The following is a 115,343-nucleotide window of genomic DNA, read 5'->3' as shown; positions in this document are numbered from 1 at the left end:
TCTTATGCGGAAAAGCTAGGTGTTAACATTGGTGACCTGTTGGTTTCTCAGCCAGATACGGGTGAGCAAGCCCTAGAAATCTGTGACATGTTGGTACGCTCTAACAGTGTAGATGTAGTCATTGTTGACTCGGTTGCAGCCTTGGTGCCTAAGTCTGAGATTGAAGGGGAGATGGGTGATTCTTCTGTCGGTGTTCAGGCGCGTCTTTTGTCGCAAGCCATGCGTAAACTTACTGGCTCTATCAAGCATGCTAACTGTCTTGTTGTCTTCATTAACCAGATTCGTATGAAGATCGGTGTCATGTTTGGCTCTCCAGAAACCACTACAGGTGGTAATGCACTGAAATTCTATAGCTCCGTACGTTTGGATATTCGCCGTATCGGCTCTGTTAAGCAAGGCGATGAAGTCATTGGTAACGAAACCCGCGTAAAAGTTGTGAAGAACAAAATTGCGCCGCCATTTAAACAGGCTGAATTCCAGATCATGTATGGTGCGGGTATTTACCGTATGGGTGAGATCATTGATCTAGGTGTGAAGCAAGGATTCGTTGATAAGTCCGGTGCTTGGTATGCCTACAATGGCAATAAGATTGGTCAAGGTAAAGCGAATGCTGCTCAGTTCTTGGCGGACAATCCTGAGATTGCTCAAGAAGTAGAAGCTAAGATTCGTGAAACCCTGTTAGTGAAAAAAGCCACCAAAGAAGAAGCTGCGGCAGAGGCTGACTCAACTGAAAATGCTGAGTTAGACCTTTAGTCCTAACGTTTCCAGATACTTTCGATTTCTAAAAAAGCAGCCAATAGGCTGCTTTTTTTGTTTCAGAGGTGGGTTCATCGGTGATTTGAAGAGTACTTATGTTAAATGTCAATCAGGATGGAATCTGACATATTTTTCCCACTTCTAGCATTGCTGTGAACCCCAATAGACCGTTTTAATGCTGGGCTTGTTGTTTAATTGTTGTTCAAGCATGATGATCACGCTTGGCTACTCCGATAAAGGAATATAAGAATGAGTAGTAAACCTTCCTCACGGCCAGTCGTTAGCTCGGCCACTGGTGTTTTTAATATCAAGTCATTAATTGTTGTGTTCGATGTGCTTTTGTTTGCGTTGCTTTATAACACCTTACCCTTTGAGTCTAATGTGGTGCTTGGCTTAAGTATATTGGTGTTTGTCGCCATTCTTTGGTTAACAGAAGCTTTGCATGTCACGGTCACCGCTATTTTGGTTCCTGTTATGGCGGTTTTATTTGGTGTTTTTAATACGCAAACGGCGCTGAATAATTTCGCAAATGCCACTATTTTTCTGTTCTTAGGGGGCTTTGCCTTGGCCGCAGCCATGCGAGTACAAGGTTTGGATAGGGTCATTGCCGATAAGGTATTGCAAATGGCGCGAGGGCGGATGAATCTCGCTATCTTTATGCTGTTTGGTGTAACGGCGGTGCTGTCTATGTGGATCAGTAATACGGCCACAGCCGCTATGATGTTGCCTTTGGTGTTGGGTATCTTAAGCAAGGTGGATCAGGAGCGTGGCCACAGTACCTATGTGTTTGTTTTATTGGGGATTGCCTACAGTTCCAGCATTGGTGGGATTGCCACCTTGGTGGGGAGTCCGCCAAATGCTATTGCTGCGGCCCAGGTAGGATTGTCTTTCTCTGAGTGGATGGCATTTGGTTTGCCTGTGTCCTTGATCTTACTACCCATTGCCGTTGCCTTGCTGTATTTGATTTTGAAACCTGACCTTCGTGGTGGTTTTGATCTTAATGTGGAACCTGTGGTCTGGAGCCAAGGTAAAGTACTAACCTTGGTGATTTTCTTCTTAACCGTCTTTATGTGGATCTTTAGTAAGCCGATTAATGGCATGCTAGGGGGAATCAAAAGCTTTGACACAATTATTGCTCTCGGAGCGATTATCTTGGTGTGTTTTTCTGGGGCTGCGAAATGGAAGGATGTGGAGAAAACCGCAGATTGGGGGGTGTTACTCTTATTCGGAGGTGGGATTTGTTTAAGTAATATTTTGCGGGAAACGGGTACTAGCATGTTTCTTGCGAACGAGCTGAGCGTCTTGATTGCAGATCTGAATATTGTGGTAGTAATCCTAGTTATTGCAGCGTTTGTGGTGTTTCTAACGGAATTTGCTAGCAATACTGCCAGTGCAGCGTTATTAATTCCTGTGTTCAGCGGTTTGGCTGAGGCCTTCGGAGTATCTCCGGTGATTCTAGCTGTGTTGATTGCCATCTCCGCTTCTTGTGCCTTTATGTTGCCAGTGGCAACCCCTCCTAACGCTATTGTGTTTGCGTCAGGGCATATAAATCAGAGCGAGATGATGCGGGTAGGTTTTGTTTTAAACCTTGTCTGCATCATATTGTTAAGCTTGATTGCTGTGACATTTTGGTAATTCGACTGTTAAAAATAGTACGCTGTGTGGAGTCTTATTTTTTAAACAACTATTCTAAAGGGAAGATAGGATGACTAGGTGTTCTCGATGAATTTGGTGTTTGTGTTGATGATCACAACCGGAGTGTCTGCTCTACTGCTTATTGCAAGCGGTGTGTGGTACTGGCGCGTCAAGCAAAAATCCAAAGTTGAAACGCCTGTTGATTCAGTTGAAGACTCCGAGGACTTTGATGATGAGGCTGTCACAGATGATCAACTGTCTCAAAATAGCCATTGGTTGGCGCTATTGGATCAACAGCTTGCAGTCTGTGAACAGCTTTCCGAGGAGCAGCAAGATCTTTCTCTAAAATGTTGGCATACGTTCCTGAGTATTGAGCGTGAGTTGCTCTCTGGGGATGACGAGGATGTCACGCCATACCTGAGTCAGTTCGAGTTTGTCTTAGAGCAACTGCAGCAAGCCCAAGAGATTGATGTCTTACTTAAACGTTTATCTGTTAGTAACAATCTGCTGAAAGAACTCAATAAGGTGATTCAGCACACTGGCGACTTGGTATTTGATCAAATGAATATTACGGCCGATCTAAATGCCAAGCTTGATAAGCAGCAGGAAAAACTTAACGAAGAACATGAAGTCGACCAAGAGCTTGCCAGTGTTCGTGCAGAGTTGGCTTCCATGTATGAATTGGGTGAGCGTTTGAAAGCTGATGCTGGCAACAGCTCCAGTGAGCAGTATTTAGATGCATTATCTGAGTTCTTAGGTGAAACTTCCTCCGATGGTTTCTTGGCGCCTATGCGTACAGAGTTGGATGATAAGGTAGACGAGCTACAGCATTTAGCAGATTACCGCGCCTCTGTGATCAATGAGCTAAAGGATCGTGTCAGTCAAAAGCGTGAAGTTGCCCATGGTAAGGACGATCATTTAGCGGAATACGACATTGCTTTTGCGCGTTTCGAGAAGAGTTTGTTAGAAAGTAATCGCGTAATAAAGTCTCTCGAAAATAAGCTAGAGAGCTTGCAGACCATCAAGTACAACTTGAATGTGGATGTACGTAAGCGTGAGGAAGCGTTGCGCTTGAAAGGTGCTCAGCTTGAGTCTAAAGATGAAGTTAGTGTGATGTCTGCTCAAGAGGCGTTGGCTAATGAGTATGACTCGGTAGAAGCCTTGTCTGGCTTTATCGATGCAATGCCATTCCATAAGGACTACGAAGAATTTGAAAGTGAACAGCTGGAAAAACTTGCTTCCCTTAAGAAGATGGTGGATGACTCAGAGTTATATGTGAATGTGCTTGAGCGAGACTTGGATAAGGCTAAGTTGGAGTACGATCAATTAACTCAGCGCTTAAATGGAGACGTGGGAGAGGTAGTTCCAACGTCTCAAGAGCAAGAAGAAATTGAGAATTTAAAAGAGATTAATGCAGAGCTTGAAGACGAAAAGCGGCGTTTGTTGGATCAGCTTGATTCTGGTGCTGATGATAACGAAGAAGTCCTGCTGTTGCAGAAAAAAATAGCTGATCTGGATGCTAAAATTGATACGGTTCAGGCAAATTACGTGAACATGGAGGAGCGTTACCTTAATTCTCTTATGTCTTAATCCTCTTCTCTGTATTCGATGGCGTGTTTGATTTCGTCGAAGCCAAACCCTCTGTAAGCCAAATACCTTGTTTGTTTGGCTTTTTCTTTATAATCGCGACTGACAGCTTCTCCAAATTTTTTAAGCTTTAACTCTAGAGCTAATTCAAACCAATCAGCCTCCAGAGCATTGAGTGCCTGCTTAGCGGATGCCTCATCAATGCCTTTCATTTTAAGTTCATTCAGGATGCGTTGCTTGCCCAGTGGTTTTGCGGCTTTGCTGCGAGCAAAGGCTTCAGCAAAACGCTGATCATTGACGTAGTTATATTCGATGAGTTTGTCGATAGCCGCTTGAATGTCCTCAGCCGAAAACTCTTTGCGACTTAGCTTTTGTTGAAGTTCTCGAACAGAGTGTTCGCGGGCGCCTAACAGCCATAAGGCGTGGTTGTAGGCGGAAGCTTGATGAGTCATAGGATATTGGTACTGCAAAAGGAAAGATTATAGCTGAAATAATTTGAATTGATAAATTATATGATTATCTGTTTAGTGTTGATCTTATGGTTTTTAATTCTTTATATGATTTTAAATATGGTGAGAAATTCTAGTTATCTTTTGGAAGAATAGTGGATAGTTCTTTTGGAGGTTCGCTATGAATGTTTGTATCTTAGGGGCAGGGGTTGTGGGTTTGACGTCTGCCTATTATTTAGCAAAGCAAGGTGTGCAGGTGACAGTTTTGGACCGTCAGCCAGGTGTGGCTTTGGAAACAAGCTTTGCCAATGCAGGTCAGATTTCTCCCGGGTACTCTGCCCCTTGGGCGGCTCCTGGGATACCAATGAAAGCCGTCAAATGGTTGATGCAAAAGCATGCGCCGCTGAAAATTAGCCCAGAGCCAGAAGTTAAAAAGTTGCTTTGGATGACCAAGATGTTGGCTAACTGCACCAATCAAGCCTATAACGTAAATAAATCTCGAATGATGGCTTTAGCGGAGTTCAGTCGTGATTGCTTTATTGATTTGCGCAAAGAGTTGGGCATTCGTTATGACGATGGGCAAGGTGGTACCACACAACTGTTTCGTACGGATGAGCAGGTAGAAGGCGCCGCAAAAGATATCAAGGTGCTCAAGGCCTTGGGAGTGCCTCATGAAGAGTTAACCCCCGCTGATATTCTTAAAGTCGAGCCGGGGTTGGCACCTGTGATTGATAAGTTTAAAGGTGCATTGCGATTAACGGGAGACGAAACCGGTGATTGCTATATGTTTTGTGAAGCGCTAAAGGCTGAGTGCGACAAGCTTGGAGTGGATTTTAAGTTCAATACTTCCGTTGAACGTCTGGAAATCAATCAAGGTGCTATCAAGGGCGTACAAACTAAAGAAGCTATGCTTAACTTTGATCAGGTGTTGGTGTGTCTTGGTAGCTACTCCAAAGAGTTGCTCAAAGCGATTGATTTGGATGTGCCCATTTACCCTGTAAAAGGGTATTCCTTGACGGTGCCAATCACACAATCTGAGTTTGCACCGACGTCAACCATTATGGATGAAACGTACAAGGTGGCGGTGACTCGATTGGGAAATCGCATTCGTGCGGCAGGTACAGCGGAGCTAACGGGTTATAATCTAACAATGCCAAAAGTCCGAACGGATACGATTGCTCATGTGGTCGGTGATGTCTTTCCTCAAGGAGGGGATTTATCAGAAGCGGAATATTGGACTGGATTGCGCCCCATGACGCCAGATGGCACGCCAGTGGTCGGTGGAACGCCGATTAAGGGTTTATTCCTAAATACTGGGCATGGAACCTTAGGATGGACCATGAGTTGCGGATCTGCAGCACTGATTGCTGATATCATGTTAGGTGAGAAGACTGCGATCGACTCATCGGATCTTGCAGTTAAACGTTACGCACATTAAGGGGCGCAGATGTCTAGGCCACTTACAGCGACCGTCAATTTAGACGCGATCCTGTCAAACTACCGCTATGCAAAGCAATTGCATCCTACTTGTCATGCTTTTGCTGTCGTAAAAAGTAACGCCTACGGCCATGGTGCCGTTCGTGTTGCAACTTTTCTCGACGAGGAGGCGGATGCCTTTGCCGTCGCTACGATCGAAGAGGCTTTGGAATTGCGTGAAGCCGGTATTGAATCACCGGTCATGCTTTTGGAAGGTGTCTTTGAAGACTCCGAATGGGAGTTGTGTCAGCAACATGGTTTTTGGGCTGCCGTAGAAAATGAAGTCCAACTCCATGGTTTGCTCGAGCGTGATATCCAGATTGAAAAAATCTTTGTGAAATTGGATTCAGGGATGCATCGTTTGGGTGTGACCAAGGAAGTCGCAGACGATTATGTCCATGCTTTACGGGCTTCAGGGAAAGTAGGTGAGGTCTTGCTAATGACACACTTCTCTTGTGCAGATGACTTGGCAGACTTAACCACCATGAAGCAGCTCACTTACTTTGAGCAAGCTCGCCAATTGATTGGTGAGATCGGGTCCAGTGTGGCGAACTCTGCGGCCATTATGAAATGGAGTGTGCCTGAAAATGGCTGGATTCGTCCTGGGATTATGTTGTACGGCATTTCCCCATTTTCCGAATTGAGCGGTGCCGAGTTGGGATTGACTCCTGCTATGACTTTAACGTCCAAGGTGATTTCTGTTCGCTCTTTGGTGGCCGGTGATCGAGTGGGTTATGGGTTAGGTTACCAGGCTGAGGAAGATCATGAGTTAGGTACGATTGCCATTGGTTACGGGGATGGCTATCCACGTAGCGCACCAGCAGGCACCCCTTTGTTGATTAACGGCAAACCTGCTGAGCTGGCAGGGCGTGTGTCTATGGACATGATCACCGCCAAATTTAGCCACACAGATCAGTCCTTGGCGATTGGTGATGAAGTGGTACTTTGGGGTGAAGGTATGCCAGTAGAGAAGGTGGCGTACTGGTCAGATACCATCGGCTATGAGCTGGTTACACGCATGACGACTCGACCTAAGTTGGTTTATACCAGCGAGTCGTAACCTCTTTTACCTCCTTTCTGACGGTTTTCTCCCAATTACTTATGTTAAATCATGGGTAATTGGGAGGGATTGCTAAAAATAAGCGCAAAATCTGTTCTTTAGGTTTTGATCATTTACGCCTTTTCCGTGTACTATTTTCTACCTTTTAATTGCCAAAGTGTCTTCTTAAGGAGGCTTTGACGCAATTCAATTCGCCAGATATTTAGAGATAGAGTCTCATCCAATTATGAAGAGTTCTGAGTTACGCCAGTCATTTTTGTCTTTCTTTGAAAGCAAGCAGCACCAGATCGTGGAATCCAGCTCACTGATTCCGGGCAATGATCCGACCCTGTTGTTCACAAACGCGGGTATGGTGCAATTTAAAGATGTATTTCTAGGGGCTGATAAACGTCCATACACGCGAGCGACGACGTCCCAGCGCTGTGTGCGAGCCGGTGGTAAGCATAATGACCTTGAAAACGTAGGTTACACCGCCCGTCACCATACATTCTTTGAGATGTTGGGTAACTTCAGCTTTGGTGATTACTTCAAAGAAGAGGCTATCTCTTACGCCTGGGAGTTTTTAACCGGTGTTTTAGGTTTGCCAAAAGAAAAGCTGCTCGTCACTGTCTATGCGGAAGACGATGAAGCCTATGGTATTTGGAAAGACAAAATCGGCGTGCCAGCGGAAAAAATCATCCGTATCGGTGACAACAAGGGTGCCCGTTATGCATCAGATAACTTCTGGGCAATGGGTGATACGGGGCCATGTGGTCCATGTACCGAAGTATTCTACGATCACGGTGAGCATATTTGGGGTGGGCCTCCAGGTTCTCCTGAAGAAGATGGCGACCGTTTTATCGAAATCTGGAACGTTGTATTCATGCAGTACAATCGTTCTGCAGATGGCACGATGGCGAATTTGCCTAAGCCTTCTGTTGATACTGGAATGGGGCTTGAGCGTATTTCTGCTATTTTGCAGGGGGTACACTCTAACTACGAAATCGACTTGTTCCAAAATCTAATCAAGGCAGCTGCCTTGGCTGTGGGGACAGAAGATCTTTCTTCTCAGTCACTGCGGGTTATTGCTGACCATATTCGCTCCTGTTCCTTCATGATTGTGGATGGTGTTGTGCCATCTAATGAGGGACGTGGTTATGTATTGCGCCGTATTATCCGCCGTGCTGTACGTCATGGAAATAAACTGGGCCAAAAACAGCCATTCTTCCATAAGCTAGTGGCAGCACTGGATGCGGAAATGGGCGAAGCCTACCCAGAGCTACGTAAGTTGGCTGATCGCGTTGCCTCTATTCTACTCAAAGAAGAAGAGCAGTTCGCGAAAACCCTAGATCAAGGGATGCGCATCCTTGAAGAAGATATTGCTAACCTTGGTGATAGCAAAGTCATTCCAGGAGCGACTATCTTTAAGCTTTACGATACCTATGGCTTCCCTGCAGATTTGACGAATGATGTTGCCCGTGAAGCAGGTCTTGAAATCGACGAGGCAGGTTTTGAAGCGGCCATGGAAGAGCAACGTGCCCGTGCCCGTTCTGCGAGTAACTTCAGTTTGGATATGTCTGGTTCTGTCAGTGTGGACGGTCAGACAGAATTCACAGGCTACTCTTTCCTTGAAGGTCAAAGCCCTGTTGAGCAGATTCTAGTTGATGGTGCTTCGGTTGAAGTGCTTCAGCAAGGTCAAAAAGGATTGGTCGTGCTAACAGAAACTCCTTTCTACGGAGAGTCTGGTGGTCAGGCGGGTGATCAAGGTTGGTTCCGTGGTCCCGCTGCCGTAAAAGTGAGCAATACTACTAAGCAAGGCAAGGTGCATTTGCATCATGTGGAAGTTCGTGAAGGCGCTTTGAAAGTCGGTGACGTGGTCACCACGGAAGTGGATCGTTCTTTACGTAATGCTACGGCACTAAACCACTCAGCGACTCACTTATTGCACGAAGCATTGCGCCGTGTGTTGGGTGATCATGTGTTGCAGAAGGGCTCTTTAGTCAATGCGGAGCGTCTACGTTTTGACTTCTCTCATTTTGAAGGTCTGACTGCAGCAGAGCTAGAACAAGTGGAAGATATGGTAAATGAGCAGGTGCGCTTGAACCATGAAACCATTACCGAAGTCATGGACATTGAAGCGGCCAAAGCGAAAGGCGCTCACGCTCTATTCGGCGAAAAATACGAAGCGCAAGTTCGAGTTCTGACCATGGGGTCTGATTACTCCATTGAGTTGTGTGGTGGTACACATGTTAAGCGTACCGGTGATATTGGCCTGTTTAAGATCGTTCAGGAAAGTGGTATTGCTGCAGGTGTACGCCGTATTGAAGCAATAACAGGTAAAGCGGCAATTGATGCAACCCGTCAAACGGATGCGACTTTGGCTCAGATTGCTGGGCTATTTAAGGCAAGCAAAGAGGCTGCCTTGGATAAGGTAGTGGCGCTTAATGATCAGGCTCGTGCCCTGCAAAAAGAAATCGATCAGCTAAAATCTAAGTTGGCGGCTCAAGCTGGCGCTGATTTGGCGTCTCAAGCGGTGGAAATCAACGGCGGTAAGTTGTTGGTGGCGCAAGTTGAGATTGACGATCCAAAAGGGCTGCGAGATCTACTGGACGAGTTAAAGAGTAAGCTTGAATCCGCGGTGATCCTGTTGGCGGCTGTTAATGATGGCAAAGTGAGCTTGATTGCTGGTGTGACGAAAGAGCTAACAGCGAAAGTCAAAGCAGGCGATCTGATTAAAATGGCTGCGCCTTATGTGGATGGTCGCGGTGGTGGTCGTCCAGACATGGCTCAAGCAGGCGGAAGCAAACCCGAAGGGGTTGCTGAAGTGTTATCGCTAGTGCCTGAATGGGTGAGCGAGCGAGTTTAGTTTTATGCGCCCTACGGGGCGCTTTTTAGTGGAAGTTTAGAAAATGGCATTGTTAGTTCAAAAATATGGTGGCACCTCGGTAGGCTCTGTTGAACGTATCGAAGCGGTGGCAGACCGAGTGCTTAAGCACAAGCAGCAAGGTGATGACATCGTTGTTGTGGTGTCAGCAATGAGTGGTGAGACAAACCGCTTAATCGAGTTGGCAAAGAGTGTCCAAAACACGCCAAATGAGCGTGAAATGGATGTGCTTCTGTCTACTGGTGAGCAAGTCACTATCGCCCTACTGAGTATGGCGTTGATGAAACGCGGTCTATTGGCAAAATCTTATACCGGTAGCCAAGTGCGAATCACGACTGACAATGCCCATGGTAAAGCGCGTATTGAGAGTATTGATACGGAAGCCATGCAAGCGGATCTGGCTGAAGGCAAGGTGCTGGTTGTGGCTGGCTTTCAAGGGGCTGACGCTCAGGGCAATATCACAACGCTAGGACGTGGTGGCTCTGATACCACGGGGGTGGCTTTGGCCGCTGCTTTGAAAGCTGATGAGTGCCAAATCTATACTGACGTAGATGGCGTGTACACCACGGATCCGCGAGTGGTAGACAGTGCCCGTCGTCTAGAAAAAATCACCTTTGAAGAAATGTTGGAAATGGCCAGCTTAGGTTCAAAGGTTCTGCAAATCCGCTCTGTTGAGTTTGCGGGGAAATACCAAGTTCCGTTACGTGTCCTATCTAGCTTCATTGAAGGAGAAGGGACGCTTATTACTACTGATGGAGATGAAAATATGGAACAGCCTGCTGTTTCTGGTATCGCGTTTAATCGTGATGAAGCCAAATTAACTCTTAAGGGCGTACCTGATATTCCAGGTGTGGCATCAAAGATTCTTGGTCCTGTAAGTGATGCGAACATCGAAGTGGACATGATTGTTCAGAACGTCTCTGTGGACGGCACAACGGATTTTACCTTTACTGTGCATCGTAACGACTATGAGAAAGCGATCTCTGTTCTGAAGGGGGTTGCTGAGTCTCTGGAAGCGAAAGAAGTTATTTCAAACGATAAGATCGCTAAGGTGTCTATCGTTGGGGTGGGGATGCGCTCCCATGCGGGTGTTGCCAGCTCTATGTTTAAAGCTTTAGCTGATGAGTCCATCAATATTCAGTTGATCTCTACCTCAGAGATTAAAGTTTCTGTAATCATTGATGAGAAATATATGGAGTTAGCGGTTCGAGCTCTACATTCTGCATTCAAACTTAACGAAGCAGATGCAGGTGTTAGCGAAGCGTAACACTTTGACACAAGATCATCTGGTGCATGGGTAGATTCGGGGTTAGAGAGCGGCTACAATTCGTCTTGTAAGGAAATCCCTACAAAGTAGTCAGGGATTTCCAATGTCTCACAAGGATATTTAAGGAGAAATGCTATGCTTATTTTAACTCGTCGTGTAGGTGAAACACTTATGGTTGGTGATGAAGTGTCTGTCACTGTACTAGGTGTAAAAGGTAATCAGGTTCGTATCGGTATCAATGCACCAAAAGATGTTTCTGTGCACCGTGAAGAAATCTACCTTCGCATTCAGAAAGAACAAGACGAACAAACAGAAGATTAATTTTTTTTAAAAAAAGTCTTTACAACACATTTGGTGTCTCTATAATACGCGGCACTTGTTTCGGAGAGTTGGCCGAGTGGCCGAAGGCGCTCCCCTGCTAAGGGAGTATGGGGTGAAACTCATCGAGGGTTCGAATCCCTCACTCTCCGCCATTTACGCATCCGTAGCTCAGCTGGATAGAGTACTCGGCTACGAACCGAGCGGTCGGAGGTTCGAATCCTCCCGGATGCGCCATTACGTGTTAACAAGTGACGAATAAAGAGCTATCCATCTTAATTCGAAAAATTAGATTACGCATCCGTAGCTCAGCTGGATAGAGTACTCGGCTACGAACCGAGCGGTCGGAGGTTCGAATCCTCCCGGATGCGCCATCTAACATCAATTAAGTAGTTACGCATCCGTAGCTCAGCTGGATAGAGTACTCGGCTACGAACCGAGCGGTCGGAGGTTCGAATCCTCCCGGATGCGCCACACTTAATATTCTCCTAAGTTTTCCTTTCGTTTAATCCCTTCTAGATATTTCAAATTTAGATTTCATTCTTTTATTTCTGATCAAAACCTTCCTTGGTTTACTTCAGGTCTAGTGCTTTGTTTTTTTATATTTCGCTTCCACTTAATTTATCGAGTACCTGTTTGAGCTCATAGGTGCTTTGGGTCTGTCGAATGCTTTTTAGGTTTTCGGCTATGATCGGCCAATCTTGGCGCAAGTGTGCGCTCCATTGCTTAATGCGACCGAGGGTTGCGAAGTCATCGTAGTGCTCTCCTAGGGTGGTCATATATCCCTGGATGAGGTCGTACAATTCTGTAAATGTGCCTGCTTCCCCTCCTTTTAGCTCCCGAAAGATGAACGGGTTGCTTAGGCTACCTCGGCCAATCATGAAATGATGACATTGAGTTTGCTCTAAACAAGCTTCCAGATTTAACCGACTATTAATGTCTCCGTTAGCGATGATGTTCATAGTCGATTGTTGTTTTGCATGTCCTATTTTTTCCCAGCGCGCAGGAGGGCCATAGCCGTCTTTCTTGGTGCGTCCGTGTATTGTGAGTGTCTGAGCGCCTGCAGCTTCGATGGCGGCTAGATTTTCATAGAAAAGTGCCTCATCCATAAAGCCAAGACGCATTTTGGCAGATAAAGGTATGTTTTTAGGCAGGGATGTCTTGACGGTATGTACTATATTAAAAAGCGCCTCGGGAGTTTGTAGTAAAAATGAACCTCCGCCATGCCCATTAACACGCTTAGCAGGGCAGCCAAAATTAATATCAATATGAGTTGCGCCGGCGTCCACTGCATTGGCAGCACTGGCGCCCATGATCTCAGCATCAGATCCGAGTAATTGAATGTGGACAGGGTGACCGTGAATCGTTTTGGCACCTGTATTGAGTTCCGGTACAAGTTTTTTAAAAGCTTGGCTGGAAGTAGGCTGCTGAGTGACTCGGACAAATTCTGATACGAGATAATCCATGCCGCCTATTTTTGAAAGTAGAGCGCGCATGGTGTGATCCATGACGCCTTCCATTGGGGCGACAGCGAGTAGTATGTCTGGTGAGGCTTTGGGGTGTGTGTTTAGGGTCACGTTATCTAACTGTTATGCAAAAAAAATATGAAACTGTTATGGTTTGTGATACAAAAGAACTTACATTGCGGACTTAATGTGCACGTGTGAGTATTAAACGTCTGCTTTTGTCACGTTTTGAATTATTCAGATTTTTATGGAAAGTGCTATGAATAACTTAATTAACGATGGTTTTGGGTTGATGTTACTAGGGATGGGGTTTGTATTCCTATTTCTTGGCGTGTTGATATTTGCAACGACATACATGTCAAAGCTGTTAACTCGCTACTTTCCTGAAGCAATGCCGGTGGTAAAACCAAGGGCAGCGACTGCTACGGCACCTGCTGCTAAGTCCTCCGGCGTGGATCCTAAAATAACAGCAGCTATTACTGCTGCGATTCACCAACACCGTAACCGTAAATAATTTTTAGCTAATCTTTTTAGAGGCCAAGACATGTCAGATAACAAACGCCCTCTCGGTATCACTGATGTTGTATTACGAGATGCACATCAATCGCTTTTTGCTACTCGTATGCGTATCGACGATATGCTTCCAATCGCAGAAAAACTGGATCAGATTGGTTTCTGGTCTTTGGAATCATGGGGTGGGGCAACATTTGACTCTTGTATTCGTTTTATCGGTGAAGATCCGTGGGATCGTATCCGTGAATTGAAAAAAGCGATGCCTAATACGCCACAACAAATGCTACTGCGCGGACAAAACCTTTTAGGTTACCGTCATTATGCAGACGATGTGGTTGCTAAGTTTGTTGAGCGTGCAGCGAAAAATGGCGTGGATGTGTTCCGTATTTTTGATGCTATGAATGATCCGCGTAACCTTGAGACAGCGATTAAGGCTGTTAAAACTGAAGGGAAGCATGCGCAAGGAACGATCTCTTATACAAAGAGCCCAGTCCATACTTTGAAAACTTGGGTTGATTATGCGAAAACCCTTGAAGACATGGGGGCCGATTCGATCGCCATTAAAGACATGTCTGGTATTTTGACGCCTTATGATGCATTTGAATTGGTAAGTAAGCTTAAAGAGCAAACAGACCTAGAAGTGCAGTTGCATGCCCATGCCACCTCAGGCTTGTCTGACATGACCATTCTGAAATCTATCGAGGCGGGTATCGACCGCGTAGATACCGCTATCTCTTCAATGTCTATGACCTATGGACATTCCTCTACAGAGTCTGTTGTTGCGGCACTACAGGGTACAGATCGTGATACGGGTCTAGATCTAACTAAACTGGAAGAGGTTGCTGCATACTTCCGTACTGTTCGTAAGAAGTATGCGAAGTTTGAAGGCTCTTTGCGTGGTACGGATTCTCGTATCTTAATCGCTCAAGTGCCTGGTGGCATGTTGACCAATATGGAAAACCAACTGCGCGAGCAAGGGGCTTCCGACAAGTTTGATGCTGTACTAGAGGAGATTCCTCGTGTGCGTCAAGACTTAGGTATGATTCCTTTGGTGACTCCAACGTCTCAGATTGTTGGTACTCAAGCGGTGCTAAACGTGTTAACAGGCGAGCGTTATAAATCAATCTCTAAAGAAACCGCAGGTATCTTGAAAGGTGAATACGGTGCAGCGCCAGCGCCGTTTAATGAAGAGCTACAGGCTCGCGTTTTAAATGGTGCAGAAGCTATTACATGTCGACCTGCTGATTTGTTGGATCCAGAAATGGATAAGCTTTCGGCAGAGCTGTCTGAGCTTGCAAAAGACAAAGGTCTTAAACTTGCTAATGACGAAATTGATGATGTGCTGACCTATGCCTTGTTCCCACAAATTGGTCTTAAATTCCTGCAAAACCGTGGTGATGCGTCAGCGTTTGAACCAGCTCCAACATTAGAGGAGGTGGCAGCGCCAGCAACACCAAAAGCTGAAGTGTCAAGCAAAGAGGCAGGTGATGCTTCTGTTTATACTGTCAGTGTTGCGGGTGAGACCTTTGTTGTGCAGGTGAGCGAGGGCGGGGATGTTAATAGCATTCAGCCAGCTACCGCTCCAGTGTCTGCACCAGCTCAGCCTGCTGCACCAGCTCCAGCAGCGGGTGGTGAAGATGTGCCGGCACCTTTAGCAGGGAATATCTTTAAGGTTTTAGTGTCGCCAGGTGAGCAAGTTGCTGAAGGGGATACCTTAATGATCATGGAAGCCATGAAAATGGAAACGGAAATTTCTGCACCAAAATCAGGGACTGTCGGTTCTATCCTTGTGAAAGAGGGTGATGCTGTTCAGGTTGGTCAAGCGTTGCTGACTCTATAAAGCAGGGTGAGATAATAAAATGGAAGAGAAATTATTAAACCTGTACCACGATACTGGTATCTATCAGTTGGAGTTTGGTCAGTTCGTTATGATGTGTGTGGGCTTGCTGCTCATTTACCTTGCCATCAAAAAAGGCTTTGAACCCTTGCTGCTACTGCCAATCGGCATAGGGGCCATCCTAGTGAATATTCCTGGTGCCGGGTTTATGGCTGCGCCAGTCTATGATGCGACGGGGCACATGGTGTCACCGGGTGGATTGCAGTACTACATCTATCATGGTGGTATTGAAACGGGCCTATTCCCATTGCTTATCTTTATGGGAGTGGGGGCCATGACTGATTTCGGGCCCATGCTGGCTAACCCCAAGACCCTATTGCTTGGGGCTGCGGCTCAGTTCGGTATTTTTGCAACCGTGATTGGTGCTGTGGTTTTAGGTGCTACTGGCATTATGGATTTCTCTCTCGCGGATGCAGCAGCGATTGGCATCATTGGTGGTGCGGATGGTCCAACAGCTATCTTCGTGGCAAGCCGCTTGGCTCCTGACCTGCTAGGGGCGATTGCAGTGGCTGCATATTCCTACATGGCGTTGGTACCTTTGATTCAGCCGCCCATCATGAAGGCACTGACTTCTAAAGAAGAGCGTGCTATTCAAATGGTGCAGCTTCGTCATGTATCTAAAACCGAAAAGATTGTCTTTCCAATCGTAGTGACCTTGCTGGCAGCGGCATTTTTGCCTTCTGCTGCACCACTGTTAGGTATGTTCTGTTTCGGTAACCTGATGAAAGAGTCTGGAGTGGTCGATCGTTTGAGTGATACGGCTCAAAACGCATTGATTAATACTGTGACGATTTTCTTAGGATTGGGAGTGGGGTCGAAGCTTAGCTCTGAAGCCTTCCTTAATATAGAAACCCTAGGTATTTTGTCCCTTGGATTGGTGGCGTTTGCAATCGGTACTGCAACGGGTGTTTTGATGGCGAAACTGATGAACAAGATGTCAGCATCACCAATTAACCCATTGATTGGTGCTGCAGGTGTGTCAGCGGTTCCAATGGCTGCTCGAGTTGCCAATAAAGTGGGGCTTGAAGCTAACAAGCAGAACTTCCTGTTAATGCATGCCATGGGGCCAAACGTAGCCGGCGTAATCGGATCTGCGGTAGCTGCGGGTGTTATGCTGAGTTATGTGGGGGGGTAAACAACTCTTCCTCTAAGTTATGTACAGAAAAGCCCACCTTTCGGTGGGCTTTTTGCGTATTAAATGTGTATAACCTGTGGGAAGAAAATAAAGCCGTTTTTTTAACAAAAAAGCTCAAAAAAGGGTTGCGTTAAAAATTCGCGAAGGTAATATACGCACCCACTGACACGGCAGGCCACCACGGACTGCAAAGCGAATCAAACGAAACGCTAAAGTGTCATCGCTCTTTAAAATAGATAATCAGATAATTTGTGTGGGCGCTCGCTGGAGACTTCAGCAGACCTTTTTAAGGTCAAAAGATTTGAAGTCTTAAACGAGTGAACACGTCAATTCGCTTTACGTTCTTTAATCTTAGGATTGAAGAATATAGTTAAAGTCAGATGTGATTTGTGAGTTTGAGCAAACTTTTTAAACTGAAGAGTTTGATCATGGCTCAGATTGAACGCTGGCGGCAGGCTTAACACATGCAAGTCGAGCGGAAACGATGATAGCTTGCTATCAGGCGTCGAGCGGCGGACGGGTGAGTAACGCGTAGGAATCTGCCTAGTAGTGGGGGACAACATGTGGAAACGCATGCTAATACCGCATACGCCCTACGGGGGAAAGGAGGGGATCTTCGGACCTTTCGCTATTAGATGAGCCTGCGTGAGATTAGCTAGTTGGTGGGGTAAAGGCTCACCAAGGCGACGATCTCTAGCTGGTCTGAGAGGATGATCAGCCACACTGGGACTGAGACACGGCCCAGACTCCTACGGGAGGCAGCAGTGGGGAATATTGGACAATGGGGGGAACCCTGATCCAGCCATGCCGCGTGTGTGAAGAAGGCCTTAGGGTTGTAAAGCACTTTCAGGAGTGAGGAAGGGTATGCCGTTAATACCGGTATATTTTGACGTTAACTCCAGAAGAAGCACCGGCTAACTCTGTGCCAGCAGCCGCGGTAATACAGAGGGTGCAAGCGTTAATCGGAATTACTGGGCGTAAAGCGCGCGTAGGTGGTTTGTTAAGTCGGATGTGAAATCCCAGGGCTCAACCTTGGAATTGCACCCGATACTGGCAGGCTAGAGTACGGTAGAGGGGTGTGGAATTTCCTGTGTAGCGGTGAAATGCGTAGATATAGGAAGGAACATCAGTGGCGAAGGCGACACCCTGGACCGATACTGACACTGAGGTGCGAAAGCGTGGGGAGCAAACAGGATTAGATACCCTGGTAGTCCACGCCGTAAACGATGTCTACTAGCCGTTGGGGATTTATTTCTTTAGTGGCGCAGCTAACGCGATAAGTAGACCGCCTGGGGAGTACGGCCGCAAGGTTAAAACTCAAATGAATTGACGGGGGCCCGCACAAGCGGTGGAGCATGTGGTTTAATTCGAAGCAACGCGAAGAACCTTACCTACTCTTGACATCCAGTGAACTTTCCAGAGATGGATTGGTGCCTTCGGGAACACTGAGACAGGTGCTGCATGGCTGTCGTCAGCTCGTGTTGTGAAATGTTGGGTTAAGTCCCGTAACGAGCGCAACCCTTATCCTTATTTGCCAGCACTTCGGGTGGGAACTCTAAGGAGACTGCCGGTGACAAACCGGAGGAAGGTGGGGACGACGTCAAGTCATCATGGCCCTTACGAGTAGGGCTACACACGTGCTACAATGGCGTATACAGAGGGCAGCGAACTTGCGAGAGTAAGCGAATCCCAAAAAGTACGTCGTAGTCCGGATTGGAGTCTGCAACTCGACTCCATGAAGTCGGAATCGCTAGTAATCGTGAATCAGAATGTCACGGTGAATACGTTCCCGGGCCTTGTACACACCGCCCGTCACACCATGGGAGTTGATTGCTCCAGAAGTAGCTAGCTTAACCTTCGGGATGGCGGTTACCACGGAGTGGTCAATGACTGGGGTGAAGTCGTAACAAGGTAGCCCTAGGGGAACCTGGGGCTGGATCACCTCCTTAAACGATATGAAGCTCTGGTGAGCGTTCACACAAATTATCTGATATCTGTAGTTTAGAGTGTTGTCGTCTGATTCAGATTTGAATTTGGATGCAGGCAGTTGTTTTGGGTCTGTAGCTCAGTTGGTTAGAGCGCACCCCTGATAAGGGTGAGGTCGGCCGTTCAAATCGGCCCAGACCCACCAAAACTCCCGTAACTTTGTTATTGAGATTTTGGTGGAACAACAATGAGATATGGGGCTATAGCTCAGCTGGGAGAGCGCCTGCTTTGCACGCAGGAGGTCTGCGGTTCGATCCCGCATAGCTCCACCACTTCCCAAGTGGTACATGACACAACACACAAAGCCTTAAGCAAGATGCTTGGACAGTCAATCGAGAGACAGTAAGTCTTATATCGATGTCGACTGAAACTTCCTAGTCTCTGACTTAGTGCTTTGCACTAAACTTGCTCTTTAACAATTTAGACTTTTTGAAATAGACGATAATCAAGCGTCAAACCGGTGGAATCCACTCTAACCCAGTGAGATTCTAAGATCGTAAATCCAGTGCTGAACAAAAGCAGCGTTGGTATGTAGTTCAAAGTAGCGACTAACTTAGGTTAGATAAAAAACTATTTTGGGTTATATGGTCAAGTGACCAAGCGTGCACGGTGGATGCCTTGGCAGTCAGAGGCGATGAAGGACGTGGTAATCTGCGAAAAGGTTCGGGGAGTTGATAAACAAGCTTTGATCCGAACATGTCCGAATGGGGAAACCCACCCGCTTGCGGGTATCGTTAAGTGAATACATAGCTTAACGAGGCGAACCCGGGGAACTGAAACATCTAAGTACCCGGAGGAAAAGAAATCAACCGAGATTCCCTTAGTAGCGGCGAGCGAACGGGGATTAGCCCTTAAGTTGATTTGGTGTTAGTAGAAGGCTCTGGAAAGTGCCGCCATAGTGGGTGATAGCCCCGTATACGAAAACGCCTTATCAATGAAATCGAGTAAGACGGGACACGTGTTATCCTGTTTGAATATGGGGGGACCATCCTCCAAGGCTAAATACTCCTGACTGACCGATAGTGAACCAGTACCGTGAGGGAAAGGCGAAAAGAACCCCAGTGAGGGGAGTGAAATAGAACCTGAAACCGTGTACGTACAAGCAGTGGGAGCCGACTTAGTTCGGTGACTGCGTACCTTTTGTATAATGGGTCAACGACTTAATGTTAGTAGCAAGCTTAACCGTTTAGGGGAGGCGTAGGGAAACCGAGTCTTAATAGGGCGTTCAGTTTCTAGCATTAGACCCGAAACCGGGCGATCTATCCATGAGCAGGTTGAAGGTTGGGTAACACTAACTGGAGGACCGAACCCACGTACGTTGAAAAGTCCGGGGATGACTTGTGGATTGGAGTGAAAGGCTAATCAAGCTCGGAGATAGCTGGTTCTCCTCGAAAGCTATTTAGGTAGCGCCTCGCGTATTGCCATTGGGGGTAGAGCACTGTTTGGGCTAGGGGGTCATCCCGACTTACCAACCCCATGCAAACTCCGAATACCAATGAGTATGAGCGCGGGAGACACACGGCGGGTGCTAACGTCCGTCGTGAAAAGGGAAACAACCCAGACCGTCAGCTAAGGTCCCAAAGTTACAGTTAAGTGGGAAACGATGTGGGAAGGCTTAGACAGCTAGGAGGTTGGCTTAGAAGCAGCCATCCTTTAAAGAAAGCGTAATAGCTCACTAGTCGAGTCGGCCTGCGCGGAAGATATAACGGGGCTCAAACTGTACACCGAAGCTACGGGTTTACACTTTAGTGTAAGCGGTAGAGGAGCGTTCTGTAAGCCGTTGAAGGTCAAGCTGTAAAGCAGGCTGGAGGTATCAGAAGTGCGAATGTTGACATGAGTAACGATAAAGGGAGTGAAAACCTCCCTCGCCGGAAGACCAAGGGTTCCTGTCCCATGCTAATCAGGGCAGGGTGAGTCGGCCCCTAAGGCGAGGCTGAAAAGCGTAGTCGATGGGAAACGGGTTAATATTCCCGTACCGATGTATATTGCGATGGAGAGACGGAGAAGGCTAGGCCAGCACGGCGATGGTTGTCCGTGTTTAAGATGGTAGGCTGAGTACTTAGGCAAATCCGGGTACTTAAGGCCGAGAGTTGATGACGAGCCCTCTTTTGGGTGAAGTGGTTGATGCCATGCTTCCAGGAAAAACTTCTAAGCTTCAGATATACATTGACCGTACCCCAAACCGACACAGGTGGTCAGGTAGAGAATACCAAGGCGCTTGAGAGAACTCGGGTGAAGGAACTAGGCAAAATGGCACCGTAACTTCGGGAGAAGGTGCGCCGGTTAGGGTGAAGGATTTACTCCGTAAGCTCTGATCGGTCGAAGATACCAGGTGGCTGCGACTGTTTATTAAAAACACAGCACTCTGCAAACACGAAAGTGGACGTATAGGGTGTGACGCCTGCCCGGTGCTTGAAGGTTAATTGATGGGGTTAGCGTAAGCGAAGCTCTTGATCGAAGCCCAAGTAAACGGCGGCCGTAACTATAACGGTCCTAAGGTAGCGAAATTCCTTGTCGGGTAAGTTCCGACCTGCACGAATGGCGTAACGATGGCCACACTGTCTCCACCCGAGACTCAGTGAAATTGAAATCGCAGTGAAGATGCTGTGTATCCGCGGCTAGACGGAAAGACCCCGTGAACCTTTACTATAGCTTCACAGTGAACTTTGAACCTACTTGTGTAGGATAGGTGGGAGGCTTTGAAGTGCAGACGCCAGTTTGCATGGAGCCAATCTTGAAATACCACCCTGGTATGTTTGAGGTTCTAACTCAGATCCGTTATCCGGATCGAGGACACTGTGTGGTGGGTAGTTTGACTGGGGCGGTCTCCTCCCAAAGAGTAACGGAGGAGCACGAAGGTGCGCTCAGCATGGTCGGAAATCATGCATAGAGTGTAAAGGCAAAAGCGCGCTTAACTGCGAGACAGACACGTCGAGCAGGTACGAAAGTAGGTCTTAGTGATCCGGTGGTTCTGTATGGAAGGGCCATCGCTCAACGGATAAAAGGTACTCCGGGGATAACAGGCTGATACCGCCCAAGAGTTCACATCGACGGCGGTGTTTGGCACCTCGATGTCGGCTCATCACATCCTGGGGCTGAAGCCGGTCCCAAGGGTATGGCTGTTCGCCATTTAAAGTGGTACGCGAGCTGGGTTTAGAACGTCGTGAGACAGTTCGGTCCCTATCTGCCGTGGACGTTTGAGATTTGAGAGGAGCTGCTCCTAGTACGAGAGGACCGGAGTGGACGAACCTCTGGTGTTCCGGTTGTCACGCCAGTGGCATTGCCGGGTAGCTACGTTCGGACGGGATAACCGCTGAAAGCATCTAAGCGGGAAGCCTCCCTCAAGATAAGATCTCACTGGTACTTTAAGTACCCTAAAGAGCCGTTCGAGACTAGGACGTTGATAGGTTGGGTGTGTAAGCGTTGTGAGGCGTTGAGCTAACCAATACTAATTGCTCGTGAGGCTTGACCATATAACACCAAAGTGGTTTTGCTAGCTCTGAAGAAAACAGAGCGAACTACAAAGAATTTACGATAAGCCGGTTTGATGGCTTGGTTATCGACTGTTTCAAAAAAGTCTAATTGTTGAAGACTCAAGTTAACGAACTTGCGTGTTTTGAACATCAACTCAAAACGAACGCATACCAGTTTGCTTGACGATCATAGAGGCGTTGAACCACCTGATCCCATCCCGAACTCAGAAGTGAAAAGCGCCATCGCCGATGGTAGTGTGGGAGATCCCATGTGAGAGTAGGTCGTCGTCAAGCTTCAAATACGAAGCCCTGATCAGAAATGGTCAGGGCTTTTTTAGATAGCATACTAGATTCTATGCTGTAGCAAATGAGCGGTTGAATAGAGTAAACCCTGTTTGTTCAAGCATGTACCAGTTTGCTTGACGATCATAGAGGCGTTGAACCACCTGATCCCATCCCGAACTCAGAAGTGAAAAGCGCCATCGCCGATGGTAGTGTGGGAGATCCCATGTGAGAGTAGGTCGTCGTCAAGCTTCAAATGAAAAGAACCCCGTCCTGCGAAGCAGGGCGGGGTTTTTTCGTTTTGAATCACGTCACCTGTCTGTCCACTACAATGGATCCATGTGATGACACCATGCTCCGTAGGAGCCAGTGGCAGACATCCGAAGGATGCCCGCAGGGGATGACGCGCAGCGTCAGATCATTGTAGGTCGTCGTCAAGCTTCAAATACGAAGTCCTGATCAGCGATGGTCAGGGCTTTTTTTGTGCTTGTTTAAAAAAGCGATTAACCCCATCCTAGCCTTCCCCTTAGAAAGGGGAAGGAACCTGAGACCTCAGTGCGTGAGTCCGCTTCTATAAAGGGGTCAGATCCCTTTACATACATTAGTCTCTAGTAGCCGCTAACAGGATTAGGATCTGACCCCTATGAGTACGATCCCCATCCTAGCCTTCCTTTTAAAAAAGGGGAGGGCACATTAAGTGGCTAGCATGCGCATTTTGTTCGTCATGCTTGGCATTTATCTGTCATGTCGCATGCTATTATCTTATGGATATCAATTACATCTATCTATTTAGTGCTGCGGAGTAATGAATGTCTCAACCCCATTGGCCTGTGCTTCTCTATCGGCGAATTGTTAAAACTCAAAATGATAATACGGATTCTAAGACCGCTAAGAATTTTTTGAAGCTTATTTTTGCTCAATTCCTAACGAACATCGGCGATGCTTTGGTCAATCCAAAAGTCACTTTACCCTGGCTGATGAACAGTGTTGGTGCGCCAACTTTTTTAATTGGTTGGTTGGTTCCCATTAGGGAGTCAGGTTCGCTATTGCCTCAGTTGTTTATTGCAAATGCTATCAAGCGGTTGAGTATTCGTAAGTGGGTGTGGGTGAGCGGCAGCTCGATTCAGGCATGTAGTTTATTAGGTATGGCGGCTGTGGCCGCGTTAGTTGAGGGCGCTCTTGCTGGTGTTTTGATTCTATTATTGCTGACGGTGTTCAGTTTTGCTCGGGGCTTGAATTCAGTTGCCAATAAAGATGTCTTGGGTAAGGCTATTCCTAAGGCACAGCGTGGACAGGTAACAGGTCTTTCCGCAAGTGCTGCTGGTTTAGTGACTGTTGGTATTGGGGGGTTGATGGCGGCTAGCTATGCCCTAGATTGGAATCAATCCGGTTACTTTGTCTGGGGGCTGGTGTTAGGGGCTGTTATGTGGCTGGTGGCTTCCCTTGTGTTTGCGAAGGTAGACGAGGATAAAGGGGAAACTGAGAATTCCGACTTGTCTGTGCTAGCTGTATTGAAGCAACTTTCTTTGCTTAAAACAGACAAGGCATTTAGGCGCTTTGTTATCACCCGTGCCATGTTTCTAGGAACCGCTCTGAGTGCCCCATATTATGTGTTGTTGGCGGAACAGAGTATTGGTAGCAGTATTTGGGTGTTAGCGCTGTTTATGGTGATCAGTGGCCTTGCTGGTTTGTTATCAGGCCCGTTTTGGGGAAGGTTTTCTGATGTTTCCAGCCGTAAGGTGTTGGTGTTTGCTTCTGCAATGGGGGGCGTTACTGGGGTGTTGCTTTGGGCTATTGGTTTTTGGCTGCCTGACCTGCTGGGAAGTATTTGGTTGTTACCGTTATTTTATTTTTTATTAACGGTATTTCATCAGGGCATTCGTGTGGGCCGTAAAACCTATTTAGTGGATATGGCGGAAGGTAATAAACGAACCAGTTATACCGCGGTAGGAAATACTGCGATTGGTATTTTGCTGTTGATACTCAGTACGCTTGGAATACTGAGTGAAGTGCTAAGTTTGCAGGCGCTTGTGGGAATTTATTCGTGCATTACGCTGGTAGGGGTTGTGTTTGCTCTACGCCTACCGGATGTGTCCCATTCTTAACTAGGTAATGGGACACTGCTACATTGTTTTACTTTGTTCAGGACAACGGTTGAGCTAGCGTCTCGAACACCTTCCATGTAGGCCAAATCTTCGCTTAGGAAATTAGCGAGGGCAGGTAAGTTTTGAGCAATCACTCTTAGCCAGTAGTCGCATTCGCCGGTGACTGAGTAGCACTCTAGGACTGTGTCCATTTGTTCGACTCGTTCTTGGAAATTTTTCCGTGCACGGGTATTACCTTTCTCAAGGGTTACTGTCACGAAAGCTGTTACTTGGTAACCGAGTTCTGCCGTATTGAGTTGGGTATTATAGGATTCGATTAACTTGCTTTGTTCTAAGCGTTGAAGCCGTCTAGAGCATTGAGAGGGTGATAAATTAACTTGTTCTGACAGGGCGACATTTGAAAGTCGAGCGTTAGCCTGTAGGGCTTGTAGCAGCTTCCAGTCGTAGCTGTCGAGTTCGAGTGTGTTCATTCAAGGTTCCTTGGAATTATCGCCCCAGCTTAATTGGTTATCGGAGATTAGCTGGCGTCTTTATAGTTATTATCCTAGGGAATTTTACATAATAAACAAGCACATTCTTTGCTTTATTTGCGAATACTTTGCAGATTTAGGTAGGAAAGTGAATGAAAAAAGGCTGCCCTAGGGCAGCCTTTTTCCTTATGCCTGAGACGGCAAATGTTGGCTTAGCCAAGCGAGCGCTTCGTCATAAGGCGCGGGCATTGTTTTAAGCTCTTTAAGGATGGTTTGTAGTTCTTCTAAATTGCCAGAACAGGCATTTAGATGGCCTACTTTTCGGCCAGGGCGTACTTCTTTTTTGTACCAATACAGCTCTAGGCCTTTGATCGCTAACCAGTTGTAATCCACGTCTACACCAATTAGGTTCACCATCATGCTTTGGTTCTTAATTTCGGCAGGGGCTAAGGGCAGTCCTGCTACAGCACGGATGTGATTTTCAAATTGGTCGACACTTGCTCCCGCTTGTGTCCAGTGGCCACTGTTATGAACCCGAGGGGCTAATTCATTGATCAATAGGTCGTCGCCACAACGGAAACATTCCATGGCCATGACACCAACGTAATCTAGGGCATCCATCAGCTTTCCGAGCATGGCTTCTGCTTTAGGCTGAAGGTGCTCAAGGCGCTGTAACGGGGAAATGGACGCGTACAAGATGCCATTGATGTGAAGGTTCAGAGTCAATGGGTAAAAGTACTTTTCGCCATTTTTACCGCGTACGCCGACAACGGATACTTCTTCGTCGAAGTTGATGGCTTGCTCAGCAATGGCGAAGCCTTTCCAGTCATCTGGAATTTCTGTGGCTTCAGCTTGTTTGAGCCAATATTGGCCCTTGCCATCGTAACCACCTCTGCGGCGTTTCATTAGGACGCGCTCGCCCAATGTTTCATAGGCTTTCGTGGCAGTAGAATCGGCTTCGACAGGGAACCAAGGGGCTGTTGCAAGCTCTAGTTTGTCGATCCATTGCTTTTGCGTCAATCGATCAGCCAGCTGAGGAAAAGTGTTGAGGTTTACAAAATTAGGGTGCGCTGCCAGCTGTTTTGTAGCGGCAGTTTCAGGCCAGTCTTCCCGCTCTGCGGTAACAATGTCGTCCGCCTGAAGGGGTAGGACTTCGTCTGTTTCAATGTCGACTGGCTTTACATCTAAGCCAAGCGGGTTAGCTGCTTGTTTTAGCATAGCGCCCAGTTGGCCTGCGCCAAGTACCCAAATAGAAGACATGAGTTACTCCTCTCGTGGATCTGGGTTAGCCAATACAGTGTCCGTTTGTTCGTCACGGAAGGCGTCAATACGCTGTGCTAGGGCTTCGTCTTCATTTGCTAAGATTTGGCAAGCGAGTAGGCCTGCATTGAAGGCACCTGCTGTACCAATGGCTAGGGTGCCTACTGCCACGCCTTTTGGCATTTGTGCAATAGACAGCAAGCTGTCCATGCCGTTTAGGGCTTTACTTTGAACCGGAACACCCAACACAGGTAAACGTGTGTGTGCTGCCACCATGCCTGGTAAGTGAGCTGCACCCCCAGCACCGCCAATGATGACCTTAAAACCGCGCTCTACGGCGCTTTCTGAAAATTCTGCTAGCTTAACGGGTGTGCGATGTGCAGAGACCACTTCTACATGGTAGGCAACGCCTAGTTTGTCCATGATTTCCGCGGCGGCTTCCATGGTTGCCCAGTCACTTTTTGATCCCATAATAAGGGCTACTTTCGCTTGCAAAATCGTTCTCCTGCGCTGTGCTCCAACGGGTATGAGGGGGAAGTGTCGGAGTAGTGGTACAAATCAGAGGAGGAGCTGTGCTCAACTCCAGCAAATAGGGGCGATAATATAGCCGATTTTCGTCGAAATCGCGAGCTGAGGACGGCTTATAAACGACTTTTTATTGCTTAGAAGTTAGGTGCTCTAAATAAAGAAGGCGAGTTAAAGTCTCGCCTTGAGGTAGGTTTCGTAATCTGGAATTTGCTTCTCAAACGGCGCATCGAACAAAGGCGAGCTGATTAAGAAGTTTGCAGAGGAGACGCTACAAGCAATTGGAATATTCCAAACCGCTGCGACTCGAAGCAAGGCTTTGATATCTGGGTCATGGGGCATGGGCTCAAAAGGATCCCAAAAGAAAATCAGGATGTCGATCTTGCCTTCTGCAATCAGACCACCAAGCTGTTGATCGCCTCCCAATGGGCCGCTGATTAGGGCATCCACAGGAACACCAAGCTGCTTCTGTAATAAATTACCGGTTGTGCCAGTGGCCATGAGTTTATGCTTAATCAGCTTTTCTTTATGCTGAACGGCCCAAGTGGTGAGCTCGGGCTTCATATTATCATGAGCCACCAAAGCAACGCGTTTCTGCGCTGCTGTGGTAACGGTCTTCTTTTCCATTAGGCGACTTCGCCTACTTTAACAACTTTGATCATGTTAGTTGTGCCATGGGATACCAAGTGGTCGCCTTTTGTCACAATAACTAGATCACCCTCTTTTACGTAGCCTAAGGATTTCACCTTGTTCACCAAGCCCGCGATGATGGTATCTACGTTGAATTCTTGTGAAGAGAAGGCAACAGGAGTAACACCACGGTAAAGGGCGGTTTTGTTAAGCGTTTCTTGGTTTGGCGATAACGCAAAGATTGGCAGACCTGATGAAATGCGAGACAGCAACAAAGGTGTTGTACCAGAAGCCGTCAGACTGATGATCGCACGCACACCTTCTAGGTGGTTAGCTGCATACATAGCAGACATAGCAATGGTTTCAGAGATGGACGTAAAGGTCACATCTAAGCGGTGCTTAGAGCGCATAACAGAAGGCTGCTTTTCTGCTCCTAAGCAGACGCGGTTCATCGTTTTAACCACTTCTTCTGGGTAGTCGCCTGCTGCTGTTTCCGCCGATAGCATCACCGCATCAGTGCCGTCTAATACCGCGTTTGCTACGTCGAATACTTCTGCACGTGTTGGCATGGCTTGAGTGATCATAGTTTCCATCATTTGAGTGGCAGTGATCACTGGACGGTTCAACTGTCGGCAGCGTTTGATCATGTGTTTTTGAACGCCGATCAATTCCGCATCACCGATTTCAACACCAAGGTCACCACGGGCAACCATCACAGCGTCAGAAGCTTTGATGATGGAATCTAGGGTTTCGTCGTCCGCAACGGCTTCAGCGCGCTCCACTTTAGAAACGATGCCAGTTTCTAGGCCAGCAGCCAGAGCAAGGGCGCGAGCTTCTTCTAGATCCGCAGCGCTACGTGGGAAAGATACCGCTAAGTAGTCCGCTTTAAGTGCTGCGGCAGTTTTGATGTCTTCTTTATCTTTGTCTGTCAGAGCAGCGGCAGATAAGCCACCACCTTGGCGGTTGATGCCTTTGTTGTTAGACAAGGCGCCACCCACGATGACTTTAGTGATAACTTCAGTGCCTTTTACTTCAAGTACTTCAAGTACTACTCGGCCATCGTCTAGCAATAATACGTTGCCAGGAGAAGAATCCTCAGCAAGTTGAGGGTAGTCGATACCGACTCGAGTTTCGTCGCCCGCATTTTTGTCAAAGCCAACGTCTAGAATGAAGGTTGCCCCTTGTTCTAGATGGATTTTTGTTTCTTTGAAGCGGGCGATACGGATTTTAGGGCCTTGAAGGTCTCCTAGAATGGCAACATGACGGTTGTTTTTCGCAGCCATCTCGCGAACGATCTTTGCTCGGTTGATATGGTCTTCCGGCTGTCCGTGAGAGAAGTTCAAGCGGAATACGTTAGCGCCTGCAAGGATAAGTTTCTCAATCATTTCTGGAGAGCTAGAAGCTGGGCCTAATGTAGCAACGATTTTTGTTCTGCGAGTCATATTCATTCCAAGAAAATTTATAAAGCGTGTGGGAGTAGTATAAGAGACGAAAAAGGCTGCGTCAGCAGCCTTTTTAAAAACGCCTTATTTAGCGTTCATCAATGCGATGGTGTTATCTAACATTCGGTTAGAGAAGCCCCACTCGTTGTCATACCAAGACATCACTTTAACAAGTTTGCCCTGAACGCGTGTTTGAGTCGCGTCAAAGTTAGATGTAAATGTGCTGTGGTTGAAGTCCATAGACACCAATGGCTCATTGTTAACGCACAATACTTGAGCTAGAACTGGGTCCGCTGCGATGGCGTCGGCAATGATTTGGTTAACTTCTTCTACTGTGGTTTCACGAGGAGCTTGGAACGTCAGGTCAACCAAGGAAACGTTGATCGTCGGTACACGAACCGCCATGCCGTCAAATTTACCTGCCAATTCTGGAACCACTAAGCCAACGGCTGCCGCAGCACCTGTTTTAGTTGGGATCATGTTCATCGCTGCTGCACGGGCGCGGTATAGATCAGAGTGGTATACGTCTGAAAGACGCTGGTCATTCGTGTAAGCGTGGATAGTAGTCATCAAGCCACTTTCGATGCCTAGCTTGTCGTTCAAAGGCTTAGCGATTGGTGCAAGACAGTTAGTTGTACAAGATGCGTTAGAGATAACCGTCATATCAGAAGTTAAAACGTCTTGGTTAACACCGTATACGACGGTTGCATCGACTTCTTTACCCGGTGCAGAAATGATGACTTTCTTCGCGCCGGCAGAGATATGAGCACCTGCTGTTTCTTTAGTTGTAAAGAAGCCAGTACATTCGTAAACAACGTCAACACCAAGATCCGCCCAAGGAAGTTTCGCTGGATCACGTTCAGAGAAAGTAAGAATCTTATCTTGGTTGATGTACAGAGCTTCGGCATCAAATGTCACATCGGCATTGAAACGCCCGTGAACTGTGTCATATTTAGTTAAGTGAGCATTGATTTTGGAATCGCCAAGATCGTTAATGGCAACAACTTGGATTTGGTCGCGTTTGCCAGACTCGTAAAGCGCTCGAAGAACGTTACGTCCGATACGTCCATAACCGTTGATAGCTACCTTAATCGTCATATCTCACTCCTAGAATAATTGAAGAATATATCTATCCTAAAGTTAGTGTAGGACAGATTTATTTAGATGTTATTGTAAAAATACTACAAAAATTAAAAATTACTTCCTAGAAAAAGACTTGGATCAACAGATTCAATCGAATCAACTTGTAAGAAGTCTCCAGAGTCTTTGTCCTTTAGCTTGCTAGTCGTCCTATTCTAACCAAAAAAAAGACCGTTGCTACAGTTTTTGGTAAATTAATTACACAAAAGGGCTTATAAAGTCATATTTAGGCTTGTTTGTCCCGATTAAATTATTAAAATGTAGTAAAATTACATAAATTAGATTTTTCAGGCTGTGCCAGCATGCCTGTACGGAGAGGAAGAATGAACCCTATCGTGGAAAAAGTCACACAGGCCATTATTGAGCGTAGTAAGCCACTGCGTACTCAATATCTCGCAGATATGCAGCAGGCTGAGTTGAAAGGTCCACACCGAGGGACGCTGTCTTGCGGTAACTTGGCCCACGGCTTTGCAGCATGTCAGCCACAGGAAAAGCAAAAGCTTAAGTTACTCGATGAAGCGAACATTGCCATCGTATCCTCTTACAACGATATGTTGTCTGCTCATAAACCTTACGAAGATTACCCAAACATTATTCGTAAAGCCGTAGCTGAAATGGGCTCCATTGCTCAGTTCGCTGGTGGTGTGCCGGCTATGTGTGATGGGGTCACTCAAGGTCAAGACGGCATGGAGCTTTCTCTTTTTAGCCGCGACAATATTGCACAAGGGGCAGCCATTGCCTTGTCCCACAATATGTTTGATGCGGCCTTGTTCTTAGGCATTTGTGACAAAATCATTCCAGGTTTGTTGATTGCGGCGTTACGCTTTGGTCATCTGCCATGTCTATTTGTACCTGCTGGTCCGATGCCTACAGGTATTACCAACGCCCAAAAAGCCGCAGTTCGTCAACGCTTTGCGAAAGGTGAAGCGACCCGCGATGAGTTACTGGAAGCTGAGTCCGCTGCTTACCACAGTGCGGGTACGTGTACCTTCTATGGTACTGCGAATTCCAACCAGCTATTGGTAGAAATTATGGGCTTGCAGTTGCCGGGCTCTTCTTTTGTGAACCCTGATTCGCCACTACGTGAAGCTCTGACGCGTCATACCGCTCAGTTGGCCACGAAAACAACCGCATTAGGCAAAGAGTTCCGCCCGATTTACCAAGTGATCGATGAGCGCTCTATTGTGAATGCCATCGTTGGTTTGTTGGCAACCGGTGGCTCGACTAACCACACCATGCACATCGTGGCCTTTGCCCGTGCTGCTGGCATCATTATTAACTGGGATGACTTTGCCGAGCTCTCTAAAGTGGTGCCATTGATGACTCGCATTTACCCGAATGGCCAAGCGGATATTAACCACTTCCAAGCGGCCGGTGGTATGGCATTCCTAATCGAGCAATTGCTAAAAGGTGGTTTGCTTCACGAAGACGTCAATACAATCGCTGGTAAAGGCTTGAAGCTATACACGAAAGAGCCGTTCTTGGATGGGGACAAAGTGGTTTGGCGTGACGGGGTGAGCAAGAGCCTAGATGAAGCGGTGGTGCGCCCAATCGAAAACCCATTCAGTAAAGAAGGTGGTTTGTCACTATTAAAAGGCAACCTAGGTCGCGCTGTGATTAAGGTGTCTGCGGTGAAAGAAGAGAACCGCATTATTGAAGCCCCTGCCGTGGTTTTCCATGATCAAAATGATTTAGCCAATGCCATTGCCAGTGGTGAGCTTAAGCGTGATTGTGTGGCAGTAGTTCGTTTCCAAGGGCCAAAAGCGTTAGGTATGCCAGAGTTGCATAAATTAACGCCTTACTTAGGTAACTTGCAGGATCAAGGCTATAAAGTGGCGTTAGTCACCGACGGGCGTATGTCCGGTGCATCCGGTAAAGTGCCAGCAGCCATTCATTTGACGCCTGAAGCATTGGCTGGTGGTTTGATTGCTAAGATTCAAGACGGTGATTTGGTTCGCCTAGATGCTGTGGAAGGCACACTTTCTGTTTTGGTAAGTGAAGCAGAGCTGGCTAAGCGTGATGCGGCAGAATGTGATTTGACGCGTTCTCATCAGGGTATGGGGCGTGAGCTGTTCAGTGGGCAACGTATGTTGGTGAACGGTGCAGAGCAAGGTGCTTGCAGCTTGTTTAACGATTAAGATTTCTCTGACTACTAACGTTTGTTAGTAATGGTGTTTAGGCCTCCTTCGGGAGGCCTTTTTTTTGCTTTTAAAAGCTAAGGCAAGTAAAAACTAAAGCAATAAAAAAGCCGAGCCCCAAATAAGGCTCGGCTTTTTAGTGTTAGCAGCGGGTGTTAATCAAGAGTCTTTAGCTTACCTTCGTAGGCATCAAAGGACTCTGCCACCTTCTTATCAGGAGCGCCAGTCATGATGCTGACGATGATGATTGCCAAGGTAGATAGGATGAATCCAGGAACAATCTCGTATAGATCAAAGATGCCACCTGAGATTTGCTTCCAAACGACGATGGTGACACCACCGACAATGATACCCGCTAAGGCACCGTTACGATTCATGTTACGCCAGAATAGGCTCAAGATGATCGCAGGTCCAAATGCCGCACCAAAGCCAGCCCAAGCATAGGATACCAATCCAAGTACTGAACTCTCTGGATTAAACGCTAGGACCAAAGCAATGATCGACAAGGCTACTACGCCTAAACGTCCCACATTGACGATTTGCTTTTGGGTTGCATTCGGATTTAGCCAAGTTTTGTAGAAATCTTCCGCTAAAGCCGAAGAAGACACCAATAATTGGGAATCTGCCGTACTCATGATAGCAGCCAGGATAGCCGCCAAAAGAATGCCTGCAACCACTGGGTTAAAGACAGCATTAACCAAAATCATAAAGATTTTTTCGCCATCATCCAGTGCGCCACCCATATGGTTGTCCACATAAACAATGCCCACCATACCAATCAGTAGGGCGCCAATCATTGAGATGGCTGTCCAACCTACGGCGATGCGACGTGCTGTGGCGATGTCTTTATTGGAGCGAGAGGCTTTAAAACGAGCCAAAATGTGTGGTTGGCCAAAGTAACCAAGTCCCCAAGCGACTAATGAGATGATACCGATGGCACTCAGTGGCTCACCATTAATATCGCGCCAAAGGGTTAGCAGCTCTGGGTTCTTATCCGCTAAGGTTGCTGGCAGTGTTGACCAGTCACCTTCCATAATGGCAAAAGGAACGATCGCCAAAGCGGCACACATAAGTAGTCCTTGAACTAAGTCGGTCCAAGAGACCGCTAAGAAACCACCGAATAACGTGTAAGACACCACACAAACGGTGCCGATCACGACTGCCCAACGGTAATCTAGGCCAAAAACGGTTTCGAATAACTTACCACCGGCCACCAAACCTGAGCTGGTGTAAAACAGGAAGAACAGCAAAATAAAGAAAGCTGAAATCGTTTGAATCAACTTGGATTTATCTTGGAAGCGAGTGGAAAGGTATTCGGGAAGCGTCAAAGCATGGGTTTCAACACTGTAAGTACGCAGGCGTTTAGCGCAGATTAGCCAGTTCAAGTAGGTTCCTGCAAGCAAACCACCTGCTAACCAGATAGATTCCATACCCGCCGCAAAAGCATAGCCTGGAAGTCCTAAAAGCAACCAACCACTCATGTCGGATGCACCGGCAGACAAGGCTGTAGGCCAAGGTCCTAGAGAACGGCCTCCTAGGAAATAGTCTTCTGAGTTGGAAGTGCGTTTGTATGCGTATAGCCCTATTCCAAGCATGACAATTAAGTATGCAAGGAAGGTAAAGCTTATTGCTAAGCTGTTTTCAATCATTGTAGTCCCCATGATTTAATTTTATGGCGAAGCCTAAAGAGCGTAATCCTGTCTCTGCTTCAATATAGTTGAAACAATAAAAGACAGTTAAAAGCACGACTGATGGCTTCAAATGTTATTGCTAATTTTCATGACGAAAGTAGGTTGGGTCCCTCAAATTTAACGCTGATGCATGCTAGGCAGTGGGCGTTACGCAACCTAACCGGCGATTTTATGGGGTGTCTTGGGATTAATCTTTCACGATTCTATGAAAAACTTATAAAAAGGTCTGGAATTGAGCGAGGGGAGGGGGATGTCTGAAAGAAACCTACAACACCGAGCTGTGTTGTAGGTGTAATATCAGTCTGCCTTGGGTAGGCGAGTGTCTTGTACGCTTAGTTTAAGCTTACGCAAATGTTCATTGAATTCTGGACCGCGTTTTAGCAAAACACCAGTGGCGAGAGCATCCACCAATGTCAGATACACGATACGGGAACTCATTGGCGTATAAATATCTGTGTCTTCTGTTTCTTCAATTGGCAGCACAATAGAGCAATGCTCAGTGAGTGGAGAACCCGGGTTGGTAATGCCAATGACTGTAGCGCCTGCTTCACGGGCCACACGAGCCGTTTCGATCAAAGGTAAGGTACGTCCAGATAAGGAAATAACCACGACCGCATCACCTGGGTGCGTCCCCGCTGCCGCCATACGTTGTACCAAGATATCCGTGTAAGCCACCACAGGCATATTTAGACGGAAGAATTTATGGTGGGCATCTTTTGCCACAGGGCCGGAGGCACCAAGTCCATAAAATTCAATGCGTCTTGCTTGGGCTAAAACATCTACGGTGCGGCTAATAAGCGTCTCAGGTAGGAGCTCTTGGGCACGGGTTAGGTTGTTCTTAGCGGCTTCAAAAATTTTGTTTGTGATGGCGCCCGCAGCGTCATCTGGCTCTACGTTCAGGTTAACGTAAGGTGTACCTTTCGCGAGACTTTGTGCCAGTGCGACTTTGAAGTCGGGGAAGCCACTGCCGATTAAGCTACGACAAAAGCGGTTGACCGTTGGTTCACTGACTTCTGCTCGAGCTGCTAGCTTGGCAATGCTGGAATGAATGGTGGTTTTCGGATCAGCTAGGATTGCTTCCGCCACTTTTCGCTCGGATTTGCTGAGCGTGGTTAACTTCTCTTGGATTCTGCGAATAATATCTTCGTGCTTATTCATCTATTTGGCTTCAACAGTATTATATTGACTCGAAAGGCTTTCAAAGACATTCTGACAGCGGTTTACCCCTCTGGCAATAAGTGATTGAAAATGTGTGCTCTTTCAGACTATTTGAAGCAATTGAACTCGATTTTGCCGATCAATGGTGAGATTCGCGTTGAAGCCATCGAGGAAGGTTTCACGAATAAGGTTTATAAAATTCTCGAATCAGGTCAGCCAAAATGGGTACTGCGGCTGCCTATGCTAGAGTCCCAGTGCTTTCACATTGATCGCCAAACGGAATTATCCGTGTGGCAGCAAGCCGCACAACAGGGTCTCACATCTCAAATCCTGTGGCATAATCCTCAAGGGGTTGTGCTAAGCGAGTTTTTGACTGGCTCGACCTTACCTTTAGAGGTTCAGCACACTCAAGCTTCGATTGAGCAAGTTTGTAGACTGTTGAAACGCCTCCATGACATGCCTCCTATTAAGCTGCACTATGATGTGCAATTGATCATAGCCGATTGGTTGGAGCAGATTCGTCTCCACGAAAACTTTGTCAGTGTCTCAGCCCAGTGGCGCCAAGTGTCGAACTGGTTTGAGGCCTTGCCTACAGTAGTTCCCCCCGAGCATCTTGTGTTGGCCCATAACGATCTGAACCCTAAAAACCTAATCATCGATGGGCAAAAGCTTTGGTTGATCGATTGGGAAAGCGCAGGGATGAATGATCCGCTGTTTGATGTGGCCGTGTTGGCTCATTCACAGCATTTGCAGCCAGAGCACATTGAAATAGTCTGCCAATATGTACTTGGAAAACCCTTCACTTCAGGGATGGCTAAGCGAGTACTTTTATACCGTAAGCTGTATGTGGTGCGGGAGTTAGTATGGCTATTACTGAAACATCTGACGGCCCCTCAGGAGTTAAACGGCCTAGAGTGGTATCATGTCTTGGCGACAGACACAGATTTTAACCCTTATTTTGATAATTAAACCCCATGACACGATTTCCACAAGACTGGTCTCACTTTCTAGAGCCTGAATTTGATCAAGCCTATATGCAGGCATTAATGGCTTATTTGCAGGAGCGCGAAGCTCAAGGACAGATCATTTATCCACCTCAAACGGCTTGGTTTAATGCTTTTAAAGAGACGCCCCTAAAGAAGGTTAAGGTGGTGATATTAGGGCAGGACCCATATCACGGTGAAGGCCAAGCCCACGGCTTGTCATTTTCGGTACAGCCTGGTGTTAAAACACCACCTTCCTTGATGAATATGTATAAGGAGCTGAAATCTGATTTGTCGATTCCCGTGGCGCCCCATGGGTATCTGCAAAGCTGGGCTGAGCAAGGCGTGCTATTGCTTAATAGCGTGCTAACGGTTGAAGCGGGGAAGGCTGGTGCACATCAAAAAAAGGGCTGGGAACGTTTCACCGATCGCGTCATTGAGGTGATCTGCCAAGAAAATGATGGGGTTGTGTTTCTGTTGTGGGGATCTTACGCCCATAAAAAAGGGCGCAATATAGATCGCGATAAACATCTCGTGTTGGAAGGGGTTCATCCATCACCATTATCTGCTTATCGTGGTTTCTTTGGCTGTGGGCATTTTTCAAAAGCCAATGACTATTTGCTGGCGCAAGGAAAAACAGCCATTGATTGGTCTTCACATTTGTCATTTGCCCCACCACAAGAAACAAAGAAGAGCGCACAGGGCACTCTTTTTTGAATCACATGGTATGCGTCCAGTTAATCTAATGTGTAAGGCAAAGGAAGTAGTGTCATGGGGACACCGTCAGAGCTGGCTTCGCTGAACTCGCTTTGATCCACATTTAAAATCACTTGGGCAACGTGGGCTTCCCCAGCATCGGCCGCGTCAAACACTTGGCCAATGGTTTTACCTTCTTGATTTAAGACATCGCTGCCTACCTGAATCGGCTGTTCAGCGGCAAACAAAGCCAAATGCTTTTTCGACTTACCGCGGTATTTCATGCGAGCCACGATTTCTTGACCGGTATAACAGCCTTTGGTGAAACTGATGCCACCGTTGCGCTGCATGTTGATCCACTGGGGCAATAGTTCTTCAGTATCTTTTTTAGTGAGCAGCGGCCTAGCAGCCAATAACCCCATCACATGGTGAGCCGCTGGGTCTTCTGGATCGGGCAGTTCTTCCGCTTTGGGGGCTAGGGTTAAGGTTTGACGGTAGAAACTGTTATCCAAAATCAATTGGCTGCAATCGTCTTGATGGCTGGTAGGAATCAGTAACGGATACTGCTCTTGTGGGGAAACCGCACCACTGAAGGCAAACATGGAGCTGACCGTAAACTGATCACTGGCATCGCTTAGCTCAGTTTTAAAAAACACAGCGTACTTCTTCAAATGTGTTAACAGCGTCTCTAAGACATCTTGTTTGATGGCTAGAAGATAGGTTTCTGGTGCACTTTGTAATACGAAGAAGTTGCCAATGATCCGACCTTTCGGTGTGCAGACTGCGGCGAAGCTGCTGTTCTGCGTATCGACCTTGTGGATGTCTGCAGTGACTTGTCCTTGTAAAAACTTAGCACTGTCCGGCCCCGTCACACGGATAACGCCCATGTCTTTTGCGTGGGCATAGCTGGTTGCCGGAAGATGGTCATTTAAAAGTTGCTCGAGTTGCATAGTGGCCTCGATAGGGAATGGATGTATAGCTACTTATATGCGGCTAGTGTCTATAATTTCAATATGTCTGAAGGTCAGTTTATTGCGTTGGCGGGTTTGTGTTGAGCAAAGCTCAGAGTTGATGGATTCTGCGATCAACTGATACGAAAAATGCGAATTTTACCGATTAGATTGACTCTCGAACCTGTTCTTCTGACACTGTGTAGGTAGACATTTTTTCACTCTTTTAAGGTGAGAAATGCCATAAAAAAATAACAGTCATCGCGCCCTGTCGCAGGTATTCAATATGTTTTTAGGTTTAGATTTAGGCACATCCGGATTGAAGGGTGTGGTCATTAATGATGCGGGCAATGTGGTTGCTCAGGCGTCTTCATCCCTTACTGTTTCTTCTCCCAAAGCCACATGGTCAGAGCAAGCACCTGAAGATTGGTGGCAAGCCTTGCTGGATGTATGTGGTCAGTTATCTGAGCGTTTGGACCTAAGCAAGATCGAAGCCCTTGGTTTGTCTGGTCAGATGCATGGTGCCACCTTATTGGATGCTGCGGGGCAGGTGCTTCGTCCCTGTATTTTATGGAATGACGGTCGCAGTAAATCCCAATGTGATGCCGTGATGCAAGCTCATCCTGAGTTGTTAACCTTGTCCGGTAACCTTGCTATGCCGGGGTTCACTGCTCCTAAAATCCTTTGGGTCAAAGAAAATGAGCCAGAGGTTTATGCTCAGCTTGATAAAGTGCTCTTGCCGAAAGACTATCTGGTCTACCGCATGACAGGCGTATTTTCCAGCGACTGTTCTGATGCGGCAGGTACCTTATGGCTAAACCCAGAAACACGCCAGTGGGACGAGCAATTATTGAAAATCTGCGGGTTGACCTCTGAAAACATGCCGACAGTATTTGAAGGCCAGCAGGTGGTTGGCCAGGTATCGGCCGATATCGCCGAGCAGTTGGGCTTGCAGCCTATCCCAGTGGTTGCTGGGGCGGGTGATAATGCAGCGGGGGCTGTGGGAATGGGGGTTACTGAGCCTGGGCAGGGCTTTGTGTCCTTAGGAACCTCTGGTGTGTATTTCAGTGTGTCTGAATCCCATAATGCCAACCCGGACAACACGGTTCATGCCTTTTGCCATGCCTTGCCAAATCGTTGGCACCAAATGGGGGTGACGTTAAGTGCTGCCAATTCCCTTTCTTGGTTTGCAAAATTGGTAGATCGTCCAGTACCTGAGTTATTGGATGAGCTGGAAGACAGTGATATTCAACGGGCTCGCGTGGTGTTTTTGCCTTACTTAAATGGCGAGCGAACACCCATTAACGACCCCCTTGCGAATGGTCAGTTCTTAGGCATGGTGAACAGTACCCAGCGTGCGGAGCTCACTTTAGCTGTTTTAGAAGGCATTGCCTTCTCATTGCTAGATTGCCAGAACGCTCTCGCCAGCGCTGGCAGTGATGTAAGCGAATTATCCTTGATTGGTGGTGGCGCTCGAAGTGCTCTTTGGCGTCAGTTGATCGCAGATGTATTGGGTAAGACCATAGACTATCGCGATGGGGGAGATGTGGGGCCAGGTTTAGGTGCCGCACGTTTGGCCCTAATGGGGAAAAAAGAAAGCGAAGGGCAAGACATTGAAGCTTTGATTCAGGAACACTGTCAATTGCCTGAAGTGTTAGCAACCCATCAGCCGAACCCTGATAACGCCGAATACTTTAGCGCCAAGTATGCCTTATACCGTAAAGCATACGAGCAAACGGCCGTGCTCAATGATGCCTTTGGTCAGCTAGTATAAGAATAAAAAAGCCGCAGCGAATAATCGTTGCGGCTTTTGGGTTCCTTTTGTTTTTTATTTTGTACGAACTTATTGCCCTTCAATACGTTTGTAGTATTGGGCTCTAAAGTCCCTTGGCGTAACGCCTTTTAATTCATGAAAACGGCGGTTGAAGTTCGCCACATTATTGAAGCCTACCTGAAAACAGATATTCGCGATTTGCTGATCGGTTTCCGTTAATAGACTGCAGGCACGACTAATGCGCATGCGGTTGACGAATTCAGTAAAGCGGTTGCCCGTCGCTTTCTTAAAGAAGCGTGAAAAATGACTGTCTGACATGCCAATCAAGCTTGCCACATTGGCCAGAGTAATGTCGTTTGCGTAGTTTTGGGACACGTAATCCACTACGGTATTGATTTTACGCTGCAGGGTTTCACTGGATTTTAAGTCGATTTGAACCGTAGACAGCAAGCGGTAGCTTCGACTTTGAGACAATTGGTGCAGCAATGGCAGGGCATTCATCACCCGTTGTAGCCCAGAAGAATCACGCACCTGCGCGAAGGTCTCCTGTAGGTAATCAAAGTCTACGTTAAAGAACTCTATACCAGATTTGGCCCGGGCCAGCATGGGAAGTATTTCCGCTAATTCTGGCACGATTTTACAGCCTTGCTCGAAGGCTTCATGGTCAAAGCGAATGACCATGTCACGAAGTGGCACAGAGGTATCGCTGTTTTGACAGATCCAGTTGTGCGGCAAACGTGGGCCAGTAAGGATTAATTGTCCTGGCTTGTAGTTTCCTATGTAATCGCCGACAAATACCTTGCCAGTAGAGGCCACAATAAAGTGCAATTCGTAGTCATCATGGGCATGCCAACGAATTAATTCACTGGGGTGACCATGCTCCAAATAGCGGATGGTTTCGATGCCTTCATGTACCAGCTCGTATTCTGGTGTGAGTCGTTTTGTCGTCGCTGTTGACATAGTGGTTACCTACTTCGATTAAGCTCTAGCATGCAATATGTCCGTTGCAAAACTCGAGTATCGTAAACACGTTAATCCCGTGATGTGTTGCTATTATTGTTATCTTTGACAGTAGATGTCATTAAGGCACTTAGTGGATAGAACTAAGTGCCTTAAGCCACTTTTGCTAGGCGTCGTATTGCTGTTGCATGGCTTGGATTGCTTGGGTTAGATCAGTCACAAACGCAGGATACTGCGTTGGGATGTCTCCCCAAAGATAACGGTCAGTGGCAAAGTATTTTATGCCTTCTGCGTCATTAGTAAAGCGTTCCATCGAGGCGATGTTCGGCTCATGGTAAGGCGTTGCCACCGTACCTGCCTTCGCTTTGTGGTAATAGGTAAACCATGCCGCGATGCCCTGAATGGTTTTCGCTGGTGTACGGCCTTTGTTGTAACAACCCGCTAAAGAGGGGTAAACAAAGATCGGAAACTTAGCGTAGCCATCGGTACAAATACGTTCCACCGTATCGCCAATGTTAGCATTGCTGAAGCGACGACCGATGATTTTGTAGTAGGCATCAAGATCCACAATGGAGTCGCCAATCGCTGGGATGGAGTCTTCCAAAATGAAATCCACAAAGTACTGACTTAATTCTTCGTCACGCATGGCTTCGTCGAAATAGGTCATGCCTTTGAGTGCGGCTTGATAGACCACGTTGGTATGGCCTGCGTTCAGAATCCGGATTTTTGCTTCTTCGTAAGGCACAACATCGTCCACGAATTGCGCATTGACCAAATCCAAAGCAGGCTTAGCACCCGCAAACTTGTCTTGAATAACCCATTGTAGGTAGTCTTCGCCCATCACCGTCATTTGATCATCGATACCAAAGCGCTCACGCACGTCTTCCACATGCTCAGGGCTTGGTTTAGGGGTGATACGGTCCACCATAGAACAAGGGAAGGCAACGTTATCGGACACCCATTGTGCGAGCTCAGAATCCCCTTTCGCAGCAAGGAATTGCATCAAACCTGCTTCAAGAATTTCACCGTTGTGACGCAAATTGTCACAGCAAAGCAAGGTAATCTTAGCGTTAGAGGTTTGGCTGCGCAGTTTCAGACCCGCATACAAAAAAGCGTAAAGGGTATGACGCTCACCGGCTAGGTCACCTTTAATTGCTGGATGATCTAGCATTAGCTGACGGTTTTCGTCTAGGTAGTAGCCACCTTCTGTCACGGTCGAAGTAATCATCTGAATGGCGCTGTCAGCCATCGTTTGATCTACCGCTTCAGGGTCTTTAGCTCCATCGATTTGACCCACAAGAGAGCGAATGTGTTCGTACTCTGTGTTGCCTTCAGGGTCCATGGTTTTCAGAACATACTCGCCTTTTTGTTCAACAAAGCGGCTGAATGCTGCAGAATCCTGTGGACGTAAGTTGACGCCAATAATGCCCCAGTTTTTGCCTTCAGGGGTTGCCAATAGACGGTCGAAGTAGACTGCCTGGTGGGCGCGGTGAAACGCGCCCACTCCTAAATGCATGACACCGGCTGTGATGTCGTTACGTTGGTAGCCACGCTCAAGCAGTTGATCAGCGTTTTGTGTGGCAATTAGATGATTAGCCATGGCTTGCTTCCTCAGCAATAACAGAGAAGACACGATCGCTTTCGTTGAATAGGATCACTTCTTCACGGTCAACATTGATATGAATGATTTCGCCATCTTTGATGGTGGTACGTGCTGGTGCTTTAACAATGATGGTTTGATCATTTGACAAGCGAACATGTGTGTACGCTTCAGAGCCAAGGTGCTCGATCAGTTCAACTTTACCGCTTAGGTCGCCACCTTCAGCAACAATCTGCATGTGCTCAGGACGAATACCCATGGTCACGTTAGAAGGCAATGGCCCGTGAGTGCGTGATACAGGGAACTCGATGACTTTATTCATCAGGTTCAGCTCTAGGTTTTCACCAGAACGAGTCACACCGTCTAGTGGAATAAGGTTCATTTTCGGCGTACCGATGAACTCAGCAACGAAACGGCTGTTTGGTGAGCGGTAAAGCTCAAGTGGCGTCCCTACTTGCTCGATTTGACCGGCGTTGAGGATCACAACACGGTCCGCAAGCGTCATGGCTTCTACCTGATCGTGGGTTACGTAGATCATGGTGGTGCCTAATTTCTTGTGCAGGCGGGCCAGCTCAAGACGCATCTGTACACGCAATGCTGCGTCCAAGTTAGACAGTGGCTCGTCAAACAAGAAGACTTTTGGTTGGCGAACGATGGCGCGGCCAATGGCGACACGCTGACGTTGACCACCGGACAATTCTTTTGGTTTACGCTCTAGTAGTTTGTCTAGTTGCAAAGAAGCAGACACTGACTTCACTTTTTCTTGGATAACGGCGTTGTCTTCTTTTGCTAGGCGTAGAGCAAAGCTCAAGTTATCCGCTACTGTCATGTGTGGGTACAAAGCGTAAGACTGGAATACCATGGCTAGGTCACGTTTAGAGGACGCCAGCTCAGTGATGTCGCGACCGTCAAGATTGATGGTGCCGCCAGTGCTGGATTCAAGACCTGCGATGGTACGTAAAAGTGTTGATTTACCACAGCCAGATGGGCCAACGAATACGATGAATTCGCCTTCTTCGATGGCCAAGTTGATGCCGCGTAGGGCGTGGTAATCGTCGTAGTGTTTTTGTAGCTCTGTGATGTTTAAGTAAGCCATTATTCTTATTCCTATAAATTATTTCACGGCACCGAAGGTGAGGCCTTGTACAAGTTGTTTCTGACAGAACCAGCCGAATACAACGATTGGCGCACAAGCCAGTGTTGAGGCAGCCGATAGCTTGGCCCAGAACAAGCCTTCAGGGCTGGAGTAAGAGGCGATCATTGCTGTCAATGGTGCCGCTTCAGATGCTGTTAGGTTGAGAGACCAGAAGGCTTCGTTCCAACAAAGCACGATGGAAAGCAGTCCGGTTGATGCGATGCCGCCAACAGACAGAGGCAATACTACTTTGGTCATTTCACCCCATGGAGAGGCGCCGTCCATACGAGCTGCTTCCAAGATTTCTTTTGGCAGATCTTTGAAGTATGAAAACAGCATCCAAACGATGATGGGTAGGTTCATCAAGGTGAAAATGATGACCAAACCCAGTTTGGAGTCCAATAGACCGTAGTTACGGCTCAAAATGTAAATAGGAACCAATACACCCACAGCCGGTAGCATCTTGGTGGACAACATCCAAAGCAAAATATCTTTGGTACGTTTACCAGGGAAGAACGCCATAGAGTATGCCGCTGGGATCGCAATGATCAGGGCAAGAATGGTTGCGCCAAACGACGTCACCACAGAGTTCCAAGCGTGTTTTAGGTAATCACTACGTTCTTGCACGATTGAGAAGTTCTCAAGCGTTGGTTCAAAGAACAATTGTGGTGGTACGGAGATCGCTTGCAGTTCTGTTTTGAAGGACGTAATGAACATCCAAAAAATCGGAAAGAACAACAGCAGTGCAATAGTCCAAGAGGCAATGCCTACCAAGATAGTTTTGAGTTTGCGTTGTTGCGTTAAAGTCATAATGTTGTCCTCACACTGTTAGGTTTTTGCCGACAGCGCGAATCAAGAAGAACGCGACTATGTTTGCAAGAAGTACGGCGAATAAACCACCTGCGGAGGCGACGCCCACATCGTATTGAAGCAGTGCTTGGTTATAAATAAGGTACGCTAAGTTAGTACTGTCGTAGCCTGGACCACCGCCTGTAGAAACATAAATCTCAGCGAAGACCGCCAATAGGAAGATGGTTTCAATCATCACCACAACTGCGATTGGACGTGCCAAATGTGGGATGGTCAGGTAACGGAAAATGTGCCAGCCAGTTGCGCCGTCCATTTGAGCGGCTTCTTTTTGCTCCGTGTCTTGGGACTGAAGTGCCGTCACGAAGACGAGGATGGCAAAGGGGAGCCACTGCCAGCTCACCATGATGATGACCGACATAAGTGGATGGTTAGACAACCAATCGATCGGCTCTAACCCAAAGGAGTTGGATATCCAAGCGAAGATGCCATACACAGGGTTCATCATCATGTTTTTCCAGATCAAGGCGTTGACTGTAGGCATGATGAAGAAAGGCGATATTAATAGTACACGTACAATGTTTCGACCAGCAAAGGGCTTATCAATGAGCGCTGACAGCGCCACACCGAGTACCACGGTAATGATCAAAACAGACAGTAATAGAATCAGGGTGTTTGAGACCGCAATCCAAAAGCCAGGATCGGTAACAAAGAATTCATAGTTCATCCAGCCAACAAAGTTAGTACGACCTGGGTAAAGCAAGTTGTAGTTGATGGTGGAAAAATAAATGGTCATTGATAATGGCACTATCATCCATGCCAGTAGCAAAATGACAGAGGGTGCCATTAGTAAGCGAGTGATGGAACGCTTCATGGGATTTTCTCTCGTTATTAGCTTTTGAGCGCGTCTCGCGACGATGATGTCGAGAATAAACAGGGGCACTATCGCCCCTGTTTAGTATCGATGTACGACAGCTGGTTAGTAGTAACCCGCTTGACGCATTTGACGATCTGCAGAGCGGTTCGCAGATTTAAGAGCTTGATCAACCGATAAGCTGCCTGCCAATGCACCAGAGATCATCTGGCCAGTGGTAGTACCAATTGCTTGGAACTCAGGAATCGCAGCAAATTGAACGCCCACGTATGGAGATGGTTCTAGTGTGCTGTCGTTAGGGTTAGCAGAGTTGATCGCTTTAAGTTCTGCATCAGCAAAGACGGCTGCTTTTTGGAACTTAGGATTTTCGTAAGTGGATTGACGAGTACCTGTTGGTACAGCGCCCCAACCATTCGTTTCGCCTACAAGCTTGATGTAGTCTTTTGAAGTGGCCCAACGTACGAAGGTTTGTGCAGCTTCAGCGTTTTTAGTAGCAGCTGGGATACCAAGCGCCCAAGACCACAACCAGTTAGCGCCTTTCTCTGTTTTAGAGTAAGGAGACTGTGCGAAGCCAACTTTGTCTGCGACTTTAGATTGTTTTGGATCCGTTACGAAAGAGGCAGCGATAGTAGCGTCGATCCACATGCCACATTTACCTTCGTTGAACAGTGCCAAGTTTTCGTTGAAGCTGTTACCGCTTGCGCCTGGAGGGCCGTATTTACCCATCATGTCAACGTAGAAGCTAACAGCGTTTTTCCACTCTGCAGATTCTAGTTGTGGTTTCCAGTCCATATCGAACCAGCGAGCACCGAAAGAGTTTGCCATAGCCGTTAGGAAGGCCATGTTGTCACCCCAACCTGCTTTACCACGTAGACAGATGCCGTAAACGCCATTTTCAGGATCGTTCATTGCTGCTGCCGCATTACGGATATCTTCCCAGCTATCACGGTCACTGATGGTGACACCTGCTTTCTCCGCAAGATCTTTACGGTACATAACCATAGAGCTCTCACCGTAGAATGGCGATGCGTACATAGTGCCGTCGTAAGATAGACCGCCACGGATAGATGGCAAAATATCATCAACGTCATAAGAACCGCTTGTATCGATTGGCTCTAACCAACCGCGCTCACCCCAAATAGGAGCTTCGTACATACCGATGGTCATCACGTCGTATAGACCGCTGCCATTTGCAATATCTTGTGTAACGTTTTGACGAAGGACACCTTCTTCCAGCGTTACCCATTTGACTTTGATGTCAGGGTATTGCTTTTCAAATTCTGGTGTTAGTTTTTGCATCTCAATCATGTGACCGTTATTCACGGTAGCGACTGTGATTTGCGTTTCAGCAAAGGCATTGATTGCTGCGAAGGATACCGCACAAGCGACGGCTGTTTTGGTAAGACTTTTCATAGGTTCTCCCAGTTTGGGTAAGTTTCTTTTTATTGTCGCACCTAGTGGTCTTGATCGTTTGCTGATCAAGTGGAGTAAATATAAGCCATAAAACAATTGACTAACTAGTACATATACAGCCACTTTATGTACTTTTTTGTTTCGTTACTACTTAATTGATCAAAAATGTAGTCAAAATAATACTCTTTTGACTTTGCTCTATTTGCACATAAATCAAGGCTTTATCACTATTTGTAGTCAAAAAAGCATTATAGGTTTGATTTCGCTTATTTGCCCAAAACAGGCCAGTGGCTATAATGGCGGCACCTTTGTGGGAGAGTGTGTATGACAGATGTAATTGATAATAAAGAGTCAATGGGCTTTAAACGTCTAAAGTGGCAATGCCGACGTGGCATGCTTGAGCTGGATGTTTTATTTGAGCCTTTTTTGGATGATGTGTTTTTGACGCTGAGCGAAGAAGATAAACAGCGCTTTTACAAATTAATTGAGTGTGAGGACCAAGAGATCTTCCCTTGGTTTATGCAAAAAGAGGTGCCGGAAGATCCAGATTTAGCGCGTATTGTTGATATTATTGTGACTCGAGTACAACCTGAAAACTATCGTTCTAAATAAATCCTCCCGCCTTGAATGGCTGATGTCGCTGCTGTTTTTGCTGGCAGCGACTGTCCTCATTGTGTATTTACAACTTTCGCAAAGTGCGTTGATACTTTTTTGGCTTGGTGCTCTAACTGTGAGGGGATTGCAGAGGCGAATGGCTTGTCATCTGGTACAGCTTGATGATGGAAAGGTGTCTTTAGCTAGGGGAGAAAAGACCTATCCTGTGCGCCTTGTGTATCAAAATGATGGCTGGATGGTGGTGAGTCTGGCCCCAGCAAATCAGGAAACTTGGCTACAAGGTATTGGCTTTTTCCTAATACAACGTCACCAAGTATTGTATCGAGATCAATTCACCCATGATGACTATCGGCTCGTTCGTTCAACATTAAATGTCGCGAAATTTATTGGCCAGTCAGCATCTGCTAAGAACGGATCCTAGGTTTTAAAATAGTCGCGGAAGAATGCTCTAATTTATCAGGGTAATCTAGAGTGAAATGCAGTCCACGGCTTTCTTTTCTTGCTGCGGCTGATTGAATGATAAGGTCTGCCACCACAGCCAAGTTGCGCAGCTCTATCAAGTCTGCTGAGACCTTGTAATTCGAGTAAAACTCTTCAATTTCAGACAAGAGCAAATCAACCCTATGTTTGGCCCGCAGAAGTCGCTTATTAGTGCGTACTATGCCAACGTAATCCCACATGAAGCGGCGTAATTCGTGCCAATTATGGGTGATAACCACATCTTCGTCCGAGTCCGTTACTTTGGATTCGTCCCAATCAGGGATCATAAAATCCCCCCGTACGGATTGATCAGCCATAATATCCTTGGCGGCAGCTCTGGCATAGACGATACATTCCAACAAGGAGTTGCTAGCAAGTCGGTTTGCCCCATGGAGCCCTGTATAGGAGGTTTCTCCAATGGCATATAAGTCTTTTACATCCGTAGCGCCTTTTTGATTCACCACGACGCCTCCACAGGTGTAATGGGCGGCAGGCACGACAGGAATCGGCTCTTTGGTTAAGTCGTATCCGTATTTAAGGCAGCGTTGATAGATTGTCGGAAAATGCTCTTTAATGAATTCTGGGTCTTTGTGTGAAATATCCAGTAGAACATGCTTCACACCAAGGCGCTTCATCTCATGGTCAATCGCTCTGGCAACAATATCTCGTGGTGCGAGCTCGCCGCGCTCATCAAAATTGAACATAAAACGACTACCGTCAGGTAGCAGTAGGCGACCACCTTCTCCACGAACAGCTTCCGAAATCAGGAAAGTTTTCGCTTTGGCATCGTACAAGCAAGTCGGGTGGAACTGATTGAATTCCATGTTGCCAACACGACACCCTGCACGCCATGCCATGGCAATACCATCACCGGATGCGGTATCAGGATTGCTAGTATACAAATACACCTTGCTACTCCCCCCACAGGCGAGTGCTACGCGGCGTGCGTGAAAGACTTCCACTTGGTCTTCTGCTTGATTCAGTGCATAAGTGCCAATGACTCTGTTTTCCCCAGGGATGCCAAGCTTTTGGGTAGTGACCAGGTCAATGGCCATGCGATCGGGATAAAAATGAATGTTTGGGTGGGCAACGGCGTTTTCAATCAATGTTTTGGAGATGGCTAGCCCTGTGGCATCCGCCGCATGAATGATGCGTCGATGACTGTGTCCGCCTTCTTTGGTCAGGTGGTAGTCGTCCTTGTCACCATGGCGGGTGAAGGGCACCCCTTGTTCGATTAGCCAGTCGATGCTTTCTTTTGAATGCTCCACCGTAAAGCGGATCGCGGCTTCATCGCCTAAGTCGGCCCCAGCAGAAATGGTGTCTTGAACATGTGATTCCACCGTATCTGTATCAGATAATACAGCGGCAACGCCGCCTTGGGCGTAGAGTGTTGAGCCTTCAGTAATATCGCCCTTAGTCAAAATAGCAACTTTATGGGTGGCAGCCAGCTCAAGGGCAAGGGTTAGGCCGGCAGCGCCAGCGCCAATGATGACGATATCGTGGTGTAAGTGTAGGCTCATCTTGTTGTTCTAACTTGTAATAAACTTACCAATAGTACACTGCTTCGCTGTGGCAATGAATACTTTGTGGAGCAAACGCGATTAGACTTCGGCCTGAGAGGCAAATGGAATACAATATTTAACCATTCAGGTTCCGGTTGTCATGGAACTCCTAAACTAGGGTGTTGTCCACTTGTTTAACAAATAGGCGGGCGCAATATGATTTTAAATTATGAGGTGCCTATGCAGCACGAAACGTCCAGTGATGAGGCGTTGGTTAAGCGGGTTCAAACAGGCGATAAACGTGCCTTCGATCTGTTGGTATTGAAGTACCAGCATAAGGTGGCAGCGTTAATCTCCCGTTATATTCAGGACAAGCAAGAAGTGCTGGATGTGGCGCAAGACAGTTTTATCAAGGCATATCGAGCGATTGATAGTTTTCGTGGAGACAGTGCGTTTTACACTTGGCTTTATCGAATTGCCGTCAATACAGCAAAAAATTATTTAGTGAGTCGTTCTCGCCGTCCACCGTCTTCTGACGTGGAGCTGGATAACGAAGACACCCATGCAAGTTATGCAGAATTGTCAGATGTGGGCACTCCGGATGCAAATCTGAATCGTGATCGTCTAGAGACCGAGATCCAATCGGCTATTAGAGATCTACCTGAAGAGCTTCGGGGAGCTCTCACATTGAGAGAGTTTGACGGCTTAAGTTATGAAGACATCGCTCAAGTGATGGATTGCCCAGTCGGTACTGTCAGATCACGAATTTTTCGTGCGCGTGAAGCAGTTGAAAAACGTATTCGCCCCATTGTCGGGGGAGGAGACTAGTTATGTCCAAACATAATGGCAAATTCGGCTCAGGGACTTATGAAAGCCTATCTGCATTTTTGGATAACGAGGCCAATGCAGAGGATATAGAAAGATTGTTGGCAGCAGATAAAAACGATCTTGCCTACAAACTTGATCACTATCATGAGATCTATCAAACCGTACAACCGGATAGCGAACATTTAATTTTTGATTCCAGCGCTTTTTTAGCGGGTATTCACGATAAGTTAAAGAAAGACATTCCAGATAACAATATTGTGGCATTTCCAGTTCGCAATGAGGCCCCACAACGCAACACCTTGGATATTTCTTTGCCTGTAGTGAGCGAGTCAGAATCTAAAAACACCAAGGGGCCGATTTTTGGCGGCCTTGCGGTGGCTGCAAGTGTGGCATTGATGGTGTTATTAGGTGGCAATTTGCTTCTGAGCACACCTGACAACGGCTTCTCCTCGGTAACAGCAACAGCTGCTCGAGCGCCTGTCATTGAGCAAAATGTTGTGCCGGTACAGGAGTTAAGAGGGGAGATGGCTCTGGAAAACAATGAACGTTTGCAAAGCTATTTGAGACAGCACGCACAGCAGGCTTCTATGACAGTTGGACAAGGCATGATTCCTATGGCGCGGGTAGTGAGTTACCCACAAGGCGAGCGTCAATGATACGAGCGTTTCTGACTTTAATCCTGTGCTTGACTCTGCCACTCGCTCACGCAAGTAATGTGGGAGTAGATTGGCTGTCTCGCATGGTGAATTCCTTCGACAACTTGTCCTATGAAGGGGTGTTTGTACACCAAGAAGCTGGTGCTATGAACAGCATGCGTATCCGCCATGGTCTCATTGGTGGTGTGGCATACGAAAGCCTTGAAGATTTAGATGGACAACGGATAGAAGTTATTCGAGTGGATGACAGTGTCATTTGCGTCTACAAGGAAAAAGAAGATTTTGATATTGGATTAGTGCCAAATACACCATTCAAGCGTTTTAAAAAGCTTGATGAGGGACGTTTAGTTCAGACTTATGACATTCGTATTGCTGACAATCATAAACGCATAGCATCACGACAAGCCGTTAAACTGACTTTGATCCCCAAAGACGAATATCGCTATGGGCACTCATTTTGGGTGGATAAAGAAAATGGATTTTTGCTTAAACACGATGTACTGGATAACAACGGAGAGCTGCTTGAACGCATACAGTTCACTTCAGTAAACTTTATACCGGACTTGAAAGCAGAAGATTTTAGCCCTAAAGAGGGATTGCACACCCAACAGTTTGTGAAATCCGACCCAGATCCAGTGCCTAATCGTTGGCAATTTGAGTGGCTGCCTCAAGGCTTTGATCTGGTATGGTCTAATGCCCGTAAAATGAATGACACAACCAACATGATGCTATTGTCAGATGGAATGAGTACGGTGTCTGTTTTTGTTGAGGAGTCTGACCGTAAACGTCCTCAGACCTTGATGAATCTTGGTGCAACCATTGCTGGTGAAAAGTCGATTCAAGTGGGAGATCAAACTTACCTGCTGACCCTTGTGGGGGAAGTCCCTGCGCAAACGATTCAGCGATTGATGACGGCAATAATGCCGAAAGCAGAATATGATTGAAGAACAAGGTACCGTGCTGTCGATTGATGGCGGCATTGCAGAAGTAGAAACCATCCGCACCAGCACCTGCTCAACGTGTCGAGCGCGACATGGTTGTGGCCATCATACCATTGCGAAAGTGTCTAACAGCAACCGAATGCTGATGAAGGTTATTGCTCCAGAGTCTTTAGCGGTGGGGCAAAACGTCACTGTCGGTATACCTGAAGACACTCTTTTACAAGCGTCTTTTTGGATGTATGCCGTGCCTTTACTAGGGTTAGTCGCGGGCGCTGCATTACCTTCACTTTTTACGGAACAATCCATTGTGTCAATTGTCGGAGCACTGTGTGGTTTTTTGGGTGGTTTGTGGACGGCAAAAAGGAAGGCGTCTCGCGAAGCCGATAATCCAGAGTTTTATCCACGCATCTTGAAAATTAATGCACAGGCACCATTCATTCCAGTAGTGCAAAAAGCCTGAAATCCTCTTCACCTGACACAACTATAGCAAGTTAAACTTTGGTACATCTGAGGAGACCAATAAATGAACAAATTGCTAAAACGTGTGAGCCTAGTCAGCGTCAGTGTGCTGATGCTTTTCTCTGCGCTTACCCATGCAGCGAACCTTCCTGATTTTACCGAGCTCGTTGAAGACTCTTCTCCTGCTGTTGTAAACATCAGCACCGAACAGTCGGTATCGTCGAGTAATAGGCAGTTAAGCCCTGATGCGCAGGAGCTTAATGAGTTCTTCCGTCACTTTTTTGGCCAGCAGCCATTCGGTCAACAGCAACCCCAGCAGCCGCGTCAACAACAGCGTCAGCGAAGCTCTCTAGGGTCTGGTTTCATTATTTCCCATGATGGGTATGTGTTGACGAATAATCACGTGATTGATGGGGCGGATGTGATTCATGTTCGTTTGAACGACCGCCGTGAATATGAAGCGACACTGGTAGGGACTGACGCCCGCACTGATTTGGCCCTGCTTAAAATTGAGGCGGAAGATTTACCCATAGTAAAAATGGGCGATTCTGATGAGCTGAAAGCCGGTCAGTGGGTGCTCGCGATTGGTTCGCCGTTTGGTTTTGACTACACAGTGACGGCTGGGATTGTAAGTGCCATTGGTCGAAACTTACCCAGTGATAACTATGTGCCATTCATTCAATCTGACGTTGCAATCAACCCTGGTAACTCAGGTGGACCTTTATTTAACCTAGACGGCGAGGTAGTGGGTATTAACTCACAAATCTACACTCGTTCCGGTGGTTTTATGGGGGTGTCCTTCGCTATACCAGCCAATATGGCCATGTCAGTTGTAGACCAGCTTAAAGCAGATGGTAAAGTTTCCCGTGCTTGGTTGGGTGTCTTGATTCAAGATGTGAACAACGATCTGGCTGAGTCCTTTAACTTGGATCGTCCTCACGGTGCCTTAGTGAGTCGAGTGATGCCTGATTCTCCAGCAGAGGCTGCGGGATTAAAAGCCGGTGATATCATCATGGAATTCAACGGTAAAACCATTGAGCATTCTTCTGAGCTACCTTATCTAGTGGGTCAGCTTAAAGTGGATACTAAGGCGGAAGCGAAAGTGTTCCGTGATGGGGAAGAGCGTACCATTACTATTACCCTGGCTAAGCGTCCTGATGATGAGAACCTAATGCAGAACCAGCAGCAGGAACAACAAGGTCGATTGGGTATGACAGTCGCTCCGGTAACGGATGAAATGTCTGAGCGCTTGAGCGTCGAAGGCGGTGTTGTTGTTCAACAAGTGTTGGGTGGCGCTGCAGCGCGAAATGGCCTGCAACAAGGTGATGTCATTACCATGTTCAATGGGCAGGTGATTAAGGATCCTCAGAGCTTTGCTGATATTGCAAAAGAGGTACCAAATAATCGCTCTGTACCGATGCGTGTGATTCGTGACGGTTACCCTATGTTTATTCCATTTAAAATTGTGGAATAACGATTTAGGTTTGACTTTAAAAGCCCGCTGTAAAGCGGGCTTTTTTGTGTCTCAGCTTGAATAAAAAGATTAGTCATGTAACTATTTTTATCTGATTTTTAGTGGTTTAAAGTCTTTTTTTTATTAGAGTTAAAATAATTTCAGGAGAGTCTGTGGAACAGGTCCTAGAGAAAGGCATTTGTTTTCGTTTAGGGGATGAGCGTTATGTGCATCCATTATCAAGTGTTAAGGAAGTGCTTAGCTATCAATCTCCCGCACCTGTTCCAGGGGCTGGTGCCGGCGTAGAGGGTATGATTGATGTGCGTGGTCATATGGTGACGGTACTGTATGGAACTCATTTACTAAATTTAGATCCTACCCAATGTGAGGATGAAGGACACATTCTAGTGCTGGATTTGCCTACGGGGTACTTTGGCATTCGAGTCGAAGACGTGGAGCAGGTGATGGACTTGCCTAGTGATGAAGAAACGCAAACTCTGGAATACCGCTCCCATGATTGCATTCAAGGGACCCTGCAACGGGATGAAGAGCTGTTTATTCTGGTGGATTTTAGTAATTATTGCGCTGCACTCAATTAATAAGCCAGCGTTTGAACGCTGGCTTCATATCTGAAAAGTTACCTATCTAGAGCTGCTTTGAAAAGATTTTAGAGTTGCGCTGGTAATTGTACAAAGCTTGCTTTTTGGCAGGCAAAGTTGTCAAAGTGGTCTCTTGAAAGCCGCGTTCAACAAACCAGTGTGCGGTTCGTGTCGTCAGCAAAAAGAGAGTGTTCAAGCCAAGCTTTTTCGCTTCTCCTTCAATTCCTTTCAGTAGCCTTTCGCCTCGATTAGAGCCTCGGTACTCCGGTGATACGGCAACACAGGCGAGCTCTCCCGCCCGTTCTTGTTCAAAGGGATAAAGGGCAGCGCACGCAACAATAGCACCATCACGTTCGATCACGATAAAGCGTTCCACTTCGTTTTCTAATAGCTCACGTGAGCGGCGAACGAGAATGCCTTTGGCTTCCAATGGCGCCAGCAACTGCATCATGCCGCCGACATCATCAATGGTAGCGCCACGTAGCTTTTCGTAGCTGTCTTCGTCGATCATGGTGCCTGAGCCTTCCCGGGTGAAAAGCTCACTCAGAAGGCCACCATTCTCATTGAATGAGATGATGTGAGAGCGAGGAACCATACCTCTTACCGCCATCACACAGGCTTCTAAGGCGCTGTGTGTGGCAAATGATAGGGTGTGGCGTGCTAAGATGGTGTCCGCTTGGTTGGCCAGCAATTCTGAGTACAGTTCATCCTTATCATCAAATATGCCTTCGTCTTCCGTGAAGATGATCAGCTTATCGGCTTTTAATTGGATGGCTGCTTGGGTGGCCACATCCTCAGCTTTAAGGTTGAATACCTCGCCGGTTGGAGAAAAGCCTAGGTGTGGCAACAGCACCATGTTGTCATCTTCCAGTAAGCGAAAGATAGCATCACTGTCGATTCTACGAACTTCCCCTGAGTGGCCATAGTCAATACCATCTACCACGCCCAGTGGGCGAGCGACCACGTAATTACCGCTGCACACCTTCAAGCCTGCATTGGCCATAGGGGTATTCGACAGCCCCATGGAAAGCTGGGCTTCCAGCTGTACCCGAACCGCTGCAGAGGCTTGAATGATATCAATCAACTGATCTTGAGGCGTAACACGGTAGCCATCTTCGATAATGGAAGTAAGGCGTCGGTTTTCTAATGCACGGCTAATTTGTGGCCGAGCCCCTTGGATTAAGACAAGGCGGATGCCAAGGGAATCCAGTAGGGCCAAATCATGGATGATATTGGCGAAGTTAGGGCTCTCAAAGGCTTCACCGGGGATCAAGATGACAAGAGTCTTACCACGGTGAGCATTGATGTAGGGGGAGGAGTGGCGAAACCAATCCACATAACTGTGTTCGTCAGACACTTGCTGCCTCATTTTCGTTGCTAGTGACGCAGTAGCGTTTCACTAATCCATTAATAACGTGTTGCATGGGTTTGATCTGATCCAGTCCCATAAACTCATTAGGTTGATGGGCCTGGTCTATGGAGCCTGGACCAAGAATCAGGGTTTCCATGCCTAACTGATTTAAATATCCACCCTCAGTAGCGAAGGCGACTGTATCAGCGGGTTTGTTTGTTAGTCGTTCACAAGCTTGAATGATATCGGACTCTTTCTTCGTTGAGAACGATGGCACACTCGGGAATAGCTCATTTAGCTGAATTTTTGTACCAGTGTTGCGCTCGATTTTAGGCAGCAATGCTGTAATGTCTTCAAGTAGGGCCTGATTATTCATGCCTGGCAGGGCGCGCAAGTCAAACTCAAGTTCACAACGTCCACAGATGCGATTTGGACTGTCACCCCCGTGGATACAGCCAAAGTTCATGGTCGGATAGTCGATGACAAAGTTGGCGTCGCGGTAGGTGTCTTTTAAATGCTGACGATATTGCATCAACTCTGACAAGACACTGTGCATGGCGTCTAGGGCGTTATTACCTAAATTCGGGTTGGAAGAGTGTCCTGCTTGCCCCGTGATACGGATCTTTTCCATCATAATGCCTTTGTGGGCATGAATCGGCGTTAGGGAGGTGGGTTCACCGATCAACGCATAGCGTCCTTTTGGGCGGCCAGCGTCCACTAACGCACGGGCACCTTCCATGGAGCTTTCCTCGTCAGCGGTAGCAAGAATGATAAGGGGCTGCTGTAATTTGCTTAAATCCATGTCGCGTAACGTGTCTATGACGATGGCAAAGAAACCTTTCATGTCGCAGGTTCCAAGCCCATATAAGCGATTGTCTCGCTCTTGTAACGTAAATGGGTTGCTGGTCCAGCGATCTTCGTCGTAGGGGACGGTATCTGTGTGCCCAGATAAGACTAAACCGCCTGCCCCTTGACCTAGGGTAGCGATTAAATTGAATTTGTTTGGTTGTTCTGGGAGAGGCATGATTTCGCATTGAAAACCGAGGCTTGAAAGCCAGTCTTCTAGCAATAATATGACGCCTTTATTTGACTGATCCCAGCTGGCTTGACTACAACTGATAGAGGGCACAGCGATCAACTGTGACATCATGCTGATTAGTGAAGGAAGTTTAGACATTGGATACTCCTTTATCTGATGCCTGTTTAAAGTGTGTATAGCTCCTACCTAGGCTTCTGGTAAACTTACTGCTCTACACTGGTTGTCTCCGGTATACCGGAAGATTGAGAGGTTTTCAATATGGCTACCGAGCTTGAACTTAAATTAATGGTTCAACCCGAGTATCTCAAGTCGGCGTGTGCTTGTCTCGATGCATTTTGTGAAAAAATGAATGATGGGGGGCAGGGCAGCATAAATGTTCGTCAACCGACACTTGATTTAATGAATGGGTATTACGATACGGCGAATGGACTGCTAATGGACAACGGCATTGCCCTACGCATTCGAGCCGTTAATCAACAGTATATCCAAACGGTTAAAACCCGCGGTAGCAGTCGTATTGGCATGCACGAGCGTGGAGAGTGGGAGTGGCGTATCTCCTCTGATGTGCTGGATCTATCGTTATTGGAAGAAGTGCCCTTACCTGAGGCTTTGGTTGATATGGCCTGGTCTCGAGATTTAGTGGAAGTGTTTCGGACAGACTTTAAGCGACATGTGTGGCTGATTGAATACGAAGGGGCCACGATAGAAGTGGTATGCGATCAAGGTGTTGTGTCTTCCAGCTATGGTCAAGATGATATCTCGGAACTTGAATTAGAACTTAAGTCTGGGCCTGAACTTGCCCTTTATCAGTTTGCCAAACATTTGGCGGCTGAGCTGCCTGTCCAAGTCAGCACTGTCTCTAAAGCCCAGAAAGGTACGCGCTTAAAACATCGACGTATTGAGTTTCCTACCAAGCCAAATCCGACTGACTCGTTACAAGCGTTCGCTGAATACTGGTATGAAACCTGGTTAGTTTACTGGGAAGCGATGTTTCACCTAAAAGATGAAGCGCTGTTACAGCCGATCCTGTCTTCGATCGTGCAACTGCAAAAATGTACTCCCGAGTCCGTGGCAACTCCACTGGCAGCCCTTGAAGCTAAATTCGAATCCTTGTTTGAAGATGATGACAGCTCTTTACTGTCTAAGCTTGCTGGCACCACAGACACGGGAGTGATAATGCTTGAAGTTGGATACTGGTTAAATAAACAATTGGACAAAACACAATAATAAAAAGGATTGAAGTTTGAGCCTTACGCCCCTTCCTGATGTGCAAGCCCTGTACTCCCAAGATTATGTTGTTAACAAGCGCCAAGCCATCTTGGATGCTATTGAGCGACGTATTGGTTTAGAGATCACTGAAGAACGTCTACAGCAAGCGGAACGCCTCTGGCTGTTGAGTGACTATGTCCACAAACAACTGGTGCGCTTTCCCCATTGGTTAGAGACCCTATTTGATAGTCAGGAAGCCCTGGCTCCTCCTTCTGTGAATCAATTGGCTGCCGGTGAAAAGTGCTGGGGGAAAGGGGCTGACACTGATTTAGATGACTTACCAGACTGGGACGAAGCGACCCTAATGCAGCAATTACGCCGCTACCGTCATTGGTGGATGGTACGCCTAGTCGCTGCTGACATAGAGCAAACCATGCCGTTAGAGCGTTTAACGGCATTGTTGAGCCAATTGGCGGATGTCACAGTCAATGTTAGTCAGATGTGGAGTATTCGCCAATATCAGGGACTTTATGGACAAGCCTTAGACTCCAAGGGCCAGCCGCAGAAATTGATCGTAATCGGCATGGGGAAATTAGGTGGGTATGAGCTGAATTTGTCCTCAGACATCGACCTAATTTTTGCTTTTAGAGAGCATGGTGACACCCAAGGTGGGCGCAAGAGTCTCTCCCATCAGGAATACTTTACCAAGATTGGTCAAAAGTTGATTCAGCACTTGGATCAAGTGAATGCGGAAGGCTTTGTATTTCGGGTAGACATGCGCCTAAGACCGTTTGGTCAGTCTGGTGCCCTCGTCATGAGCATGGACTCCCTAGAGAACTACTACCAAGATCAAGGACGGGATTGGGAGCGTTATGCCATGATCAAAGCCCGTGTGATGGCGGGTGACCCCCTTGATGTGCAGGAGTTCGAAGCCCTTCGCCGTCCATTTGTCTATCGCAAATATTTAGACTTTGGGGCCATTGGTGCCTTACGTGACTTAAAAGCCATGATCGCCAAAGAAGTGCGCAGACAAGGCATTGAGCACAATATAAAGCTTGGTGAAGGCGGCATACGGGAAGTTGAGTTTATCGTTCAGGCCTTGCAAATACTCCATGGGGGGCGTGATCAGGCGCTGCAAAATGCGGCGTTGTTTTCTGTGTTACCAGCACTTGGAAAACATGGTTATTTACCAGATGAAGAAGTTCAAGAGTTATTGTCCGCTTACCGTTATTTGAGGCGCGTTGAACATGCCTTGCAAGGGGCATGTGATGAACAAACCCAGTTATTGCCTGATACGGAGACAGAGCGGCAGAGGTTGGCTTATCACGTTGGGGAGCCAAATTGGCAGGCGTTAAGCGACAAGCTTTGGGCCCACCGGCATCGTGTGCACCACTACTTCTTAGATTTGATCGACGATGGCGCAGAAGAAACCTCCTGTGATGTACGTCAGCAAGAAGCTTGGCGTGTTTTAATTAAGCACCCGGATGATCTGGATGGGATCAAAGACGCTATTGCCGATGTGGCATGGCAGAATCCAGAGCAAGTCCTTGAGCAGCTAAGTCGGTTTCTAGGAGCTCGCTCAGTGGTTTACATGCAACCCATCGGTCAAGAGCGTTTGGCGGTATTCTTAGGGACCTTATTGAGCCATCTGGAAGCTGAGCAAAATCCTGATGTGGTGCTTGAGCGTGTTATTCCGATCATGGAGGCTGTCAATCGACGAACCTCCTATTTAGTTTTGCTCTCGGAAAATCAGAGTGCCATCGTGCATTTGATGCGACTGTGTCGAGAAAGTGTTTGGTTCTCTGAGGCCATCAGCAACTCTCCCGCATTGTTAGATGAGCTACTGGACGCGAATACGTTATTTTCGCCGCCCTCAAAGGACATGATGGCCTTGGAGCTCAAGCAGACCCTTCTCAGGCTGCCTGAAGAGGATGAAGAAGCCCATATGGATGCTATGCGTCGCTTCAAACGATCCATTACGTTGCGTGTGGCCGCCTGTGATATTACGGGAGTGCTCCCTTTGATGAAGGTGAGCGACCATTTGACCTGGTTGGCTGAAGTATTGCTCGAGCAAGTATTGCAGCAATCTTGGCATTATCTCACCCAACGCCATGGATATCCTACCTCTGACAGCGGTATGGCGGCCCATCCAGAACTTGTCATTGTGGGCTATGGCAAGTCAGGGGGCATTGAGCTTGGGTATGACTCTGATTTGGACCTAGTGTTTATCCATGATGCCCCCTTAAATCACGCCACGTCAGGGGAGCGCAGTATCGATAATTTGGTATTTTATACTCGCCTCGGACAGCGCATGATTCATTTACTCACCAGCTTTACTGGGGCGGGGCGTCTTTATGAGGTGGACATGCGCCTACGTCCTTCCGGCAACTCTGGGCTACTGGTGGCCAGTTTAGATGCGTTCTGCGCGTATCAGGAAAGCGAAGCGTGGGTGTGGGAACATCAAGCGCTCTGTCGTGCTCGGGCCCTAGCGGGAGATGCTCGATTAACTCAAAAGTTTGATGACGCCCGGCAGCGAATTTTGGCACGTCCTAGGGACCGTACAGCCCTTAAGCAAGACGTGATTCAAATGCGTGAGAAAATGCGCGCCCATTTGGACACCAGCGGTGCTGAAAAAGGCTTTGATTTGAAGCAAGGTGCCGGCGGTATCATCGACATAGAATTCATGGTGCAGTACTTGGTGTTGGCTTGGTCCAATGAGCACCCAGAATTGATGCTCTATTCCGATAACATTCGGCAACTCGAAATGGCGGTAAAATCTGGCTTAATGGAAGCCAGTACGGTAGCGAAGCTTGTCGACGCTTATACCTTTTATCGCGCCACCGCACATAGACAAACCTTGCAGAAATTAGGGCGTTTAGTGCCACTGGAAACTCTTGAGCAAAATCAGAACGTCATCACTCAATATTGGGAAGCGTTTGTTCAACAAGAGGCAGATGAACGATTATAAAAAATCCCCTAACAAGGCCATTGTTAGGGGATAAGAAAGGAAACCTTAGACCTACTAGCACACTTCGATTACCGAAATGTGCAGTGGTTTTATGTTAGAAGGCGACTTTGATCTTGGCGTGGTAGCGACGACCATCTTGAATGCTACCGTAAGTATCGCTATCAATTTCTTTGTCTAATAAGTTATAGATCCCTGCATAGAGGGTGACACTTTCCGTTGCTTGATAAGCTAAGCCAGTGTCAATCAATGTGTAGTCTGGGTAACCTTCTGCCATGCTGGTACGGGAGAGTCCATCAGAGGTTTCACCCACGTAGTTTAACTCACCCCAAACATTCAGCTTATCGGTTGCATCCCAAGATAGATTGGTATGCACGCGATGTTTCGGAATACGGTTCAAAGGTTCGCCTTTGAACTCTCCAGATTTCTGTTCGGAGTCAGTTAGGGTGTAACCAATATCCCAACTTAGGTTGTCAGTTAACATGGTGCCGAAAGAGGCTTCAATACCTTGTGTGACAACATCATCCACGTTGTAGCGAGTGCTGATGAAGTCATAGCCGCCATCACAGCTCGCGTCCCCTGCATCTACGTCACAGATGCGCTCTTCTGTAATCTTGTCTTTAAATTGAGTGTAAAAAGCTGTTAATTCCGCTTTAGTTCCTTGGCGATTATTCCAAGCGATGCCCACTTCATGACTGATGCTCTTTTCAGCTTCAAGATCCGAGTTACCAAGAATCATACCGGAACCACGACCAGTAATTTGTCCCCAACCGTCTGTTGCCTGACGTAGGTCCGGAGAACGGTAACCCGCGCTAATACCGCCTTTTAAGCTAATGGTATCAGTGGTATGCCAAACACCGTAAATGCGAGGTGTCACCGCAGTGCCATAGTTTTCATCTTCGTTCACCCGTAGGCCTGTGGTTAGGGCAAAATCATCAGTTAGATAGAATTCATCTTCAGCAAACACTGCTGCTTGCCAACGTTCTAGCTGATCAACGTCAGAGCTTAACTGGTTGCCTGTATCCGTTAGCTTTTGATTTTCAAATTGTCCACCAACGGTTAGGGTGTGACGATCAAAGAACAAATGGCTCTGATGGTTTAGTACAGTAGACTCATACACCATTTCACGAGTCTTATTGTCGTTCTCTTCATAGCTTAAATAAGTCGTATGTTGCCCTGAGTTAGTGTTTAACTCATTGGTGACAGAGAAATGATCCCGTTGATAATCATTGGTGCTGTCTGAATCACTACTGTTGCCAGTTGTTCTGTCACGATCTTGTTTTTCAGTACCCGCTTCAAACTTAAGGGATTGCTGGTCGTTGATCTGCCAGGTGGCTTTACTGGTTAGGTTTTTGATGCTTTGTTCCGCATAGCCATCTTCGATGTTGTCTTCATCCCGTTGCGAGATTTGACCATATACTTCGAGACCTAGTTTGTTTTCAACAACAGGGCCAGCGACATAGAAGTCCGCTTGACGAGAGTCGCCAGAATCACTGTCTTCTTGGATAACAGTGCCAACGCTCACTTCACCATGCCACTCGGGTTGTACTTTCTTGGTAATAATGTTGATAACACCGCCGAGAGCGTCAGAACCGTACAAAGAGGACATAGGGCCACGTACTACCTCAATACGCTCAATCGCTGTGACCGGTGGTAGCCAACCTTGTTCGATACCTGGGCCATCAGAGTTTGGGCGTGTCTCACGGCTGCCTTGGCGTTTACCGTCCACCAAAATTAGAGTGTACTTGCCTCCCAAGCCACGCATGGTAATGTCTGAGGTCGAGCCACCGCCAGAGACATAGACGCCAGGAACGGAGGCTAGGGCATCTGTGACATCACGGTAGTTTTTCTTTTCGAGTTCATCGGCGGAGATCACCGTAATTGAAGCGGCAGCATCTTCGGTATTTTGTTCGTAACCTGAGGCGCTGACGACCAATTCTTCCAGGTTGACGGTGTCTGCCTGAGCGCTGTGTGCGAAAAGTAAGCTGGCAGCTACAAGTGTAAAGGGAAAGTGCGTGCGAGACATGCTGGGTTAAGTCCTTTAAAAAATATGAATACAAAAAGGAATGCGAATCCTTATCATTTATATTTTGCATTAAATGTTTACACTTGTGGTGAAATGAGCCGTTGCAGAAATTAGAACACCTTGGGAAGAGATGATTGGATTATGTACGATTTGAGTGATTTGCAGAGTTTTGTCTCTGTTATTGAAACAGGAAGTCTTGGGGCCAGCGCCAAAGAGCTTGGCGTATCCAAATCCACCTTGAGTCGACGTATCTCTCATTTAGAGGATGTGCTCAAGCAACCGTTAATGAGACGCCAAGCGAATCGAATCTTTGCCAATGATGCGGGGCGTGCTTTCTTGCCCTATGCCAATACTATTCTTGAAATGGTGGGACGCGCCCATCGTAAGGTTGATGAGTTAAAGGAAACCGTATCAGGGAAACTAAAGGTGGCTCTATTTTCCGGCTTGAGCCGCTCTTGGGTGACCCGGGAAATTTTCAAATATCTCGCTGAATACCCAGAAATCAATATTGATGTGTATACCGTAAGTGCGTTGGAAGATGTGCAATCCGCAACCGATGTAGTGATCTGGATTGGAGAGCTGGAGGAAACAGACCTGAAAACTGAGCTAATGGGGGAAATGCGCTGTGGTTTGTATGCTAGCCCCGATTATTTAACTTCCGTGGGGGTGCCAGAAACGATTGATGAGCTAGGTCAAAAAGATTGGGTCAATCTGCATAATTTCTATTCATCGGATCACATGCTTTCACTCTTCCATGAAGAGCATGGCTATGCAAGCCTCAAAATGCCGACCTCTAGATTGTCTACGGATTTAATGAGTTTCCATCTGGATGCCATTGTTAACGGTCGAGGCATTGGCGTCTTGCCGGAATACTTGGTCGCCTCCCGTGCAAAATTTCATTCGGATGATTTGGAGATGGTATTGCCCGAGTGGCAAGCTCCGAGTTTACCGCTTTATTTGATGTACCCTTATGGCCATCTTCCAAAGCGTTGCCAAGAATTTATGAAGCAGATTAAGAAGGCTTACCAAGCAACGCTCTAGCATTACGCTAGAGCGGGCTTTTCAGAAGAGCTTTTGGCTGTTTCTGAGGGGGTAGGATTAGACGTTTGTCTCTGACTGCGTCGAACATTAACTAAAATGGGGGCGCCAGTGCTTGGGTCTTCCAGAAGATCACAGTGCACCCCATAAAGGCTGTCCATTAATTCCGACGTGATAATGTCCTTTGGCGCACCCTGGGCCACGATTTCCCCTGACTTCATAGCGATTAGATGATCCGCATACCGAGCCGCCATCGCTAAATCATGGACCACCATTACTAGGGTCTTTCCTTGCTCCGCCAGCTCCCGAATCAAATCAAACACTTCAATCTGATGACCTAAATCCAATGCCGAGGTCGGCTCATCCAAAAGCAAGACTGGCGTCTCTTGAGCAATGGACATGGCAATCCATGCCCGCTGACGTTGCCCACCGGAGAGGGTATCCAGTAAACGGTCGGATAAGTCTTCCAGGTTAGCTGCATTTAAGGCGAAATTAATCGCTGTACGATCATCCATGCCCCATTGCTTTAAAAAGTTTTGATGGGGATGACGACCAAAGCGAATCAATTCCTTCACCGTGATGCCATCTGGCGCCGAAGTTTCCTGGGGCAGCAAAGCAAGCTTTTTCGCCACCTCTCTTGAAGGGAGTGAGTGGATGTCCTTGCTATCTAAAATGATTTGTCCGGCAGCAGGTTGATGAACCCGTGACAGGCCATTTAATAGGGTCGATTTACCGCAGCCGTTTGGGCCCACAATGGCAGTTACCTTGCCTTTTGGAAACGAAACAGACAAACCATCTATGATGGTATGGTCTGAATGTTTTAGAGTCAGCTTGTCGGTCAGTAGTGGTGAAGTTGTCTGGCTCATAATGTGCTCTGTTTAGGCTTGCGAATTAAAATCCAAAGTAAATAAGGGCCACCAATAATGGCAGTTATAACCCCGACGGGCAGTTCGATAGGGCTCAATGCTGTACGTCCAACAAAGTCTGCGAGCACCATCACAATGGCACCGCAGAGGGCACTGGAGAACAGGGGCAATCCCCGGTGGCGGGCAAAGGTTCGCGCCATTTCTGGTCCGACCAACGCCACCAATCCTACGGGTCCAGCTAAAGCAACAGCGAAGCCAGTTAAAGCGACAGAGATGATCACAGCCACCAATCTAAGCTGATTGGGGCGATTGCCTAGGGCAGTAATAACCGGGTCACCAAAGGCCATCAACTGAAACCAACGGGCCAATACAAGACTCAAAACTAAACCTATTAAGGTGACCCAGCCCATGATGGGAATTTCATCTTCAGGGCGACCGGAAAGACTGCCAACGGTCCAAGGATACGCCGCGTTAGCGGTATCAATGTGAACCTGAGATAGGAGTAATTGCGAAATGGCTGCTGACACAGAGCCTACCGCTAGGCCCGCCACAATAAAACGGTAGCCACGAGTGCCACTGCCACCTCCTATTATAAAGGCGAGAGCGGTGGCGGTGGCGGCTCCCGTTAGGGCCATGGCTGATGGCGCTAAACTAATACCTACGCCTACGACTGATGCCACAGCAAAGGCCATGGCAGCGTTATCGATGCCGATAATGCCAGGGGTGGCAAGACGGTTTCTGGCAACGGTTTGCATCAAACAGCCGGCCACACTAAATGCGGCCCCCGTATAAATACCTGCTAGTAGTCGATTCAGACGCAGTTCGTTTATTACAAACTGAGTCATGGTATCCCCATAACCAAACAGCGCCATGACGACTTCATTAGGGGCAATAGACAAGGTGCCAAAGCCCAAAGAAATGACGCTAACGACGATTAAGGCAATCAACAACATACCATTACGTCGTGCTGCTGCCATATCGATGAGCAGGCTGCTTCGCCCCCATTCCAAAAGACGCGTATTCCTAGGCAGGGCTCGGTTGTCAGCGTTGTGAGAATCAAAGGAGCTATTAGATAATGACATAATACATCTCACCTAGGACAAAGTTGGTAAACGTTTAGCGCGTACAATCAACATCAATACAGGTGCTCCGACAATAGCGGTCAGAACCCCTAGGGGCATTTCTGTAGGTTGGGCAATTAAACGGGTGAGAATATCGGCGCAGATAATCATTAACGGCCCAATGGGCAAACACATGATCATGGTGCGGCGGATGTCTGGTCCTACGAGTGCTCGGGCTGCAAAGGGTACCACCAAACCCACAAACATAATGGGTCCCGCAATGGCCGTAGCCGTGCCGGTTAGGATGGCTACGATCAAAATCACTAAATAGCGGATAGTACGAGGTTTATGGCCTAGTCCAAGTGCGACTTTTTCGCCCAAGGCAATGGATGCCAAGGGTTTAGCCACATAAAGAATCAAGCCAGCCGCAATAGCGAAGTAGGGGAGCACGGGGTAGAGGGAATCCATGGAACGCCCAGCAACACTGCCAGTGACCCAAAAACGAATTTCATCCGCTGCGCGCTCATCGTACATCAGGAGGATGGAAGTGAGTGCAGACAATAGGGAAGACAAGGCTGCCCCCGCTAAGACCAAGCGAACAGGGTCTTTGAATTGACCTTGTAGACGGGCTGCTGCCATGACGAAGACGCATCCAGCTAACGCACCAAGCTGCGCAACGCCCACGGCTAAGGTGGCGGCACTGGCACCTAAAATGAGCGCAATCGCTACCGCAAAGGATGCCCCCGCACTGACGCCAAGAAGCCCAGGTTCTGCCAATGGGTTGCGAGCAACGGCTTGCATTAAGGCACCAGAGAGTCCCAATGCCATGCCCACGACCACTGCAATTATGGTGCGCGGCAGGCGTAGTTCAGAGACAACAAATATGGCTTCATCTGAGCCTTGGCCTATGATGGCTTGCCATGCATGACTAGGCGTGACTTCTCCAGCGCCAATTAAAAGGGAGACAATGCACGCAGCCATTAGTAGCGCTGTGGTCATGGCCACACAAACGACTAAAGGGCGCTGTGAAGGCGCCCTTTTTGAAAGGAAAAATATACTACTAAACGCTGTGGTCATTATTGGGTATTCGCTTCCAATAGTGCTTCGATGTCATCCAAAATCACATGGGCTGCCAGCGGTCCAGAAGTACTGCTCCAAACCTGACCATCTACAGTTGCGGTATGGTTAGACTTCACCACATCTAAGCGAGCGAATGCAGGGGATTTTTTAGCCGCATCTAACGCTTCTTTACCATCATCATTCAGTGTTGCAAGGAATAACCAATCGCCATCAATAGTGCTTAGGTTTTCTAGGCTAAGAGGGCTAGAGTGAGGGCGCCCCGGTTTTAGTAGGCCACCATCGTCTGCTTTAAAACCGACTTGGTTCAACAAGGAGCCTACAAACAGGTCTTTTGACATAACAATGGCACCTTGTGGCATCCAGCGAGCGATAAACGCAGTACGTTGATCCGCTGGAATGTTGGCATCGACTTTTTCTTTGATGCTGGCGGCACGGTCGTCAACGGCTTTTAACGCTTGCTCAATCGCGTCGCTTTGACCGATGGCTTTGCCGTACAAGCGGGCATCTTGTTTCCAGCTGCCAGGGGTAGTTGATGTGGTGTCAGGAACGATAGTCGGAGCGATTTTTGACAGGACATCGTATTGTGCTTTGGGCAGACTGGAAGACGCTAAAATAACGTCAGGGCGCAAACCAATGACCGCTTCGATATTTGTTTCCCGCGCGGTACCAACGATTTGAATGCCAGCTTGCTTGTCTTCTAAGTAACGAGACACTGTGTCACTGCCTCGCGTAGCAACAGAACCTGCTACCTCAACATCAATGGCAGACATTACGTCTAGGGCGCTTTCCGCCAGAGTAACAACCTGAGTTGCGTTGTCTTTGACAGTCACCTCACCGTATTTTGTGGCAACGGTTACGTCAGCTAATGCTGCGCTGGTGGCGAGTGCAATAATGGAAACTGCAGAGACTCGCTTAAGGTGGTGAATCAATGACATCGGGGAAACTCCTTGTTAATCTTTAAAAGTTAAAATGAATGATAATGCTTCCTATTTAACTAAGGAATGTTTTTAAGAGGGTTTTCCTTATTGTTTTCTTGAATGCGGCGTTGCAGAAAGTGCAACGGCTTTTGCGGAACTAACTTCAATGGCAAATTTTCTGTAACGGGTTAAGAAATTTGCGTAGCGGTCGATAGGGATTGGTAATGGATTGTAAGTGGTCCTTTCCTAAGGGCTGCTGGTGAACTATGGTAAGGATTCCAATTAAGAGGGCTTACTATGAGCAACGTAACAAACGTCAGTACTTCCTATGCAATGGAAATGATGGGTGTCGCGATGGCAAAAACTCAACAAGAGGAACAAGGGCGTCAGTCTTTGCAACTACTTGAGAGTGCTGCTGCATCTTCGCAGCAGATTCAGTCGAGCGCTCCCGCCACAGGAAATCTTGGGCAGAATATCAATATCAAGGTATAGCTCATCTGTGGGTCAGTAAAAGCCGCGCCTCTAACAAAGGACGCGGCTTTTTTGTGTCCGCTAATGGTCTGATAGGGAGGGTGCTAGTACCGTTTTAGCGGGCTGTCCTGGGATCTCCTTGGCGAGGCGAGGCATTAGGTAACCGGGTAGAATCTCTGCCACTTGGCCCATGAGTTTTTGGGCTTCCGTGACTGAGATATCGAAGTGAGCGCCCCCTTCGATGGGATCAAAGGTAAACATGTAATAGGGTAGAATGCCTGCGGCAAACAGGCGTTCGCTGAGATCTACTTGCGCTTTGACGCTGTCATTCACTCCTTTCAGTAGAACCCCTTGATTTAACACCGTTACCCCAACTTGTTTTAGTTGCGAGACTTTCGCTGCGATCTCTTGGTTGATTTCATTGCCATGATTGCTGTGCAGAACTAACACGATATCCAGAGGGCTGGAGGCCATCCAAGCCAATAGTTCATGATTCACGCGACTGGGAATCACCACAGGTAAACGGGAGTGAATCCGTAAACGCTTGAGTTGTGGTAGGGCATTCAGTCGCGCCACATGCTTACTAAGTTGCGAATCTTTTAGCATCAGCGGATCTCCGCCGCTCAAAATCACTTCGTTTACTTCTGGGTGTTGCTCTAGGTATTCGATCACATGATCCCATTCCCGTTGGGCCAGTTGATTGTTACTGTAAGGAAAATGACGACGGAAGCAGTAACGACAATTGACCGCACAGGTGCCAGTGGTAATGACCAGCACACGATGTTTGTATTTATGGACGATGGCTTTGCGCGGGGTGTGATTTCCTTCGTCCAGAGGGTCTTTGCTGTAGCCTGACACAGGTGTCATCTCGATATTGTCCGCTAACACCTGTCGTAATAAAGGATCGTTAGGATTGCCTTGTTCCATGCGGGCGACAAATGGGCGAGGTACCAGCATTTTAAATGCCTCTTCTGCATTGTTTGACTCGGGTAACTGATGGGGCGCTAGTTGGAGCAGTGTTAGAAGCTCTGAAGGAGAGCGAATCGCCTGGGTAAGCTCCATGGACCAATGGCTCTCGGTGTCATTTTGAATCGGGATCACGTCAAATATCTGCAAAATTGAGTTAAGTTGGGTTATTATGTGCGCCAATCTTCGGCCGATTGGCCTCCGCTCTTGAAAGTCTCGCATTATTACGCCGCGATGGACTTCAACGAATACCATATTCGTTTAGAGCTTTTTATCTAAATCATGACATTGTGAGGATTTATGGCGAGTTATTCTACCAGCGATTTGCGCAGCGGTAACAAAGTAATGGTTGACGGTGATCCTTGTGCTGTATTGGACAACGAACACGTTAAACCAGGTAAAGGTCAAGCGTTTAACCGCATCAAGCTACGTAACCTTAAAACAGGCCGTGTTTGGGAACGTACCTTCAAGTCTGGTGAATCTCTAGAAGCCGCTGATGTAATGGATACGGACATGGAGTATCTATACACCGATGGTGAGTTCTACCACTTTATGCTAACCGACGGTTCGTTTGAGCAGCATGGCGCGGACGCAAATGCGGTAGGCGAGACTGCTAAGTGGTTGAAAGAGCAAGAATCTTACGTTGTGACACTATACAACGGTGCGCCTTTGGCTGTAACGCCGCCAAACTTCATTGAGCTTGAAGTGACAGAAACAGATCCAGGTCTAAAAGGTGACACGGCAAACGGTGGCTCTAAGCCAGCGACCTTGTCTACTGGTGCTGTGATCCGTGTACCATTGTTTATCAACATTGGCGAAGTGCTTCGTGTTGATACGCGTACAGGGGAATACGTTTCCCGCGCAACAGGTAAGTAATTGTTTTCAGAGAAGCCCTCAAGTCCTATGGCTTGAGGGCTTTTTTGTGTCCAGAGGGTAGGGTGAATGTTTCAAGTAGATCAGTGGCAACCAACGGCTTCCATGGCCATGCTGACAGAGAGAGCCAGGCTGTTTCGTGGCATCCGTGAGTTTTTCTTTCAGCGAGATGTAATGGAAGTGGATACCCCTTGTTTGTCCCTGGGCAGTATCAGTGACCCTCATATTGAAGTGTTGACGGCGACCACTCGAACCCTAGGAAAGGATGTTACCTATTACTTACAGACCTCACCTGAATACGCCATGAAACGGCTTTTAGCGGCAGGAGCTCCTAGTATTTATCAGCTGGGTAAGGTGTTCCGTGCTGAGGAAATTGGTCGTCGCCATAGCATTGAGTTCACCATGTTGGAATGGTATCGCCTTGGATTTGACCATTGGCAACTGATGACAGAAATGGACGATTTACTGTCTGAGTTAATGGGGCAAGCAATCTGCTCTGAGCGGTTAAGCTACCGTGACGCCTTTATTCGCCATGTGCAGTTGGACCCTTTTACCGCCCCCCTTGAAACTCTGCAAACTACTTGTCATCAACATACAGAATTCGGCTTAGGGGAAACGGATCGAGACACACTTTTGGAATTGTTATTCGCCACCTTAGTGGAACCTAATATAGGACAAGAGGTACCCTGTTTTATTCATGCATACCCAGCGTCTCAAGCGGCCCTTGCAAGACGTCAACAGGATGAAGAAGGGGGTGTGACGGCAGCACGATTTGAATGGTATTGGCAGGGGATGGAACTGGCCAATGGTTATTACGAATTAACTGACAGTCAGGAACAGTCAGCTCGTATGGTGGCCGAAATGCAGGAACGAGCAAAGCAAGACAAGCCTTGGCGGCAAGCGGATGAGCGATTGATTAAAGCCTTGGCGTTGGGGCTTCCAGAGTGTGCGGGAGTCGCCCTAGGGGTCGATCGTCTGCTAATGTTGTTAACAGGCCAGAAGCATATAGACCATGTGATGCCATTTGCGGGTGCTCACGTATAACGTCTTTTTAACTCAGAGATTTTTATGACCACTTCGTCCCCATCTTTTCGAGATTGGTTGTTACGCGGTAGCCAGCGTCGTTTGCTGTGGCTATATGTTGCGGTGTTTGTGATTTGTCTGCTGACCCTATGGCGCGGTGGGGACGCCTTAAAACAGCAGCAAATTGAAGATTTAAACCGGGAAACCCAAGAACAACTGGATCAGCTGGCCAGTGTGGTGGAAAGTGCCATCGCCAAATATCAGCACATGCCTACCTTGCTCGCTTCTAATGATCGGGTGCGAAAAGCCCTGCGAGATGGCCTGCCTTCGGACATTAACCAACTCAATCGTGAGTTAGAGCAAATCAACCGTATTACCGAAGCGTCAGACAGCTACATTATCGACATTAACGGGGACACCATAGCGGCTTCTAACTATCGGTTGAGCACCTCGTTTGTTGGTGGGAATTTTGCCTTTCGTCCTTACTTTCAAGAGGCCATTCAAGGCAAAGCGGGACGCTATTATGCCTTGGGTACCACTTCTAATCGTCGTGGTTATTACTTTTCCTATCCGGTTTATGAAGGCGATACCATCATAGGCGTAGCTGTGGTGAAGGTGGACCTGAATCAGTTTGAAAAGCGTTTTAGCAATCAAGCCTACGAGTTTTTAATGCTCGACCCTGATGGGGTGGTATTTAGTTCTTCCCGTGCCAGTTGGCTGTACAAGGTCATGGGGGAATTGTCCTACGAAGAATTATCACGTATTGCTGAGTCCCAGCGATACTTTGATCAATCCATTGAAACCCTGCCGATTGTAGCTCGACGTCGCTTTGCTGAGCGCGCATCTGTCATTGAAATGCTGGATGAAGTCAGTGATAGCCGAGGTGACAGCCTTGTTGAACGTCATCGCTATCTAACCATGGAAAAGCCGATTCAGTTATTGGGCTTTAAAATTTCTGTGTTAGTGCCACTGACGGCCATTGAAGAACAAATTGCCTTATGGCGTGCTATTTTTGCCGGTGGTATCACCATCACCATGTTGATCATGGGCTTGGCTCATTTGCGCTCGCGTATGTTGCAGGAGCGTTCAGATGCCATCGAAATGGCTTATCACAACCAAGCCTACATCCGTGAGGTGATTCAGCATACTCAAGCGGGCTTGGTGACCCTAGATGGGCAGCGCCGCATTGAGGCCTTAAATCCAGCGGTCGAAAAGCTGGTGGCGAGTCCCTTATCTGGTTTGATTGGACAGCCCCTGACAGAGCTATTTTGGCCATCAGAAACGGATCAAACTCGCTGGATGAAGGCTTTGCAGGCTGACTTTGATAACGCAGTGAATCGCTCCACAACAGTGGAGGGGACCTTGCAAATTGAAGGGCATAGGGAAGGAGTAGCGGTGGAAGCAACCATCTGTGAACTCCAGTTGCCAAACCGACGTAGCTACCTAGTGACTTTCCATGACATGACAGAGCGTAAGCGTTACGAGCAGGAAATCACAGCAGCCCGTCATGCTTTGGAACTACGGGTCAAAGAACGCACCTTTGAATTGGAGGAATCCAACCACTTGTTGCGCCATGAGATCGCTGAACACAAAACCACCCAACAAGAGCTGATTCAAACTGCCAAGCTGGCGGTGCTTGGGCAGATGAGTGCGGGCTTAAACCACGAGCTCAACCAGCCCCTGACAGCCATCCGTTCCTTTGCGGAAAATGGCTTGAAACTGCTGGAACGTGAACGCTATGAATTGGCAAAAGGCAATCTACAACAAATCAATCAGCTAGGGCATCACATGGGCGATATCATTGCTCGCTTTAAAGTGTTTGCTCGAAAAGGCAACGTGGCTCATACCCCTATTGATGTGCAAAGTGCTATTAATGGTGCACTGAAAATCATGCAGCCACGATTGAAAGAAGCTTCAATTCAGGTGCAGAGTCCTCAATCCGTTGAGCTGGCAGTGTTGGCGGATATGGTGTTTTTAGAACAGGTGCTGGTGAACCTATTAGCCAACGCCACTGATGCGATCATGGAGGCGCAACCTGAAGATAAGTGGATTAAAATCGCTGTGGATTCTGATGACAGCCAAGCGCGTATTTTTGTTCAAGACTCAGGGAAGGGCTTATCAGAAGAAGCCCTCGCACACCTTTTTGAGCCTTTCTATACTTCCAAGCCATCGGGGTTAGGATTAGGACTAGGCTTGTCCATCAGTCAGCGAATTATGGACTCTATGAACGGTGACCTGTCCGCTTGCAACCCCACTGAAGGTGGCGCTCAATTTTGTGTTACCCTTAATCTTTTTCTGCCTGACCAATCCTAAGGATACATTCCATGTCTGATCTTGATCGAGTGATTGTCATCGATGACGAACAATCTGTCCGTATGGCGATCTCGCAAACCCTGCAATTGGAAGATTTTGATGTGGTGGAATACGGCAGTGCTCAAGGGGTCTCTGAAAAAATTTCCATCGATTGGCCGGGCGCAATTGTCAGTGATATTAATCTACCTGGTATGAGTGGCTTAGAGTTGTTCGAAGCGGTTAAAAAGATCGACGCTGAAATCCCTTTTATCTTAATTACGGGTCATGGGGACATCAGTATGGCAGTCAATGCTATCCGTGATGGGGCCTATGATTTTATCGAAAAGCCATTTTCCAATGATGACTTTGTGGAAGTGGTCCGACGTGCCTGCGAAAAGCGTCGTTTGACCTTGGAAAACCGTAATCTAAGACTGGAGTTGGCGGCACAAAACGCCCCCGGTCCACGTATTATTGGTAACACCCCAGGCATCCATCGTTTACGCCAAGCCTTGCTACATGTGGCGGATACTGCCGCCGATATCCTAGTGCAAGGGGAAACCGGTACGGGTAAAGAAATGGTGGCCCGTTTTATCCATGAACACAGCTCCCGTAGAGGAAAGCCATTTGTCGCCATCAACTGTGGTGCTGTGCCCGACTCCATTATGGAGTCTGAACTCTTTGGTCATGAAAAGGGCGCTTTTACCGATGCAAAGACTCAACGTATTGGTAAGTTGGAGCATTCCAATGGGGGCACCTTGTTTTTGGATGAAATCGAAAGCATGCCCATGTCCATGCAGGTACGCTTATTAAGGGTGCTCGAAGAACGTAAGGTGGAGCGTTTAGGCTCCAATAAAGGGGTAGATCTAGACCTGCGTATTCTCGCGGCGACCAAGGTGGATTTGAAAGAGCTGAGCGAGACAGGAACCTTCCGTGAAGACCTGTATTACCGTTTAAATGTGGTGCGAGTGGACATCCCACCACTGCGGGAACGCAAAGACGATATCCCTTTGTTATGGCAACATTTTTGTTTGGTAGCCACAGCGCAATACAAACGGGAATCAGAGCAGCTTTCTGCGGAACGCATGCACAGCTTACTGAGTTATGATTGGCCCGGTAATGTACGGGAGCTGCGCAACCTTGCGGAACGGTATGTATTGATGGGGGAAGCGGGGTCTTTTGAGTTTGATCAGATCATCACCAACGAGTCGAATCCTGGCATGATGACCTTGCCCGAGCAGATGGAACGGTTTGAGAAAACTCTTTTAGAACAAGAGCTTTTGCGTCAAAAAGGCTCGATTAAAGGAACCATGGATGCATTAGGCTTACCCCGTAAAACCCTTTACGACAAGATGCGAAAATACGACCTTGATAAGGATTTGTACAAGTCCTAAAGCGAGTGCGCATAGTCGCTATTCACCACACTATTAAGCCCAGCTAGATGCCCATGCTAGCATGGGATTTTCCCTTCGGTTTTAGGATCTAACCGTGTCAGAGTTCTTTTTAAATGGTCTGTCGCCAGCGTTATTTTGGTTACTTGTGATCACAGCAGGTTTTACTTCTTTGTTTACCGCCAGTTTTGGTGCAGGGGGCGGTGTTATGCTCTTGGGCGTGATGGCCCAAGTGCTTCCACCCCAAGTGATCATCCCGTTACATGGGGTTGCTCAATTAGGCTCTAACGCCGGACGCGCGGCCATGAGCTGGCGTCATATTGACTGGCGTTTGATCGGGTTGTTTCTACCCGGTGCCTTAGTCGGGGCATTGATCGGGCAGTTGGTATTGAAAGCCCTAGATCCATCGCTCATGTATCTTTCTATCGCCTTGTTCATCTTGTTTCTCTGTTGGGGGCCAAAGCTACCAAAACTGGCTTTAGGGAAATTTGGCACCATGGTAGCAGGGGCGTTGACGACCTTTTTGACCTTGTTTGTTGGTGCCACTGGCCCTTTAGTTGCTGCCTTTATCAAGCAAGTGTTTGTGGATCGCTTTCGCACGGTAGCCACCTTCGCCACGGCTATGTCCTTACAGCATGTCCTAAAAGTGGCGGTGTTTGAGCAAGCGGGCTTCCCGATTGGTGCTTGGTTACCCTTGTTGGCCTGTATGGTGATCAGCGGTGCTATCGGTACCTGGTTTGGCTTAAAGGTTTTGAAGAAAATGCCTGATAAGCACTTTCATCGAATTTTTAACGTGATTTTAACGATTTTAGCAGCACGTTTGATTATTCAGGCTTATCAGCTCTGGTAAGCCTGCCCCCTCGCTTATACGCACCTGACTTCGAACGCTTGCCGTTCTGCATCCCTCGCCGTATGTTTGATAGCACTTAATCAGCCTATATTGAGGGAAAAAACATGCTGGATGCGTCCATCATTACCGTTTTGTTAATTGTGTTTGTGGGCCAAGCCAGTCCAGGGCCTGCTACCTTGTCCATTGCTGCCACTTCTATGGGGCAAAGTCGTGGTCATGGGGTTGCTTTAGCGTTTGGCATTATAACGGGCTCGTTAATTTGGTCTGGTTCTGCGGCGATGGGGCTGGCGGCCTTGATGATGCATTTTGAGTGGGCGCTGGTGTTACTCAAATATGTAGGAGGTGCCTATTTACTCTGGTTAGGTTATCGCTCTTGGATGTCCTCACGGGGTGTGGCGTCAGTGGATTTAGCTCTAAACCCAGTTCAGGTTTCGTCCTATCAACGTAGCTATTGGAAAGGTTTTGCTATTCATATTACCAATCCCAAGGCGATTATGATGTTTGCTTCCTTGTATAGCTTCGGTTTACCAGCGGGAGCCACCTCTCAGACGGTCTGGGTTATATTCGTGTTGGTTGCCATACAAAGTGCTTTGGTCAACTTAGGTTATGCGTTCTTGTTTTCCACGCCGTCCATGCGTAAAGGTTACCTTAAGTTAAAGCGTCCATTGGACAGGTTAGTTGCGGTATTCTTCGGGGCAGCAGGTAGCAAGATGTTGTTGTCATCCAGTGTGCAAAATTAGCCATAAAAAAAGCGCCCCGAAGGGCGCTTAAAACATGACAGCACGCTGTCATAAAAGGATTACTGAATGATCTCAGGGCCCATGATTGCGTAAGGCAATGCGGTAGAAAGCGCTGGGATGTAAGTCACCAAGATCAAGAATACGAACAATACCGCTACGAATGGCATGGCTGCTTTCACAACGCGAGCCAAACTCATGCCGGTGATCCCCGAAGTAACAAAGAGGTTCAGACCGATCGGCGGTGTGATCATACCGATTTCCATGTTCACTACCATGATGATACCTAGGTGGATTGGGTCCACGCCTAGTTCCATCGCGATTGGGAAAACCACAGGTGCAACGATCACAAGTAGACCAGATGGCTCCATAAACTGACCGCCAATTAATAGCAGGATGTTTACTGCGATTAGGAAGGTGAACCAGTTGAAACCTACCCCTAGCATCCACTCAGTAATGGCTTGTGGAATACGTTCTGCGGACAAGGTGTGTGCAAACAACAGAGCGTTGGCGATGATGAACATCAGCATCACAGTTGTTTTCGTACCTTCAAGCATGGTTTTGCGTGTTTCATCGCCAAACAATGCTGGGAAAAAGCCGCGTACCATCAAGGAAATGTTGCGTCCCCAGATTGGCATACCTGCAGCCAAGCACCCACCAAAACCAGCTTCTAGGTGTTGGCCACGCTTAGAGATGTAGAATAAAGCCACTAGAACGCCTAATCCTAGACCTACCAAAGCACGCACACCCCCAGTGAAGGTTTCACTGTCTGCAAAGGCAAAGAAGGACATGATTTCCCATACTAGGAACAGGGAGACACCGTAAACCGTGCCATTGAAGCCCACGCGAGCGGCAGCAGAATCACTGTCGTTAGTCCAAGTCTGGCCTTTTAAAGGGCCCATATCACGGTAGACAAACAATGCGATAAAGATGGAGTATACGGCTGCCACTACAGCGGCTTCAGTCGGTGTAAACGCACCGCCGTAGATACCACCCATGATGATCACGATTAGGAACAAGCCCCAACCAGCATCTTTACCACCTTTGATGATGGCGCCAAAACCTTTCCATTCTTCTGCTGGCAAGTTTTTGATACGGGCTACCACGTAGATAGCAAGCATCAACATACCACCGGCCATCAAGCCTGGAATCACACCAGCCAAGAACATACGACCTACGGAGACGTCGGTAGCTGCAGCGTATACCACCATTACGATGGATGGTGGGATCAAGATTCCCAGTGTGCCTGCGTTGGCAATGATGCCAGAAGCAAACTCTTTGGAGTAACCCACTTGGCGCATGCCCGCGATAGCAATGGTACCGATTGCAACCACGGTTGCAGGTGAAGAACCTGACAAGGCTGCGAACATCATACATGCCAAGACAGAGGCCATTGCCAAGCCACCACGGAAGTGACCAACGGACGCGATAGCGAAGTTAATCAAACGTTTCGCCACACCACCTGTGGACATGAAAGATGATGCCAAGATGAAGAACGGGATCGCCAGCAAGGTGTAGTGTTGACCTGCACCAAATAGCGAGATTGCCACCGATGACAAAGAGTCATGGGAGAAAAATGTAATGAATAAGATGGACGACAAGCCCAATGAGATACCAACCGGTAGCCCGATAAAGAGCAGGGTTAGTACCATTCCGAATAAAATTAAAGCTTCCACGATACTCTCCTAACCAATTAGTCTTTCAATGCGCCTTTGTTCTCTTCAACAAGGTCTTGCGCTTCGTGACCACTGATCAACATGTCGCGTTTACCTGTTGCAATGGCCCAAAAAGCCTGCAGAGAACGGTAAGAAAGAAGAGCCAAACTGATCGGTAGAATGACCAGCACCAACCAACGGTGTACACGAGGTTTCAGGTCGAACATCTCTACCATAAACGCTGGGTAGCGGAGTTCTTCTTGACCTAGGCCAATGCGCCACATCTTGTACCAGTACTCGATGGCACCACCGCGTACATCGACACCTAGCATGGCCAGCCAAGTGGAATCTAGTAGGATCAACCCGTATAGCATGGCACCTGCTGCACCAACCAGTGAAAGGAACTTCATTAGTGGGCGTGGCACTGCGTTAAGCAAGATATCTACCCCTAGGTGAATACCTGTCTTAATGCCGTAGCTCATTCCCAATAGAATTAGCCAAGAGAACATAACCGTGTTGAATTCAAGTGCCGCAATCCAGCCAGTATTGAACGCATAGCGAGCAATAACCTGACCAAATGACACGATCATGATGGATGAAATTACAAGGACTAATAAGTTCTCTTCCAATCGTTCCATGAAAGTTGGGAAACGTTTTTCCAGTACCCAAAGAACGAGAACAAAAATTAGCAGATACAAGTGAGGCCAATATGCCATGGGGTTACTCCTGATCGTCGAAACACAGCGTAAAAAAGCCTTTCACTGCCGTGAAACACACGGCGTGATCAAAATAAGTGAAAGGCTAAGGAGCTGGCTAAGTCCTGAAATTGAAAGGCTTAGCCAGCATTGCTGCATGGTCTAGCTAAGTTTATGCACCAGCTGCGGCATCAATTAGATCTTTGCCGATGTCGCTTTCAAACTGCTTCCAAACTGGCTTCATTGTCTCAACCCACTCAGTACGTTGCTCAGGGGTTAGAGTGTTGATTGTGCCGCCAGATTTCAGAATGTTTTCGCGGTTAGCTGCTTCTTTTGCTTTTACAGATTGGTTCGCCTCTTGGGTTACTGCATCTGCAATGGCAAGGAATTGCGAGCGATCTTCATCACTTAGGCTAGATAGGAACTCAGAAGACGTCATGAACAAGTAAGCCAACAACTGGTGGTTGGTTTCTGTCACGCTATCTTGTACTTCGTAGAATTTTTTCGTGTAGATGTTAGACCAAGTGTTTTCTTGACCGTCTACTACACCCGTTTGCAATGCGCCGTATACCTCAGAGAACGCCATGGCTTGTGGCGATGCGTCCATTGCAGAGATCATCTGCTTAGCAACGTCAGAGGTTTGTACGCGGAATTTAAGACCAGAAGCATCGCTTGGTACGATCAGTGGTTTGTTAGCAGAGAAATACTTCATGCCAGACATCCAGTAACCTAGACCAACGAAACCTGCGTACTCGTCCATCTCAGTAAGAAGTGCTTTACCTTCTTCTGTTTGTGTAAAGCGGATCGCGTGATCCATGTCTTTAAAGATGAATGGTAGGTCGAAGACACCGTATTTTGGTGTGTAAGAACCGAATTTAGAAAGGGAAGGAGCAAGCAATTGAACATCGCCAAGTAGCAATGCTTCAAGCTCTTTGGAATCACCGAACAAAGTAGAGTTAGGGAAAACTTCAATACAAAGTTTGCCGTTCATTTCTTTGTTTACACGCTCTGCGAAGTTGTTGGCCGCAACCACTTTAGGGTGAGTTGTACCCCCAGTTACGTGACTGAACTTAACAACGCGCTCGCCAGAATCACAGTTTGCAGACGCAGTAGTCGCAGTGAAAGCAAGTGCAGCGGTAGTGAGTGCAAGGCTGATTTTTTTCATTTTTGTATGACTCCAATTTTGAGTATTTATTATTGTTAGCTTGGTCTTCGCCAAACAGGCAACAATTTTCAAGTTGCTGTCCTAACTTATTACACAATCTGTGCCAATTCTTTGGGTTTTGTTTAAGTCATTGATTTTAAATGTAATATTTTTTATTTGATGAGTTTTGTTAGAGATGGGGAAGGGGTTTTAGGGTGGGGTTTCCCCCCACTGGCTTGATGCCATGGGTGGAAATCCACCCATTGTTGTTAGTTGAAAAGATGCTTTCGGATAACTTGCTTGAGTGCTTGGTAAAAGGCTTTTTTACCCGTGTAGCCCAAGGATTTGGCGTCTGATTCAATCAGTGTATTTCGGCTACAGCCCAGTAATAACGCATCATCGGGCCTATCAGGCTTGAGTAAATGCAGGGTTAAGAGGTGCTTAGAAAACACCAAGAGCGGTGCGCGTATCGTATCGTAAGGTCTATGGTGCTCACAAAAATAGGTCAAATCTGAAACATCTTTATCCGTCAGTTTAAAAAGTGGCGGATATTCGCCCTTTGGGAATTCTGCTTCGATTAGAGCCATTAAAGGGGCTTCAAGTTCACGAAGTGATAACGGCTTGCACAACCACCATTGGCGAGCAAATAAGGATTGCCAGTGGCATGTGAGCCTATGACTGTCGCCTGTGACAGCACGCAACATCATTAAAGAATAATTTCCGCTGGCTTGATCCTGGCTGGTGCCAAGTCGAACACTTACGAAGTGATTCTTTTGCCAAAAGGTGAGCACTTCCGTGGTGGCCCCAAAGCTGGTGCAGACAAAGTCTATTTGCTCAGATTGTGCCTTGCGGTAGATGTCATCTAATAGACGACTCCCGTGCCCCTGTTGGCGAACGTTGGGGGCCACAGCAATACGACTCACTCGCCAGTAACGGTACCGTCCTGCGTCCTCAATGCCCTCGTGAGCTAATAATGACTGGGGTAATAAATGCCCCCGTGGGCGGCGTTTACCTTGAGCTACTTGCTCCGATAAGTCGTCTGGCAAGGAACCTTCTTCACTTACAAGGGCGACCCCTACAAGTTGATGGTGGTGGTAACTTAAAAAGCATGTCACGCTCGGGTCATCCACCAGCCATCTTTTATTATCTGGGGTTGTTTGATAGTGAGCACTTACAAGTAAAGCGAAAGCTTGATCTAAAAGCTGCGGATAATCGAGCCATTGTGCCCCTTGAAGCACTCTAGGTGTTTGCGAGTGAGCTTGGTGAAAGCTGTACTCGACGAACAGTAGCTCATTGAGCCAGAGTTCAAAGGGGTCATTTTCCGCCCAACGTAATGGTTGGCTAAGGGTGTGCTCAATCAGTGGTTTAGATTGGGCATGTAGAAGCGCTTTAAATTTTAGCCCAAAGCCTCGCCCTGAACCCTCATAACCATAATCAGTACTGCTAAAAACAACGGTTTTCGCTTTTTCTTTTAAGCGGTCTAACACTGGTAACGGTAAGCTAGCGGCTTCATCGACCACTAAGACATCATAATAGTTATCACTGGCGAGAAGTGCGTCTGGTGCTGAAAACGGGCATTCGCATGAAACCGTTTGTTCAAAAGCTGATTTCAATGTAATGGCATTCTGTGGTGAAGAAGCCGTCGCCATAAGGTTGTAGTCCAGGGTTTTACATTGAGCCAGCAAGGTGCCTAGTGCATAGGACTTGCCTCGACCCCGAGGAGCCAGAAGTAAATGGTTCGATGCCTGCAAAGGAAACAAGGATTGAATGAAATTGGCCTGATCTTGGGTCAGAGTGTTTGTATGACTCGCCGCCTTACTGGCAGATAAGGCCGTGGGCCATTGCTCCGAAAAGGGAGAGTGGCTTTCATGTAAGGCGCGCCAGAAGATGTGTTTATATTGGCTCGGTTGTTGTTCTGGTGTCAGCGGCCAAGGTAGAAACCGTGCCAGTTCGTGATCTGTGGCGTCCAGCCAGTTTTCGCCAAGATGAAGAATCAATGCGCCGCCGCCCTCAATGGTCCCCGCTAGAATGGCTAGAGCAGACAGGTTAATACCTTGGCTAAAGTCTAGTAACAGGGCGCGATGGGTCTGGCCGAGGACATTTTTTAAACCATTAAAGCCAATAACGGGACAAGGGCTGTCGAGAGATACTTGATGGGTAACGACTAAGCTCTGCTGGGGACACCCGTGAGTGAGGCGGTGGAATTGCGCTTGGGCGTCTGACCAAGGTAACAAACTTAGAGTGCAGTGGCGATGTTGTTGTGCACAGTCAGACATGTTGGACTCATTGGGTTAGTAGACATCAAGGCGCATGTTATGTGCGCCTTGAGTATCATACCCGCGAAGCTTGAATTACTGAATTCTAAACTTGGAAAGGTTTGCTTGCAGCTCGTTGGCCAGCTCGTAAATGCGCTCGCTCTGTTGTTGCGAGTTGCGCACTTCATCCAAGGTGCTTTGGGCTGCATTATGCAAGTCTTCCGAGTTGCCACGAATCTGTGTGGCGGCCACGCTTTGTTCTTCCGATGCGGTTGCCACATGGGCGATACGTTCGGCAACCAACACCATGGAATCGTGGATTTGCGTCAATAGGGCGCCAGCATCCCCCGCTTGTTCTACGCTGAGTGCCACTTGGTCACGACCATTTTCCATGGTGGCCACTGCAGAGCGGCTGCCTTTTTGCAAGCGCTCGACCACTTCGCGGATTTCTTCCGTGGATTGCTGAGTACGTTGTGCTAGCACTCGCACCTCATCCGCCACGACCGCAAAACCTCGGCCCTGTTCTCCCGCTCGAGCGGCCTCAATGGCTGCGTTTAAGGCAAGCAAATTGGTTTGCTCAGCGATTTCATTGATCACGGTAATGACGGCGCCAATGTTAGTGGTGCTGACTTCCACTTCTTCTATGGTTTTTGCTGCATGTTCAAAAGAAGTAGAAAGGTTAGCAACGGTCTTTTCAACGTCTTTCACCGCCAAATGGCCGCGCTCAGTCATGCCATTTACTTGTTTTGTTTCTTCAGACACTTCTACAGTGCTGGTGGCCACTTCTTCTGTTGCGACGGACACCTGTTGAATGGCAGAGGCGACTTCGGTGCAGGACTGGGTGCTTTGATTAGCTTTATCAAATAGCTCTGCGTTGGACTCGTTAATACGCTGGGACGATTCAATTAAATGAACGCTAGACTGCTTCACCTGATTAATCAGGGTTAGCAGATTGTCACGCATTATCTGGATAGAGGTTTGCAGCTGATGCAGCTCGTTGTTGCTGTTTGAGTCCACTTGCTTGTTAAAGCGGAATGCAAGGTTGCCTTGACCGATCTCATTGAGTCCACTAGAAATCTCACGCAATGGGTTGAGGGTACGGCGCACAAACCACCAAACCGTTAAACTTAGAATCACTGCCCCCACCGCTGCGACAATGGCGGTAAACAGTAGAACGCTGTTGATTTCTTCTTGGTATTCTGAAGTGTAGGTTTTAATCACTACCACCCAGTTCCAGCCTTCCACTTTTTGGAAAATAGCTTTGGATTCCCGTTGTTCTTTGTCTTGTCCCGCCACTTTTGCTGTGTAGTAGAAAATCCCTGCATCAGATTGGTACATCTCACGGAAGTTGGCTTTTAAATCGGGGAAAAGACTGTATAGGTTTTTGCCTGCAAGGCTTGGATGAACCACAAGCTTGGCTTCATCGGCACCCGTATCGGCCACATAGATATAGCCTGATTTGCCAAATTTTAGGCCGTTTAAGTGTGCGCTGACCTCGTTTAATACTGCGTCATAGGGGATGAGAGTAATAAGGCTTAACTCTTGGTTAGACGAAAGAGTTCCAACCGTGGCAAAGTATTTCTGGCTGCCAATGGTCACTTTGCCGAAGCTGCCATCGCTGCTAAGGGTGCTGGGCAATGAAAAGGCATTCGCTACCTTGCTGTCCGTTGAGGCAATCACATTTAAGCGATTACCCGAGCGGCTGCCCAGTACGATTTCCGCTTGGGAAGCCTGTTTTAAGTTAAGTAGGGCAGGGGAGCGACTGGTTAACGCTGCGCCTTGGATTTGATATTGGCCGTTACGAGCTGTGATCATGGGGCTTAGGGTTGCGTTCACCAGATTGTTTGAGCGAGTCAATGACTCTTTTACCATGCGGTACTCTGATTCCAGCTCGTGGGCAATCAAACTCACTTCCGTTTGTTGATGGTTCGATACAATGTCATTGAGTTGAACCGATAACAATTTACTGATGGATAGCACCATGACAATGAAGATGGCACAGATCAGGATCAAGCTGCCTAGGCTGACCTGATTAGGGAGTCGCATGTTTCTGAGGGATGAAAACATTGGGAAGTCCTTTCTCATTTAGGGGATAACGTGCACTTTATATTCTATTTTCATCAAACATGTTGTAACGAAAAGTAAGAAGCGAATGATAATCAGATTTTCATGGCGAGAATTATTCTCAATTGGGTTTTTGTGTCAAGAAAAAATAAGGCCCACAGAATGTGAGCCTTATGGAAAAGAAGGGGAATTTTAAGGTTAAGCGATGACGAAAAGGTCCATGAATTTATGGACAGGTGTGGCTTCCAGCGCATTTTGGTCTTTGCATAGGGCAAAGATTTGCTGGCTGCGTCCACTTGGGAAGCGGGTCGCAAGGTTGGCTTTGAATTTCTTTTCCAATAGTGGAATACCTTGCTCTCGACGACGTCGGTGACCGATTGGGTACTCTACTGAGACTTCTTCGGTGGCGGAACCATCCTTAAAGAATACTTGTATGGCGTTGGCGATAGAGCGCTTGTCTGCTTCTAAATATTCCGCGGAGAAGCGTGGGTCTTCTACGATCTCCATTTTCTCACGCAGTTCATCAATGATTGGGTTGGCAGCATGGAAGTCATCTTCATAGTGCTCTGCTACCAAGTTGCCAAATGCCAATGGTACGGCGGTCATATATTGCAGACAGTGGTCTCGGTCTGCAGCATTGGCCAAGGGGCCGACTTTGGAAATAATCCGAATGGCCGATTCATGGGTGCGAATCACGATACGTTCGATTTGGTCTAGTCTATCTTTCACCTGTGGGTGCAGGGTGACCGCAGCTTCCGCGGCGGTTTGGGCATGGAACTCGGCTGGGAAGGAGATCTTAAACAGCACGTTTTCCATCACATAGGAACCGTAGTCTTGGGTGAATTTAAAGGCTCGGTCCTCTGGTGCTTTTAGAGCTTGGTTCTTGTTGGTTTTGGAGAATGACACATCATAAAACCCCCATTGTGGTGCCGTGAGTACTCCGGGAATCCCCATCTCGCCTCGCAGTGACATGTCTGCCAGACGTACGGCTCGAGACGTGGCATCCCCTGCCGCCCAGGATTTACGTGAGCCTGCATTCGGTGCGTGACGATAGGTGCGTAACGCTGAGCCATCTACCCAAGCTTGAGAGATGGCCGCCATGATTTGCTCACGGTCGCCTCCCATCATTTTGGCTAACACAGCGGTGGAGGCGACGCGAACTAAGAGTACGTGACAAAGACCGACTCGGTTAAAGGAGTTTTCGAGGGCGATAACCCCTTGGATTTCGTGAGCCATGACCATGGCTTCTAGTACTTCCTTCATGGTCAAAGGTGCTTCACCTCGGGCGACTCGGGTTTGTGACAAATGGTCTGCCACGGCCAAGATGCCCCCAAGGTTGTCCGATGGGTGCCCCCATTCCGCGGCCAACCATGTATCGTTGTAGTCTAGCCAACGAATGATACAGCCAATGTCCCACGCGGCTTTCACTGGGTCTAGGGTGAGTGAGGTTCCGGGCACTCGGGCACCATTTGGCACTAGGGTGCCGGGTACTATGGGGCCAAGGTGTTTGGTACATTCAGGGAAGCGAAGGGCTAGCAAACCGCAGCCTAAAGTATCCATTAAACAATTGCGGGCGGTGTCCAACGCTTCGGCGCTGGTAACCTGATAATTCATTACATAATCAGCAATGTCTTGGATGACTTGGTCGTATTCTGGGCGGTTGTTTAAATCTACGTTTGCACTCATGGTTCAGTCCTAATAGTAAAATGATCAGCGGTTATGGGCGGTCATCCAGCTCAACCCATTGGGCTTTTTCTGGTCCTGTGTAATCTGCGCTAGGGCGAATAATGCGGTTGTTAGCCCGTTGCTCCATCACATGGGCTGCCCAACCGGTCACACGGGCGCAAACGAAAATAGGGGTAAATAAAAGGGTCGGAATACCCATAAAGCGGTATGCACTGGCGTGGAAAAAATCGGCGTTACAGAACAGTTTTTTCTCGCGCCACATAACCGCTTCGCAACGTTCAGATACTGCATAAAGGTGGGTGTCCCCCACTTCTTCTGAAAGGCGTTTTGACCATTGCTTAATGATGTCGTTACGTGGGTCACGTTCTCGGTAGATGGCGTGACCAAACCCCATCACTTTTTCTTTGTTTGCGAGTTTATCCAGTAGTGCCGCTTCGGCTTCATCTGGCGTTTTCCATGGTTCAATCATGTCCATAGCGGCTTCGTTGGCGCCACCATGTAAGGGGCCGCGCAAGCTGCCGATGCCGCCTGTAATACAAGAGTGCATGTCCGAAAGGGTGGAAGCACAGACGCGAGCAGTGAAGGTTGAGGCATTGAATTCGTGCTCTGCGTACAGGATCAAAGAGGCATTCATAACCTGTTCGTGAAGCGGGTTAGGGGTATCGCTGTGCAGCATAGCTAGGAAATGCCCTGCTAAGCTTGGTACCGATGGGTTGGAGGTATCGATGCGAACTCCATCATGGCTAAATCGGTACCAGTACAGAATTATGGCCGGTAGTGTGGCAAGTAGGCGATCTGCCGTGTCTTGCTGCTGGCTGAAATCCGTTTCTGTTTCTAGGTTGCCAAGAAAGGAACAGCCCGTGCGCATCACATCCATTGGGTGAGCATCTTTAGGGATAAGTTCTAAAGCAGCTTTGAGGGCTTGAGGTAACTCTCTCAGAGACATGAGTTTGTTACGGTATTGGCTTAGCTCAGTGCGGTTAGGCAACTTGCCATGAAGTAGCAAATACGCTACTTCTTCGAAGCAGGCTTTCTCTGCTAACACTTCAATGTCATACCCGCGATAGGTGAGGCCTGAGCCGGTTTTGCCGACGGTGCAGAGTGCGGTTTCGCCAGCGCTTTGGCCACGTAGACCTGCGCCTGAAAGTTCTTTAGCCATTGTTGATCTCCATTTTTATTTTTCGAGACGTCAGGGCTACTGCGCTTGCCTCGTATTGGCTTCGCTCGTGACGCCCTGTCATTGTCTCTTTTGTGAGATATCTCTATGTGATTTTTAGGGGGTTATTTATCCTTGGAATAGAGTGCGTCTAGCTTTTGTTCGTAGTCGTGGTAATTCAGAAAATCGTACAGTTCCATGCGCGTTTGCATGGTCTCTACCACATCCCTTTGATGACCGTCGTTGAGTAGGTGCTGGTAGACGTTCAAGGCGGCTTTGTTCATGGCGCGAAAGGCGCTCAATGGGTAAAGCACCAGATCAACTCCAGCGCTGCCAAGCTCTTCTTTACTGAACAGCGGCGTGGCGCCAAACTCGGTAATGTTCGCTAATACTGGGACTTTTACCGCATCAACGAATTCTTTGTATTGTTCGAGGGTCAGCATGGCTTCTGGGAAGATCATGTCAGCTCCGGCTTCCACACAGGCCACAGCACGCTCAATGGCAGACTCCATGCCTTCTACCGCAAGGGCATCGGTGCGCGCCATGATGACGAAGTTATCGTCCGTGCGGGCATCCACTGACGCTTTGATGCGATCAACCATTTCCCCTTGGCTAACGATGGCTTTATTAGGGCGATGTCCGCAGCGTTTTTGCTGAATTTGGTCTTCGATGTGCACCGCGGCGGCGCCGGCTTTTTCCATCTGTTTAATGGTTCGGGCGATATTAAAAGCACCTCCGAAGCCTGTATCGATGTCGACTAACAGGGGTAATTGGCTGGCAGAAGTGATGCGACGCACGTCTTCTAACACATCATTGAGGTCCGTCATGCCCAAGTCAGGAAGTCCATAAGACGCGTTTGCAATGCCACCACCGGATAAGTAAATGGCTTTATGTCCGGTTTGTTCAGCCATCATGGCACAGTACGCATTGACCGTGCCGACCACTTGAAGTGGAGCATGGTCTTTAACGGCTTGGCGAAATCGCGCTCCTGGTGATGATAGTGTCATATTTTCCTCACTTATTATTTTTGGGACTTTTGCACGACGACTGCGCTTACCAAATACTTTGTTAAAAGCAGACTCGTCTGGCGTCGCTCGCGACATCCTGCAAAGGTTCCATTGTTATTGGCCTGTATTGCCCTGAGATTTGTTGTCTTGCATCATCGCTTGTTTCAAAAGATTTGCCGCTCGGCTGATGTGACGGCGCATCAAGAGTTCTGCCAAATCCCCTTCGCGGTTAGCGATGGCGTCTAAAATGGCTTTGTGTTCACGTAACGCTTGGCGTGGATCAGAACGAGAGTCCGCCGTGTGGCGACGGTACATTCGAATGGTGGCGTACAGATCTTGAGTCAGCAGGCGAATCAGCTTTTGGTTCTGACTGGCGTAGATAATTCGTAAGTGGAAATCTTCGTTGCCATGTTGACTGGTGTAATGCTCATCTTGGTTGGAGTCCAAAAAGGCTTGGTGATCCTCCAATAAAGCATAGAGGTTGCTAATTTCCTCGTCGCTGATGAGCTCTGCGGCTAAACGTGCTGCCATGCCCTCCATGGCTTCACGTAGGGTAAAGGTGTCCAGCAAGTCGGCAATATTAAGCTCCACCACTCGAGCGCCCACATTCGCAGTGCGAGTAATGAGTCCTAAAGCTTCCAGCTTGACTAGGGCTTCACGCAGTGGGCCACGGGACACGCCGTAACGCTTCGCCAGCTCAGGCTCCGAGATCTTGCTCCCCAAAGGCATGTCACCTTCGACAATGGCGCTGGTTAAGCGTTTGACGAGATCTCCTGAAAGGGTATCTGATTTAATGTGTGTCACCTTGTCCAAAGCAGTCTTCCTAGTAGTTGTCGACAATGTCTATTTTATAGGATGAGAATAAGTATAAATCAAGGTGGATTGTCGACAATAATACTTAGGTATTAGTTGAAAATCAGAATTCAGTCCCACAATTGTCGACAATATTAGGTTTTACCATTGGATTGGCTGGTGGTTCCAATCCATGTAACTGGCCGTACCATCGATCTCAAGGTTATTCAGTAAGGCTAGTAGCTGACTGGCGACAAATTCAGGTGTAAACAATTTCCCCTCGGGGACAGAGCGTTGGAAAGGCTTTGAGAGAGGCGTATCTGTGGTGCCTGGGTGAAAGGCCAAGAGTTTGACATTTTTAGCCCGCCGCGCCAATTCAATGGAAAAGGTTTGCACGAGCATATTGAGTGCGGCTTTAGAAGCTCGATAACTGTACCAGCCCCCTAATTGATTGTCGGAAATACTGCCAATTCGAGCACTGAAAAGAGCAACTTTGCAGGGGGTGTCACTTTTTAGATGGGGGGTTAAATGGGTCAACCATAAGGTGGGGATCACGGTATTGCTATGGAGAATCTCCGTCAGTGCGGATTGGTTAATGTCTTCGATTCTGCGTTCCGGTTGCTTGTGCTCATCGTGCAGTACACCGTTGCAAATAATAACGCGACTTAGGGGAGCGGTCAGAGTGAGATCACGGCAAAGGGCAGCGATGTTGGCTTCTTGATAATCACAGGTCAGGGAAGTCACTGGACTTTGGAAGTCCTGCTGGGTGCGGCTGATGGCTATGATTTGAACCAAATCGGGATCTTTGGCAAGTTGTTGAATGATCGCCTGTGCAATCTTGCTGCTGGCTCCAATGATGATGGCGCTAGAACTCATAAGATCTTCTCCAAATATTAGGGAGATACGTAACCTGCCAATAACTGGATGTATCAGTCTTTGTTGCAAACGCCTTTTTCGCAGGGTTCACAGCGCTCTTGTCCGGTCAGCCAGCGGGAAATTGTGTAGCGGTGTTTTGCAAACAGCAAATAAAAACGATCAGCAAACCAGCGAATGATGGGCCAGCGCAACACTTTTAGCCATGGATGCTTGCCTACCGCTTGCCAAACGGAACAGTTTGCATCCAATCCTAATAGCAGAGTGCCGTCTTCTAACTGGGCGTGCAGGATTCGGTCTGCCGCTTGTTTATCTATGTGTGGGTACTCTTGCTCGAAATCCGACTGATGGATATCGACCAGTTTGAGTTGGTTTTTATTATTGTAGCGTCTTAATTGATCCATCTCTTTGACGCACAATGGGCAATAGCCGTCGTAGAAAAGGGTGATCATTTTTGACCTCTAATAACGTGGGTACAGCATCAACACATGTAAAGAACAAACGATTGCCGTGAGGGTAAAACGCATACTAGGGTAGAAACTGTTATCAGTGCGTAGAATTTTTAGCCAGCGAGCTTCCACCCAAAATAGGCTTACGTACCCCAATAACAATAACAGCAAGGATAATTGAGCTTGCTGCACTAGCAATGCCACCCAAGCCCCAAGGGTTATTAAATTGCTGCAAATGAGTAGAGCACGTCCCTTGGCTTGATAAGGCTGTTCTAGAACTTGTCCCCAAACCGCACCACTTAAAAAGCTCAGGATAATGGCACCATATGAGATGAATACTTTTTGCCCTAGCGTGGTCGCATGGAACCATTCCACGTGGTAAGCCACTAGGCTAGCGACAAAAGGTGCGAGTCCGAGAAAACCCAGCGTAGTGATCAGATACCGCGATGAAGTGCGCATGGTCATGCCTATGATGTGAAGGAGTGTGTAAACAATACGCATTATCCGCTAGGTTGGATTTCAATACATTAAAAAAAAACCGTATTCAGTAAAAATTATCCACCATTGAGAGAAATCGGGTCACGGAGTACAATGTCGAACTTATTTTTATAGGCTCCTTGCTAAGAGCTCGGCGTCTCCGAATCAACAAATTAAGGTGTGTTTAAAAAATGCCAGCTAAAACGATGGATGAACTCGTCTCCCTTTGTAAACGTCGCGGATTTATTTTCCAAGGCAGTGAAATTTACGGTGGTATGCAAGGGGCTTATGACTACGGTCCGCTGGGCATTGAATTAAAAAACAATCTTAAAGGCGCTTGGTGGCGTGCCATGGTCTATGACCGTGACGACGTAGAAGGTTTGGATGCTGCCATCATCCAAAACAAACACGTGTACAAATACTCCGGTCACGAAGACACGTTCACAGATCCAATGGTGGACTGTCACGAATGTAAGTCTCGTATGCGTGCCGACCACATGAAAGACATTAAAAAGTGTGACAACTGTGGCTCTGATAACGTGACTGAACCACGTGATTTCAATCTAATGTTTAAGACCAACGTTGGCCCAATGGTGAACGAAGACTCTTACACTTACCTTCGTCCAGAGACTGCACAGGGCATCTTTACTAACTTTAAAAACGTTGTGGACTCTACTTCCCGTGCTTTGCCTTTTGGTATCGCTCAGATTGGTAAGTCGTTCCGTAACGAAATTACACCGCGTAATTTCATCTTCCGTGTTCGTGAATTTGAACAAATGGAGCTGGAATTCTTCTGTAAGCCAGGGGAAGACGAGCAATGGCACGACACTTGGGTGAAACTGCGTAAACAGTGGTGGCTAGACCAAGGTTTGGCGGAAGAAAACATTGAATTTGAATACGTCACAGGTGATGACCTAGCGCACTATTCCAAAGCTACTGTGGATATCTTGTACAAGTTTCCACATGGTTTTGAAGAATTAGAAGGTGTTGCGAACCGTACTGACTACGACTTAGGTTCCCACACTAAGGCTCAGGATGAATTCGGCCTGTCAGCTAAAGTGAAGAAAAACGAACACTCTACGACTAAGCTAGCCGTTCGTGATCTAGAAGAGAACAAGATGGTCGTGCCATTCTGTATCGAGCCTTCTGCAGGTCTTGATCGTGGTGTGTTGGCGGTTTTGACTGAAGCCTTCACCGAAGAGCAACTAGACAATGGCTCTAGCCGTATCGTCTTGAAACTTAAGCCACACTTGGCGCCTATCAAGGTTGCTGTATTACCGCTTAAGAAGAACAAGCCAGAAATCGTTGAAGCCGCGAAGGGCATTAAAAACCGCCTACAAAAACTTGGCCTAGGTCGTATCCTGTACGAAAACACGGGTAACGTGGGTAAGGGTTACCGTCGCCATGACGAAGTAGGCACGCCGATCTGTATCACTGTAGACTTCGACACCATTGAACAAGAAGGCGCACCCGTGACCGTTCGTCACCGTGACACCATGGAACAAGAAGTGGTGAAAACCGCAGATCTGCCAAGCTTCATCTTGAACTACTTTATCAATCAAGACTAAGCCTTAAAGTTCTGGTTAATAAAAAACCGATGCCTTAATAAGCATCGGTTTTTTTGTATCCGGACGCCGCCCTAAATGGTTGAATCTTTAGTGGGGCTTATTGATATTGATTAAAAAAATCGCTGACATCCTGAACAATAGGCGCTTTGGTTGGCAAAAACCAAACAAGGCTCGACACCATATCTACATGACCCGTATCAGGGTAAGTTTTGGTCTCCACTTTGCCACCTTTGGCATTGATCTCTTGGCTAAGTAGGTCGATGTTGCGGCGTCCCACCAATTCGTCGTCTTCCCCCCAAAGCAGCAACATAGGCGGTTCATTACCTTGGATATAATGGGTCACGGTGATCTCTGGGAACTGTTCTTCTGGGCCAAACATATCAATCAGGTCGTCCTCTTCTGGCACAAAGTCATATGGGCCAGCTAAACCTGCAAAAGCATCGATAATGTCCGGCTCAAGTTGATGGGCATTGAGATATTCAGGGTCTGCCGTGACTAAGCCTGCGATGTGTGCCCCAGCGGAATGCCCCATGAGAAACAGCTTATCAGTATTGCCGAAGTAAGATTGAATGTTGTTAAACGTCCAAGCCACCGCCTGTGCGCCATCTTCCACGAAAGTTGGGAATTTAACTTCAGGGTATTTTCGATAATCTGGAATCACCACCACATAGCCTTGCTGGGCAAAGGTTTCCCCCACAAATTGGTACAATTCTTTGTTGCCATCGGTCCAGCGTCCACCGTAAAAGAACACTAATACTGGTCGTTGGTTATCCGCCGCAGCCTTTTCTGGGATGTAGATATCTAAAGATTGGTTCGCTTGATCACCATAGGTAACCTGAGTTACCCGTTCGGTATTGCTAAGTTTTGCAGGAAGATTTGCGATATCGACACCCACTTGGGTACACCCTGCCATGACAAAGGATGCCAAGGCGACTGCGGATTTTTTTAAGGTCATGGTCCATCTCTTTTAATAGGCTATGTGTAACCTACGTAGTAAATGGCAAAAGAGATGACAAGTGTTGGGAGAAGATCAAAAGATCACTGGGTGGTGGTGCCACCCAGTGATTGCAGGGGGGTTATTGGGTAGATTTTAATTCAAAAACCGCAAAGCCTTTGTCATTGATGGAATCAAAGCGCATAGAGCTGGCCGCTACGTCTTTCGCCTTAGGTGAGGTGGTAAAGAGAACCTTGGCCTGACCAAATGGGGCGAAGTGCCAATTATTATCTGCTGCTGGGTTAATCGTGGTTTGAGACAGCAGGTAATTGGCCACTACATCGCGGTTTTTATCCGGTGCATCAATGACAGTGGTAGAACCATCCAGATCTGGGAAATGACCGCCACCGGACGCGCGGTAGTTGTTAGTTACCACTAGGAAAGCTTGATCTGGTTGGACAGGTTTGCCATTAAACGTCACTTTGGTAATCCGGTGGGCTTCGGGGGCGACCAGTTCCCCATCTGCGTTATAGCGGTTTGGCTGGGTCACATCGATCTGGTAGTGGATGCCATCGATAACATCGAAGTTGTAGGTTGGGAAGCTGTCATTGATCAAGGCTTGAGGCGCAGATTGATTCGGATCAATTTGATTAAACTGACCGGCGGCGCGCTCCAGCCATTCCACAACTTGTGTCCCAGATAACTTAACGACTTTAACATCGTTCGGGTAAATGTAGAGATCGCTCACGTTTTTCAGGGCGATGTCACCCTTCGGCACATCTGTGTAATACTCTGGGCCACCACGACCACCTGCTTTAAACGGCGCTGCAGCAGATAAAATGGGCAGTCCTTCGTAGGAGGTGCCTCGAACGATGTTTTGTGTGTACCAGGTTTGCGCGTTGTTCACGATCTGAATAGAAGGATCGTCTTGTACCAAGGCAAAGAAACTATTGATATCCGCTGTGGATTCCCCCACCTTGCGACGCATGTAGGCTAGGGTGCCTTCATGCTCCGTATGGACTGCTTCGTTAATCGCGCTGTCTGCCTCCACTAATGGAATGGTCTCGCGGCCTTCACGCTTTGCGATGGCGCGTACCGCGCTGGTGCCACTTGTGACAGTCCAGTCGTCACCGTTTGATTCTAAGGTAAGATCGACCAATCCTAAATGTGATCCCCAGAATCCAGGCATGGTTGCAGGAACCCCGAAGACGGTGCCTGTGGCGTTATCGACCCCTTCGATGCCGTCTAATGACGAGTCCCCAGGAAATACTCGGTGGGAGTGACCAAACAGTATGGCGTTAATGCCTTCTACCTTCGCTAAGTGGTAAGTGGCGTTTTCTTCCCCTTGCTGATAATGACCTGTGTACATACCACTGTGTGGGATTGCTATGATCACGTCTGCACCATTTGCCTTCATTTCAGGTACGTACTTTTTGGCGCTTTCTATGATGTCTTTGGCGATCACCTTGCCGGTTAGATTGTCTTTATCCCAGGTCATAATTTGCGGGGGTACAAAGCCTATGTATCCCACATTTAGGGTGTGAGTTTGGCCGTCACGATCTGTCACTTGGGTCGGCTTGATTAAATAGGGTTGGAAATAAGGCTGGTCGTTACTGGCGTCTTGATCCCCATCGTCTAAATAGACGTTGGCGTTGATGTAAGGGAAGTTGGCCCCTGAGAGTGATTTCATTAAAAAGTCTAAGCCATAGTTAAACTCGTGGTTACCTATGTTGCCAACATCGTAATCCAGTAAATTCATGGCCTTGTAGGCTGGGTGTGTCTCCCCAAATCGCAAGGCACGCCCCTTAGCCACGTAATCACCAAGTGGGTTCCCCTGAAGTAAGTCTCCGTTATCTACTAATACAGAGTTGACGGATTCGGCGCGAGCTTGCTTGATCAGTGTCGCCACCCGAGACAAGCCGACTTTATCGCTTTGCTTATCAGCATAGTAGTCATAATCGGCAAGGTGCATGTGAATGTCAGTGGTTTCTAAAATGCGTAAATCGACCGTTGCCGCATGTAAGGCGCTGGCACAAGCCAAAGAAGTTCCCAGTAGTATTTGTCGTGTGAAAGTCCACGTCATGAAAAAGCTCCAAGTTCCTATTGTGATGTTGTGCTTTGAGTGTATCTTGACCTTTAAGTCAGAAATAGGCTGAATCGCAATTTTATTTGTCTAAGATGACGTTTGTGTCTCATGGGGTAGAGTGAAATTAAAATGTGTAACTGATTGGGATATTTCACATGTCCCTTGGTTATAGCGGTGAAATGCGCATAATTTCAGCCAAAGTATTTTTAAGGAAGTCCTATGAATTCGGTTATTGATCTTCTCACTGCCCATCGATCCATTCGAAAATTCACCGATCAGCCTCTGCCAGAAGGGTTATTAGAGACCTTGATAACGTCTGGGCAAGGAGCGTCGACGAGTAATCACGTGCAAGCTTGTTCCGTCATTCGTGTTACTCGCCCTGACAACCGGGAAGCTTTGATGGGGCTGGCTGGTAATCAAGCATACATTCAAGCAGCCCCAGAGTTTTTAGTATTTTGCGCTGATATGAAGCGCAACATAGACGCGGCGGAGCGCACTGGTGTCGAAGCCGTGCGAGGGATGACAGAGCAACTATTAGTGGCCACCATTGATGTGGCGCTGTTTGCCCAAAATGTCGCCATTGCTGCGGAATCGGAAGGACTCGGCTTGTGTTACATCGGTGGTATCCGTAACAACCCAGAACAAATCAGTGAACTTTTAAAGCTCCCTAAACATGTCTACCCAGTCTTTGGCATGTGTATTGGCTACCCCGATCAAGATCCAGAAGTGAAGCCCCGTTTGCCTCTTTCTACTGTGTTAAAACAAGACGTTTACACTGAGGAAAATGACGAAGCCATCGTGGAACAATACGACCAAACTATGAGCGATTATTACCAACAACGTACGGGTGGGAATAAAGACTCAAATTGGTCAAAAGGCATGGCGCCTATGTTTTCCGGAAAACTCCGTCCACACATGCGAGAATTCCTCATCAAGCAAGGATTCGAACTCAAGTAATCTACTGAATTGTCAGTGAGTTAGGGAGCGGATTAATTGCCATAAAGTTCGCCATCTAGCTTGGCAAAAGATGGCTCTCTGGCTATAATGGGCGCCGTTTTTGGCCCCATAGCTCAGTTGGTTAGAGCATCCGACTCATAATCGGCAGGTCCCCTGTTCAAGTCAGGGTGGGGCCACCATATAAGAAAGCCCCAGTAGGTTAGTTCCTACTGGGGCTTTTTTGTTTTAAAGAGCGCTCTTTGTTTATTAAAGCTTTTAGACTTTAAACTCTTCTATGGCCTTTTTAATGTTATCAGATAGGGCTGATAGGTGTTGTGACGCTTCGTTTGCATCCTTGATGACGGTCTTGGTTGAGCCCGCTTTATCTTGCACGATTTGGATGTTCTGATTGATTTTCTCCGATACGGTAGCCTGTTCTTCGGTCGCTGCGGCGACGTTAGCGGCGGCATCAATCAAGGCGTTGGCGCTGCTCAATACATGATTAAGCACTTCCACTGTTTCTAGAGCGGCGGTGCGACCATTTAGGGCCAAGTTGTTACACTGTTGTAAACGCTGCACAGTATCTGATGTAGCCGATTGTAGTTTGCTGATGGTCTGCTGAATCTGCTCTGTGCTGTTATGGGTGCGATTTGCAAGGGCTCGAACTTCGTCGGCTACAACGGCAAACCCTCGACCTTGCTCCCCAGCCCGAGCCGCTTCGATGGCTGCATTCAGTGCGAGAAGATTGGTCTGTTCAGCAATGCCTTGAATAACATCCAGTATCGAGACGATTTCTTTGCCAAGACTTTCGAGGCGCGATAGATCCGCTACGCTGTTTTCTACTTCATCCGCGAGGGCCACGATGTTGCCTGACATGGTTTCAGATTGGCGGCTGCCGTTTTGTGCTTGCTCAGTAATCTTGCTGGCCAGATCATGAGAAGACGACGCTTGTTGGGCAATTTCAGACACACTGCCGACCATCTCGCTCATGGCTGTAGCCGCTAATGCAATTTGCTCTGACTGCTGTTCTACGTTTTCGCTCACTTGATTGGCCACGTTAGCCGATTGTGTCGAGGCTTGTTGCATGGTGCCAATGCCTCCAGCAAGTTGCTTAATGGTTTTTGCAACCCCATCGAGCAGTTCGTTGACGCTGTTGGCAGCTTGCCCTAATTCATCATTACGGTTGAGTGCGATCCTATGTGCTAAGTCTTTGTGAGTCGTAATGTGATGAAGCTCTTTACTGATATAGAGAATGGGGCGTGCTAAACGGCGTCCCGTAAACAGGCCAATGAAGACAGCCAAGACAATGATGGCGACTAACGTGATGGTGGATATTAATAAGGTTCTATCGATCAATTGCTGACTAGCAAAGTCGGCTTCTTGTTTGCTTAAATCCGCTACTACCTGCCAATTCTGTCCGAACACAGACAAAGGGCGGAATGATGTGTAGGTGCTTTTACCCAGGTAGTTAGAGGTTTCAGCAAAATCGCTGCTTTGATCTGTTAACGCTGTCGCCACAGTGGGGCTGACATGCAACAACCCTGTAGTGTGCCCAGCTAAAATCTGTTTGGTTTGGCTTTGTTCAAGTTGTAAATCACTTACGTCCTGCTGGAAGCTATTGGGAGCTTCTATGAACTCTCGACTGCCTGTTCGTAAGCTACCGTCTGGCCCGACAAGGTACACTTCACCGGTTGTGCCTAAGCCAACTTCTTTCCAACGTTGATTATACGTCATGAGCTGATCGACAGATTGGCGATCCATTTGAAATACCAAAACCCCAATCAGTTGATCAATATTGTAAATAGGAGAGGCAATAAACGCAGCAGAGGATTCGTAGCTAGGTGTGAACATGCTGAAGTCGGCAAATGCCACTTGGCCCTTTTCCAGTTGCAAAGCGGATTGATACGCCTTTGCTAGCCCTGATTCACTAAAGGGCCCTGAGGTTAATGAGGTACCGAAGGCAATATTCTTAGTGACGGAATAGGTCACGTAGTCATTTCCTGAGTCAACAATATAGATGTCACCGACCCCGAGATTTTCCCGAAGCTTTCGCAGCTCCACATGGGCGGCTTTATGACTCATGTTGTACATGGAGTATTCTTGGCTTTCCAACAAACTCGATTTTTGATCCATTGGGTTAGGGTTATCGGCAATGTAGAGAAATTGCCAAAACCGAGCGATTGGGTCTAATTGTTCTAGCAATTCCATTGGATCAGTGGCGAGGGCGCCTGCTTGCTCAGCGTAATAGGGGCTGTAGGTGCTCTGATACCAATTTTTCAGAGCTGAATCTTGTTCAGGGGTTGGCTCTACCAGCTCGAAAGAGTAGTGAATATTTTTAGTATTAGAGATGACGGCTGGGCTGGAGGCCCATTGCTCAAGCTGTTGCTCCAAGGATTGGAAGTAATGGGTCACTTCACTGGCTTTGGTTTCTTTAATGGAAGCCAGTTGGTTAGTGACGCTTTGAAGCGACGCTGTGCCAATGGAGTTGATACTCAGGGTTGCTAGAATCAGCATAATAGCCAAGGCAGCAATCCCGGAAGTGGTGACCATACTTACGGATATACGAGTAGAAATATTCATCTCTGACTCCAAGTTAAACGATTTGTTATTTTTATTACTCAGAATCCGAGTAGGACTCTGGGTGACCGTTTTCTAATTGTAGTGTCGTCTAAACTTCTTTTCCTAGGCAATATAGATCCCGAAGATAAGCAGCAAATTGTGTTTTTTCTATCATTATGCTTCTGTCAGTATGATCTAAAAATTCGCCAGTATGTGTGTTATTGGGCAGTTTTTGAGTGTGTCGCCGGTATCTTCAGCTCATCATTGTCTTCGCCTTAGTTGTAGGGCGATCTATGCCCCAAAGTCTGAAGGGGGGGGATTCTTATAGTCATGGATTTATGGGTAAAAAATCCTTCTAATTATTTGCCGTACCTCTAGGCATGATCCATTCTTTATAGCTAGGTATTTATACATAAGGAGATGGTATTGTGCTGAAGAATCTAAAAGTCGCCCACGCTATTGCGCTGGTTGGGGCTCTTCCTTTAATTCTAGTGGCCGTTTTGGCTGTATCTTATGGCTCAGTTTTGCTTGATAACATCCATGATGCGAGACGGGGCAATGATGTGGTTTTGTTGTCTAACAGGTTAGACGCGGTAGCTCATAATTTTGCAGTGGAGCGCGGTCTTACCGCTGGCTTTTTAGGATCGGGTGGCGCTCAAGGCAAAGAGGCTGTAGCCAAACAAAGACTCAAAGCGGACGCGGCCAGTCAGGGGTTAAAAAGTCTTTCTCCTACAGACTTTGAAGAACTCTCACCAGAAACCTTAGAGAGTTTACTGGCACCAGTGTTGAAGGATTTAGAGCGTGTGAGTGACGTCCGTACCAAGGTTGATGCACTGGCATCAGATAATGGCGCATTTGTGTTTTATTCTGCTTTAAATGATAAGGCGCTCCATACGGTGCAAAAAGCCATTACTTTATTGCGCACCCAGACGACAGTACAGTCGCTTTCCGCTCGTTTGGGCTTGCTATGGATGAAAGAGCGTATTGGGCAATACCGTGGTGCATTAAATGGTGCCTTCAGTGCTGGGGCCATTACCGAGCGACGTTTTGTACAAATAAATGGCTTTATCGATAATGAAAAGGTTTGGGAAGCTTACTTCAAAGATGTGGCATCATCTGATCAAAAAGCACAGCTAGGTGCTGTTAAGCAGAGTGCAACATGGCAAAAAGTAAACCAAGCTCTCAATGCATTTCAGTCAACTCCAGATTTGAGCCAGCTCTCTGGTCCTAGTAATTGGTTTGAGATGGCGACAGCCCGTATCGGTTTGGTGAAGGGCGTTTCAGATCAGATTGCATCAAATACTCAAGCCTATGTTGAGACTCTTAAATCCCAAACCTTAAGCATCTTTATAAGCGTGGTTATTGGCATCACTTTAGTTATGGTTGCAGTGCTAGCCTTGATGCGAATCGTGATTCGTTCCGTTTCCTCGAGAGTGTCTGCGGTGCAAGAGGCCATAGAGGCCGTAGGGCTTAAAAAAGACTTTACCGTGCAACTGGATGCCAGATCGAGTGATGAGATTGGTGTCATTATGCAAGTATTGAATGAACATCTAACTCATTTATCTCAAACTTTTGCCATGTTGGTGGGTAAATCTGAGGAATCTAAATCCAGTATGACGAGCTTGATCAGTCAGTCCCGCACCGTATTAGAGGAGTCCCAAGATCAATCATCCCGCACAGACCAGATTGCTGCAGCGGTGGAAGAGATGTCCCTTACCAGTGGTACCATTTCCTCGGATATGCAGGATGCTGCAAAGGAAACGGAAGTGATTCAAAAACGTGCTGCCGAAGGTCGCTCTGGCATGTTGGCGATTCAAGGGGCCATCAGTAATCTGAACAACGAGGTCCGTGGGGGCTATGATTCAGTGCAGCAGGTCACCGGACAGACAGAGCAGATCGGCTCGATTCTGCAAACCATTGAGTCCATTGCCGAACAAACCAATTTACTCGCATTAAATGCTGCCATTGAGGCGGCACGGGCTGGTGAGCAAGGTCGCGGTTTTGCTGTCGTTGCCGATGAGGTGCGTAGTCTTGCCCAGCGAACTCAAGACTCAACGGAAGAAATTCGTTCGATGATAGAAGCGTTAATCGCGTCTGGCCAAAGTGCACTATCCTCCATGGAGAGTTGCTCGAACATGGCGGTACAAAGTGCCTCAGAGGTCTCGAACAATGCCGAGATGCTTGAGTCGCTGTTTGCCTCAATTGAAAGTATCAATATGACCATAGAGCGGGTGGCGACGGCGGCGGAAGAGCAGTCTCAAGTGTCTGAAGATATTAACCAAAATGTCCAACAGGTACGTGATCGCTCAAGTCATATTATGGATTCGGTGACGACTACGGCAGATGAAGCCAAAGAAACGCAACGTCGTTTTGATCAAGTAGTCGCGGAGTTGTCTTCCTACAAACTTCGCAGCTAAGTGCTTGACTTATAAAAGCAAAAACCGCTCTTGGAGCGGTTTATGTCATTTATAACGTGATCAAGTTACTTCTTTTTGGCTTTCGCAAAGGGATTGCTGCGTAACCCTGGGCCTTTGGTCACATCTGGAGGGGGTAACTCAACTTTAGGCTTTTTGCCTTTGCCTTTTGCTTGAGTAACAGTGGTGTCTTTCGCTTTTGCTTTGCCTGACTTCTGGCTACGGGGGTGGGAATCGGGAACCCGATGTTCCGCTTCAAATCCGGGAATTTCTTTACGGGAAATACGCTGATTGAGTAAGGCTTCGATGGATCGTAATGCCTCGATTTCGTCGGCACAGACCAAGGATACGGCACGACCTTCTTGCCCAGCACGCCCTGTACGACCAATGCGGTGGATGTAGTCTTCGGCAACATGGGGAAGACTTACGTTAATGACGACAGGTAGCTCAGCAATATCGAGACCGCGCGCGGCAACATCGGTAGCGATTAAATAAGTCAGTGTGCCGTCACGGAAGGCTTTAAGTGTGGCAAGACGAGCGTACTGCTGCTTATCCCCATGCATGGCTGCGGCGTTGTAACCCTCAGCAATCAGGATGTCTGTTAGCTCATCCGCTTCCCGTTTGGTTTTAACGAAGATCAAGGCTTGGGCCCAATGTTGGCGTTGCAAAAGCTCCGTTAATAGCTCAGGTTTACGTGCTTTATCAACAGGGTATACCTGATGGCGTACTGTGGTTGCGACCTTGTTGCTGTGTTTAACCGCCACTTCTTCTGGGTCATTAAGCCATACCTTGGCTAGGGTTTTCACGGCGTCAGAGTAGGTCGCTGAAAACATCAAGGTTTGGCGAGCTTTAGGCAGTGCGGCTAACAGGGCATTAAGAGATTCCTCAAAGCCCAGATCTAACATACGGTCTGCTTCGTCTAAAACAAGGTATTCCAGCTCATCGAACTTTACTTCCCCTTGGTTAAATAGGTCCAGCAAGCGCCCAGGTGTCGCCACAAGAATGTCGGTGCCCCGTTTCAATCCATTGATCTGTGGATGGGCTTTGACGCCCCCATAGATGATTTGGCTGCGCAACCCTAATCCTTGGCTATAGCTGCGAACGCTTTCACCAATTTGGCTGGCCAACTCTCGAGTAGGTGCCAATATTAAACTACGTACTTGGTAGGCGCTAGCGCGTTCTCTACCTAATAATTTGGCGAGAATGGGCAAGGTAAAGGCGGCGGTCTTTCCTGTGCCTGTTTGCGCCGCGGCCATGGCATCTTTACCGGTTAGAATCAGCGGAATTGCCTTGTCTTGGATCGGCGTCGGTTGGTGGTAGCCAAGGGCGTCGAGAGTGCTCAGAAGCGGCGCGGGTAGGCCAAGTTTTGCAAAGGTCATAATGGTTCAAACATGAGAATGAATGGCTGGATGGAGCGCCTCAACAGCGCTGAACATCCACTGAAACTTTGATGTTTTGTGAGTCGCCACCATCAAAAATAACCCCTTGAAGTGGGGTGACATCACTGTAATCACGGCCCCAAGCGGTGACAATGTGCTGGTCGCTCGGCATCAAGTCATTGGTTGGGTCGAATTCTACCCAGCCCATCTCTGGGATGTAAATGGCAAACCAAGCATGGGACGCATCAGCACCCACGAGCTTTTCTTGTCCCGGAGGGGGGAGGGTTTCCAAATAGCCGCTGATGTAGCGAGCAGGTAATCCTACGGACCGAATGCAGGCAATGGCCAGATGAGCAAAGTCCTGACACACACCGCGTTTTTCCTTGAGTACTTGATCCACTGGTGTACTGACACTGGTGGCCGTTGGGTCAAAGGTGAACTCGTTGAAAATCTTATGGGTGAAGTCCAACGCCGCTTGCAATACGGGCACATGATCGGCAAAAGTGTCTTGGGCAAACGCCGCCAATTCTGCTGTACGAGGAATTAAAGGCGAGTTGAGTAAATACTCTTTTACCATTCTCAGCTCTGGTGTCCCTGCGTCGGTGAGTAACTGACGCAGTTCTCCACAGGTGATGGACCCTAGCGTTAATTGATTGGCCAGCTCAAGGGGCGTTACCTCGTACAAGCATTCCACGTCGATGGTGAGCTTTTTGTGGGGCTCTTGAATGGAAAAATAATAGGTGGGATTACCGAAGTAATCCGTCCCTTCTGTTTGATAAATTGGCATTGGCGTGACATGCAGGCGACGACTCAGACAGGTTTGATTACCAGTATCTCGAGGGAGAAGGTGAGCCATGTTGTAGCATAGGGTCACGGGGGCACCGTAAACGTATTCTGTCAGATGTCGAACGCGGTATCTCATACGTCATTTTTCCATTTAGATTTGATCAACTGCTGTGGGCCAGCAGTATGATCAAAATACTTATCACTGATGATGGTCGTCAGTTGCTCCAGCTGGTCTGTGATCTGTGTCATGAGATCCTCTAGGGCTTGACGAGACTGTGTGGTCTCATCGATCTGTGCCAAAGACTCTAGGTCCGCTAATTGGATATCGTTTAATGACTTGATGATTAAACGGTTTTCAGGGGACAGTCCTAAGCTCGCTTGCTGGGAATGGGGCAGTTCATTTAGATACTTACGCAGTTGCTCCACTTGGTAAATAAGAGAGCGTGGGTTCGTGCGGTCGATCATCAACAGATCCAAACCAAATGAAACACGAGCTTGGGTGCGGTACCTGCGTCGGAAGGAGATCAGGGCTTCGACGCTCAATAGCACGGACTCCAAAATCTGCTGTTGTTGCAGGCTTGGCAAAGGTTGGCTTAGGGTGGCTTTCAGTAACTTGGCTGTGAGCAAAGCGCGCTCTGTACGGCGACCAATTTCTTGGAACATCCAGTCCATGCCACGTAGCATGCTTTCGTGATTCAATCCTGACAGGGCTAACAAGGTGGTCACCAAGCTGTCTAGGGACTCTTCCGGTACTGATGGCAAGCCATTGATGTAGGCGCGCTCTAAGCTATGAATATGATCCCGCAGTTCGTTCAAAATGATGCGAGTGTCAGCCGACAGCATTTCCTTCACTTGTTCACCGCAGGAGAGCATCAATTGTAAGTTGGATTTGATGCTTCCTGTTCGCTGTTCATCAATCACCAGCGAAGCCAGCTCATTACTTGGGTTTTGAATCAGCTCATCATTATCTTGGAAGCCCGGTAAGCAACCAGTGATCTCTGATAAGGCTGACAGCAGTATTTCACGACTTTCGGTAGGGAAGTGATCAATACCGTTTAATTGCTTAAAGGTGGTACGCATCAAACGCAAACTCATTTCCGCTCGCTCTGCGTACCGACCAAACCAAAAGAGGTTCTCGATGACGCGACTTGGCAAGTTAGTGACTTGAGCTTGAATGGTTTGCAAGCTGCTCACGCTGATGTCTTGATTCAACTCGGGTTCATCACTCAGTACCCAAGTATCTTTGCTACGGGAGCCTGATAGCTTAGTCACTATGGACTCGACAGAAGAGTCCGCTACTCGAGTTAACCCTCCTGGCATCACGCAATAGCCTTCTTCACTGGCAACCGTGAAGGCGCGCAGGATACAAGGGCGTGCTCTGAGTGTTTCGTTTTCCCAGATTGGGGTATGAGACCCAGGGATGTAGCTTTGAGCCACATAGGCAGCTGGATTTCTGAGAATGGTTTCTTTGGCGTTTTTAAGTCCCTCTAGATCAAGACTGTGACCATAGATACTTTGACTGTTTACGCCGCGAAACGCAGGTTTGATGATCCAGTCTTTGAGATTATCTAATACGAGCGCTAAGTCATTTGGATTACCGCACCATTTGGACGTGACCGATGGCAGCATCAAGGTCTCGTTCATTAAGAATTCGCTAATCTGTGGTAAGAAAGACAACAACGCAGGGGTCTCTAAAATCCCTGAACCGAGTGGGTTGGCAATGACCACGTTCCCTTGTCGTGCCACCTCTAATAAACCTGGCACCCCCAGCATGGAGTCGGAGCGCAGTTCCGCTTGGTCACAGAAGGCATCGTCCATACGACGCACGATGACGTCCACCTGTGATAAGCCTGCCAGAGATTTCATCCATACCTTGCCATTACGAATGGTCAGGTCGCCCCCTTGCACCAATGGGTAACCCAAATGGTTGGCCAGATAGGCATGTTCAAAATAGGTGCTGCTGTATGCGCCTGGCGTTAGTACCACTATGCGTGGCGCATCGGTAATGCGATTGGCTAAATTAGATAAGGTGTCGCGGATCGTTTGGAAAAAACGCGCCAAACGCAAGGTATGACTGTCGCGGAATAGGCTTGGTAGCACCCGTGAGACAACGGTTCGGTTTTCTAACGCGTAGCCCGCACCACTGGGAGCTTGGGTGCGATCGCCAATGGCTACAAATTGTCCTGCTTGATCCCGAACTAAATCTACCGCGTGAAACGTTAGGTGTTTGACCCCTGGTAAATCTATCCCATGGCAACGGCGTAGGAAGCCAGGATGACTAAGAATAATTTCAGACGGCACTATGCCTTCTTTAAGAAGACGTTGTTCGCCGTAGAGGTCCTTGTAGATAAGGTCGAATAGGGTGGAGCGTTGCGCTAAGGCAAGCTCCAATGTTTGCCATTCAGCCGCAGAAATGGTGTTTGGCAATATGTCCAAAGCCCATACGTTAGGCGAAAGCGGATCATTTTTTAAATTATAGGTGGCGCCGTCGTCCCGAAGAATTCGTTGGGCGCGACGGTGCCGGTCCTGCATCCCTTCAGTTCCCAAACCTTTAATACACTCCAGAATAGCTTGCCATTGAGGGCGAGCCATTCTGTTGAGATCAAAGGCTTCATCGTACGCTCCATTCGGTTGTTCGTAAGGAGACGCAAGCAGCGACTCAGAGGTCGCTGCAATAGGGGTGGAAACAGTGCTGTTCATGGTTTGCTAAGTTCTAGTGTCATTAGAGCCTAGTATACTTCTTTCTTAGATCTAATGTATGTGGATACTCGTGACATATTTCTTCCTGTGGTGGTGCCATAGGGCGTGGGGGTTCTTTATTTTCATAAAAACCACGCATGCCGGTGAATTCAGGCGGTGGTGAGAAGGGGCCTTGGGTAAACCCATGATCCCAAAAGCGATTCACGCGACGGGCTTCAGCTTCATTACTGTTCACCGGAAGCGTGTCATAACTGCGTCCACCAGGATGGCTAACATGGTACGTACAACCGCCAACCGATAGGCCGTTCCACGTATCAATCAAGTCAAACACCAAGGGCGTATCTTGATTTAAGGTTGGATGCAGAGCCGAAGGTGGCGTCCAAGCTTTATAGCGCACGGCACCAACTGCTTCACCTTTTTGTCCTGTTGAACGTAATGGCACTCGACGACCATTACAGGCCAGTACATAGCGTCCTTCAGTGAGACCGGTTAAGCGAACCTGTAGGCGCTCCACGGAAGAGTCTACATAGCGTGCTGTGCCGGATTGGCTAATTTCCTCACCTAATACATGCCAAGGCTCAATGGCCCAGCGCAGTTCCAGCTCCACTTCGCCAATTTGTTGACGACCGTAATGGGGGAAGCGGAACTCTTCAAAGGCTGCTAGCCATTCAAGTTTGAATGGGAGGCCATGGGCCTGCAGGTCATCGACGACTTCCTTAATGTCGTTCCAGACAAAGTGCGGCAACATGAATTTGTCGTGCAGAGAGGTGCCCCAGCGAACCAAAGGTTTTTTGTAAGGCTCATTCCAAAAACGCGCTACGAGACAACGTAGCAGCAGCATTTGTACGATAGACATGCGGGCATGGGGTGGCATTTCAAAGCCGCGGAATTCAAGCAAGCCTTGTCGACCACTGCTGGTGCCTGCGGCATAGAGTTTGTCGATACAGAACTCTGAGCGGTGGGTGTTACCCGTGATATCCACCAGTAAGTTACGCATCAGGCGATCCACTAGCCATGGCTCATCTACAAAGCCTTCTGGCATGTTCTGGAAAGCAATTTCCATCTCATAAAGAGCTTCATCACGGCCTTCATCTGGACGTGGCGCTTGGCTGGTTGGGCCAATGAACATGCCTGAGAAGAGATAAGAAAGGCCAGGGTGATGCTGCCAGAAGGTGACCAAGCTGCGCAGTAAATCAGGGCGACGTAGCAAAGGACTGTCAGCAGGCGTGACGCCACCTAGTGTGACATGGTTGCCGCCACCTGTGCCTGTATGGCGTCCATCCAGCATAAATTTCTCAGTGCCTAGGCGGCAAAGATAGGCTTGTTCGTAGAGGGTCTCAGTGTTGAATACCAACTCTTTCCAGTTTTTAGCAGGATGAATGTTGACCTCGATAACACCTGGATCAGGGGTGATCAAAAACTTCTGCATACGTGGATCTTTGGGTGGCTCGTATCCCTCGATCACCACTGGGATTTTCAGCTCAGTGGCAACTTGTTCAATAGCATTGATTAATGCCACATAATGTTCGAGCAGATTCACAGGGGGTAAGAACAAGTGCATGCGGCCATCCCGAGCTTCCACACACAAAGAGGTGCGAATCACGTCTTTAGTGACCGTGGTGGTCTTTTGTGCTGGTTGCGTTTGAGGGGCTGTTTTCTGCGCCTTGGTATTTACCGAAGTACCACTTCCACTGGCTGTGGTACTAAAGCTGGGTAATGGCTCACGGGGGGCAAACGGATCACGCTCGTGGGGTTGCTCTTCTTGGCTGATGGCCGGTAACGAGTTCAACGGTAAACGTAGCCCCATAGGGCTGTCCCCTGGGATGAGGGTGATCACATCGGCACGCATAGGCCATAGGCTGCTTTGCCATTGGTAGCCGTTATGTTGGACCGGAAGTATGTAACCGCTCACTCGCTCTAGTCCGTGGTTTAATAATTTGGCCAAACGGCGACGTTCTAAGTCGTCTTTGAGGGAAGCTTTACGTGGGTTAACGTTGTCCGGTAGTGAGCGTTCTAACCATAAGTAATATAGGGTGTCTTCGTAAGCAGGTTGCAGGTATTTGTTTTCCAGCCCTAGGACATCACAAAGTTTAGCGCCAAACTTGTGGGCGTCTTGTTCGGTAAAGCCATAGTTTTTATCTACCCGTGCCAGATAATCTGGGTCTTGCCAGAGGGCCTCACCATCGGTGCGCCAAAAACAACCCAGTGCCCAGCGAGGGACTTCTTCCCCTGGATACCATTTGCCTTGGCCGTAATGGAGCAGGCCATTGGCGCCAAATTTGGACTTCATTTTTAGCAGTAGGTCTTTCGCTAAGCGCAGCTTGTCAGCCCCTAAAGCACCGGTATTCCATTGGTCAGAATCCATGTCATCAATGGAGACGAAGGTCGGCTCCCCACCCATGGTCAGGCGCACATCTCCTGCTTCGAGCTTTTTATCAACGGCTTCACCCAGCGCTTTGATGTTGAGCCATTCTTCGTCGCTGTAGGGTTTTGTTACCCGTGGGTCTTCGTGGATACGCGTGACGACGTTTGAGTAGCTGAATTCACATTCACACTCATCGGTATAGCCGGTAATAGGCGCGGCCGAAATCGGCTCAGCGGTACAGGCCAAAGGAATGTGGCCTTCTCCGGCAAATAGGCCACTGGTCGGGTCTAATCCAACCCAACCTGCACCGGGTAAGTAAACTTCACACCAAGCATGTAAATCGGTGAAGTCTTCTTCTGGTCCAGATGGCCCATCTAATGCTTTGACGTCTGCCGTCAGCTGTACAAGGTAACCAGATGCAAAGCGAGCCGCCAAACCAAGGTGGCGAAGGATTTGTACCAATAGCCAAGAGGTGTCTCGGCATGAGCCCTTTTTCAGGGTTAGAGTCTCTTCACAGGTCTGCACCCCTGGCTCTAGGCGAATGCCGTAGCCAATATCGGAAGCCAAGCGTGTGTTCAACGCGACCAGAAAATCAATGGTCGGTGTGGGCTTTAGATCAACGCTTTTCAGCCAATCTTGCAACTCAGCACAGTCATCTGTTTTCTTCAAATAGGGTTCAAGCTCTTCTTTAAGTTGCTTGTCGTATTTGAAGGGAAATTTCTCTGCGTACTTTTCAATGAAAAAATCAAACGGGTTGATGACGGTCATATCGGCGATGACTTCGACTGAGAATTCAAGTTTCTTAGTTTTCTCAGGGAAGACTAGGCGCGCTTGATGGTTGCCGTAAGGGTCTTGCTGCCAGTTGATAAAATGATCTTCTGGCGTGACCTTTAGGGAGTATCCATGAATGTGTGTGCGAGAGTGTGGCGCAGGTCGAAGGCGCAAGATATGCGGCGCAACGTTTACAAAGCGATCAAAGTCATAGGTGGTGGTATGTTGAATCGCTATCCGAATGGTCATGCCGCATCTCCTTGCTTGAAGTTAAACCAGTTCTCAGTGATCTGATGATGCAGTGAAATAATGTCTAGCTGAACCTGATTTAGATAATCGCTGAATTCTTGATTCAGTAAGCTGGAGTGTTCTACACCGTGAGTGCTGTCCAATAACTTATCGGCGCTGACTTGGACAATACCCGAGCGGGGCAATGAGGCGGCAGCTTTTTTGATTTCTTCCAAGCAGTAGCGTTGTGAGCGTGGGAAGTGAGGATCCGTTAACAGGAAGGTCACAGCCCGAGCACCACTGATGGACGTGCGCATGGTGCGTCTAAAGCTAAGGTGCGCACTTTGGGATTTTAGGACTTTTGACCAAACTACTTGCCCTAGCTCGATGTTTTCTTCTGCTTGGGATTGCATCATTAGGGTGTTGGCGGCGTCTATAATACGGGTGTTCATATCAGCTCGTTCTAGGTAACGACCAAGAATCAAGAAGCTCCAACCTGCACCACGATCCATGGTGCCAGCCATCAGTCCGATGATTTTTTGGCACCCTTCAATAATGATGTTCAGGTACGCATGACGGTCAGAACGATTAATGCCTTGCTTGATGTTTTGGCGCGCAAACAAGTCCAGTTCATTGATTAACTCCCAGGTTTCTCCAGGCAGTACGTCACGGCTGGTACGAATGTTTTCGCGAACCATTTTGAGGGACGATAATAAGGAGCTTGAGTTGGTATCATCGGCCAGCAAAAACTTCACCACATTTCGCTCGTCACGAACTTTGTAGCGTTGGTTAAAGGCTTCGACGCCGCTGTTGATTTCAATTAGGTTGTACCAAGAAATCGCCACATCTGGTGGCAAATCAAATAGTAAATCATCGTACACGCTGACTAGGCGAGCAGTATTTTCGACGCGCTCAAGGTAACGGGCGCTCCAGTATAGGCGTTCAGCAACTCTTGAAAGCATCGGTTAAGCTCCTTTAGTGTTTACAATCCAAGTATCTTTACTACCACCGCCTTGTGACGAATTTACGACGAGGGAACCTTTTTTCATTGCGACTCGTGTTAATCCCCCTGTGGTCACATGGGTGTTTTTGCTTTGCAAGATGAAAGGGCGCAAGTCCAAGTGTCGAGGCTCTAAGGAGCCCTTGCCGATCAAGGTTGGCGAGGTCGACAGTTTAAGGGTTGGTTGAGCAATGTAATTACGTGGGTTGGCTTTAATTAATTCAGCAAACAGTTGTTGATCTTTCTTGGTGGAATGAGGTCCTACCAACATGCCATAGCCGCCGGATTCGTTGGCAGGTTTTACAACCAGTTTGTCCAGATTGGCGAGTACGTATTCGCGGTCTTTCTCATCATCGCAAAGGTAGGTTTTGACGTTTGGCAGAATCGGTTCTTCGTCCAAGTAGTAGCGAATCAGATCTGGTACATAGGCGTAGACTACCTTATCGTCGGCCACTCCAGCGCCAGGAGCATTGGCTAAGGCAACGTTACCGGCTTTCCATGCACGCATGATTCCTGGTACTCCTAATACGGAGTCTTTGTGGAAAACTTCTGGGTCAATAAACAGATCATCAATACGGCGGTAAATCACATCTACCCGTTCTGGGCCGTAGATGGTTTTCATGTAGACGCAGTCATCTGAGTCCACAAATAGGTCGTTACCTTCTACCAACTCCACCCCCATTTGCTGAGCAAGAAAGGCGTGTTCAAAGTAGGCAGAGTTATAAATACCAGGGGTTAATACAACGATTTCGGGTTGTTCAATGTCTCGTGGCGAGAGTGCGGCAAGGGTGTCAAACAGCTGGGAAGTATAAGAGCCGACTGGCTGGATATCATCGTTTTCAAATAGCTCTGGTAGAACGCGTTTAGTGATAGCGCGGTTTTCAAGCATATAAGACACACCGGATGGCACTCGCAGGTTGTCTTCTAGCACATAGAATTTACCGTCTTCATCACGCACTAAATCTGTGCCACAAATATGCGCCCAAACACCAAAGGCAGGATTTACGCCGACACATTCAGGACGGAAGTTTTTCGAATCTTTAATGATGTGTTCAGGAATAATGCCGTCTTTGATGCAGTTTTGGTCGTGGTATAAATCATCAATAAAGCGATTAAGTGCGGTAAGACGTTGCTTGAGCCCTGCCGCGGTGACTTCCCAGTCTTTGGCATCTATGGTTCTTGGGATAATGTCGAAGGGCCAGGCTCGGTCAATATTGCCCTCTTCGGTGTAAACCGTAAAACTGACACCCATTTCCTGAACCGTGGCTTCGGCGGCTAGGCGGCGTTTTTCCAGTTCTTCTGTTGGTAAAGAGTTGAGGTACTTCAGGAGTTGTTTAGCGGGCGGTCGAGCGTTTCCTTTTTCATCAATCAGCTCATCAAAAAAAATGCCAGCTTGGTAATTGCTTGTGAGTGTATCCATGTATTGCTTTCCCCTTAAACGGCATAAGATGCCGCATCAACTAAGTGCATCTGGTTGCCTCGCATACAAAATAGATGCGCTAAAACTGAGCGTAAGGCAAATGCCTCTAACCTTGTTTATTTTCTAATTCTTGCTTCGTCTAAACTCATCAATAACCCTGGTCTTCAGGTGGTTATTTAGCCATTTATACGCCTAGTTGACACAATATGTAAGAACTATGGCTTTAATATTCGGCTAACCTATATCAATTATCTATAATTGGGTTTTGATACAATGTTTTCAAAAATGGCCATTTGAAAAGGATTAGACAGTGAGTAATGTGCATCAGCCGTGCCACATTGTTGTGGTAGGTGCCGGCATTGGTGGGCTAACACTAGCTTTAGGCTTAGCCAAACAGGGATTTCAAGTTCGAGTTTTTGAGCAATCGAAGGCATTAAGTGAAGTGGGAGCAGGCCTTCAGTTGAGCCCAAATGCTATGAAAGTGCTTAGAAGTTTAGGACTAGACACTGCTTTAGAGAGCCACAGCTTTGCCCCAGAATATGCCTGTATTCGAGACTACAAATCCGGCTCATATTACTTACGTTCACCGTTAGGTCAGGAGGTCATAAATCGCTATGGCGCCCCGTATTGGCATGTCCATCGAGGAGATCTTCATGCTGAACTCGTTCAGGCCTGCTATGCCAATGATGTGGACATAGAGCTCGATCATAAGGTGCTGGGGTATCGGAATGAGCGCAATGGTGCTTCCATACTACTAGAGGGCAAAACAGAGTGGGCGGATTTACTGATTGGTGCAGATGGCATTCATTCTAAAATTCGTGAACTCATGTTGGGAATTGAAGCGCCCTTGTTTACTGGGCAGGTTGCCTGGCGCGGTACCGTTCCAGTTAATGCCATTAAGAATGTCCAAGTTCAGCCCGATGCCACCGTATGGGCTGGACCTAACCAACATGTGGTAACTTACTACCTGAAAGGCGGTGAGTTGATAAACTTTGTGGCGGTCGAAGAACGAGCGGAATGGTTGCAAGAATCATGGCGCCAAGAAGGGGATGTAAAGGACTTACGGCAAAAATTCTCAGGTTGGCACCCTGAAGTGACTGAGATACTTGCTGCCTGTGAATCGTCTTTTGTGTGGGCTCTTAATAGTCGTCCCACGTTATCAAAGTGGTCTGACGGAGCCGTGACTCTGTTGGGGGATGCTTGCCATCCTATGTTGCCATTTATGGCTCAGGGGGCTGCAATGGCCATTGAGGATGCTTATGTACTGGCAAATTTGCTCGGCAAGGGATCTTTCTCTCAAGCTTTTAACGACTACGAGGCGATTCGTAAGCCCAGAGTTACTGCTATTCAGCAATTGTCACGGGAAAATGCTGGGCTTTACCATATGCATGGCGGTTTGACGGGGCAGTTGAAATTAAAAGCCTTAAGTCTTGCATCCCGCTATGCTCCGAGTATTGTGCACAGCAAATTAGACAGCGTTTATGGTTACGACGTAACCAGTTTAACCTTGTAATTCTCCCAAGCACTCGATTAGGGTGCTTTCTCTTTTATCTAGGACATGAGTTTTGAGTCAACACACTCACTTTAAGGCCGAGTTGATCTTGGTTTTGGTTACGATCATTGCGGGATTTGGTTGGATTTTTTCTAAAGAAGCCTTAGCTGGATTACCGCCATTTTTCTTTATGGCGATTCGATTTTTGGTGGCAGGCTTTGTCTTGTTACTCGCCGGACGCAAGTATTTTAGTGACCTTCGTTGGCAGGATGTGAAAGGGGCGATCATTGTGGGCTTCTTTATGGGGCTGGCGATGACCTTCTGGGTGTTGGGATTGGATCAGGGCAGTAGCCTTGGTGTTGGTGCTTTTATCACCAGTCTAGGGGTTATTTTGGTGCCCATTTTTGCCCGTTTTATTTTTGGTGACAGACCGCCTAAAAGTATTTGGTTTGCTTTACCTGTGGCCGTGGTGGGGCTGGCTTGTCTAGCGTTAAATGGTCAAGTAGCGTTTGAATGGGCACTGGTGTATTTCTTTATTTCGGCGCTGGCTTTTGCTTTGCAATTCAATATGTTGTCCCGTATGTCAACGCGATTGCATGTGTTTGTTTTGACTGCCATCCAGCTTGGCACCGCCGGTATATTTTTACTGGTATTATCATTGTTGACTGAGACTTGGCCCGATGTGGTGTCTTTGCCTGTCTTAGGGTGGTTCTTAGCCAGTACTTTGATCGCTACCAGTCTGCGCTTTTTACTGCAGACTTATGGTCAGAGTCTAACCCCTGCAAGCCATGCGGCGGTGATTATGAATTTAGAACCCGTATGGACTGCTCTGTTTGCTATGGTTTGGTTTGGAGAGCAGATGCTAACCATTCAAATTATTGGATGTGTGTTGATATTTGCGGCCATGCTGATTAGTAAATGGACGCAAATTCGTGCGGTGTTTACGCCCAATTAGTTGGTTTTTAATCAGGAAAAAGTTCGTCAAAAATGCGCTGGTATAAAGCGTGAGCTTGAATTGAAAAAGGGCGTTCTAAAGAGTCACTGCGCACTAGTAAGCCTTTAGTCAAAGCAATTAAAAACTCAAGTCGGGCGGCAATGTCCGCCTGATTATTCAAATCATAGCGTTGCTCGATCAGTTTCAAGGCATGCTTGTTTAAACGGGCTTCAGCCTGCTCTTGAATAGCCGCTATGCTTGGAGAGCGGCTAGCTTCTGCAAGGATCTCTAAGTGAAGCAGTCGGTTTCGCTTAAATTCTTCCGTCTCTGCATGCTCAAAATGTCGGGCGAGCCAGTCTTTTTTTTCTAAAAAATCTTCCATGGTGGTCAGGTAAGATTCCGTTTGCTGCTCAACCAGTACGCAAATCATCTCTTCTTTGTTACTAAAATACCGATAAATTTGTCCCACACTTAGTCCCGCTGTCTTGGCGATCTCTGCCATGCTGGCGCGGTGGAATCCCTTATCAATAACGTGCACGATAAATGCATCTAAAATATGCGAGCGGCGTTGTTGGTCATTAATACTGGGCTTTTTCATATTTATTTGCACGTTTTAAAGATGGGAACGAAATCTTAGCTAGATTATAGTGTGAATGAACGTTCATTCTCAAATGATAATTATTGGAGTCTCCACAGTTTATGCTGTCACGAAATACACTTTTGACGGGGTTGGTTCTGGCCTCTGCGGTCTTGGCGGGGTGTCAAGAAAGCGAAAGCAGTGCATCGAATAGTGCGGCTGGTCAGCAAGCGCCGAAAGTTCAAGTAGGCGTGGTGACGATTCAGCCACAAGATGTGAAGCTTACAACTGAGTTACCAGGACGCACAGCGTCGAGCCTCGAAGCGGAAATTCGCCCTCAAGTGGGTGGTATTGTAGAAAAACGTTTGTTTGAAGAAGGTCAGGCCGTAAAAGCTGGTGACCTACTTTATCAAATTGAAGACTCCACTTATGAAAGCAGTGTTGAACAAGCCCAAGCGGATTTGGAAAGTGCGGAAGCGACACTTAAATCAACTAAACAAACCTACGACCGTTACTTGACTCTGAAGGAGCAAAATAATGTGTCTCAGCAAAACCTTGATGACGCTTATGTTGCCTATCTGTCTGCTGTAGCGGCCCAGAAAAAAGCACAGGCGTCTCTTAATAGTGCGAAAATCGATTTAGAGCATACTAAAATCACTGCGCCAATTGATGGTAAAACAGGTATTTCTCGTGTCAGTGTTGGGGCGCTCGTGACCGCTGCTCAATCTACCGTGATGACGACCATTCGTGCGACAGATCCTATTTACGTAGATTTAGCACAAACCAGTGTCGACCAGCTTCATACTCGTACACTGCTAGCAAAGGATGGTATTGAACAAGGTGATCAAACCGTCTCTCTGACGCTAGAAGATGGTACGGCTTATGCGCTTGAAGGTGTTGTGAAAACCCGCGAAGTGAGCGTAGACGAATTGACTGGTTCGGTGACTGTTCGTGCAGAGTTTCCTAACCCTGATGGCTTGTTGTTGCCAGGAATGTTCGTACGTGCACAGTTGAGTGATTTGCGTGATCGTCAAGCCTTATTGGTTCCTCAGCAAGGTGTTTCCCGTGATGTGAAAGGCAATGCGATTGCCTATGTTGTGACACCAGAAAACAAGATTGAACAACGTATTTTGACCACTGAACGTGCTGTCGGTAATCAATGGTATGTGACGGATGGTATTGCCGCGGGTGACAAAGTCGTTGTAGAAGGCACTGCTAAAGTACGTGCTGGCGTTGAAGTCACTACAGTGGAATTGAAGCGTGATGCTCAAACAGGTCGAATGGTTGCGGCAAATGCTGCGACGACTGGCCAGTAAAGAAGGGAGTCATCTATGATCGCTCA

89 protein-coding genes, 7 tRNA genes and 4 rRNA genes (2 of these 100 cut by a window edge) are annotated in these 115,343 nt (G+C 47.7%); 52 read left to right on the top strand and 48 right to left on the bottom strand.

Translation table 11 applies throughout. The annotated features are described in order from the left end of the window. The 3 genes from recA to ACZ5DR_RS02285 all read left to right on the top strand — a co-directional run. Positions 1-753, top strand: partial view of a recombinase RecA gene (gene recA / locus ACZ5DR_RS02295; protein ID WP_377364099.1) — the 3' portion only. The gene continues 309 nt to the left of window position 1, outside the view; only the last 753 of its 1,062 coding nucleotides appear in the window; its start codon lies off the left edge, out of view; the stop codon is at positions 751-753. A gap of 252 nt (positions 754-1,005) precedes the next feature. After that, on the top strand, positions 1,006-2,391 hold the full coding sequence (locus ACZ5DR_RS02290; protein WP_377364097.1) for an SLC13 family permease: 1,386 nt from the start codon (positions 1,006-1,008) through the stop codon (positions 2,389-2,391). A gap of 87 nt (positions 2,392-2,478) precedes the next feature. Further along, on the top strand, positions 2,479-3,981 hold the full coding sequence (locus ACZ5DR_RS02285; protein ID WP_377364095.1) for a V-type ATP synthase subunit I domain-containing protein: 1,503 nt from the start codon (positions 2,479-2,481) through the stop codon (positions 3,979-3,981). Here the strand turns inward: ACZ5DR_RS02285 and ACZ5DR_RS02280 are convergent. Next, complete coding sequence (locus ACZ5DR_RS02280) at positions 3,978-4,430, bottom strand: regulatory protein RecX (RefSeq protein ID WP_377364093.1); 453 nt, start codon at positions 4,428-4,430, stop codon at positions 3,978-3,980. The two genes, ACZ5DR_RS02285 and ACZ5DR_RS02280, sit on opposite strands and share 4 nt — an antisense overlap. Before the next feature lie 178 nt (positions 4,431-4,608). Between ACZ5DR_RS02280 and ACZ5DR_RS02275 the strand changes: the two genes are divergently transcribed. The 9 genes from ACZ5DR_RS02275 to ACZ5DR_RS02235 all read left to right on the top strand — a co-directional run bounded on the left by ACZ5DR_RS02275 (position 4,609) and on the right by ACZ5DR_RS02235 (position 11,885). After that, complete coding sequence (locus ACZ5DR_RS02275) at positions 4,609-5,865, top strand: D-amino acid dehydrogenase (protein ID WP_377364091.1); 1,257 nt, start codon at positions 4,609-4,611, stop codon at positions 5,863-5,865. A gap of 9 nt (positions 5,866-5,874) precedes the next feature. Beyond that, positions 5,875-6,963 carry an alanine racemase gene (gene alr / locus ACZ5DR_RS02270; RefSeq protein WP_377364089.1) on the top strand — a complete coding sequence of 363 codons (1,089 nt, stop codon included), beginning with the start codon at positions 5,875-5,877 and terminating at the stop codon, positions 6,961-6,963. A gap of 226 nt (positions 6,964-7,189) precedes the next feature. After that, positions 7,190-9,808, top strand: a complete 2,619-nt coding sequence (alaS, locus tag ACZ5DR_RS02265; RefSeq protein ID WP_377364087.1) for an alanine--tRNA ligase — start codon at positions 7,190-7,192, stop codon at positions 9,806-9,808. 43 nt (positions 9,809-9,851) lie between these two features. Then, positions 9,852-11,093: an aspartate kinase gene (locus ACZ5DR_RS02260; RefSeq protein WP_377364085.1), complete on the top strand. Its 1,242-nt coding sequence runs from the start codon at positions 9,852-9,854 to the stop codon at positions 11,091-11,093. A gap of 135 nt (positions 11,094-11,228) precedes the next feature. After that, a complete protein-coding gene (gene csrA / locus ACZ5DR_RS02255; protein ID WP_377364083.1) occupies positions 11,229-11,414 on the top strand; it encodes a carbon storage regulator CsrA in 186 nt (61 codons plus the stop codon). Between the two features lie 62 nt (positions 11,415-11,476). After that, positions 11,477-11,566: transfer RNA gene (locus ACZ5DR_RS02250), tRNA-Ser, on the top strand. Positions 11,567-11,571: 5 nt separating this feature from the next. Next, positions 11,572-11,648: transfer RNA gene (locus ACZ5DR_RS02245), tRNA-Arg, on the top strand. Between the two features lie 60 nt (positions 11,649-11,708). Then, positions 11,709-11,785 (top strand) — tRNA-Arg (locus ACZ5DR_RS02240). Between the two features lie 23 nt (positions 11,786-11,808). Continuing rightward, positions 11,809-11,885: transfer RNA gene (locus ACZ5DR_RS02235), tRNA-Arg, on the top strand. A 125-nt stretch (positions 11,886-12,010) separates the two neighbouring features. Here the strand turns inward: ACZ5DR_RS02235 and ACZ5DR_RS02230 are convergent. Continuing rightward, complete coding sequence (locus tag ACZ5DR_RS02230) at positions 12,011-12,988, bottom strand: tRNA dihydrouridine synthase (RefSeq protein ID WP_377364081.1); 978 nt, start codon at positions 12,986-12,988, stop codon at positions 12,011-12,013. A gap of 148 nt (positions 12,989-13,136) precedes the next feature. On the opposite strand from ACZ5DR_RS02230, the gene ACZ5DR_RS02225 reads away from it, so the two are divergent. The 10 genes from ACZ5DR_RS02225 to ACZ5DR_RS02180 all read left to right on the top strand — a co-directional run bounded on the left by ACZ5DR_RS02225 (position 13,137) and on the right by ACZ5DR_RS02180 (position 24,268). Then, positions 13,137-13,391: an OadG family protein gene (locus ACZ5DR_RS02225; protein ID WP_377364079.1), complete on the top strand. Its 255-nt coding sequence runs from the start codon at positions 13,137-13,139 to the stop codon at positions 13,389-13,391. Positions 13,392-13,421: 30 nt separating this feature from the next. Further along, the gene (oadA, locus tag ACZ5DR_RS02220; protein WP_377364077.1) at positions 13,422-15,230 is read left to right on the top strand and encodes a sodium-extruding oxaloacetate decarboxylase subunit alpha; all 1,809 of its coding nucleotides are present in this window, start codon (positions 13,422-13,424) and stop codon (positions 15,228-15,230) included. A gap of 19 nt (positions 15,231-15,249) precedes the next feature. Continuing rightward, positions 15,250-16,422: a sodium ion-translocating decarboxylase subunit beta gene (locus ACZ5DR_RS02215; protein WP_377364075.1), complete on the top strand. Its 1,173-nt coding sequence runs from the start codon at positions 15,250-15,252 to the stop codon at positions 16,420-16,422. Positions 16,423-16,832: 410 nt separating this feature from the next. Beyond that, positions 16,833-18,371 (top strand): 16S ribosomal RNA (locus ACZ5DR_RS02210). 105 nt (positions 18,372-18,476) lie between these two features. Continuing rightward, positions 18,477-18,553: transfer RNA gene (locus ACZ5DR_RS02205), tRNA-Ile, on the top strand. A 51-nt stretch (positions 18,554-18,604) separates the two neighbouring features. After that, positions 18,605-18,680: transfer RNA gene (locus ACZ5DR_RS02200), tRNA-Ala, on the top strand. 314 nt (positions 18,681-18,994) lie between these two features. Then, positions 18,995-21,881: ribosomal RNA gene (locus ACZ5DR_RS02195) — 23S ribosomal RNA — on the top strand. A gap of 179 nt (positions 21,882-22,060) precedes the next feature. Beyond that, a 5S ribosomal RNA gene (rrf, locus tag ACZ5DR_RS02190) occupies positions 22,061-22,175 on the top strand. A 124-nt stretch (positions 22,176-22,299) separates the two neighbouring features. Further along, positions 22,300-22,414, top strand: a 5S ribosomal RNA gene (gene rrf / locus ACZ5DR_RS02185). Together the 16S, 23S and 5S rRNA genes with 2 tRNA genes alongside form the textbook arrangement of a ribosomal RNA operon. A 558-nt stretch (positions 22,415-22,972) precedes the next feature. Further along, on the top strand, positions 22,973-24,268 hold the full coding sequence (locus tag ACZ5DR_RS02180; RefSeq protein ID WP_377364320.1) for an MFS transporter: 1,296 nt from the start codon (positions 22,973-22,975) through the stop codon (positions 24,266-24,268). Here ACZ5DR_RS02180 and ACZ5DR_RS02175 read toward each other — a convergent pair. The 6 genes from ACZ5DR_RS02175 to gap all read right to left on the bottom strand — a co-directional run bounded on the left by ACZ5DR_RS02175 (position 24,265) and on the right by gap (position 29,693). After that, positions 24,265-24,738 carry an Lrp/AsnC family transcriptional regulator gene (locus tag ACZ5DR_RS02175; protein WP_377364322.1) on the bottom strand — a complete coding sequence of 158 codons (474 nt, stop codon included), beginning with the start codon at positions 24,736-24,738 and terminating at the stop codon, positions 24,265-24,267. The genes ACZ5DR_RS02180 and ACZ5DR_RS02175 overlap by 4 nt on opposite strands. Before the next feature lie 186 nt (positions 24,739-24,924). Continuing rightward, positions 24,925-25,998: a 5-(carboxyamino)imidazole ribonucleotide synthase gene (gene purK / locus ACZ5DR_RS02170; protein ID WP_377364324.1), complete on the bottom strand. Its 1,074-nt coding sequence runs from the start codon at positions 25,996-25,998 to the stop codon at positions 24,925-24,927. Positions 25,999-26,001: 3 nt separating this feature from the next. Next, a complete protein-coding gene (purE, locus tag ACZ5DR_RS02165) occupies positions 26,002-26,493 on the bottom strand; it encodes a 5-(carboxyamino)imidazole ribonucleotide mutase (protein WP_377364326.1) in 492 nt (163 codons plus the stop codon). Between the two features lie 201 nt (positions 26,494-26,694). Beyond that, a complete protein-coding gene (locus ACZ5DR_RS02160) occupies positions 26,695-27,150 on the bottom strand; it encodes a methylglyoxal synthase (RefSeq protein ID WP_377364328.1) in 456 nt (151 codons plus the stop codon). Then, positions 27,150-28,595, bottom strand: a complete 1,446-nt coding sequence (gene pyk, locus ACZ5DR_RS02155; RefSeq protein ID WP_377364330.1) for a pyruvate kinase — start codon at positions 28,593-28,595, stop codon at positions 27,150-27,152. The genes ACZ5DR_RS02160 and pyk overlap by 1 nt, the downstream gene beginning before the upstream one ends. An 84-nt stretch (positions 28,596-28,679) precedes the next feature. Continuing rightward, the gene (gene gap / locus ACZ5DR_RS02150; RefSeq protein WP_377364332.1) at positions 28,680-29,693 is read right to left on the bottom strand and encodes a type I glyceraldehyde-3-phosphate dehydrogenase; all 1,014 of its coding nucleotides are present in this window, start codon (positions 29,691-29,693) and stop codon (positions 28,680-28,682) included. 365 nt (positions 29,694-30,058) lie between these two features. Here gap and edd point away from each other — a divergent pair, with 365 nt between their 5' ends. Then, positions 30,059-31,873: a phosphogluconate dehydratase gene (gene edd, locus ACZ5DR_RS02145; protein ID WP_377364334.1), complete on the top strand. Its 1,815-nt coding sequence runs from the start codon at positions 30,059-30,061 to the stop codon at positions 31,871-31,873. Positions 31,874-32,028: 155 nt separating this feature from the next. Here the strand turns inward: edd and putP are convergent, their stop codons facing one another. Both putP and hexR read right to left on the bottom strand, forming a co-directional pair. Beyond that, on the bottom strand, positions 32,029-33,522 hold the full coding sequence (putP, locus tag ACZ5DR_RS02140) for a sodium/proline symporter PutP (RefSeq protein WP_377364336.1): 1,494 nt from the start codon (positions 33,520-33,522) through the stop codon (positions 32,029-32,031). Between the two features lie 339 nt (positions 33,523-33,861). Beyond that, positions 33,862-34,722, bottom strand: coding sequence for a transcriptional regulator HexR (hexR, locus tag ACZ5DR_RS02135; RefSeq protein ID WP_377364338.1), 861 nt, complete (start codon positions 34,720-34,722; stop codon positions 33,862-33,864). A 90-nt stretch (positions 34,723-34,812) separates the two neighbouring features. On the opposite strand from hexR, the gene ACZ5DR_RS02130 reads away from it, so the two are divergent. Continuing rightward, positions 34,813-35,691 (top strand): phosphotransferase, encoded by an 879-nt coding sequence (locus ACZ5DR_RS02130; RefSeq protein ID WP_377364340.1) that lies wholly within the window; start codon positions 34,813-34,815, stop codon positions 35,689-35,691. Positions 35,692-35,696: 5 nt separating this feature from the next. Next, entirely contained in the window at positions 35,697-36,422 is a 726-nt protein-coding gene (gene ung / locus ACZ5DR_RS02125) for a uracil-DNA glycosylase (RefSeq protein WP_377364342.1), read from the top strand. Positions 36,423-36,442: 20 nt separating this feature from the next. Here ung and ygfZ read toward each other — a convergent pair whose 3' ends face one another. Continuing rightward, positions 36,443-37,351: a CAF17-like 4Fe-4S cluster assembly/insertion protein YgfZ gene (ygfZ, locus tag ACZ5DR_RS02120; RefSeq protein WP_377364344.1), complete on the bottom strand. Its 909-nt coding sequence runs from the start codon at positions 37,349-37,351 to the stop codon at positions 36,443-36,445. A gap of 286 nt (positions 37,352-37,637) precedes the next feature. On the opposite strand from ygfZ, the gene xylB reads away from it, so the two are divergent. Then, on the top strand, positions 37,638-39,125 hold the full coding sequence (gene xylB / locus ACZ5DR_RS02115; RefSeq protein ID WP_377364346.1) for a xylulokinase: 1,488 nt from the start codon (positions 37,638-37,640) through the stop codon (positions 39,123-39,125). A 69-nt stretch (positions 39,126-39,194) separates the two neighbouring features. Here the strand turns inward: xylB and ACZ5DR_RS02110 are convergent, their stop codons facing one another. From ACZ5DR_RS02110 to ACZ5DR_RS02085, 6 genes are all read right to left on the bottom strand, one after another. Then, complete coding sequence (locus ACZ5DR_RS02110; RefSeq protein WP_377364348.1) at positions 39,195-40,085, bottom strand: helix-turn-helix domain-containing protein; 891 nt, start codon at positions 40,083-40,085, stop codon at positions 39,195-39,197. 166 nt (positions 40,086-40,251) lie between these two features. Continuing rightward, positions 40,252-41,685 carry a mannitol dehydrogenase family protein gene (locus ACZ5DR_RS02105; protein WP_377364350.1) on the bottom strand — a complete coding sequence of 478 codons (1,434 nt, stop codon included), beginning with the start codon at positions 41,683-41,685 and terminating at the stop codon, positions 40,252-40,254. Then, a complete protein-coding gene (locus tag ACZ5DR_RS02100) occupies positions 41,678-42,781 on the bottom strand; it encodes an ABC transporter ATP-binding protein (RefSeq protein ID WP_377364352.1) in 1,104 nt (367 codons plus the stop codon). Before ACZ5DR_RS02100 ends, ACZ5DR_RS02105 begins: the two co-directional genes overlap by 8 nt. 18 nt (positions 42,782-42,799) lie before the next feature. Further along, on the bottom strand, positions 42,800-43,630 hold the full coding sequence (locus tag ACZ5DR_RS02095) for a carbohydrate ABC transporter permease (protein ID WP_377364354.1): 831 nt from the start codon (positions 43,628-43,630) through the stop codon (positions 42,800-42,802). 10 nt (positions 43,631-43,640) lie between these two features. Next, positions 43,641-44,501: a carbohydrate ABC transporter permease gene (locus tag ACZ5DR_RS02090; RefSeq protein ID WP_377364356.1), complete on the bottom strand. Its 861-nt coding sequence runs from the start codon at positions 44,499-44,501 to the stop codon at positions 43,641-43,643. A gap of 105 nt (positions 44,502-44,606) precedes the next feature. Continuing rightward, positions 44,607-45,914 (bottom strand): ABC transporter substrate-binding protein, encoded by a 1,308-nt coding sequence (locus ACZ5DR_RS02085; RefSeq protein WP_377364358.1) that lies wholly within the window; start codon positions 45,912-45,914, stop codon positions 44,607-44,609. 324 nt (positions 45,915-46,238) lie between these two features. On the opposite strand from ACZ5DR_RS02085, the gene ACZ5DR_RS02080 reads away from it, so the two are divergent. Together ACZ5DR_RS02080 and ACZ5DR_RS02075 are read left to right on the top strand one after the other, a co-directional pair. After that, the gene (locus ACZ5DR_RS02080; protein WP_377364360.1) at positions 46,239-46,526 is read left to right on the top strand and encodes an FAD assembly factor SdhE; all 288 of its coding nucleotides are present in this window, start codon (positions 46,239-46,241) and stop codon (positions 46,524-46,526) included. Positions 46,527-46,665: 139 nt separating this feature from the next. Further along, a complete protein-coding gene (locus tag ACZ5DR_RS02075) occupies positions 46,666-46,950 on the top strand; it encodes a hypothetical protein (protein ID WP_377364362.1) in 285 nt (94 codons plus the stop codon). Here the strand turns inward: ACZ5DR_RS02075 and nadB are convergent. Further along, on the bottom strand, positions 46,934-48,529 hold the full coding sequence (nadB, locus tag ACZ5DR_RS02070; RefSeq protein WP_377364364.1) for an L-aspartate oxidase: 1,596 nt from the start codon (positions 48,527-48,529) through the stop codon (positions 46,934-46,936). The two genes, ACZ5DR_RS02075 and nadB, sit on opposite strands and share 17 nt — an antisense overlap. A gap of 222 nt (positions 48,530-48,751) precedes the next feature. On the opposite strand from nadB, the gene rpoE reads away from it, so the two are divergent. The 6 genes from rpoE (at position 48,752) to ACZ5DR_RS02040 (ending at position 53,447) form a co-directional block, all read left to right on the top strand. After that, positions 48,752-49,339, top strand: a complete 588-nt coding sequence (gene rpoE, locus ACZ5DR_RS02065) for an RNA polymerase sigma factor RpoE (RefSeq protein WP_377364366.1) — start codon at positions 48,752-48,754, stop codon at positions 49,337-49,339. Between the two features lie 2 nt (positions 49,340-49,341). Continuing rightward, positions 49,342-49,995, top strand: a complete 654-nt coding sequence (locus ACZ5DR_RS02060; protein WP_377365083.1) for a sigma-E factor negative regulatory protein — start codon at positions 49,342-49,344, stop codon at positions 49,993-49,995. Further along, entirely contained in the window at positions 49,992-50,939 is a 948-nt protein-coding gene (locus ACZ5DR_RS02055; protein ID WP_377364368.1) for a MucB/RseB C-terminal domain-containing protein, read from the top strand. The genes ACZ5DR_RS02060 and ACZ5DR_RS02055 overlap by 4 nt, the downstream gene beginning before the upstream one ends. Further along, positions 50,932-51,396: a SoxR reducing system RseC family protein gene (locus ACZ5DR_RS02050; RefSeq protein WP_377364370.1), complete on the top strand. Its 465-nt coding sequence runs from the start codon at positions 50,932-50,934 to the stop codon at positions 51,394-51,396. The genes ACZ5DR_RS02055 and ACZ5DR_RS02050 overlap by 8 nt, the downstream gene beginning before the upstream one ends. Positions 51,397-51,459: 63 nt before the next feature. Further along, positions 51,460-52,869, top strand: a complete 1,410-nt coding sequence (locus ACZ5DR_RS02045; RefSeq protein WP_377364372.1) for a DegQ family serine endoprotease — start codon at positions 51,460-51,462, stop codon at positions 52,867-52,869. 152 nt (positions 52,870-53,021) lie between these two features. Beyond that, entirely contained in the window at positions 53,022-53,447 is a 426-nt protein-coding gene (locus ACZ5DR_RS02040) for a chemotaxis protein CheW (RefSeq protein WP_377364374.1), read from the top strand. Between the two features lie 46 nt (positions 53,448-53,493). On the opposite strand, the gene argA is transcribed toward ACZ5DR_RS02040, so the two are convergent. Together argA and argE are read right to left on the bottom strand one after the other, a co-directional pair. Then, positions 53,494-54,816 (bottom strand): amino-acid N-acetyltransferase, encoded by a 1,323-nt coding sequence (gene argA, locus ACZ5DR_RS02035; RefSeq protein ID WP_464543849.1) that lies wholly within the window; start codon positions 54,814-54,816, stop codon positions 53,494-53,496. Continuing rightward, on the bottom strand, positions 54,797-55,975 hold the full coding sequence (gene argE, locus ACZ5DR_RS02030; RefSeq protein ID WP_377364378.1) for an acetylornithine deacetylase: 1,179 nt from the start codon (positions 55,973-55,975) through the stop codon (positions 54,797-54,799). Before argE ends, argA begins: the two co-directional genes overlap by 20 nt. A gap of 120 nt (positions 55,976-56,095) precedes the next feature. On the opposite strand from argE, the gene ACZ5DR_RS02025 reads away from it, so the two are divergent. Both ACZ5DR_RS02025 and glnE read left to right on the top strand, forming a co-directional pair. After that, on the top strand, positions 56,096-57,064 hold the full coding sequence (locus ACZ5DR_RS02025; protein WP_377364380.1) for a CYTH domain-containing protein: 969 nt from the start codon (positions 56,096-56,098) through the stop codon (positions 57,062-57,064). 16 nt (positions 57,065-57,080) lie between these two features. After that, complete coding sequence (glnE, locus tag ACZ5DR_RS02020) at positions 57,081-60,014, top strand: bifunctional [glutamate--ammonia ligase]-adenylyl-L-tyrosine phosphorylase/[glutamate--ammonia-ligase] adenylyltransferase (protein ID WP_377364382.1); 2,934 nt, start codon at positions 57,081-57,083, stop codon at positions 60,012-60,014. Positions 60,015-60,108: 94 nt separating this feature from the next. Here glnE and ACZ5DR_RS02015 read toward each other — a convergent pair whose 3' ends face one another. Next, positions 60,109-62,037, bottom strand: a complete 1,929-nt coding sequence (locus ACZ5DR_RS02015) for a TonB-dependent receptor domain-containing protein (protein ID WP_377364384.1) — start codon at positions 62,035-62,037, stop codon at positions 60,109-60,111. Between the two features lie 141 nt (positions 62,038-62,178). Between ACZ5DR_RS02015 and ACZ5DR_RS02010 the strand changes: the two genes are divergently transcribed. Continuing rightward, complete coding sequence (locus tag ACZ5DR_RS02010; RefSeq protein ID WP_377364386.1) at positions 62,179-63,078, top strand: LysR family transcriptional regulator; 900 nt, start codon at positions 62,179-62,181, stop codon at positions 63,076-63,078. 2 nt (positions 63,079-63,080) lie between these two features. On the opposite strand, the gene ACZ5DR_RS02005 is transcribed toward ACZ5DR_RS02010, so the two are convergent. The 4 genes from ACZ5DR_RS02005 to ACZ5DR_RS01990 all read right to left on the bottom strand — a co-directional run bounded on the left by ACZ5DR_RS02005 (position 63,081) and on the right by ACZ5DR_RS01990 (position 67,017). After that, positions 63,081-63,941: an ABC transporter ATP-binding protein gene (locus ACZ5DR_RS02005; RefSeq protein WP_377364388.1), complete on the bottom strand. Its 861-nt coding sequence runs from the start codon at positions 63,939-63,941 to the stop codon at positions 63,081-63,083. After that, positions 63,938-65,023 carry a FecCD family ABC transporter permease gene (locus tag ACZ5DR_RS02000; protein ID WP_377364390.1) on the bottom strand — a complete coding sequence of 362 codons (1,086 nt, stop codon included), beginning with the start codon at positions 65,021-65,023 and terminating at the stop codon, positions 63,938-63,940. The genes ACZ5DR_RS02005 and ACZ5DR_RS02000 overlap by 4 nt, the downstream gene beginning before the upstream one ends. A gap of 12 nt (positions 65,024-65,035) precedes the next feature. Continuing rightward, complete coding sequence (locus ACZ5DR_RS01995; protein ID WP_377364392.1) at positions 65,036-66,001, bottom strand: FecCD family ABC transporter permease; 966 nt, start codon at positions 65,999-66,001, stop codon at positions 65,036-65,038. A 77-nt stretch (positions 66,002-66,078) separates the two neighbouring features. Then, positions 66,079-67,017 (bottom strand): ABC transporter substrate-binding protein, encoded by a 939-nt coding sequence (locus ACZ5DR_RS01990; protein WP_377364394.1) that lies wholly within the window; start codon positions 67,015-67,017, stop codon positions 66,079-66,081. Positions 67,018-67,296: 279 nt separating this feature from the next. On the opposite strand from ACZ5DR_RS01990, the gene ACZ5DR_RS01985 reads away from it, so the two are divergent. Then, positions 67,297-67,491, top strand: coding sequence for a hypothetical protein (locus ACZ5DR_RS01985; protein WP_377364396.1), 195 nt, complete (start codon positions 67,297-67,299; stop codon positions 67,489-67,491). A gap of 60 nt (positions 67,492-67,551) precedes the next feature. On the opposite strand, the gene epmB is transcribed toward ACZ5DR_RS01985, so the two are convergent. Then, the gene (gene epmB / locus ACZ5DR_RS01980) at positions 67,552-68,571 is read right to left on the bottom strand and encodes an EF-P beta-lysylation protein EpmB (RefSeq protein WP_377364398.1); all 1,020 of its coding nucleotides are present in this window, start codon (positions 68,569-68,571) and stop codon (positions 67,552-67,554) included. Positions 68,572-68,736: 165 nt separating this feature from the next. Between epmB and efp the strand changes: the two genes are divergently transcribed. The 6 genes from efp to ACZ5DR_RS01950 all read left to right on the top strand — a co-directional run bounded on the left by efp (position 68,737) and on the right by ACZ5DR_RS01950 (position 75,602). Then, the gene (gene efp, locus ACZ5DR_RS01975; RefSeq protein ID WP_377364400.1) at positions 68,737-69,312 is read left to right on the top strand and encodes an elongation factor P; all 576 of its coding nucleotides are present in this window, start codon (positions 68,737-68,739) and stop codon (positions 69,310-69,312) included. A gap of 66 nt (positions 69,313-69,378) precedes the next feature. Continuing rightward, on the top strand, positions 69,379-70,353 hold the full coding sequence (gene epmA / locus ACZ5DR_RS01970) for an EF-P lysine aminoacylase EpmA (RefSeq protein ID WP_377364402.1): 975 nt from the start codon (positions 69,379-69,381) through the stop codon (positions 70,351-70,353). Between the two features lie 24 nt (positions 70,354-70,377). Further along, positions 70,378-72,645, top strand: a complete 2,268-nt coding sequence (locus ACZ5DR_RS01965) for an ATP-binding protein (RefSeq protein WP_377364404.1) — start codon at positions 70,378-70,380, stop codon at positions 72,643-72,645. Between the two features lie 11 nt (positions 72,646-72,656). Continuing rightward, on the top strand, positions 72,657-74,015 hold the full coding sequence (locus ACZ5DR_RS01960) for a sigma-54-dependent transcriptional regulator (protein ID WP_377364406.1): 1,359 nt from the start codon (positions 72,657-72,659) through the stop codon (positions 74,013-74,015). Positions 74,016-74,109: 94 nt separating this feature from the next. Further along, positions 74,110-74,862 carry a sulfite exporter TauE/SafE family protein gene (locus ACZ5DR_RS01955; RefSeq protein WP_377364408.1) on the top strand — a complete coding sequence of 251 codons (753 nt, stop codon included), beginning with the start codon at positions 74,110-74,112 and terminating at the stop codon, positions 74,860-74,862. A 104-nt stretch (positions 74,863-74,966) separates the two neighbouring features. Further along, on the top strand, positions 74,967-75,602 hold the full coding sequence (locus ACZ5DR_RS01950) for a LysE family translocator (protein WP_377364410.1): 636 nt from the start codon (positions 74,967-74,969) through the stop codon (positions 75,600-75,602). Between the two features lie 59 nt (positions 75,603-75,661). Here ACZ5DR_RS01950 and ACZ5DR_RS01945 read toward each other — a convergent pair whose 3' ends face one another. From ACZ5DR_RS01945 to ACZ5DR_RS01890, 12 genes are all read right to left on the bottom strand, one after another. Continuing rightward, on the bottom strand, positions 75,662-77,275 hold the full coding sequence (locus tag ACZ5DR_RS01945; RefSeq protein ID WP_377364412.1) for a TRAP transporter large permease: 1,614 nt from the start codon (positions 77,273-77,275) through the stop codon (positions 75,662-75,664). Positions 77,276-77,292: 17 nt separating this feature from the next. Beyond that, positions 77,293-77,970, bottom strand: a complete 678-nt coding sequence (locus tag ACZ5DR_RS01940) for a TRAP transporter small permease (protein ID WP_377364414.1) — start codon at positions 77,968-77,970, stop codon at positions 77,293-77,295. Positions 77,971-78,121: 151 nt separating this feature from the next. Next, complete coding sequence (locus ACZ5DR_RS01935; protein ID WP_377364416.1) at positions 78,122-79,114, bottom strand: TRAP transporter substrate-binding protein; 993 nt, start codon at positions 79,112-79,114, stop codon at positions 78,122-78,124. A 248-nt stretch (positions 79,115-79,362) separates the two neighbouring features. Further along, complete coding sequence (locus ACZ5DR_RS01930) at positions 79,363-81,369, bottom strand: GNAT family N-acetyltransferase (RefSeq protein ID WP_377364418.1); 2,007 nt, start codon at positions 81,367-81,369, stop codon at positions 79,363-79,365. A gap of 75 nt (positions 81,370-81,444) precedes the next feature. Next, positions 81,445-83,415 (bottom strand): methyl-accepting chemotaxis protein, encoded by a 1,971-nt coding sequence (locus ACZ5DR_RS01925; protein WP_377364420.1) that lies wholly within the window; start codon positions 83,413-83,415, stop codon positions 81,445-81,447. A 195-nt stretch (positions 83,416-83,610) separates the two neighbouring features. Then, the gene (gene prpD, locus ACZ5DR_RS01920) at positions 83,611-85,098 is read right to left on the bottom strand and encodes a 2-methylcitrate dehydratase (RefSeq protein WP_377364422.1); all 1,488 of its coding nucleotides are present in this window, start codon (positions 85,096-85,098) and stop codon (positions 83,611-83,613) included. A gap of 31 nt (positions 85,099-85,129) precedes the next feature. Further along, positions 85,130-86,257, bottom strand: a complete 1,128-nt coding sequence (gene prpC, locus ACZ5DR_RS01915; protein WP_377364424.1) for a bifunctional 2-methylcitrate synthase/citrate synthase — start codon at positions 86,255-86,257, stop codon at positions 85,130-85,132. Between the two features lie 122 nt (positions 86,258-86,379). Then, on the bottom strand, positions 86,380-87,261 hold the full coding sequence (gene prpB, locus ACZ5DR_RS01910; protein WP_377364426.1) for a methylisocitrate lyase: 882 nt from the start codon (positions 87,259-87,261) through the stop codon (positions 86,380-86,382). 114 nt (positions 87,262-87,375) lie between these two features. Continuing rightward, entirely contained in the window at positions 87,376-88,065 is a 690-nt protein-coding gene (locus ACZ5DR_RS01905) for a GntR family transcriptional regulator (RefSeq protein ID WP_377365063.1), read from the bottom strand. Between the two features lie 150 nt (positions 88,066-88,215). After that, on the bottom strand, positions 88,216-88,929 hold the full coding sequence (locus ACZ5DR_RS01900) for an SDR family NAD(P)-dependent oxidoreductase (RefSeq protein WP_377364428.1): 714 nt from the start codon (positions 88,927-88,929) through the stop codon (positions 88,216-88,218). 53 nt (positions 88,930-88,982) lie between these two features. Continuing rightward, entirely contained in the window at positions 88,983-89,378 is a 396-nt protein-coding gene (locus tag ACZ5DR_RS01895; protein ID WP_377364430.1) for a thiol-disulfide oxidoreductase DCC family protein, read from the bottom strand. A 9-nt stretch (positions 89,379-89,387) separates the two neighbouring features. Beyond that, positions 89,388-89,834, bottom strand: coding sequence for a DUF3429 domain-containing protein (locus ACZ5DR_RS01890; RefSeq protein ID WP_377364432.1), 447 nt, complete (start codon positions 89,832-89,834; stop codon positions 89,388-89,390). 209 nt (positions 89,835-90,043) lie between these two features. On the opposite strand from ACZ5DR_RS01890, the gene ACZ5DR_RS01885 reads away from it, so the two are divergent. Then, positions 90,044-91,420: a glycine--tRNA ligase gene (locus tag ACZ5DR_RS01885; RefSeq protein WP_377364434.1), complete on the top strand. Its 1,377-nt coding sequence runs from the start codon at positions 90,044-90,046 to the stop codon at positions 91,418-91,420. 97 nt (positions 91,421-91,517) lie between these two features. On the opposite strand, the gene ACZ5DR_RS01880 is transcribed toward ACZ5DR_RS01885, so the two are convergent. Both ACZ5DR_RS01880 and ACZ5DR_RS01875 read right to left on the bottom strand, forming a co-directional pair. Next, positions 91,518-92,375 carry an alpha/beta hydrolase gene (locus tag ACZ5DR_RS01880; protein WP_377364436.1) on the bottom strand — a complete coding sequence of 286 codons (858 nt, stop codon included), beginning with the start codon at positions 92,373-92,375 and terminating at the stop codon, positions 91,518-91,520. A gap of 121 nt (positions 92,376-92,496) precedes the next feature. Then, positions 92,497-94,437, bottom strand: coding sequence for a bifunctional 2',3'-cyclic-nucleotide 2'-phosphodiesterase/3'-nucleotidase (locus tag ACZ5DR_RS01875; RefSeq protein ID WP_377364438.1), 1,941 nt, complete (start codon positions 94,435-94,437; stop codon positions 92,497-92,499). Positions 94,438-94,659: 222 nt separating this feature from the next. Between ACZ5DR_RS01875 and nfsA the strand changes: the two genes are divergently transcribed. Further along, positions 94,660-95,397, top strand: coding sequence for an oxygen-insensitive NADPH nitroreductase (nfsA, locus tag ACZ5DR_RS01870; protein WP_377364440.1), 738 nt, complete (start codon positions 94,660-94,662; stop codon positions 95,395-95,397). A 102-nt stretch (positions 95,398-95,499) separates the two neighbouring features. Further along, positions 95,500-95,576: transfer RNA gene (locus ACZ5DR_RS01865), tRNA-Ile, on the top strand. Positions 95,577-95,652: 76 nt separating this feature from the next. On the opposite strand, the gene ACZ5DR_RS01860 is transcribed toward ACZ5DR_RS01865, so the two are convergent. Beyond that, on the bottom strand, positions 95,653-97,956 hold the full coding sequence (locus ACZ5DR_RS01860; protein ID WP_377364442.1) for a methyl-accepting chemotaxis protein: 2,304 nt from the start codon (positions 97,954-97,956) through the stop codon (positions 95,653-95,655). 407 nt (positions 97,957-98,363) lie between these two features. Between ACZ5DR_RS01860 and ACZ5DR_RS01855 the strand changes: the two genes are divergently transcribed. After that, positions 98,364-100,352 carry a methyl-accepting chemotaxis protein gene (locus ACZ5DR_RS01855; protein WP_377364444.1) on the top strand — a complete coding sequence of 663 codons (1,989 nt, stop codon included), beginning with the start codon at positions 98,364-98,366 and terminating at the stop codon, positions 100,350-100,352. Positions 100,353-100,417: 65 nt separating this feature from the next. Here the strand turns inward: ACZ5DR_RS01855 and ACZ5DR_RS01850 are convergent, their stop codons facing one another. The 6 genes from ACZ5DR_RS01850 to ACZ5DR_RS01825 are packed head-to-tail and all read right to left on the bottom strand — an operon-like array spanning position 100,418 to position 110,998. Continuing rightward, positions 100,418-101,728 carry a DEAD/DEAH box helicase gene (locus ACZ5DR_RS01850; RefSeq protein WP_377364446.1) on the bottom strand — a complete coding sequence of 437 codons (1,311 nt, stop codon included), beginning with the start codon at positions 101,726-101,728 and terminating at the stop codon, positions 100,418-100,420. 40 nt (positions 101,729-101,768) lie between these two features. Next, positions 101,769-102,650: a transglutaminase family protein gene (locus ACZ5DR_RS01845; RefSeq protein WP_377364448.1), complete on the bottom strand. Its 882-nt coding sequence runs from the start codon at positions 102,648-102,650 to the stop codon at positions 101,769-101,771. After that, a complete protein-coding gene (locus tag ACZ5DR_RS01840; protein ID WP_377364450.1) occupies positions 102,647-105,214 on the bottom strand; it encodes a circularly permuted type 2 ATP-grasp protein in 2,568 nt (855 codons plus the stop codon). The genes ACZ5DR_RS01845 and ACZ5DR_RS01840 overlap by 4 nt, the downstream gene beginning before the upstream one ends. Positions 105,215-105,236: 22 nt before the next feature. Beyond that, positions 105,237-108,599: a transglutaminase family protein gene (locus tag ACZ5DR_RS01835; RefSeq protein WP_377364452.1), complete on the bottom strand. Its 3,363-nt coding sequence runs from the start codon at positions 108,597-108,599 to the stop codon at positions 105,237-105,239. Next, positions 108,596-109,540 (bottom strand): alpha-E domain-containing protein, encoded by a 945-nt coding sequence (locus ACZ5DR_RS01830; RefSeq protein WP_377364454.1) that lies wholly within the window; start codon positions 109,538-109,540, stop codon positions 108,596-108,598. Before ACZ5DR_RS01830 ends, ACZ5DR_RS01835 begins: the two co-directional genes overlap by 4 nt. Positions 109,541-109,543: 3 nt before the next feature. Next, positions 109,544-110,998, bottom strand: a complete 1,455-nt coding sequence (locus ACZ5DR_RS01825; RefSeq protein ID WP_377364456.1) for a circularly permuted type 2 ATP-grasp protein — start codon at positions 110,996-110,998, stop codon at positions 109,544-109,546. Between the two features lie 310 nt (positions 110,999-111,308). Here ACZ5DR_RS01825 and ACZ5DR_RS01820 point away from each other — a divergent pair, with 310 nt between their 5' ends. Continuing rightward, positions 111,309-112,511, top strand: coding sequence for an FAD-dependent monooxygenase (locus ACZ5DR_RS01820; RefSeq protein ID WP_377364458.1), 1,203 nt, complete (start codon positions 111,309-111,311; stop codon positions 112,509-112,511). Positions 112,512-112,563: 52 nt separating this feature from the next. Then, positions 112,564-113,445: a DMT family transporter gene (locus ACZ5DR_RS01815; protein ID WP_377364460.1), complete on the top strand. Its 882-nt coding sequence runs from the start codon at positions 112,564-112,566 to the stop codon at positions 113,443-113,445. A gap of 7 nt (positions 113,446-113,452) precedes the next feature. Here ACZ5DR_RS01815 and ACZ5DR_RS01810 read toward each other — a convergent pair whose 3' ends face one another. Beyond that, positions 113,453-114,022: a TetR/AcrR family transcriptional regulator gene (locus tag ACZ5DR_RS01810; protein ID WP_377364461.1), complete on the bottom strand. Its 570-nt coding sequence runs from the start codon at positions 114,020-114,022 to the stop codon at positions 113,453-113,455. A gap of 101 nt (positions 114,023-114,123) precedes the next feature. On the opposite strand from ACZ5DR_RS01810, the gene ACZ5DR_RS01805 reads away from it, so the two are divergent. Both ACZ5DR_RS01805 and ACZ5DR_RS01800 read left to right on the top strand, forming a co-directional pair. Continuing rightward, on the top strand, positions 114,124-115,317 hold the full coding sequence (locus ACZ5DR_RS01805) for an efflux RND transporter periplasmic adaptor subunit (RefSeq protein ID WP_377364463.1): 1,194 nt from the start codon (positions 114,124-114,126) through the stop codon (positions 115,315-115,317). 15 nt (positions 115,318-115,332) lie between these two features. After that, positions 115,333-115,343, top strand: partial view of an efflux RND transporter permease subunit gene (locus tag ACZ5DR_RS01800; RefSeq protein WP_464543848.1) — the 5' portion only. It continues 3,097 nt past the right edge of the window; the window shows 11 of its 3,108 coding nt (coding positions 1-11); the start codon lies at positions 115,333-115,335; the stop codon falls past the right edge of the window.

The organism is Marinomonas vaga (assembly GCF_055388305.1).
The sequence above is the reverse complement of the archived record's forward strand: the minus strand, read 5'-3'. Positions and strand labels throughout refer to the sequence as shown.

What these genes read in the sequence shown, in the direction of transcription:
- ACZ5DR_RS02290 (WP_377364097.1), top strand. Translation starts at nt 1,006, where the DNA reads ATGAGTAGTAAACCTTCCTCACGGCCAGTCGTTAGCTCGGCCACTGGT.
- ACZ5DR_RS02285 (WP_377364095.1), top strand. Translation starts at nt 2,479, where the DNA reads ATGAATTTGGTGTTTGTGTTGATGATCACAACCGGAGTGTCTGCTCTA.
- ACZ5DR_RS02280 (WP_377364093.1), bottom strand. Translation starts at nt 4,430, where the DNA reads ATGACTCATCAAGCTTCCGCCTACAACCACGCCTTATGGCTGTTAGGC.
- ACZ5DR_RS02275 (WP_377364091.1), top strand. Translation starts at nt 4,609, where the DNA reads ATGAATGTTTGTATCTTAGGGGCAGGGGTTGTGGGTTTGACGTCTGCC.
- alr (WP_377364089.1), top strand. Translation starts at nt 5,875, where the DNA reads ATGTCTAGGCCACTTACAGCGACCGTCAATTTAGACGCGATCCTGTCA.
- alaS (WP_377364087.1), top strand. Translation starts at nt 7,190, where the DNA reads ATGAAGAGTTCTGAGTTACGCCAGTCATTTTTGTCTTTCTTTGAAAGC.
- ACZ5DR_RS02260 (WP_377364085.1), top strand. Translation starts at nt 9,852, where the DNA reads ATGGCATTGTTAGTTCAAAAATATGGTGGCACCTCGGTAGGCTCTGTT.
- csrA (WP_377364083.1), top strand. Translation starts at nt 11,229, where the DNA reads ATGCTTATTTTAACTCGTCGTGTAGGTGAAACACTTATGGTTGGTGAT.
- ACZ5DR_RS02225 (WP_377364079.1), top strand. Translation starts at nt 13,137, where the DNA reads ATGAATAACTTAATTAACGATGGTTTTGGGTTGATGTTACTAGGGATG.
- oadA (WP_377364077.1), top strand. Translation starts at nt 13,422, where the DNA reads ATGTCAGATAACAAACGCCCTCTCGGTATCACTGATGTTGTATTACGA.
- ACZ5DR_RS02215 (WP_377364075.1), top strand. Translation starts at nt 15,250, where the DNA reads ATGGAAGAGAAATTATTAAACCTGTACCACGATACTGGTATCTATCAG.
- ACZ5DR_RS02180 (WP_377364320.1), top strand. Translation starts at nt 22,973, where the DNA reads ATGTCTCAACCCCATTGGCCTGTGCTTCTCTATCGGCGAATTGTTAAA.
- ACZ5DR_RS02175 (WP_377364322.1), bottom strand. Translation starts at nt 24,738, where the DNA reads ATGAACACACTCGAACTCGACAGCTACGACTGGAAGCTGCTACAAGCC.
- purK (WP_377364324.1), bottom strand. Translation starts at nt 25,998, where the DNA reads ATGTCTTCTATTTGGGTACTTGGCGCAGGCCAACTGGGCGCTATGCTA.
- ACZ5DR_RS02160 (WP_377364328.1), bottom strand. Translation starts at nt 27,150, where the DNA reads ATGGAAAAGAAGACCGTTACCACAGCAGCGCAGAAACGCGTTGCTTTG.
- pyk (WP_377364330.1), bottom strand. Translation starts at nt 28,595, where the DNA reads ATGACTCGCAGAACAAAAATCGTTGCTACATTAGGCCCAGCTTCTAGC.
- gap (WP_377364332.1), bottom strand. Translation starts at nt 29,693, where the DNA reads ATGACGATTAAGGTAGCTATCAACGGTTATGGACGTATCGGACGTAAC.
- edd (WP_377364334.1), top strand. Translation starts at nt 30,059, where the DNA reads ATGAACCCTATCGTGGAAAAAGTCACACAGGCCATTATTGAGCGTAGT.
- putP (WP_377364336.1), bottom strand. Translation starts at nt 33,522, where the DNA reads ATGATTGAAAACAGCTTAGCAATAAGCTTTACCTTCCTTGCATACTTA.
- hexR (WP_377364338.1), bottom strand. Translation starts at nt 34,722, where the DNA reads ATGAATAAGCACGAAGATATTATTCGCAGAATCCAAGAGAAGTTAACC.
- ACZ5DR_RS02130 (WP_377364340.1), top strand. Translation starts at nt 34,813, where the DNA reads ATGTGTGCTCTTTCAGACTATTTGAAGCAATTGAACTCGATTTTGCCG.
- ung (WP_377364342.1), top strand. Translation starts at nt 35,697, where the DNA reads ATGACACGATTTCCACAAGACTGGTCTCACTTTCTAGAGCCTGAATTT.
- ygfZ (WP_377364344.1), bottom strand. Translation starts at nt 37,351, where the DNA reads ATGCAACTCGAGCAACTTTTAAATGACCATCTTCCGGCAACCAGCTAT.
- xylB (WP_377364346.1), top strand. Translation starts at nt 37,638, where the DNA reads ATGTTTTTAGGTTTAGATTTAGGCACATCCGGATTGAAGGGTGTGGTC.
- ACZ5DR_RS02110 (WP_377364348.1), bottom strand. Translation starts at nt 40,085, where the DNA reads ATGTCAACAGCGACGACAAAACGACTCACACCAGAATACGAGCTGGTA.
- ACZ5DR_RS02105 (WP_377364350.1), bottom strand. Translation starts at nt 41,685, where the DNA reads ATGGCTAATCATCTAATTGCCACACAAAACGCTGATCAACTGCTTGAG.
- ACZ5DR_RS02100 (WP_377364352.1), bottom strand. Translation starts at nt 42,781, where the DNA reads ATGGCTTACTTAAACATCACAGAGCTACAAAAACACTACGACGATTAC.
- ACZ5DR_RS02095 (WP_377364354.1), bottom strand. Translation starts at nt 43,630, where the DNA reads ATGACTTTAACGCAACAACGCAAACTCAAAACTATCTTGGTAGGCATT.
- ACZ5DR_RS02090 (WP_377364356.1), bottom strand. Translation starts at nt 44,501, where the DNA reads ATGAAGCGTTCCATCACTCGCTTACTAATGGCACCCTCTGTCATTTTG.
- ACZ5DR_RS02085 (WP_377364358.1), bottom strand. Translation starts at nt 45,914, where the DNA reads ATGAAAAGTCTTACCAAAACAGCCGTCGCTTGTGCGGTATCCTTCGCA.
- ACZ5DR_RS02080 (WP_377364360.1), top strand. Translation starts at nt 46,239, where the DNA reads ATGACAGATGTAATTGATAATAAAGAGTCAATGGGCTTTAAACGTCTA.
- ACZ5DR_RS02075 (WP_377364362.1), top strand. Translation starts at nt 46,666, where the DNA reads ATGGCTTGTCATCTGGTACAGCTTGATGATGGAAAGGTGTCTTTAGCT.
- nadB (WP_377364364.1), bottom strand. Translation starts at nt 48,529, where the DNA reads ATGAGCCTACACTTACACCACGATATCGTCATCATTGGCGCTGGCGCT.
- rpoE (WP_377364366.1), top strand. Translation starts at nt 48,752, where the DNA reads ATGCAGCACGAAACGTCCAGTGATGAGGCGTTGGTTAAGCGGGTTCAA.
- ACZ5DR_RS02060 (WP_377365083.1), top strand. Translation starts at nt 49,342, where the DNA reads ATGTCCAAACATAATGGCAAATTCGGCTCAGGGACTTATGAAAGCCTA.
- ACZ5DR_RS02055 (WP_377364368.1), top strand. Translation starts at nt 49,992, where the DNA reads ATGATACGAGCGTTTCTGACTTTAATCCTGTGCTTGACTCTGCCACTC.
- ACZ5DR_RS02050 (WP_377364370.1), top strand. Translation starts at nt 50,932, where the DNA reads ATGATTGAAGAACAAGGTACCGTGCTGTCGATTGATGGCGGCATTGCA.
- ACZ5DR_RS02045 (WP_377364372.1), top strand. Translation starts at nt 51,460, where the DNA reads ATGAACAAATTGCTAAAACGTGTGAGCCTAGTCAGCGTCAGTGTGCTG.
- argA (WP_464543849.1), bottom strand. Translation starts at nt 54,816, where the DNA reads ATGAGGCAGCAAGTGTCTGACGAACACAGTTATGTGGATTGGTTTCGC.
- argE (WP_377364378.1), bottom strand. Translation starts at nt 55,975, where the DNA reads ATGTCTAAACTTCCTTCACTAATCAGCATGATGTCACAGTTGATCGCT.
- ACZ5DR_RS02025 (WP_377364380.1), top strand. Translation starts at nt 56,096, where the DNA reads ATGGCTACCGAGCTTGAACTTAAATTAATGGTTCAACCCGAGTATCTC.
- ACZ5DR_RS02015 (WP_377364384.1), bottom strand. Translation starts at nt 62,037, where the DNA reads ATGTCTCGCACGCACTTTCCCTTTACACTTGTAGCTGCCAGCTTACTT.
- ACZ5DR_RS02010 (WP_377364386.1), top strand. Translation starts at nt 62,179, where the DNA reads ATGTACGATTTGAGTGATTTGCAGAGTTTTGTCTCTGTTATTGAAACA.
- ACZ5DR_RS02005 (WP_377364388.1), bottom strand. Translation starts at nt 63,941, where the DNA reads ATGAGCCAGACAACTTCACCACTACTGACCGACAAGCTGACTCTAAAA.
- ACZ5DR_RS02000 (WP_377364390.1), bottom strand. Translation starts at nt 65,023, where the DNA reads ATGTCATTATCTAATAGCTCCTTTGATTCTCACAACGCTGACAACCGA.
- ACZ5DR_RS01995 (WP_377364392.1), bottom strand. Translation starts at nt 66,001, where the DNA reads ATGACCACAGCGCTACTAATGGCTGCGTGCATTGTCTCCCTTTTAATT.
- ACZ5DR_RS01990 (WP_377364394.1), bottom strand. Translation starts at nt 67,017, where the DNA reads ATGTCATTGATTCACCACCTTAAGCGAGTCTCTGCAGTTTCCATTATT.
- ACZ5DR_RS01985 (WP_377364396.1), top strand. Translation starts at nt 67,297, where the DNA reads ATGAGCAACGTAACAAACGTCAGTACTTCCTATGCAATGGAAATGATG.
- efp (WP_377364400.1), top strand. Translation starts at nt 68,737, where the DNA reads ATGGCGAGTTATTCTACCAGCGATTTGCGCAGCGGTAACAAAGTAATG.
- epmA (WP_377364402.1), top strand. Translation starts at nt 69,379, where the DNA reads ATGTTTCAAGTAGATCAGTGGCAACCAACGGCTTCCATGGCCATGCTG.
- ACZ5DR_RS01965 (WP_377364404.1), top strand. Translation starts at nt 70,378, where the DNA reads ATGACCACTTCGTCCCCATCTTTTCGAGATTGGTTGTTACGCGGTAGC.
- ACZ5DR_RS01960 (WP_377364406.1), top strand. Translation starts at nt 72,657, where the DNA reads ATGTCTGATCTTGATCGAGTGATTGTCATCGATGACGAACAATCTGTC.
- ACZ5DR_RS01950 (WP_377364410.1), top strand. Translation starts at nt 74,967, where the DNA reads ATGCTGGATGCGTCCATCATTACCGTTTTGTTAATTGTGTTTGTGGGC.
- ACZ5DR_RS01940 (WP_377364414.1), bottom strand. Translation starts at nt 77,970, where the DNA reads ATGGCATATTGGCCTCACTTGTATCTGCTAATTTTTGTTCTCGTTCTT.
- ACZ5DR_RS01935 (WP_377364416.1), bottom strand. Translation starts at nt 79,114, where the DNA reads ATGAAAAAAATCAGCCTTGCACTCACTACCGCTGCACTTGCTTTCACT.
- ACZ5DR_RS01930 (WP_377364418.1), bottom strand. Translation starts at nt 81,369, where the DNA reads ATGTCTGACTGTGCACAACAACATCGCCACTGCACTCTAAGTTTGTTA.
- ACZ5DR_RS01925 (WP_377364420.1), bottom strand. Translation starts at nt 83,415, where the DNA reads ATGTTTTCATCCCTCAGAAACATGCGACTCCCTAATCAGGTCAGCCTA.
- prpD (WP_377364422.1), bottom strand. Translation starts at nt 85,098, where the DNA reads ATGAGTGCAAACGTAGATTTAAACAACCGCCCAGAATACGACCAAGTC.
- prpC (WP_377364424.1), bottom strand. Translation starts at nt 86,257, where the DNA reads ATGGCTAAAGAACTTTCAGGCGCAGGTCTACGTGGCCAAAGCGCTGGC.
- prpB (WP_377364426.1), bottom strand. Translation starts at nt 87,261, where the DNA reads ATGACACTATCATCACCAGGAGCGCGATTTCGCCAAGCCGTTAAAGAC.
- ACZ5DR_RS01900 (WP_377364428.1), bottom strand. Translation starts at nt 88,929, where the DNA reads ATGAGTTCTAGCGCCATCATCATTGGAGCCAGCAGCAAGATTGCACAG.
- ACZ5DR_RS01895 (WP_377364430.1), bottom strand. Translation starts at nt 89,378, where the DNA reads ATGATCACCCTTTTCTACGACGGCTATTGCCCATTGTGCGTCAAAGAG.
- ACZ5DR_RS01890 (WP_377364432.1), bottom strand. Translation starts at nt 89,834, where the DNA reads ATGCGCACTTCATCGCGGTATCTGATCACTACGCTGGGTTTTCTCGGA.
- ACZ5DR_RS01885 (WP_377364434.1), top strand. Translation starts at nt 90,044, where the DNA reads ATGCCAGCTAAAACGATGGATGAACTCGTCTCCCTTTGTAAACGTCGC.
- ACZ5DR_RS01880 (WP_377364436.1), bottom strand. Translation starts at nt 92,375, where the DNA reads ATGACCTTAAAAAAATCCGCAGTCGCCTTGGCATCCTTTGTCATGGCA.
- ACZ5DR_RS01875 (WP_377364438.1), bottom strand. Translation starts at nt 94,437, where the DNA reads ATGACGTGGACTTTCACACGACAAATACTACTGGGAACTTCTTTGGCT.
- nfsA (WP_377364440.1), top strand. Translation starts at nt 94,660, where the DNA reads ATGAATTCGGTTATTGATCTTCTCACTGCCCATCGATCCATTCGAAAA.
- ACZ5DR_RS01860 (WP_377364442.1), bottom strand. Translation starts at nt 97,956, where the DNA reads ATGAATATTTCTACTCGTATATCCGTAAGTATGGTCACCACTTCCGGG.
- ACZ5DR_RS01850 (WP_377364446.1), bottom strand. Translation starts at nt 101,728, where the DNA reads ATGACCTTTGCAAAACTTGGCCTACCCGCGCCGCTTCTGAGCACTCTC.
- ACZ5DR_RS01845 (WP_377364448.1), bottom strand. Translation starts at nt 102,650, where the DNA reads ATGAGATACCGCGTTCGACATCTGACAGAATACGTTTACGGTGCCCCC.
- ACZ5DR_RS01840 (WP_377364450.1), bottom strand. Translation starts at nt 105,214, where the DNA reads ATGAACAGCACTGTTTCCACCCCTATTGCAGCGACCTCTGAGTCGCTG.
- ACZ5DR_RS01835 (WP_377364452.1), bottom strand. Translation starts at nt 108,599, where the DNA reads ATGACCATTCGGATAGCGATTCAACATACCACCACCTATGACTTTGAT.
- ACZ5DR_RS01830 (WP_377364454.1), bottom strand. Translation starts at nt 109,540, where the DNA reads ATGCTTTCAAGAGTTGCTGAACGCCTATACTGGAGCGCCCGTTACCTT.
- ACZ5DR_RS01825 (WP_377364456.1), bottom strand. Translation starts at nt 110,998, where the DNA reads ATGGATACACTCACAAGCAATTACCAAGCTGGCATTTTTTTTGATGAG.
- ACZ5DR_RS01810 (WP_377364461.1), bottom strand. Translation starts at nt 114,022, where the DNA reads ATGAAAAAGCCCAGTATTAATGACCAACAACGCCGCTCGCATATTTTA.
- ACZ5DR_RS01805 (WP_377364463.1), top strand. Translation starts at nt 114,124, where the DNA reads ATGCTGTCACGAAATACACTTTTGACGGGGTTGGTTCTGGCCTCTGCG.